Origin of the sequence: Microbacterium sp. NPDC019599 (assembly GCF_040632175.1) — a bacterium.
GTDB lineage: Bacteria > Actinomycetota > Actinomycetes > Actinomycetales > Microbacteriaceae > Microbacterium.
This window is the reverse complement of record NZ_JBEYBL010000003.1, coordinates 284,505-399,847: the sequence shown is the minus strand read 5'-3', so window position 1 is coordinate 399,847 and position 115,343 is coordinate 284,505. Positions and strand designations below refer to the sequence as shown.

The 115,343-nt window shown below is 71.7% G+C and carries 94 protein-coding genes (2 of these 94 cut by a window edge); 36 read left to right on the top strand and 58 right to left on the bottom strand.

Features of this window, described 5'->3' with window-relative positions:
* From ABZ477_RS08450 to ABZ477_RS08380, 15 genes are all read right to left on the bottom strand, one after another.
* A protein-coding gene (locus tag ABZ477_RS08450) for a hypothetical protein (RefSeq protein WP_360130829.1) crosses the window boundary here: on the bottom strand, window positions 1–514 show its 5' portion. 542 nt of this gene lie to the left of the window's left edge; the window shows 514 of its 1,056 coding nt (coding positions 1–514); the start codon lies at window positions 512–514; its stop codon lies off the left edge, out of view.
* Window positions 511–1,782, bottom strand: coding sequence for a hypothetical protein (locus ABZ477_RS08445; protein WP_360130826.1), 1,272 nt, complete (start codon window positions 1,780–1,782; stop codon window positions 511–513). The genes ABZ477_RS08450 and ABZ477_RS08445 overlap by 4 nt, the downstream gene beginning before the upstream one ends.
* On the bottom strand, window positions 1,782–2,099 hold the full coding sequence (locus ABZ477_RS08440; protein ID WP_360130823.1) for a hypothetical protein: 318 nt from the start codon (window positions 2,097–2,099) through the stop codon (window positions 1,782–1,784). Before ABZ477_RS08440 ends, ABZ477_RS08445 begins: the two co-directional genes overlap by 1 nt.
* Before the next feature lie 86 nt (window positions 2,100–2,185).
* Window positions 2,186–2,482 (bottom strand): WXG100 family type VII secretion target, encoded by a 297-nt coding sequence (locus ABZ477_RS08435; protein ID WP_360130820.1) that lies wholly within the window; start codon window positions 2,480–2,482, stop codon window positions 2,186–2,188.
* A gap of 98 nt (window positions 2,483–2,580) precedes the next feature.
* Entirely contained in the window at window positions 2,581–7,086 is a 4,506-nt protein-coding gene (locus ABZ477_RS08430; RefSeq protein ID WP_360130817.1) for an FtsK/SpoIIIE domain-containing protein, read from the bottom strand.
* Window positions 7,087–7,095: 9 nt separating this feature from the next.
* On the bottom strand, window positions 7,096–7,686 hold the full coding sequence (locus ABZ477_RS08425; RefSeq protein ID WP_360130814.1) for a hypothetical protein: 591 nt from the start codon (window positions 7,684–7,686) through the stop codon (window positions 7,096–7,098).
* Window positions 7,683–9,194: a DUF5684 domain-containing protein gene (locus ABZ477_RS08420; protein WP_360130811.1), complete on the bottom strand. Its 1,512-nt coding sequence runs from the start codon at window positions 9,192–9,194 to the stop codon at window positions 7,683–7,685. Before ABZ477_RS08420 ends, ABZ477_RS08425 begins: the two co-directional genes overlap by 4 nt.
* The gene (locus ABZ477_RS08415) at window positions 9,191–11,710 is read right to left on the bottom strand and encodes a transglutaminase domain-containing protein (RefSeq protein ID WP_360130808.1); all 2,520 of its coding nucleotides are present in this window, start codon (window positions 11,708–11,710) and stop codon (window positions 9,191–9,193) included. Before ABZ477_RS08415 ends, ABZ477_RS08420 begins: the two co-directional genes overlap by 4 nt.
* Complete coding sequence (locus ABZ477_RS08410; RefSeq protein ID WP_360130805.1) at window positions 11,707–13,074, bottom strand: DUF58 domain-containing protein; 1,368 nt, start codon at window positions 13,072–13,074, stop codon at window positions 11,707–11,709. The genes ABZ477_RS08415 and ABZ477_RS08410 overlap by 4 nt, the downstream gene beginning before the upstream one ends.
* Entirely contained in the window at window positions 13,071–14,036 is a 966-nt protein-coding gene (locus tag ABZ477_RS08405; RefSeq protein ID WP_360130802.1) for a MoxR family ATPase, read from the bottom strand. The genes ABZ477_RS08410 and ABZ477_RS08405 overlap by 4 nt, the downstream gene beginning before the upstream one ends.
* Before the next feature lie 40 nt (window positions 14,037–14,076).
* Complete coding sequence (locus ABZ477_RS08400; RefSeq protein ID WP_360130799.1) at window positions 14,077–20,025, bottom strand: Ig-like domain-containing protein; 5,949 nt, start codon at window positions 20,023–20,025, stop codon at window positions 14,077–14,079.
* On the bottom strand, window positions 20,026–21,159 hold the full coding sequence (locus ABZ477_RS08395; RefSeq protein WP_360130796.1) for a serine/threonine-protein kinase: 1,134 nt from the start codon (window positions 21,157–21,159) through the stop codon (window positions 20,026–20,028).
* A gap of 102 nt (window positions 21,160–21,261) precedes the next feature.
* Window positions 21,262–21,918, bottom strand: coding sequence for a spermidine/putrescine ABC transporter substrate-binding protein (locus ABZ477_RS08390; RefSeq protein WP_360130793.1), 657 nt, complete (start codon window positions 21,916–21,918; stop codon window positions 21,262–21,264).
* A 49-nt stretch (window positions 21,919–21,967) separates the two neighbouring features.
* Window positions 21,968–22,453, bottom strand: a complete 486-nt coding sequence (locus tag ABZ477_RS08385; RefSeq protein WP_360130790.1) for a hypothetical protein — start codon at window positions 22,451–22,453, stop codon at window positions 21,968–21,970.
* 34 nt (window positions 22,454–22,487) lie between these two features.
* On the bottom strand, window positions 22,488–23,546 hold the full coding sequence (locus ABZ477_RS08380; RefSeq protein ID WP_360130787.1) for an ABC transporter: 1,059 nt from the start codon (window positions 23,544–23,546) through the stop codon (window positions 22,488–22,490).
* A 132-nt stretch (window positions 23,547–23,678) separates the two neighbouring features.
* On the opposite strand from ABZ477_RS08380, the gene ABZ477_RS08375 reads away from it, so the two are divergent.
* Complete coding sequence (locus ABZ477_RS08375; RefSeq protein WP_360130784.1) at window positions 23,679–24,293, top strand: hypothetical protein; 615 nt, start codon at window positions 23,679–23,681, stop codon at window positions 24,291–24,293.
* Window position 24,294: 1 nt separating this feature from the next.
* Here the strand turns inward: ABZ477_RS08375 and ABZ477_RS08370 are convergent, their stop codons facing one another.
* The 3 genes from ABZ477_RS08370 to rpoB all read right to left on the bottom strand — a co-directional run bounded on the left by ABZ477_RS08370 (window position 24,295) and on the right by rpoB (window position 32,471).
* Window positions 24,295–24,909, bottom strand: coding sequence for a hypothetical protein (locus tag ABZ477_RS08370; protein WP_360130781.1), 615 nt, complete (start codon window positions 24,907–24,909; stop codon window positions 24,295–24,297).
* Window positions 24,910–25,054: 145 nt separating this feature from the next.
* Window positions 25,055–28,927: a DNA-directed RNA polymerase subunit beta' gene (gene rpoC / locus ABZ477_RS08365; protein WP_360130778.1), complete on the bottom strand. Its 3,873-nt coding sequence runs from the start codon at window positions 28,925–28,927 to the stop codon at window positions 25,055–25,057.
* 43 nt (window positions 28,928–28,970) lie between these two features.
* Complete coding sequence (gene rpoB / locus ABZ477_RS08360; RefSeq protein WP_360130776.1) at window positions 28,971–32,471, bottom strand: DNA-directed RNA polymerase subunit beta; 3,501 nt, start codon at window positions 32,469–32,471, stop codon at window positions 28,971–28,973.
* Window positions 32,472–32,806: 335 nt separating this feature from the next.
* On the opposite strand from rpoB, the gene ABZ477_RS08355 reads away from it, so the two are divergent.
* The 3 genes from ABZ477_RS08355 (at window position 32,807) to ABZ477_RS08345 (ending at window position 40,872) form a co-directional block, all read left to right on the top strand.
* Window positions 32,807–35,431 carry a DUF4062 domain-containing protein gene (locus ABZ477_RS08355; RefSeq protein WP_360130773.1) on the top strand — a complete coding sequence of 875 codons (2,625 nt, stop codon included), beginning with the start codon at window positions 32,807–32,809 and terminating at the stop codon, window positions 35,429–35,431.
* A gap of 186 nt (window positions 35,432–35,617) precedes the next feature.
* The gene (locus ABZ477_RS08350; RefSeq protein WP_360130770.1) at window positions 35,618–38,248 is read left to right on the top strand and encodes a DUF4062 domain-containing protein; all 2,631 of its coding nucleotides are present in this window, start codon (window positions 35,618–35,620) and stop codon (window positions 38,246–38,248) included.
* Window positions 38,245–40,872, top strand: coding sequence for a DUF4062 domain-containing protein (locus ABZ477_RS08345; protein WP_360130767.1), 2,628 nt, complete (start codon window positions 38,245–38,247; stop codon window positions 40,870–40,872). Before ABZ477_RS08350 ends, ABZ477_RS08345 begins: the two co-directional genes overlap by 4 nt.
* A 104-nt stretch (window positions 40,873–40,976) precedes the next feature.
* On the opposite strand, the gene ABZ477_RS08340 is transcribed toward ABZ477_RS08345, so the two are convergent.
* Window positions 40,977–42,614: a 5-oxoprolinase/urea amidolyase family protein gene (locus ABZ477_RS08340; protein WP_360130764.1), complete on the bottom strand. Its 1,638-nt coding sequence runs from the start codon at window positions 42,612–42,614 to the stop codon at window positions 40,977–40,979.
* Window positions 42,608–43,363, bottom strand: a complete 756-nt coding sequence (locus ABZ477_RS08335; protein ID WP_360130761.1) for a 5-oxoprolinase subunit PxpA — start codon at window positions 43,361–43,363, stop codon at window positions 42,608–42,610. The genes ABZ477_RS08340 and ABZ477_RS08335 overlap by 7 nt, the downstream gene beginning before the upstream one ends.
* A gap of 145 nt (window positions 43,364–43,508) precedes the next feature.
* On the opposite strand from ABZ477_RS08335, the gene ABZ477_RS08330 reads away from it, so the two are divergent.
* From ABZ477_RS08330 to ABZ477_RS08320, 3 genes are all read left to right on the top strand, one after another.
* A complete protein-coding gene (locus tag ABZ477_RS08330) occupies window positions 43,509–44,375 on the top strand; it encodes a fused MFS/spermidine synthase (protein WP_360130758.1) in 867 nt (288 codons plus the stop codon).
* A gap of 92 nt (window positions 44,376–44,467) precedes the next feature.
* Window positions 44,468–44,992, top strand: a complete 525-nt coding sequence (locus ABZ477_RS08325) for a hypothetical protein (RefSeq protein ID WP_360130755.1) — start codon at window positions 44,468–44,470, stop codon at window positions 44,990–44,992.
* A gap of 30 nt (window positions 44,993–45,022) precedes the next feature.
* Window positions 45,023–45,514 carry a SprT-like domain-containing protein gene (locus tag ABZ477_RS08320; RefSeq protein ID WP_360130753.1) on the top strand — a complete coding sequence of 164 codons (492 nt, stop codon included), beginning with the start codon at window positions 45,023–45,025 and terminating at the stop codon, window positions 45,512–45,514.
* A 164-nt stretch (window positions 45,515–45,678) separates the two neighbouring features.
* Here the strand turns inward: ABZ477_RS08320 and ABZ477_RS08315 are convergent, their stop codons facing one another.
* Window positions 45,679–46,284 (bottom strand): 2-phosphosulfolactate phosphatase, encoded by a 606-nt coding sequence (locus ABZ477_RS08315; protein ID WP_360130750.1) that lies wholly within the window; start codon window positions 46,282–46,284, stop codon window positions 45,679–45,681.
* A gap of 49 nt (window positions 46,285–46,333) precedes the next feature.
* On the opposite strand from ABZ477_RS08315, the gene ABZ477_RS08310 reads away from it, so the two are divergent.
* Both ABZ477_RS08310 and ABZ477_RS08305 read left to right on the top strand, forming a co-directional pair.
* Window positions 46,334–46,867, top strand: coding sequence for a hypothetical protein (locus ABZ477_RS08310; protein ID WP_360130747.1), 534 nt, complete (start codon window positions 46,334–46,336; stop codon window positions 46,865–46,867).
* Between the two features lie 71 nt (window positions 46,868–46,938).
* Window positions 46,939–47,646 carry a DUF4386 domain-containing protein gene (locus ABZ477_RS08305; protein WP_360130744.1) on the top strand — a complete coding sequence of 236 codons (708 nt, stop codon included), beginning with the start codon at window positions 46,939–46,941 and terminating at the stop codon, window positions 47,644–47,646.
* 172 nt (window positions 47,647–47,818) lie between these two features.
* Here ABZ477_RS08305 and ABZ477_RS08300 read toward each other — a convergent pair whose 3' ends face one another.
* Together ABZ477_RS08300 and ABZ477_RS08295 are read right to left on the bottom strand one after the other, a co-directional pair.
* The gene (locus ABZ477_RS08300) at window positions 47,819–49,285 is read right to left on the bottom strand and encodes an ABC transporter permease (RefSeq protein ID WP_360130741.1); all 1,467 of its coding nucleotides are present in this window, start codon (window positions 49,283–49,285) and stop codon (window positions 47,819–47,821) included.
* Entirely contained in the window at window positions 49,282–50,103 is an 822-nt protein-coding gene (locus ABZ477_RS08295) for an ABC transporter ATP-binding protein (RefSeq protein ID WP_360130738.1), read from the bottom strand. The genes ABZ477_RS08300 and ABZ477_RS08295 overlap by 4 nt, the downstream gene beginning before the upstream one ends.
* 300 nt (window positions 50,104–50,403) lie before the next feature.
* Here ABZ477_RS08295 and ABZ477_RS08290 point away from each other — a divergent pair, with 300 nt between their 5' ends.
* Complete coding sequence (locus ABZ477_RS08290) at window positions 50,404–51,090, top strand: hemerythrin domain-containing protein (protein ID WP_360130735.1); 687 nt, start codon at window positions 50,404–50,406, stop codon at window positions 51,088–51,090.
* 133 nt (window positions 51,091–51,223) lie between these two features.
* On the opposite strand, the gene ABZ477_RS08285 is transcribed toward ABZ477_RS08290, so the two are convergent.
* From ABZ477_RS08285 to ABZ477_RS08270, 4 genes are all read right to left on the bottom strand, one after another.
* Window positions 51,224–51,877: a response regulator transcription factor gene (locus ABZ477_RS08285; protein ID WP_360130732.1), complete on the bottom strand. Its 654-nt coding sequence runs from the start codon at window positions 51,875–51,877 to the stop codon at window positions 51,224–51,226.
* Entirely contained in the window at window positions 51,874–53,046 is a 1,173-nt protein-coding gene (locus ABZ477_RS08280; protein ID WP_360130729.1) for a histidine kinase, read from the bottom strand. The genes ABZ477_RS08285 and ABZ477_RS08280 overlap by 4 nt, the downstream gene beginning before the upstream one ends.
* 72 nt (window positions 53,047–53,118) lie before the next feature.
* Window positions 53,119–54,096, bottom strand: coding sequence for a diacylglycerol kinase family protein (locus tag ABZ477_RS08275; RefSeq protein ID WP_360130726.1), 978 nt, complete (start codon window positions 54,094–54,096; stop codon window positions 53,119–53,121).
* Window positions 54,097–54,128: 32 nt separating this feature from the next.
* Window positions 54,129–54,587 carry an Lrp/AsnC family transcriptional regulator gene (locus tag ABZ477_RS08270; protein ID WP_360130723.1) on the bottom strand — a complete coding sequence of 153 codons (459 nt, stop codon included), beginning with the start codon at window positions 54,585–54,587 and terminating at the stop codon, window positions 54,129–54,131.
* Window positions 54,588–54,658: 71 nt separating this feature from the next.
* On the opposite strand from ABZ477_RS08270, the gene ABZ477_RS08265 reads away from it, so the two are divergent.
* Window positions 54,659–56,044 (top strand): DUF6421 family protein, encoded by a 1,386-nt coding sequence (locus ABZ477_RS08265; protein WP_360130720.1) that lies wholly within the window; start codon window positions 54,659–54,661, stop codon window positions 56,042–56,044.
* Between the two features lie 3 nt (window positions 56,045–56,047).
* Here ABZ477_RS08265 and ABZ477_RS08260 read toward each other — a convergent pair whose 3' ends face one another.
* Window positions 56,048–57,403 carry an MFS transporter gene (locus ABZ477_RS08260; RefSeq protein ID WP_360131090.1) on the bottom strand — a complete coding sequence of 452 codons (1,356 nt, stop codon included), beginning with the start codon at window positions 57,401–57,403 and terminating at the stop codon, window positions 56,048–56,050.
* A 119-nt stretch (window positions 57,404–57,522) separates the two neighbouring features.
* Between ABZ477_RS08260 and ABZ477_RS08255 the strand changes: the two genes are divergently transcribed.
* The 3 genes from ABZ477_RS08255 (at window position 57,523) to ABZ477_RS08245 (ending at window position 59,934) form a co-directional block, all read left to right on the top strand.
* Window positions 57,523–58,191, top strand: a complete 669-nt coding sequence (locus ABZ477_RS08255) for an SDR family oxidoreductase (RefSeq protein ID WP_360130717.1) — start codon at window positions 57,523–57,525, stop codon at window positions 58,189–58,191.
* Between the two features lie 110 nt (window positions 58,192–58,301).
* Window positions 58,302–59,369: a low specificity L-threonine aldolase gene (locus tag ABZ477_RS08250; protein WP_360130714.1), complete on the top strand. Its 1,068-nt coding sequence runs from the start codon at window positions 58,302–58,304 to the stop codon at window positions 59,367–59,369.
* A gap of 133 nt (window positions 59,370–59,502) precedes the next feature.
* A complete protein-coding gene (locus ABZ477_RS08245) occupies window positions 59,503–59,934 on the top strand; it encodes a CHRD domain-containing protein (protein ID WP_360130711.1) in 432 nt (143 codons plus the stop codon).
* A gap of 67 nt (window positions 59,935–60,001) precedes the next feature.
* Here the strand turns inward: ABZ477_RS08245 and ABZ477_RS08240 are convergent, their stop codons facing one another.
* Together ABZ477_RS08240 and ABZ477_RS08235 are read right to left on the bottom strand one after the other, a co-directional pair.
* Complete coding sequence (locus ABZ477_RS08240) at window positions 60,002–61,630, bottom strand: DivIVA domain-containing protein (RefSeq protein ID WP_360130708.1); 1,629 nt, start codon at window positions 61,628–61,630, stop codon at window positions 60,002–60,004.
* A 252-nt stretch (window positions 61,631–61,882) separates the two neighbouring features.
* Complete coding sequence (locus ABZ477_RS08235) at window positions 61,883–62,551, bottom strand: NUDIX hydrolase family protein (RefSeq protein ID WP_360130705.1); 669 nt, start codon at window positions 62,549–62,551, stop codon at window positions 61,883–61,885.
* A gap of 53 nt (window positions 62,552–62,604) precedes the next feature.
* Here ABZ477_RS08235 and ABZ477_RS08230 point away from each other — a divergent pair, with 53 nt between their 5' ends.
* The 3 genes from ABZ477_RS08230 (at window position 62,605) to ABZ477_RS08220 (ending at window position 65,473) form a co-directional block, all read left to right on the top strand.
* Window positions 62,605–63,276: an alpha/beta hydrolase-fold protein gene (locus ABZ477_RS08230; RefSeq protein ID WP_360130702.1), complete on the top strand. Its 672-nt coding sequence runs from the start codon at window positions 62,605–62,607 to the stop codon at window positions 63,274–63,276.
* Between the two features lie 274 nt (window positions 63,277–63,550).
* Window positions 63,551–65,248, top strand: coding sequence for an ATP-binding cassette domain-containing protein (locus ABZ477_RS08225; protein WP_360130699.1), 1,698 nt, complete (start codon window positions 63,551–63,553; stop codon window positions 65,246–65,248).
* Between the two features lie 39 nt (window positions 65,249–65,287).
* The gene (locus ABZ477_RS08220) at window positions 65,288–65,473 is read left to right on the top strand and encodes a PspC domain-containing protein (RefSeq protein WP_360130696.1); all 186 of its coding nucleotides are present in this window, start codon (window positions 65,288–65,290) and stop codon (window positions 65,471–65,473) included.
* Window positions 65,474–65,480: 7 nt separating this feature from the next.
* Here the strand turns inward: ABZ477_RS08220 and ABZ477_RS08215 are convergent, their stop codons facing one another.
* A complete protein-coding gene (locus tag ABZ477_RS08215) occupies window positions 65,481–66,488 on the bottom strand; it encodes a hypothetical protein (protein WP_360130693.1) in 1,008 nt (335 codons plus the stop codon).
* Window positions 66,489–66,766: 278 nt separating this feature from the next.
* On the opposite strand from ABZ477_RS08215, the gene ABZ477_RS08210 reads away from it, so the two are divergent.
* The 5 genes from ABZ477_RS08210 (at window position 66,767) to ABZ477_RS08190 (ending at window position 74,429) form a co-directional block, all read left to right on the top strand.
* A complete protein-coding gene (locus ABZ477_RS08210; RefSeq protein WP_360130690.1) occupies window positions 66,767–71,659 on the top strand; it encodes a DEAD/DEAH box helicase in 4,893 nt (1,630 codons plus the stop codon).
* Window positions 71,652–72,425, top strand: coding sequence for a DNA-formamidopyrimidine glycosylase family protein (locus tag ABZ477_RS08205; RefSeq protein WP_360130687.1), 774 nt, complete (start codon window positions 71,652–71,654; stop codon window positions 72,423–72,425). The genes ABZ477_RS08210 and ABZ477_RS08205 overlap by 8 nt, the downstream gene beginning before the upstream one ends.
* 112 nt (window positions 72,426–72,537) lie before the next feature.
* The gene (locus ABZ477_RS08200) at window positions 72,538–73,155 is read left to right on the top strand and encodes a hypothetical protein (RefSeq protein ID WP_360130684.1); all 618 of its coding nucleotides are present in this window, start codon (window positions 72,538–72,540) and stop codon (window positions 73,153–73,155) included.
* Between the two features lie 153 nt (window positions 73,156–73,308).
* Window positions 73,309–73,716, top strand: a complete 408-nt coding sequence (locus tag ABZ477_RS08195; protein WP_360130682.1) for a transferase — start codon at window positions 73,309–73,311, stop codon at window positions 73,714–73,716.
* 152 nt (window positions 73,717–73,868) lie between these two features.
* The gene (locus tag ABZ477_RS08190) at window positions 73,869–74,429 is read left to right on the top strand and encodes a thermonuclease family protein (RefSeq protein WP_360130679.1); all 561 of its coding nucleotides are present in this window, start codon (window positions 73,869–73,871) and stop codon (window positions 74,427–74,429) included.
* Between the two features lie 12 nt (window positions 74,430–74,441).
* Here ABZ477_RS08190 and ABZ477_RS08185 read toward each other — a convergent pair whose 3' ends face one another.
* Entirely contained in the window at window positions 74,442–74,837 is a 396-nt protein-coding gene (locus ABZ477_RS08185) for a DUF1304 domain-containing protein (RefSeq protein WP_360131087.1), read from the bottom strand.
* 36 nt (window positions 74,838–74,873) lie between these two features.
* Here ABZ477_RS08185 and ABZ477_RS08180 point away from each other — a divergent pair, with 36 nt between their 5' ends.
* Together ABZ477_RS08180 and ABZ477_RS08175 are read left to right on the top strand one after the other, a co-directional pair.
* Window positions 74,874–75,641 carry a LysR family substrate-binding domain-containing protein gene (locus ABZ477_RS08180; RefSeq protein ID WP_360130676.1) on the top strand — a complete coding sequence of 256 codons (768 nt, stop codon included), beginning with the start codon at window positions 74,874–74,876 and terminating at the stop codon, window positions 75,639–75,641.
* 63 nt (window positions 75,642–75,704) lie between these two features.
* Complete coding sequence (locus tag ABZ477_RS08175; protein WP_360130674.1) at window positions 75,705–76,448, top strand: GMP synthase; 744 nt, start codon at window positions 75,705–75,707, stop codon at window positions 76,446–76,448.
* A 15-nt stretch (window positions 76,449–76,463) separates the two neighbouring features.
* On the opposite strand, the gene ABZ477_RS08170 is transcribed toward ABZ477_RS08175, so the two are convergent.
* The 5 genes from ABZ477_RS08170 to ABZ477_RS08150 all read right to left on the bottom strand — a co-directional run bounded on the left by ABZ477_RS08170 (window position 76,464) and on the right by ABZ477_RS08150 (window position 81,401).
* The gene (locus tag ABZ477_RS08170) at window positions 76,464–77,297 is read right to left on the bottom strand and encodes a tryptophan-rich sensory protein (protein WP_360130671.1); all 834 of its coding nucleotides are present in this window, start codon (window positions 77,295–77,297) and stop codon (window positions 76,464–76,466) included.
* 62 nt (window positions 77,298–77,359) lie between these two features.
* Window positions 77,360–77,848 carry a glutaminase gene (locus ABZ477_RS08165; RefSeq protein ID WP_360130668.1) on the bottom strand — a complete coding sequence of 163 codons (489 nt, stop codon included), beginning with the start codon at window positions 77,846–77,848 and terminating at the stop codon, window positions 77,360–77,362.
* Window positions 77,845–79,044 (bottom strand): cation:proton antiporter, encoded by a 1,200-nt coding sequence (locus ABZ477_RS08160; protein WP_360130665.1) that lies wholly within the window; start codon window positions 79,042–79,044, stop codon window positions 77,845–77,847. The genes ABZ477_RS08165 and ABZ477_RS08160 overlap by 4 nt, the downstream gene beginning before the upstream one ends.
* A 271-nt stretch (window positions 79,045–79,315) precedes the next feature.
* The gene (locus tag ABZ477_RS08155; RefSeq protein ID WP_360130662.1) at window positions 79,316–80,170 is read right to left on the bottom strand and encodes a transposase; all 855 of its coding nucleotides are present in this window, start codon (window positions 80,168–80,170) and stop codon (window positions 79,316–79,318) included.
* A gap of 79 nt (window positions 80,171–80,249) precedes the next feature.
* Window positions 80,250–81,401, bottom strand: coding sequence for a hypothetical protein (locus ABZ477_RS08150; RefSeq protein ID WP_360130659.1), 1,152 nt, complete (start codon window positions 81,399–81,401; stop codon window positions 80,250–80,252).
* A gap of 65 nt (window positions 81,402–81,466) precedes the next feature.
* On the opposite strand from ABZ477_RS08150, the gene ABZ477_RS08145 reads away from it, so the two are divergent.
* Window positions 81,467–82,057 (top strand): TetR/AcrR family transcriptional regulator, encoded by a 591-nt coding sequence (locus ABZ477_RS08145; RefSeq protein ID WP_360130656.1) that lies wholly within the window; start codon window positions 81,467–81,469, stop codon window positions 82,055–82,057.
* Window positions 82,058–82,081: 24 nt separating this feature from the next.
* Here ABZ477_RS08145 and ABZ477_RS08140 read toward each other — a convergent pair whose 3' ends face one another.
* From ABZ477_RS08140 to ABZ477_RS08125, 4 genes are all read right to left on the bottom strand, one after another.
* Window positions 82,082–82,762: a GTP pyrophosphokinase family protein gene (locus ABZ477_RS08140; RefSeq protein ID WP_360130653.1), complete on the bottom strand. Its 681-nt coding sequence runs from the start codon at window positions 82,760–82,762 to the stop codon at window positions 82,082–82,084.
* Window positions 82,763–82,938: 176 nt separating this feature from the next.
* Entirely contained in the window at window positions 82,939–84,258 is a 1,320-nt protein-coding gene (locus tag ABZ477_RS08135; RefSeq protein ID WP_360130650.1) for an FGGY family carbohydrate kinase, read from the bottom strand.
* A gap of 130 nt (window positions 84,259–84,388) precedes the next feature.
* Window positions 84,389–85,576 (bottom strand): xylose isomerase, encoded by a 1,188-nt coding sequence (gene xylA, locus ABZ477_RS08130; RefSeq protein WP_360130647.1) that lies wholly within the window; start codon window positions 85,574–85,576, stop codon window positions 84,389–84,391.
* A 110-nt stretch (window positions 85,577–85,686) separates the two neighbouring features.
* On the bottom strand, window positions 85,687–87,369 hold the full coding sequence (locus tag ABZ477_RS08125) for an FAD-binding protein (protein ID WP_360130644.1): 1,683 nt from the start codon (window positions 87,367–87,369) through the stop codon (window positions 85,687–85,689).
* A 112-nt stretch (window positions 87,370–87,481) separates the two neighbouring features.
* Between ABZ477_RS08125 and ABZ477_RS08120 the strand changes: the two genes are divergently transcribed.
* Window positions 87,482–88,489 (top strand): LacI family DNA-binding transcriptional regulator, encoded by a 1,008-nt coding sequence (locus ABZ477_RS08120; protein WP_360130641.1) that lies wholly within the window; start codon window positions 87,482–87,484, stop codon window positions 88,487–88,489.
* Between the two features lie 189 nt (window positions 88,490–88,678).
* Here the strand turns inward: ABZ477_RS08120 and ABZ477_RS08115 are convergent, their stop codons facing one another.
* Genes ABZ477_RS08115 through ABZ477_RS08100 form a run of 4 tightly spaced genes read right to left on the bottom strand, consistent with a single transcriptional unit; the run spans window position 88,679 to window position 94,220 of the window.
* On the bottom strand, window positions 88,679–90,991 hold the full coding sequence (locus tag ABZ477_RS08115; protein WP_360130638.1) for a glycoside hydrolase family 3 N-terminal domain-containing protein: 2,313 nt from the start codon (window positions 90,989–90,991) through the stop codon (window positions 88,679–88,681).
* Between the two features lie 8 nt (window positions 90,992–90,999).
* Window positions 91,000–91,899: a carbohydrate ABC transporter permease gene (locus ABZ477_RS08110; RefSeq protein ID WP_360130635.1), complete on the bottom strand. Its 900-nt coding sequence runs from the start codon at window positions 91,897–91,899 to the stop codon at window positions 91,000–91,002.
* Window positions 91,899–92,891, bottom strand: coding sequence for a sugar ABC transporter permease (locus tag ABZ477_RS08105; protein ID WP_360130632.1), 993 nt, complete (start codon window positions 92,889–92,891; stop codon window positions 91,899–91,901). Before ABZ477_RS08105 ends, ABZ477_RS08110 begins: the two co-directional genes overlap by 1 nt.
* Window positions 92,892–92,915: 24 nt before the next feature.
* On the bottom strand, window positions 92,916–94,220 hold the full coding sequence (locus tag ABZ477_RS08100; protein ID WP_360130629.1) for an extracellular solute-binding protein: 1,305 nt from the start codon (window positions 94,218–94,220) through the stop codon (window positions 92,916–92,918).
* Window positions 94,221–94,354: 134 nt separating this feature from the next.
* Between ABZ477_RS08100 and ABZ477_RS08095 the strand changes: the two genes are divergently transcribed.
* The 3 genes from ABZ477_RS08095 to ABZ477_RS08085 all read left to right on the top strand — a co-directional run bounded on the left by ABZ477_RS08095 (window position 94,355) and on the right by ABZ477_RS08085 (window position 97,429).
* Window positions 94,355–95,527, top strand: a complete 1,173-nt coding sequence (locus ABZ477_RS08095; protein ID WP_360130626.1) for an ROK family transcriptional regulator — start codon at window positions 94,355–94,357, stop codon at window positions 95,525–95,527.
* 56 nt (window positions 95,528–95,583) lie between these two features.
* Complete coding sequence (locus tag ABZ477_RS08090; RefSeq protein WP_360130623.1) at window positions 95,584–96,987, top strand: aspartate aminotransferase family protein; 1,404 nt, start codon at window positions 95,584–95,586, stop codon at window positions 96,985–96,987.
* 82 nt (window positions 96,988–97,069) lie between these two features.
* The gene (locus ABZ477_RS08085) at window positions 97,070–97,429 is read left to right on the top strand and encodes a hypothetical protein (protein ID WP_360130620.1); all 360 of its coding nucleotides are present in this window, start codon (window positions 97,070–97,072) and stop codon (window positions 97,427–97,429) included.
* On the opposite strand, the gene ABZ477_RS08080 is transcribed toward ABZ477_RS08085, so the two are convergent.
* Window positions 97,426–97,743: an ATP-dependent DNA ligase gene (locus ABZ477_RS08080; protein WP_360130617.1), complete on the bottom strand. Its 318-nt coding sequence runs from the start codon at window positions 97,741–97,743 to the stop codon at window positions 97,426–97,428. The two genes, ABZ477_RS08085 and ABZ477_RS08080, sit on opposite strands and share 4 nt — an antisense overlap.
* Window positions 97,744–97,802: 59 nt before the next feature.
* The gene (locus tag ABZ477_RS08075) at window positions 97,803–98,381 is read right to left on the bottom strand and encodes a helix-turn-helix domain-containing protein (protein ID WP_360130615.1); all 579 of its coding nucleotides are present in this window, start codon (window positions 98,379–98,381) and stop codon (window positions 97,803–97,805) included.
* Window positions 98,382–98,434: 53 nt separating this feature from the next.
* Between ABZ477_RS08075 and ABZ477_RS08070 the strand changes: the two genes are divergently transcribed.
* A complete protein-coding gene (locus tag ABZ477_RS08070) occupies window positions 98,435–99,499 on the top strand; it encodes an SDR family NAD(P)-dependent oxidoreductase (RefSeq protein ID WP_360130612.1) in 1,065 nt (354 codons plus the stop codon).
* Between the two features lie 85 nt (window positions 99,500–99,584).
* On the opposite strand, the gene ABZ477_RS08065 is transcribed toward ABZ477_RS08070, so the two are convergent.
* Complete coding sequence (locus tag ABZ477_RS08065; RefSeq protein ID WP_360130609.1) at window positions 99,585–101,144, bottom strand: SLC13 family permease; 1,560 nt, start codon at window positions 101,142–101,144, stop codon at window positions 99,585–99,587.
* Window positions 101,145–101,355: 211 nt separating this feature from the next.
* Here ABZ477_RS08065 and ABZ477_RS08060 point away from each other — a divergent pair, with 211 nt between their 5' ends.
* The 3 genes from ABZ477_RS08060 (at window position 101,356) to ABZ477_RS08050 (ending at window position 104,607) form a co-directional block, all read left to right on the top strand.
* Window positions 101,356–102,741, top strand: a complete 1,386-nt coding sequence (locus tag ABZ477_RS08060; protein WP_360130606.1) for a DUF222 domain-containing protein — start codon at window positions 101,356–101,358, stop codon at window positions 102,739–102,741.
* Window positions 102,742–102,860: 119 nt separating this feature from the next.
* Window positions 102,861–103,226: a helix-turn-helix transcriptional regulator gene (locus ABZ477_RS08055; RefSeq protein WP_360130603.1), complete on the top strand. Its 366-nt coding sequence runs from the start codon at window positions 102,861–102,863 to the stop codon at window positions 103,224–103,226.
* A 1-nt stretch (window position 103,227) separates the two neighbouring features.
* Window positions 103,228–104,607, top strand: a complete 1,380-nt coding sequence (locus ABZ477_RS08050) for a permease prefix domain 1-containing protein (protein ID WP_360130600.1) — start codon at window positions 103,228–103,230, stop codon at window positions 104,605–104,607.
* Here the strand turns inward: ABZ477_RS08050 and ABZ477_RS08045 are convergent.
* The 10 genes from ABZ477_RS08045 to ABZ477_RS08000 all read right to left on the bottom strand — a co-directional run bounded on the left by ABZ477_RS08045 (window position 104,598) and on the right by ABZ477_RS08000 (window position 113,281).
* Window positions 104,598–104,954 (bottom strand): PRC-barrel domain containing protein, encoded by a 357-nt coding sequence (locus ABZ477_RS08045; protein ID WP_360130597.1) that lies wholly within the window; start codon window positions 104,952–104,954, stop codon window positions 104,598–104,600. The genes ABZ477_RS08050 and ABZ477_RS08045 overlap by 10 nt on opposite strands.
* Complete coding sequence (locus ABZ477_RS08040; protein WP_360130594.1) at window positions 104,941–105,357, bottom strand: hypothetical protein; 417 nt, start codon at window positions 105,355–105,357, stop codon at window positions 104,941–104,943. Before ABZ477_RS08040 ends, ABZ477_RS08045 begins: the two co-directional genes overlap by 14 nt.
* Window positions 105,354–106,583 carry a divalent metal cation transporter gene (locus ABZ477_RS08035; protein WP_360130591.1) on the bottom strand — a complete coding sequence of 410 codons (1,230 nt, stop codon included), beginning with the start codon at window positions 106,581–106,583 and terminating at the stop codon, window positions 105,354–105,356. Before ABZ477_RS08035 ends, ABZ477_RS08040 begins: the two co-directional genes overlap by 4 nt.
* Window positions 106,580–107,005, bottom strand: coding sequence for a hypothetical protein (locus ABZ477_RS08030; protein WP_360130588.1), 426 nt, complete (start codon window positions 107,003–107,005; stop codon window positions 106,580–106,582). The genes ABZ477_RS08035 and ABZ477_RS08030 overlap by 4 nt, the downstream gene beginning before the upstream one ends.
* A gap of 1 nt (window position 107,006) precedes the next feature.
* Complete coding sequence (locus ABZ477_RS08025) at window positions 107,007–107,888, bottom strand: SDR family oxidoreductase (RefSeq protein ID WP_360130585.1); 882 nt, start codon at window positions 107,886–107,888, stop codon at window positions 107,007–107,009.
* Between the two features lie 104 nt (window positions 107,889–107,992).
* On the bottom strand, window positions 107,993–109,513 hold the full coding sequence (locus tag ABZ477_RS08020; RefSeq protein WP_360130582.1) for an FAD-dependent oxidoreductase: 1,521 nt from the start codon (window positions 109,511–109,513) through the stop codon (window positions 107,993–107,995).
* 10 nt (window positions 109,514–109,523) lie between these two features.
* Window positions 109,524–109,838 (bottom strand): hypothetical protein, encoded by a 315-nt coding sequence (locus ABZ477_RS08015; RefSeq protein WP_360130579.1) that lies wholly within the window; start codon window positions 109,836–109,838, stop codon window positions 109,524–109,526.
* A gap of 332 nt (window positions 109,839–110,170) precedes the next feature.
* Window positions 110,171–110,509: an ATP-dependent DNA ligase gene (locus ABZ477_RS08010; RefSeq protein WP_360130576.1), complete on the bottom strand. Its 339-nt coding sequence runs from the start codon at window positions 110,507–110,509 to the stop codon at window positions 110,171–110,173.
* 157 nt (window positions 110,510–110,666) lie between these two features.
* Complete coding sequence (locus tag ABZ477_RS08005; protein WP_360130573.1) at window positions 110,667–112,322, bottom strand: alpha-amylase family protein; 1,656 nt, start codon at window positions 112,320–112,322, stop codon at window positions 110,667–110,669.
* Window positions 112,319–113,281 carry a TIGR03885 family FMN-dependent LLM class oxidoreductase gene (locus ABZ477_RS08000; protein WP_360130570.1) on the bottom strand — a complete coding sequence of 321 codons (963 nt, stop codon included), beginning with the start codon at window positions 113,279–113,281 and terminating at the stop codon, window positions 112,319–112,321. Before ABZ477_RS08000 ends, ABZ477_RS08005 begins: the two co-directional genes overlap by 4 nt.
* Window positions 113,282–113,525: 244 nt before the next feature.
* Between ABZ477_RS08000 and ABZ477_RS07995 the strand changes: the two genes are divergently transcribed.
* The 3 genes in view from ABZ477_RS07995 to ABZ477_RS07985 are tightly spaced (each overlapping or abutting the next) and all read left to right on the top strand, a layout consistent with a single transcriptional unit that may run on beyond the window.
* On the top strand, window positions 113,526–114,329 hold the full coding sequence (locus ABZ477_RS07995; RefSeq protein ID WP_360130567.1) for a hypothetical protein: 804 nt from the start codon (window positions 113,526–113,528) through the stop codon (window positions 114,327–114,329).
* On the top strand, window positions 114,326–114,796 hold the full coding sequence (locus ABZ477_RS07990) for a phage holin family protein (RefSeq protein WP_360130564.1): 471 nt from the start codon (window positions 114,326–114,328) through the stop codon (window positions 114,794–114,796). The genes ABZ477_RS07995 and ABZ477_RS07990 overlap by 4 nt, the downstream gene beginning before the upstream one ends.
* On the top strand, window positions 114,793–115,343 hold the 5' portion of the coding sequence (locus ABZ477_RS07985) for a DUF3618 domain-containing protein (RefSeq protein ID WP_360130561.1). The gene runs 49 nt beyond the window's last position; 551 of the gene's 600 nt are visible here — the first part of the coding sequence; it begins with the start codon at window positions 114,793–114,795; its stop codon lies beyond the right edge, outside the window. The genes ABZ477_RS07990 and ABZ477_RS07985 overlap by 4 nt, the downstream gene beginning before the upstream one ends.

Genomic DNA, 115,343 nt, shown 5'->3' with positions numbered 1-115,343 from the left:
ATCCCTGCGCGATGCCGCGGTGCAGCGCCTTCGGGATGTGCGACGCGGTCACGCGGATGCCGACCGTCGCCAGGACGACGGCGGCCAGCGCGGCGACGCCCGCCGCGGCGTAGCCGAGGCGATCCGCCGGTCCGGCCTCGGGATCCGTGACGACGAGGGCCGCGTTCACGAGCAGTGCGACCAGGGAGTGGAACCGGAGCCATTCGGGCGTCGAGAAGACGCCGGGGAGCTTCGGCCGACCTGCGCGGTCCTGCGGCGTCCACCATCGCTTCGGCGGCCGGCACACGATGACGGCGACGAGGAGGGTCGCGCTCCACAGTCCGCCCCACCACCACGGCGTGGCGCCGAACTCCGATGCCGGGCAGGGGCGGTCGTCGCTCAGGCAGGTCGCGATCCGCGAGACCGGCGGGACGGCGAGGATGAGCAGCATGCCGCCGACGAGCCAGCCCATCGCGAGCCAGCCGAAGACGCGTCCGATGAGCAGATCCGCGCGACCGGATGCTGCGGTGGTCACCAGTCCCCGCCGAGCCGCCAGCCGATGTCGGGCACATGGGGCTCGAGCGCGTCGGACAGGGGGTTCTCGGCGAGCGCCGTGGCCGTGTTGAGCGCACCCACACCGCCCGCGGCGCACCACAGGGGCCGCATCGCACCGGTCGCGAGATTGCCGCTGAGCATCTGCCCCGAGGCCATCGCGTGGATCATCGACAGCTTCTGCGTGCTCAGGCCCAGTGCCTGGCCCGCGAGCTTGACGCCGGCGGGCGTCGCGCCGGGAGCGGATGCCGCAACGCCGGCCCGTTCGACGAGCACCGTGGCGCGGGCGAAGGTCATGCCGCGGATGCCGCTGCCGGCGAAGCTCCGCATGAGCGAGGTCGCGACGGTCGTCTTCGTCGCCGTCGCGGCGGCCTTCAGCGCGACGCCGGCCCCCACGATGTTGAGGACCGCGAGGCCCACGTTGACGATGCCCTCCGCGAGCGACATGTTGCCCGTCGTGATCTGCGCGGCGGAGTTCAGCGCCTGGTAGGCGATGTTCGCGACGACGATCGCCGTCAGGATGAGGCCCACGACGAGGTTGACGCCCGGGATGAAGAGCAGGACGGCGCCCGCGACCGCTGCGACGATGCCGAGCACGTTGCCGACCGTGTCGAGGATGTCCTTGTGCTCGCCGACCCACTGCGAGAAGTCGTCCCACGCACTGTCGTTGAGATCGCCCGAGTCCTCGACCAGCCGGATGGCCTCGACCGCGGACTCGGCGCCCATGTCGCGGTCCACGATGGCGTCGTGGAGGTCCTGCTCGGCACCCGCGAGCAGGAGCTGCGCGCTGCCGGACCTCTGCAGCCAGTCCTGCAGCTGGGACTGCAGGCCGGGCAGGTTGGCGGGCGGCGTCGCGGGATCGTCGACGCGGTCGCGGTAGTGGTCGACCATGCACTCTGCGGTGGCACGGTCGCTCTGAGCCTGGATGGCCTTGTCGAGCGCGTCGAGCGAGCGCGCCTGCGCGTCGCGGAGGACGGGGGCGTAGGCGACCATGGCGTCGCCCACGCCGCGGTACCGCTCCTCGGCACGGACGATGCGGCGCGCGACGTCCTCGGCCTGCTCGCGGATCGCATCGATCGCCTGCGCCTGGCCGAAGCCCTCGCCGAGCGCGGTCGTGAGGTTCTGCGACGCCCGCAGGATCGCCTCGGCCGTGCCGAGGTACATGCGACCCGTGAGGGCGACGCGGTCCGGGTCGCCGGGAACCGGATCGTGCGCGCGGTCGATGGGCGACCAGTCGGCGGGGCGTGTCATCACGCCTCCGCCACGACGGACGGCGGGTACGAGGTGCGCTGATCGGTCAGGACGCGCGCGAGCGCCTGATCGGTCTGCTCGAAGCCCGTGACGATCGTCTGGAGCCCGTCGCGGACGACGGCCAGCTGCTCGGCGAGCTCGCTGCGGCGGTGGTCCCAGTTGTCCGCGAACGCCTGCACGCGATCCGCGAGCCGATCGTGGCCGACGGCGTCGGCGAGCCGCTCGCTGCGCGCCGTCGCCTCGGTGAACTCGCCGTGGATGCGGCTCACGTCGATGCGCGCGGCGTCCAGGGCGAGAAGGTCGACGATCAGTGTCATCGCCGGCGTCTCCTGTGGGTGGTTCCGGAACGGGGGCGGGGATGCCGCGAGGCCCGGCCGTCGAAGACCGGGCCCCGCGGCGGCCGTCAGGAGCGGATGGCGCTGGCGAGCTGCGTGTCGGTGTCGCTCAGCGCGTCTGCGGCGGCGTTGAGGAAGTCCGACAGGCCCTGCAGGCCGCCGATCGTCTGCGTGGCGCCGGTGGTGAACTGCGTGTACGACTCGTGGAACGCGCCGGACGCGGCATCCGTGACGAATCCGCTCGAGACGAGGTCGCCGATGAGGCGCTGCAGCTCGTTGAGCTTGTCCTCGAGGGCGCCCTTGCCCGTGATGAGCTGGGCGGCGGCGGACTTCATGTCGCCGTAGGTCACGTTGATGTTGGTCACGTCGATCCTCTCGTCGGTGAGTGCGGGGGCCGGTCCAGGCTAACAACGGCTGAAGCGTGCTCCGAACCATCCACAGTCCCCCGTTCGGGGGACATGCGTCAGCGGTCGAGCTCCACGAGGGCCCGCTCGGCCAGCGCCACCTGGACCCGCCGGGTCCTGCCGCCGGTGACGATGACGCCCCGCCCCTCCGGGAAGTCCGCGCGCCGGGCGCGACCGAGCGCCGTCTTGAGGATGACCTCGCCGTCGGTCTGGTCCGGCTGCAGGAGCAGGCCGCGCCGGGCGTTCTTGAACTCGCCGAACAGCGGCCATGACGACACCCAGGAGGACGACTCCGCCTCGGCGACGACGAAATGCTCCTCGCGCTTGAACTGCCGGACCATGTCGACGAGCGGGGCGTCAGCCGGCGTCTGAAGGTAGTCCCCGAGCGACTCGATGATCACGACGCAGCGCAGGTCCGACGCCGGGTCGGACGCGACGTCGCGCAGCAGCCGAGCCAGCTCGGCCGCCTCCTCCGGCGTCCCGGCGGATGCCGTCAGACGCGGATCGGACGCGAGCGCCGAGCGGCGCGGGCCGATGAAGTACACGGCGTGCCCGGGAAGCGCCAGCGCGCGCTCCGCGATGACGGCGAGGGTGTTGGAGCGGCCGCTGCCGGGAGGGCCCGCGACGACGAACGCGCCGGACGCGGCGATGCCGACGGGCTCGAGCGTGTCCTCCGCGAGCCCCAGGACGATCTCGCCGTCGCGCAGCTCGGGAAGCGCGGCGAGCGGGACGAGGGCCGGAAGGGACGGGATGCCGGGCGCCTCCGGCGCGCCCGCCGCTCGAAGCCGCGCGGCGAGGGCCGACAGGGCCGCGGCCTGTTCGCCGGCGTCGGGCGATCCGCCCAGGATCGCGAGCTGCGTCTCGCGCCCGCCGATGAGGGCGCGGCCCGCGGGCGAGTCCTCGGTCAGGACGTCCACGGGCGCGTCCAGCGCGGCGTAGCCCGTGTCGTCGGCGAGCCTCAGGACGACGCGGCGCGGGATGCCGGCCGCGACGCCGCTCGGGATCGAGGCGAGGCGGTCGCTCGTGAGCGCGACGTGCACGCCGAGCGGGCGCCCCACGGCGACGATGTCCTGGAAGACGCGGTACCACTCGCTCCGGCCCGTGGGGATCTCCCACCCTTCACGGAAGGCGGGGAAGTTGTCCACCAGCAGCAGGATGCGCGCCTCCCGGTCGTGGCCCGGCGTCCGCCGGTACTCGGCGAGGGTCGTCGCGCGCGCGTCCGCGTACACACGCGACCGGCGGTCCAGCTCGGCGCGCAGCATCCGGAACAGCCGCACGATGCGCTCGTCGTCCTCGCCGGTGATGACGGCGCCGACGCCCGGCAGCTCGTCGAGGGCGCGGAGCGCGCCGGATCCGAAGTCGAGGCCGTAGACGTCGACGTGCGAGTCCTCGGCCAGCGCCGCGGCGGCCGCGATCGTGCGCAGGACGACGGACTTGCCCGAGCCGCCCGTGCCGAACACGGCGACGTGGCCGTCGGTGTCGGGCTGGAAGGCGGCGACCTCCTGAGCCTGCCGCTCCGGAAGGTCGCTCACGCCGAGCGGGAGCCGTTCGTCGGTGCGCGAACGCAGCTCCCCGAGCGCGATGGCGGAAGGCAGCTCGTCGAGCCACGGGCGGCGCGGGGACGGGATGCGGGCCTGGCGCGCCGCGTCGATGACGGTCGCGACGATGCGCTTCTGGTCGGTGGGTCCGAGGTCGCGCTCTTCGGGCGCGGAGTCGTCGCCGGGCGCCGACCACGCGGCGCCGACGCCGAACGGCATGTCGGCGACGTCGACGCGAGGCGTCTCGACGGCCCCGCTGGACCAGCCGCCCGCGTAGCCGGACTGGAAGCGCTCCAGCCGGCCGGGGCCCGTCTTCGCGATCGCGCGGCCCGGCACGCCGGGATCGAAGTGCGCGGCGTCCTTCACCCCGATGACGTCGTGCGAGTCCGCCTCGTCGGCGACGCGCAGCGCGATGCGGAGGTTCGTGTTGGCGCGCAGGTTGTCGCGGATGACGCCCGCCGGGCGCTGCGTCGCCATGATCAGGTGGATGCCGAGCGAGCGGCCGCGCTGGGCGATGTCCACGACGCCGTCGACGAACTCGGGGACCTCGCCCACGAGGGCTGCGAACTCGTCGATGATGAGGACGAGCGCGGGAGGAGCATCCGGATCCCCCCGCTTCTCGAGCTCGAGGAGGTCCTTGGCGCCCTTGCGGTGCAGGAGGGCCTCGCGGTGGTGCAGCTCGGCGCGCAGGCTCGTGAGGGCGCGGCGCACGAGGTGCGGCGTGAGGTCGGTCACCAGGCCGACGGAGTGCGGCAGCGTCACGCAGTCGGCGAAGGCCGAGCCGCCCTTGTAATCGACGAAGAGGAAGGTGAGACGGTCCGGCCCGTACTCCGCGGCCATCCCGAGCACCCAGGCCTGCAGGAACTCGCTCTTGCCCGAGCCCGTCGTCCCGCCGACGAGCGCGTGCGGCCCCTGCGCGCGCAGGTCGAGGTGCATGATCCCCGACGCGCCCTGGCCGATCGTGGCCCGGAGCCTCCCGGCACGGCGGCGCGCGGGCGCCTGCTCGCCGCGCGAGCGGTCGGTGATCGAGTCGTTCGCGCGCCAGCGCTCCAGCACGGCGAGCGGCTCGGACAGCAGCGCAGGGTCGAGGAGGCTCGCCAGCGCGACGCTCGTCGGGAGGTCCGACACGTCGTCGACGGGGACGTTGGCGTCCACGACGCGGCTGAGGTTGCGGGCGAATCCGGCGGCCGCCTGCGCGCTCACGCGGTCGGCGAGGGGCGCCTCGACCTCCTCGCCGAGCCGGACGAGGCCGATGCGGATCGTCTCACCGTGCGCCTCGGCGAAAGCGCGGCAGACGGCGGGCAGCTGCGCGCCCGTCTCGGCGATCCAGACGGGGTAGACGCCGACGTCGGCGCCGCGCTCGCTGAGGGCGACGAGCCGCGCGCGGTCGCGTGCAGCGCGCTCCGAGATGACGACGAGGACAGCGGGCAGGGGGATGCCGGCACCCGGCGCATCCCCCTGGGCGGTGCCGACATGGGCACCGGCGGACAGCGCCGACCGCTCGAGGCCCATCGCGCCCCGCGCCTCCTCGCGGCGACGGGTGAGGGCCTGCTCGCGCTCGGTGATGAGCGCGTCCAGCTCGTTCGTGAGCGCGAGGACGGCGGGCTCGGTCGCGGCGAGGTGGTTCCCCGGGAGCGGGCTGTGCGGCGACGACGTGTGCGGGAGCCACTTCAGCCAGTCGAGCCTGCCCGCCCACTCCGGGGTGAGCGCCGCCGCGACGACGAGCTCGGCGGGCGAGTGCAGGCCGGTCAGCTGCACGATGACGGAGCACGCGACCTCGAGCGCGGCATCCGGATCGCCCGCGATGCCGACGGCGCCCGACTCGGCGAGCTCGACGGCGACGGGGACGCCCTCGACCAGGCGGTGCTGCGCGACGACCTCGTCGAGCCGCTCCTGGAACTCGAAGACGAGGTCGCCGCGCTGGTCCTCGTCCACCGTGCTGCGGCTCGGCATCGAGGCGGTGCCCAGGCGCAGCGACAGGAAGCTCCAGTGCTCGGGCCGCCGCGTCCACAGGAGCGGCCCGAGGTTCGCGGCGGCCGCGAGCACGTCGGCCGACGACGGCAGCTCGGCGATGCGCGCGCCCTGCTCGCGCTCCTTCTCGGCTTCCAGCCGCGCCGCGAGCTCGTCCAGGCCGACGTCGAAGCGCGTGATCTGGCGCTGCAGCTTGCGCTTGTCGCGCCGGCGGGTGGAGATCCAGCTGCCGACGAGCATGACGGGCGTCATCGCGATGAACAGGAGCGTGATGGGGCGCTGCGTCAGCGCGAACATCGCGAGCCCCAGGAGGATGGGCGCGATCATGGCGAGCAGCGGGAAGGGCTGGTCGTCGGCTTCGCGCGGCACCTCGGGCACGGAGAAGGTCCGGCCGTTGTAGCGCTCCTCGACGCGGGGCGAGCGGTTGAACTCCACGGGGCCGATGTGGTCCTCGCGCGTGGCCGCCTCGTGCGTCTCGACCTCGACGAGCAGCTCCGTTCCTCCCGCGAGGACGACGAGGCTGCCCGGCACCCGCACGCGGGAGACGAGCTCTCCGTCGACCTCGACGCCGTTGGCCGAGCCGAGGTCGACGATCTCGACCGTCTGGCCGACGTCGATGCGCAGATGCCGCTTGGACAGGTACGGGTCGGCGAGCGCCACTTCGCACGAGGGGTCGCGCCCCACGAGGTGCGATCCGCGACCGAGGGGGATCGAGCGGCCGGTCTGCGGCCCGCTGAGCACCGTCACGACGGCCGTCGAGCCGGCGTGCAGCGAGGGGAGGACGTGCGCGGCATCCGCCTCGTCGACGAGCGCGACCGACAGCCCCGACGCGAGCCACTCCTCGCCGATGACGGCGTCGGGCGGCAGGAGGCGCCACTGCGGATTCATGGGCGATGCGGTCTGCAGCGTGTAGCGCCGCTGCGGGTCGTAGGTGCGACGCGGGTCGGCGGCCGCGACGCGCGCGGCGACGTCGCTCACGGTCGCCGTCGGCTCGGCCGTGACGACGACGTCCTGCGCGGATCCGTCGGGACGGTAGAGGCTCAGCTTGACGTGCACGGGGTCCTCTCAGCCGGTGACGGCGGTGAGTGCGATGAGGGCCGCGACGACGGCGGCGACGAGAACGGATGCCGCGACCAGCGCGATGACCGCGCGACGCCGCGCGCGGCGACGCGCGGCGGCGTCGACGCCGGCGGTGTCGACCGGCGTCTGCGGCGATGTGGGCTCCGGTGCGGAGCGGGCGATCCTCGCGGGATCGGCGGACCGGGGGCCGTACGACGGCAGCGGCTCCTCGGGCGAGCGGGCGATGCGGCCGATCGAGGAGGGGACGTCGGCGGCGCTCGTCGCGGCGAGGGGTCCGCTCACATCGCGGGATGCGCGGCGGCGGGACTCGCGGCGCGCGACCATCGTGGACCCGTCGTCGGGATCCTCGGCGGTGGGGTCCGCGGACGTGCGGCGCGGTCCGGGCTCTGCTGAGGCGTCGCCCGCCTCGGAGGGCTGCGTCTGGGCTCCGCCGTCGCCGCCCCGCCTGCGGGCGACGTGGGTCGCGTCGTCGGGAGCAGCGGTGCGCGAGATGCGCACGGTGCGGTCGTCGAGCTCGTCGTCCGGGTCGGCGTCGTCGGGCGTCCCGGCCGAGGGATCGTGACCGGGATCGCTCACGAGTCGCTCCGGCTGAGCGACACCTCCGCGTCGCCCAGGAGGAACTTCTCCCCCGCTTCCGTCGCCTCGCCCGGCTCCGCCGCGATCTCGGTGCCCATGAGCGTCGCGAACAGGACGCCGTTGGTCGAGTCGAGGTCGGTGATGAACCAGCGGTCGTCGCGCAGCTCGAGGCGCGCGTGCGTCTTCGAGATCGTGCGCGTGTCGTCGTCGAGCGAGACGAGCTGAGCGTCGGGGAACTCCGGATCGCGCACCGGCCGGCGGCCGACGATGACCGTCTCGGAGGTCAGCGGGATGCGTGTCCCGGTCGGCCCGACGAGGGTCCAGGCGGTGCGCTTGCGGCGCGCCACGATGGTCTCTTCGAGCTCGTCCTCCTCGGGGATGTGCGGCCGCGGGTGGAGGGCGGAGACCGACGTGCGGGCCGAGCGCGGGCCTCCGGCAGCCGGTGCGCCCGCGATCGCCGAGACGGGCCCGGAGCTCTCGGGGAACGCCTCGCCCTCGGTGGGCACCGGCGACGGTGCGGGCGCCCACGGCTCGCGCGCGACGCCGGGATCGGCGGCGGACGGCACGCGGGTGACCGGCGGTGCGACGTCGGCGACCGGCTCAGGAGTCTCGTCGAGGCGGCGGGCGCTCATGGGCGCCGCCGAGACGGGGGCGGGAGCGCCCGAGATCGCACCGGTCACCTCGCTCGTCGCCGAGCCCGGTGCGATGTCGAAGTTCCAGGGCTCGTCGGCATCGTCGGCGTCGTCGGCCGCGTCGTCCTCGAACGGCTCGACGGGCGCGCTCGAGCGGCGGACGAACATCGGCATGGGCGGGGTGTCGGCCGCCGCGGATGCGGGCGGCACCTCGTCGACGGGAGCCTCGGGGCGCGACGGCGCGCCCGCCTCGGGCCGGGGCTCGGCATCCGTGCTCGTCCATTGCGGCACCGACACGGGAGCCGGGGGCGCGGCGGCGACGGGGGCGTCGGCGGGGCGTGGGGGCAGCGGCGGCGGGGTCCAGCCCGCAGAGGGCGCGGCTGCGGGCCTGCCGTACGCGGGCGGCGGCGCGATCGGCGCGTAGGCCGTCACGGCGTCGGCGGGCTCGGGACCGTCGGATGCCGGGGCTTCGGGCTGCGGCGAGCGCAGCGGTCCGTGCGAGCCGCTCGTCTCGCGTCCGACCCACCGCTCGGGGCCGAAGCCCACGATGCTCGCCCACACGGGGAAGAGGAACCAGGCGAGGACCGTCATCCCGCCGCCGTAGCCGAACGAGAGGTTGACCCGGTGCGCCGCGACGATGAGGGCGATCCAGCCGGCGATGGGCACGATGAACAGCAGGACGAGCCAGCCGGACAGGCCACCGAGGCGGAGGAGCACGACGATGTTGAGGAACGGCACCCAGCCCTTCCACGCGGGCTCCCCGCTCTTGCGGAAGACCGCGCCGAGGGCGATCGCGGTCCAGACGTAGACGAGCAGCGCCGCCAGCAGGGACGTCGTCACGATGGCGACGGTGTTCCACAGGTCGAGGTTGGTCATGGCGATGTGTGCGCGCGCTGAGCGGTGCGGCGCTTCTCCCTTTCAGCGGTACTCTCCCGACGTCCGGCCGCAGGGGCGAGGTGTCGGACGAACGATCTCAACGATACGGTTGCGCGCAGGCGCCGCCATACGCCGCCCTCGCGCGCCAGCAGGCGCCGCTCGGCGTCCACGATGCGCCAGAACTCGGCGGCGTCGTCGACGGTCGTCGTCGAGCCCGAGAACACGGCGCGGTCCGCCGCCTGGGCCAGCAGCATCCCGGATGCCGTCGCGTACTCGGTCGCGAGCTCGCCGCGCGTGTGCGAGCGCGGCGCACCGCGCCCGGCGTCCACGGCGGCGTCGACGTACTCGTCCCATCCGCCCGCGATGCGCGATGCGGGCTGCCCCTTCCTCCGGCGTGCGCGCCGCCGCACGCTCTTGGCGATCGCGATCACCAGGAGCGGACCGAACGCGAGCAGCAGGATGGCGGTCACGATGCCGCCCGTGCGCAGGATCGGCCAGAGCCACGCGAGGTCGAGCCCGGCTGCGGGGGCCTCGGAGTCGTCGGCCCCCGAGTCCTCCTGCACGGGGTCGGGCGGAAGCACCTCCTCGACCGAGTCGGGCCGCACCTCCGTGACGTTCTCGGGGTCGCGCTGCTCGGTGACGTCGAGGCTCGGCGACATCTCGTGCTGCGGCGTGACGTCGACCGGGATCCAGCGGCCCGCGGCATCCTGCACCTCGGTCCAGGCCGCGATGTCCTGCGCGCGGCACAGGCCGTTCTCGCACACGGGAAGCGCGGGCTCGGGCGAGGTCAGCCGGGCTCCGACGACGACGCGCGAGGGGAACCCGAGCTCCTCCGCGATGAGGGCGACCGCGACGGCGAACTGCTCGTCGTCGCCGATGGCCGCGACGTAGTTCTGGGCCGCCTCGGCACGCGGGTCCGTCTCGCGCTCGAGGAGCCGGGAGAAGAGCGTGCCGATCCGCGCGAGCGAATGCCCGGAGGCGCTCGGCTGGAACGTGTAGCCCGGCAGCTCCTCCGTCCACACGGAGGCCTCGGTGAGACCGTGGCTGAGGTACCCGCGCTCGCGCAGCAGCCGGACGAGCTCCTCGAGCGCCGCGCCGCCGGATCCCGTGCGGTGGGTCTCGACCCACGTCGTGAGGCTCTCCGGCGCCTTGACGGCATGCTCGGCGCCGCCCGGCGCCTCGACGTCGGCGAGTGTCGGCACGGCGGGCTCGACGGCATCCAGCACATACGAGTCGCCCGCTTGGACGCCGTCCCCCGCCGTCTGGACGCCCGCTTCCGCGGCCGCGCTGTAGTAGAAGCCGTCCGCAAGGCTCGAGGCGCGGGAGCCTGCGAAGTCGACGGAGGCGAGGCGGCCGACGGTGGGCATCCAGATGCCCTGCAGGCCGTCGATCGCGATCCGGGTCTGGGTGGGCTCGCCCTCGCCCGCTTCGAGGGACGCAGGGACGCGGACGAAGTGCGCCTGGTCCGCGGACTCGCCGCCGCCGGCGCGGAACACCTCGCCGTCGTAGCTGTCGAGCGTCGCGAGCCGGATGCGCGAGGGCGCGCCGACCTCGGGTGTGACGGAGAAGAGCACCTCATCGGCCTGCTCCTCGCCGAAGAGCGACCGGTACGAGGAGAGCGGGCTCGCCGCCGCCGCGACGGCGAGCTCGGGACCGACGGCCGAGCGCAGGACGGTGCGCTCCGCTCCCTTCGCGGCGAACGGCACGACGGCCGCCGCGACCACGACCGCCACCGCGAGCATTCCGGCACCCAGCGCCGTGCGCCGCCGGTCGGCGCTCGACGACCGGCGCGACATGCGCACGCCGCTCGACGACGCGGCGCGCTGCAGCGCCCGGACGCGGGCGGCGCGGGTGCGCCAGGCGAGCCACAGGATCGTCGTCACGAGAGCCGCGATCCCGATCGCGGTCTCGACCGGGGCGAAGAGCGTGAAGGGGCCGATGGAGATCGGATCGCTCGTCGACGGGCTGCCGAAGAAGAGGCCGAACGACACCATCGCGAGGCCCAGGGGTGCGGCCGCCGTCGCGATCGGCTTGTCGCGCCAGGACAGCGCGAGGGTCGCGCATGTGCCCACGAGGAAGACGACGAGCGCGGGCACGAGGAGATTGCGGTACGTCCCGACGGGGAGATCGACTGTGACGAGGTCCTTCCACCCGAAGACGACCCCGGAGCCGAGATCGAGGAAGCCGCGGAGCAGGCCGGGCGGCGCGCCGAGCCGAGAGGGCACGGCGAGCGGGATGCCGAAGAGCAGGAAGGCGACCGCGAGCGCGGCCGTCGTCATCCAGCCGCCCCAGTGCCGCATGTGCGCGAGGACCGCGATGCCGGCCGCGACGATCGTCGAGACGCCGACGAGGAGCAGGAACCAGGGCGAGCGGTACACGGGCCACGCGGCGACGGCGGCGATCCCGACGATGGCAGCCGTGAACAGCGTCCCCGCGATGACGCGACGTCGCGAAGACGCGCGCCGGATCCGCGCGGCCTCGTCCCGCCCGCTGGAGAGGTCCATGCCGCTGATCACGTCGTCGCTCCGCGCAGGAGGAGCCCGGAGAGGTCGTCGAGCGTGCCCACGGTCAGGACGGTCAGGCCCGCGAGCGACTGCATGCGCGGGTGGGCGCGCTCGTCGCAGATGACCGCCATGACGGCGGTGTCGGCCGGGAAGCCGAGCGCGGCCTGACGCAGGCGCGTGAGCGAGACCCGCGACCCCGTGACGACGACGGCGATCGAGAGGCGGTCGTTCGCCTCGGCGGCCAGGCGGCACACGTCCTCGATGGGCATCGTGTTCTCGAGGCGGTCGATGCCGCTGAACCCGTCGAGCATGACGCGCGGCGAGACGGCGGGGATGTGCTGCACGGCCCGCAGGCGCCCTCGCACGACGCGCGGCACCTCCGACCCGACGACGATGTCGAGGTCCCGCGCATCCCGGACCGCCCGCAGCCCGACGGACGCGGCGCTGCTGACGGCGAGCTCGAACTCGTCGGCGTCGGCGTACTCCGCCTCGGCGATCGCGAGGACGACCGCCATGCGCGAGCGGCGCGACTCCTCGTACTGCCGGACCATGAGCCGGCCCGTCTTCGCCGTCGACTTCCAGTGGATCTGGCGCTGGGAGTCCCCCGGCGCGTACTCGCGGATCGCGTGGAACGACATGTCGGCGTCGACGAGGCGGCGCGTCGGGTTGCCCTCCAGGTCGCGGATGAGGCCGGCGCTCGTCGAGGGCACGTCCGTCGTACGCGGGTGGACGTAGAGCTCGTGCACCTCCTCGAAGGAGTGCTCGCGCCGCAGGAGGCCGAGCGGATCGCTGCGGACGGTCGTGGCCGGTCCGACCGTCACGATGCCCCGCGGCAGATCCGGGATCTCCAGCGGCTGCGCGATCATGTGCCCCGGACGCAGGAGCGGGACGCCGAACTCGACGAGGCCCGCGCCGACCGGGATGTCGATGCGCCCGGGCAGCGCCGTGCGGTGCCCGTGGTTGCGGACGACGATCTCGCCCGCGACGCTCTGGCCTGCCACGATCCGCTCGTGCGCGAGCGTCAGATCGACGTCGTACGAGCGGGCGCCGAACAGGAACGGCACGGTCATGAGGAGCAGGAGCACCGAGATGGCCCCGGCCACCATCCACTCGACCCAGCCGAAGGCGATTCCCAGGATGAGCCCCGCCGACGCCGCGAGCGCGACGACGACACCGGCCGGACGGACGGTCCGCGCGGCCCAGTCGGAGGCCGCCCTGACACCCGAGCCCACCGCGCGCGAGGCGCCCGTCGCCCACACGGCGGCGCGCACGAGTGTGCGCCCTCGCGTGACGGGCGCGACGGTGCGCGTCGCCTCACCCGTCCCCGTGCCGGTGGAGGCGACGGAGCGGGTGATGCGGGACTCGGTGAGACTCATACGACCTCTCGGCGCGTCGGCGGCGCGACGTCCAGCAGCACCTGGCCGACGACGGCCTCCTGCGTGACGCCATCGAACTCCGCCTCCGGGTGGAGGATCAGCCGGTGCGAGAGCACCGGCACGGCGAGCGCCTTGACGTCGTCGGGCGTCGCGTACGAGCGGCCCTGCGATGCGGCGCGCGTCCGCGTCGCGCGGGTCAGGGCGAGGGCGCCGCGGATGCTGACCCCCAGCCGCACCTCGTCGGCCGAGCGCGTGCTGTCCACGAGCCGCGCGACATAGTCGAGCACGAGCGCGTCGACGTAGACCTCCTGCGCGAGGTCGGCCATGCCGACGAGAGCCTGCGGCGTGATGATCGGCGCGAGCTCCTGCGTCGCGACGGCGGCTCCGTCCAGGATGCGGACGGTCGAGGCGTGGTCCGGGTAGCCGAGGGAGGCGCGCATCATGAAGCGGTCGAGCTGCGCCTCCGGGAGGCGATACGTGCCGGCCTGCTCGACCGGGTTCTGGGTCGCGAGGACCAGGAAGGGGACGCCCACCTGCCGCGTGACGCCGTCGATCGTGACGCTGCCCTCCTCCATGACCTCCAGGAGCGCGGACTGCGTCTTCGGGCTCGCGCGGTTGATCTCGTCGGCGAGGACGATGTTGGCGAAGACGGGCCCCGCGTGGAACTCGAAGCGGCCCTCCTTCTGGTCGTACACCGTGATGCCCGTGATGTCGCCGGGGAGGAGGTCGGGGGTGAACTGGATGCGCGTGTTGGTGCCCTGCACCGACTGCGCGAGAGCGCGCGCGAGCGACGTCTTACCCGTGCCCGGGACGTCCTCGAGGAGCACGTGCCCGTCGCTGAGCATCGCCGTCAGGACGAGCTCGACGACATGCCGCTTGCCGAGGATCGCGCGCTCGACGTTGTCGGAGATCTGCGCGAACGTCTTGGCGAACCAGGTCGCCTGTTCGGGGGTCAGGGTCATCGTGCGGTGTCCTTCGGGGGGTGGTGGGGGGAGAGCGGGTTCACGGGCCGACCTCTTGGCCCGGCGGGTCGTTCGGCTCGCAGGTCGCGCTGATCGTGCGCGTCGCGTCGGCCAGACCCCATCCCTGCGCGGCCCAGCTCGCGGTGATGCCGATGCCGTCGACGCGCACGGCGCCGCGCGGCACGTCCCACGTTCCGGCCGTGTACGGGAGGACCTGGTCGTGCTTGTCGTAGTAGACGAGGGCCGCGTTGGAGAACGTGAAGGCGGCCTTGCCCAGCGCCGTATTGGAGGAGTCGCCGCGGGGGACGAGCTGTCCGCCCCCGGTGCAGGACTCGACCCACCATGTCGCCTGGAGCTGATACGGCGCGCTGCCGGCCGCCGGGACCACTGTGGCCCACGGCGTCGCCGTGCCCCACCAGTTGTGCACGTAGCGCACCTGGATCGCGGGGTCGCGGTCGAAGACGCCCGTCGGCCACCCCGCGAACTCGACGTGGTTGCGGTTGGGCACGCGCTCGCTCGAGACGGGCTCGGCGCGGATGAGCCATTCGGCACGGGCGTCCGAGACGTCGGGCTGCGCGTCGACGGTGAACGTCCAGTCCTTGGGCGGCTTGCCGCTCTGGACGGCGCGCACGCTCTGCGAGGTCGTCGAGCGTCCGAACGAGGCTCCGTCGCGCCACGACTCCACGCACAGAGTGAACCGGTACTCCTCGCCGTCCGGAAGGCCAGGGAAGGTCGCGATCGCGCCGTCGCCCGACGTCGTGCAGGCGTCACCGTCGCGCACGATGCCGTAGCGCAGCGCCGAGCCGTCGCCGTTGAGCGCCGCCGCGCCGCGCGCCGTGACGGTCGAGGTGCCGTCGCCCATCGACTCGGAGCTCAGGGTGAGCACGGGATCGCGCGGGGCGCCGACGCCGTTGGCCCAGATCGTGACCGCCATGCCCGTCTGGCTGCCGCCCAGGCCCGGGGGGAGCTCGAAGCGCGACGTCGGCGTGACCGTGATGGGCGAGGCGGAGTTCGAGCCCACCTGGTACGCGGCGAGGTCGATCCGATCCTGGCCGGGCCGCACCGGGATGCGCGCCGTCTCGCCGGCGGGACTCGTGATCTCGATGCTGCCGGTCTGAGCCGGGTCGATGCCCAGGATCGACAGCGAGACGACGCCCCCGTCGCCCGAGGACGTGACGACGGGACGGGCGGTGACGGACTGCGGGGCCCCCGGCGCGCTGTAGGCCCAGCCCACGGTCCGGACGCTTCCGCTGGACTCCCCGACGCTGTTCACGGCGACGGCCTCGTATGTGCGCTGCTCGCCGTTCGGCGCCGCGATCGCGGGGCACGCCCCGTCTGCGTCGCAGCGCGCGACCTCGGCGCCGTCCGAGCGCACGACGAACCCGGTGAGGGCGGGATACGCCAGGCGCGCCTCGCCCGGATCGACGCGCAGCGTGAGCGAGCCGTCGTCGTACGCCGTCTGCGCGATGCTCAGGGGCGCGCGCGGGAATCCCTGCAGGTCGAGCAGGATCCGGCCGTCGCGGTCGGCGTTGGTCTGCCGGCCCTGCGCGTCGCGGACGGAGAAGGATGCTGTGCACGTCGCCCCGGGAGCATCCGCCGTCCACGACGCGACGACGGTCGTCGCGGATGCGAGCGCGAAGCTCACGCCCGCGCACGCGCCGGTCGCCTCGACCCCCACGAGCTCGAGCGGCGTGCCGGGAAGCGGATTGACCTCGCCCGACGCGCCGACGACCGTGATGTCGCACGACGCGCCCGCGGCCTGCGAGCACTGCTTCGTGACGGAAGCACCTTGCGGCAGAGTCGAGGGCGCGGCTCCGACCCTGAGGATGAGCCGCGCCTGCGGGACGTCGGGGTGGCTGGGGACCGTGACGAAGGCCACCTCTTCGGATCCCGGGACCGCGCGGTCGGCGCCCGTGATCGTCACGCGCGATCCGTTCTGCACGACCTCGAAGGCCGAGCCGGCGTGCTGGACCTCGTACTCGATGCCCTCCCAGTCCTCGCGCAGCTGCCACGTCGTCATCGTGGTCAGGTCGAACGTGACGGTCTCGCCGGGGCCGACCGCGAGGGACGCGGGGTGCAGCTCGGGCTGCGGATCGAGCGGGACGACCTCGATCGGCACCGACAGATACGTCCAGTCCTTCTGCCCCGCGATCCGGACGGGCACCTGGCACGCGTCGGCCCAGGGCGCCCCCGCGCCTGCGTCGTAGCGCACATCCGTGCCGGACTCGGCCGCGCAGGAGGCATCGGTGCGAGCACCCGACGCCCGCACGTCGTCGCCGACCTCGAGGCGGGCGCCGGGCGGGCGCGCGACGAGCGAGGCCATGTCGAACGAGACGGACGACAGCTCGGTGGCCTGCGGGGTCTTCGCGCCGCTGCGCAGCACGAGCGAGAGGTCGTCGTCGCCCGGGACGCGAAGGAACGCGTAGGTCGTCACAGGTCCCGACGCACCCTCGCCCGTGACGGCGAAGGGGATGACCCGCGTCTTCGCGGGCAGCTCGCCGCTGAGCTCAGTGCCGTCGGCCGAGACGCCGTCGGGGTCGCCCCACAGGCCGACGGACAGGTCCTCGACCTCGCCGCCCGACCACTGCGCCTTGCCGGCGAGGACGTCGACGCCGTCCTCGAAGTCGTCGCGATTCTCGACCGTCAGCACGGTGTCGGCCACGACGGGATAGTCGGGGACGCTCTCGCGCACGACCTTCACGACGATGAGGCCGCGACCGGTGTTGCCGGAGCTGGAGACGACGTCGTAGAGGAACGACATCGTCGTGGGCTGCGTGCCTGCGCCGATGACGACGGTCGTGTCGGATGTCGACACGAGGAGGTCGTCCAGCCGCTCGAACTCGGGGTTCTCGCTGCCGTCGCCGAGCATCTCGGGGAGGTCTGGGCGCACGTCGGTGAGGGTCAGCGTCCCCATCGTGGGATCGAGGTCGTTCGACAGGGGGCTCACGCGGATCGTGCGGTCGGCGCCCGCCTGCACCTGCACGTAGTCGGTGAAGGTGATGGGACTCGGGTTCGACTCGCCGTCGAGCACGCCGATGCGGACTGTCCCCTCGCCCGTCTCGCCGAACGCGTCGACGACGCGGTAGCGGAACGAGACCTGTCCCGAGTGCCCCGCGACGCTCGAGTACAGGATCGACTCTCCGTCGGCGGAGATGGTGGCAGCTCCGCTCTCGGGCTGCGTCACGATGCGGTCGAGGGTCACGACGTCGCCATCGGGATCCATGCCGAACCCGTCGAACTCGACGAGCGTGGACTGGCCGGACAGGACCCGGCCCTCGAGCGTCTCGGGCAGCGGCGCGCGGTTGGCGTCGTCCGGCAGGACGCGGATCCGCACCTCGGCCGTGTCCGCCAGCGACGGGGCCCCCGTCGTGAAGACCGAGTAGCGGATGCCGTACTCGCCGGGCTCGGACGGCGCGAGGTAGCGCAGCACGGGGCCGGAGGCGAACGCGAGCGCCGCGTCGCTGGAGGAGACGACGGACGAGGGGTCCAATGTCGGGCGGCCGCCCGCGGGCGAGATGTCGTTGTCGAGGACGGGGATGTCGATCTGGGAGCCCGCGCGCACGACGACGGTGTCGTCGACCGCGATCGGTGCGAGCTCCGGCGCCGGCGGCAGGAGGTACACGGTCGCCTCGCCCTGCACGCTCGCGCCGCGATCCTCGGTGCCGTCGCTGACCGTGTACGAGACGGTCCCGAGGCGCCCGGCCGCGCGCGTCTCGGTCGTGCCCGAGACGCGCAGGTGGTTCTGCCCCACGGTGTCGACCGAGAGCGAGGCCCCGTCATCGGCGCGGACGACGACGTCGCTGAGCAGCAGCACGCGGCGCGTGGGGTTGGAGACGGCGGCGAAGACGTCGAGCGTCGCGTCCTGCTTGGGATGGACGAAGGCGACGACGGGATCCGTCGCGAGGTCGGGCGGCGCATCGGCCGGCAGCACCGTGATGCGCGCCGTCCCGTCGGCGTCGCTCACGCCGTCGCTCACCGTGAACCCGACGCGGAACGTGCCGGGGTTCTCGGCCGCGAAGTCGAAGGTCGTCGTGCCGCCCACGACCGTCGCCGTCGCGGGGGCCCCGTCGAGCACGCGGACGGACTGGAGTTCGAGGGCTCCCGCCGTGCCGGTCACGTGGGGCGCGACGTCGACCGTCAGTCCCGCGTCGATCGAGTCGACGACGGCGAAGGACTGCACGTGGAGCTTCGGCTCGGGCGTCACGCGCACCATGAGCGGCTTCGTGGACGTCATCCCGCGCGTGTCCGACACCGTGACGGCGAGCTCGACGACCTCTTCGCCGCTCGTGCCGTCGTCGGCGTGCTGATAGACGACGTCGCCGGACGGCGTCGCGGCGACACTGCCCCGACCGGTCGTGTTCTGCACCGAGAGGAGGAAGAGCGGGTCGCCCTCCGGGTCGACCCAGCCCGGCAGGACCGGGACGGTGACGGTGCCGCCGACGGCGACCTCCGGCTCGGGCCACGGGAGGAGGCATCCCTCCACATCGCACCATGCCGGCGCCGCATTCCGCTCGGGCGGCGCGACCTCGAGCGTGACGGTCGTGGATGCGGACAGCAGGCCGTCGGCGGCTGTGCCGTCGGTGACGGCGTACGAGAAGGTCGCCGTGCCGCTCGCCTCGGGCGCGACGCGCACCGCGATCCGCTGTCCGTTGTCGGTGATCGAGGTCGTGCCGAATCCGGGGTCCAGCCCCGTGACCGACGCGGGATCGATCGAGAGGACGTCCTCGTTGGGATCGTGGTCGTTCAGGAGCACCGGCAGCGTCACGAGACTGCCCGCGCGGACGCCGAAGGCGTCGGCCTCGGCGACGGGCGGCTTCGGATCGATCATGATCGTCAGCTGCTCGTCGCTCGGCTCGGAGTCGGAGTTCGTCCGGTCGTCGAGCGTCCAGTTCTGGCTCGACTCGACGAGCCGGCCGTCGGGGACCGTCCACACCCAGCCGCTGCGCGTCTCGTTCAGGATGACGGCCTCGTCGCTCGCGATGAGCTGCGGCCGGCGGTCGTCACCCAGCGATCCGGCGCCGTAGCCGAGCGCCTTCGGCCCATTGCTCGAACTCCACAACAGGCCCTCCGACTCGCCTTGCGGCAGCCATGCCGCGAACACCTCGCCGTCGCGCACGATGGGGCGGGCCGGTGTGCCCTGGACGCCCGTCCCGACGGGGTTGGTCACCTCGGAGCCGTCGACCGGGACGCGGATGAGCCCCGTCTCGGTCGCGAGATAGACGGCATCCCCGGACGGATCCGGTGCCCCCACGACGACCGAGCCCGCCGTCGTGAAGGTGGTCGCGGCATCCGCTCCCCGCAGCCAGACGGTGCCGTCCTCGGTGTCGACGACGGCCCAGTCCTCGCCTGCCGCGGTGATGGCGGGCGTCGCGATGCCGTCGGCCGCGAGCTCGTCGCGCCCGCGCACCTCCGACGACGCGATGTCGTAGCGCAGCACGGATCCGTCGGCCCGCGAGTAGCTGAAAAGGATGCCGCGCTCGTCGACGGCGATGGCGTCTGCCGTGTACTGCGGGCCCTCGTCGTCCTCGGACGCGAACGGGTCGAGCTGCGTCGCGTCCCCCGTCGAGAGGCGCCCGACGAAGACCGCCCCCGAGTCGGTGAGGTACGCGACGAAGTCGGCGGCCGTCGCGACGTCCGTCGTGCCTGCCGGCGTCGACGCCGAGGCGCGCAGCGCCTCCTCGTCCAGGTCGATGGGGCTGGCCGCGTCGATCCTGGTGAGCTTGCTGTAGCTGTCCGAGAAGAGGAAGGCGCCGTCCGCCGCCTGCGCGACGTCGCTCGGGTTGGCGATGCTGCGCACCGTGTCCAGCTCGCCGACGGCCGTGTTCACACGCGCGTAGCGGCGTCCGTCCCCCGTCTGCAGCGCCCAGACCGCCGTGTCGACCTCAGGCGTCTCCTGCGCGTCCAGGCCGGGCCACACGACGCTCGCGGTCACGACGAGAGCGGCGGAGGCGATGGCGGCGACGATGCCGGCGATCGTGCGGCGACGCATTCAGAGGACTCCTGATGCCAGGAGCGCCACACCGATCGCGGCGAGGGCGACGAGTGCCGCGATGCCCGCGACGACCCACGGGAGCACTCGGCGCCGCGGCGACGATGAGACGGAGATATCTGTGTCCTCATCGCGCGCGAGTTCTGCGACGCCGGCGCCGGGACGGGTCTTGCGGCGCTCGTCGCGCGTGATGTGGCTGCGGGCGACGCCGCGCATCGTCGAGTCGGCGAAGTCGACGGGAGCGGAGGCGGCGCTCCATTCGTCGACGGGCACCTCGAGCGCGGTCGGCGAGATCCCGAGCTCGGACTGCACCGCCCGAAGCGCTTCGGCGAACTCCCGGGCGGAGGCGTAGCGCCGGGCCGGGTCGCGGGTCATGGCGCGCGCCAGGACCTCCTGCAGCGAGTCCGGGACGTCGGTGCGGGAGATCGGGGTGTAGCTCGCCCGCGCGATGCGGCGGCGCAGCTGCTCCTTCGTGTTCTGGCCGCGCTCGCGGCGCTCGAACGGGCTGTGGCCCGCCAGCAGCGAGTACACGGTGGCGCCGAGGCTCCACACTTCGCTCGCGACGGTGCCGGCGGTCTGCTCGGCGACGACCTCGGGCGCGCTCCAGGGGATCGACATCGCGAGCACCTCGTCGGCGGTCGCGCGCGAGAGGGAGGAGGAGATCCCGAAGTCCGCCAGCACGGGGGCGCCGAAGGTCGTCACCAGGATGTTGCTCGGTTTGACGTCGCGGTGGACGAGGCCCGCACGGTGCGCCGACTCGAGCGCGCTCGCCATCCGCACGCCGATCTCGAGGACCTCGGGGACCGGGACCCGCTCGCGGCGGTACCGCAGCGCGAACCCGCCGGGGCAGAACTCCATGACGATGTAGGGCCGGCCGTCCGCCGAGATGCCCGCCTGGTAGACCGTGACGATCGACGGATGCGCCGAGAGGTGGGCGAGGACGTCCGCCTCGGCGTTGAACATGCGCCGCAGCTCGGGGTCACGAACATCGCTCGGCAGCACCTTGACGGCGACGTCGCGCCTGGGCATGTCCTGCTCGTAGAGGAACACGTCGGCGAAGCCGCCCGAGCCGAGCGGGCGGATGTATGTCAGGCCCGGGAGGATGGGCGGCGACGAAGGCAGGCGAGTGGCCACGTTTCCTCCCCCGGAATCATGCTCGCAACGGCCCCGCGCCGTCGCTGTGCAAACCCGGCAATGCTAACAAACACCGCTGAGCCTTCCGGGAGCCTGTGAGTGTCAGGCGGGCGGCGGCTCATTGGGGTCGAAAGGCGCGTCCAGAGACCGGGTCAGCTCCTCCAGGAGCGCCTCGATCTGCGGCTCGACGTACTGGCTCAGTGCCGCCTGGATGCGCAGCCGGTGGTGCAGCAGGATCGTGCAGACCTCGCGCCCCACCATGTTCGCGTAGTCGTCGGCGAGCCCGACCTCCTGCCGCAGTGCGGCCTTCGCCTCATCGCTCAACGGCGGAAGGGCCGGGATGCCGGCATCCACCTCTTCGGCGAGCCCCGCGATCGTGAAGAGGAACGGTGCGCCGGGCACGGGCTCGGGATCCAGCGGGAGTCCCTCGAACTCGGGCTCGAGGCCTTCGCTCGGCCGATAGCTGCGCGCCCGGTTGCGCGCGGCCTGCTGGTCGAGCTCCGCCTGGAGCATCGGGAGGTTGCGCGCCGTGTACTCGGCGACCGAGTGGTCGACGATCGCCTTGATGCGCGTCGAGAGTCCGTGCTGCACTCCGTGCGGCACATCGCCGCCGAGTCCCGCCGCTGACAGGACCGGCGACCCGAAGCATCGCCGGCACGGCGCCACGCGTCCCCGGTGCGTCGCAGGCTCCCAGCGGGGAAGCCATTTGAGCCAGGCGTCGACTGCCTGGCTCACCTGGGTCTCGAGGGACCGCTCCACGCGTCAACGGTATCCCGAGAGAGGTCGGATCCGGCGGCCTGACCGGGATTTACTCGTCGAACGGGTCCTCCCACGGCCAGCGCGGCCGCGATGCGTCGGTGCGGACCAGCGCGATGCCGCCCCATGAGCAGGCGAGAGCCGCGAGGGCGATGACGACCTCGAACCACGACAGGAAGACTCCGCCCGCCGCGCGCGCGGCGTCGCCGAGCGCCTCGTCGGCCAGCAGCGCCCCGAACCACACGCCCGCAGGGTACGCGAGCGCCGTTGCGACGGCCGTGACGACGGCGCCGCGGAGGGGCGGATGCTGTCTGCGCAACGCGATCCACAGGCTCAGTGCGAAGGCGCCCGTCGCGGCGATCGTCGCGACGATGCCGGGGAGCTGGCCCAGACCCGGCACCGCGATGACGTCCTCGTCGAGGAGGAGGCTCAGCATCCCGAGCCCGAAGATCAGGAGCGCGACGAACGCGGCCGTTGCGAAGCCGAGGGCCACGAGCGGCCGGACGTGCCCGGGCTGGGGCGCGCGATCTGCCGACACCTTCGACGATACGCCGACTGCGAGCCCGCGGGGCCTACTGCCGGTAGAGCTGCGGACCCGCCTCGAGTGTGCGCTCGTACTCGCGCATCGCCTCGGTGTTCAGCTCGCTCACGCGCTTGCCGCGCGCCGCCGCCCACGCGCCGAACCAGATCGTCAGCTCGCGGCCGAGGATGAAGGCGATCACGGCGAGCGGTGCGAACAGGTTGTCGCGGATGAGCTCGACGCCCTCGGTCGGGGTGAGCATCCAGAACGGCTCCTGGAACATGAGGCCCAGGATGTAGCCGAACCAGCTGATGACGCCCACGAAGATGCCGAAGATGACCCAGTGCGCCCAGCGGCCGCGGTTGATGATCGCGCCCAGCAGCCAGAAGCCGATGAAGAACAGGACGACCGGGACCCAGAAGATCCACGAGGAGACGGCGGTCGTGATCGCGTCGACGATGCCGTCCGTCGTGAGGTCGCCCGTGAACAGGTCCACGCCCAGCCACAGACCGAGGTACAGCACGGCGAAGCCCAGCGCCGCGAGCAGGCCGATGGCGCCGGCGGCGGCGCGGTTGCCGCGAGCCCGCGGCGGCTCGGGCGCCTGGACGAAGATGGGCTGCGGCGCGGGCGCGGCGTACTCGGTCTGCGCGACCGGCTCGCTGGGGGCCACGACGTGCGGCTCGGCGGCGGCGACCGGGGCGTCCTCGTAAGCGTGCGTCGCGACGGAGCTCTCGGGCGCCGCGGCGTGCGCGTCGTCCTCGTCGCCGGCGGCGGCGCGGTAGGCGGCCATGTAGGCGGCCGCGTCCGTGATCTCGTCGTCTGTCTGCTCGGGAGCGGCGGCCTCGGCGGCGGTCACCTCGGCCCGCGCGGGCTCGGAGGCGGGTTCGGGCTCGGCGGCGGGTTCCGGCTCGGCGGCGGGATCCGGCTCGGCGGCGACGGGCTCGGGCGATGCGGACTCGTCGGGTGCGGGCTCGTCGGCGGAGGAACCCCCGGTGGCGTCGCGACCGGCGGCCTCGGCGTCCGCGAGACCTTCGTTCACGCTGCCCACGACATCGTCGACCGGCTTCGGCTCGTCGACGGGCTCGCCGTAGGTCGACTTCGCGTCACTCATCGGATGGCACTTCCTCACGCGGGGCACGCCCCCGCACCAGCGAGGGTAGCGCGGCGACCGCCCATGCCCCGGCAGGCATGCCGCGGCGATTCGCCTGCGGCCGCGCGCACCGCCGCGGCTAAGGTGAGCCGCATGGCACGTCCGGGATCGATCGGCGCGAAGCTCGCCGGCGCTGCGGCATCCGTCCTGCTCCTCACGATGCTCGCGGCCTGCGCGCCGGAGGCGTCGACGGGCGACGGCTCGACGCCCTCCTCGGCCGAGACGCCCGACATCGGCACGAGCCCCACCCCGTCCGCGACGCCGAGCGCCTCGGGCTCGTTCGTCCCCCGGATCCCCGACGACTGCGAGGAGATGCTCGCGGAGGACGTGCTGGCCCAGCTCGAGGACGTGCCGCTCAACGACCCCGCGTTCGGCCCGTCGGGGCCGCAGCCGGACGGCAGCCTCATCTGCATCTGGGCGGACCCCGCGGCCGACACGACGCACCTGCGCACCGAGATCACGAACGTCTCCCGCGGCCCCGCCCTCGACATGCTCAACGAGCTCGCGGAGGAGGAGGGCTTCACCTGCTACACGCCCGACGGCGGGACGCGGTGCGAGAAGACGTGGCCCAACGAGGACTACCCCGTCACGGACGGGCGGACGCTCTTCTGGCGGGACGGCATCCTCATCGACACCCAGTACTCGAACCTCGCTCCGACGGGCTACACCGCGAGCATCGTCGCGTACATCTGGGGGCAGTGGGGCTGACTCACCCCCACACGAAGGCGGCCAGGCGCGTGCCGTAGTCCTCGGGATGCCACGACCTCTCGACGCTCGCGAGCCACAGGCCGTCGCGCACGACGTGCTCCTCGACGACGGCGCCCGAGATCCTCGTGCAGGCGACGCCCGAGCCGTAGGCGACGCACGCGAAGCCCTGCCCGCGCAGCGCGAGGTCGGCCACGGGAGCAGCATCCGTCTGCACGACCGAGAGGGTCGACGAGATCGTGCCCGCCGTCTCGCGCCAGGCGCACGTGACACGGACGGACGGCTGCAGCGCGTCGACGAGGCTCGTGACCTCGGTGGCCGGAGCGTTGCGGTTCTGGCTCAGCAGCGACTGAGGGGACCACGCGAGCTCGAGCCACAGCGTTCCGGGATACAGGTCGCGGCAGTCGATGTCGGCGGTCGTGTCGAGCGCGGCCTCCGCGACCGGCCGCGCGCCGGCCGCCTCGGGCGCCGACGTCGCGGCCCGCAGCGTGTCGCCCACGAAGGCGATCGTTCCGGGGACGGCGGGGATCGCCAGCCACACGAGGGCCGCGACGACGCCCGCGCAGAAGAGGCCCGCGGGCCACGCGAGCCAGAGGTTGCGACCGCCGATGCGCGCCATGCCGCCCCTTTCCCCACTCAACGGTAAGCGGGCGCGGGGACTCAGCGCGTTCGGCGCGCAGGAGCGGATACGACGATGGCCCCGGCGGATGCCGGGGCCATCGTGTTCAGATCCGGGATGCTCTCAGCTGAGGCATCCCGGGACCTCAGTTGTAGTCGCCCGAGAAGCCGTCCGTGGAGAAGCTGTCGAAGTCGACGTAGCTCAGGTCGGCGTCGCTGTACGCGCCGTCCGAGGCGAAGATGCGGTTGGGGTACCGCTCGCTCTTGGCCTCCTCCGTCGCCTCGACCGTGACGTTGCGGTACTTCGCAAGTCCGGTTCCGGCGGGGATGAGCTTTCCGATGATGACGTTCTCCTTGAGGCCGACGAGCGGGTCGCTCTTGCCCTCCATCGCCGCCTGGGTGAGGACCCGCGTCGTCTCCTGGAACGACGCGGCCGACAGCCACGACTCCGTCGCGAGCGACGCCTTCGTGATGCCCATGAGCTCCGGCCGGCCCGACGCGGGGCGCTTGCCCTCCGCCACGGCCTCGCGGTTGATCTGCTGGTAGCGCTTGAAGTCCACCAGCTCGCCCGGGAGCAGGGTCGTGTCGGCGTGGTCGACGACGGTGACCTTGCGCAGCATCTGGCGCACGATGACCTCGATGTGCTTGTCGTGGATCGGCACACCCTGCGAGCGGTACACCCCCTGGACGCCGTTCACGAGGTACTTCTGCACCTCGCGGGCACCCATGACACGCATGACCTCCTTGGGGTCGAGCGTGCCGACCTGCAGCGGCTGGCCGACCGTGACGTGCTGGCCGTCCTCGACGAGGAGGGTGGCGCGCTTGAGGACCGGGTAGACGTGCGGCTCGTCGCCGTTGTCGGGCGTCAGGATGACCTTCTTCGCGCGGTCCGTCTCGTCGATCGTGATGCGACCGTCGGACTCGGCGATCGGCGACGCGCCCTTGGGGGTGCGGGCCTCGAAGAGCTCCTGGACACGCGGCAGACCCTGCGTGATGTCATCGGCCGAGGCCGAGCCACCCGTGTGGAACGTGCGCATCGTCAGCTGCGTGCCGGGCTCACCGATCGACTGGGCGGCGATGATGCCGACCGCCTCGCCGATGTCGACGATCTTGCCGGTCGCGAGCGAGCGGCCGTAGCACTGCGCGCAGACGCCGACGGCCGAGTCGCACGTGAGGACCGAGCGGACCTTGATGGTCTCGATGCCGGCCTCGACGAGCTTGTCGATGAGGACGTCGCCCACGTCGTCGCCCGCCTCGGCGAGGACCTCGCCCTTGGCGTCTGTGACCTCCGCCGCGAGCGTGCGGGCGAAGACCGAGTTCTCGACGTTCGGGTCCTTGACGAGCGTGCCGCCCAGGCCCTGCGTCGCGATCGGGAGCTCGAGGCCCTTCGTCGTGCCGCAGTCCTCCTCGCGGATGATGACATCCTGCGAGACGTCGACGAGGCGCCGCGTGAGGTAGCCCGAGTCGGCCGTACGCAGGGCCGTGTCGGCCAGACCCTTGCGGGCACCGTGCGTCGCGATGAAGTACTCCGCCACCGACAGACCCTCGCGGTACGAGGAGATGATCGGACGCGGGATGATCTCGCCCTTCGGGTTGTTCACGAGACCGCGCATACCCGCGATGTTGCGGATCTGCAGCCAGTTTCCACGAGCACCGGACGACACCATGCGGTTGATGGTGTTGTCGGCCGGGAAGTGGTCGCGCATCGCCTTCTGGACCTCGTCGGTCGCCTCGGTCCAGATCTTGATGAGCTCCTGGCGACGCTCGGCGTCGGTCGTGAGACCCTTCTCGAACTGCGCCTGGACCTTCGCCGCCTGCTTCTCGTAGCCGCCGACGATCTCCGCCTTGTTCGGCGGCGTCAGGATGTCGCTGAGGGCGACCGTGACGCCCGAGCGCGTGGCCCAGTAGAAGCCGGCGTCCTTGATCCGGTCGAGCGACGCGGCGACCTCGACCCTGGGGTACTCCTCGGCGAGCTTGTTGACGATCTGCGACAGCTTGCCCTTGTCAGCCTGCTCGCGGACGAACGGGTAGCCCTTGGGGAGCGTGTCGTTGAAGATCGCCTGGCCGAGCGAGGCGTCCACCAGACCATGGCGGTCATAGCCCTCGGGGGCTTCGCCCTCGAGGAACGACAGACCCGGGATGCGGATGCGGACCTTGGCCTGCAGGTCGAGGGTGCCCTCGTCCTTGGCCAGGATCGCCTCGCCGACAGAGCCGAACACGCGACCCTCGCCCGCGGCGCCCTCCTTGACCGTGGTCAGGTGGTGCAGGCCGATGATCATGTCCTGCGAGGGCAGGGTCACCGGGCGGCCGTCGGACGGCTTCAGGATGTTGTTCGACGCGAGCATCAGGATGCGGGCCTCGGCCTGAGCCTCGACCGACAGCGGCAGGTGCACGGCCATCTGGTCACCGTCGAAGTCGGCGTTGAACGCCGCGCAGACGAGCGGGTGCAGCTGGATGGCCTTGCCCTCGACGAGCTGCGGCTCGAAGGCCTGGATGCCGAGGCGGTGCAGCGTGGGCGCGCGGTTGAGCAGCACGGGGCGCTCGCGGATGATCTCCTCGAGCACGTCCCAGACCTCGGGGCGCGTGCGCTCGACGGCGCGCTTGGCCGCCTTGATGTTCTGCGAGTGACCGAGGTCGATCAGGCGCTTGATGACGAACGGCTTGAACAGCTCGAGCGCCATCTGCTTGGGCAGACCGCACTGGTGGAGCTTGAGCTGCGGACCGACGATGATGACCGAACGGCCCGAGTAGTCCACGCGCTTGCCGAGCAGGTTCTGGCGGAAGCGACCCTGCTTTCCCTTGAGCATGTCGCTCAGGGACTTGAGGGCGCGGTTGCCGGTGCCCGTGACGGGACGACCGCGGCGGCCGTTGTCGAACAGCGCGTCGACGGCCTCCTGCAGCATCCGCTTCTCGTTGTTCACGATGATCTCGGGGGCGCCGAGGTCGATGAGGCGGCGGAGGCGGTTGTTGCGGTTGATCACGCGACGGTACAGGTCGTTGAGGTCGGAGGTCGCGAAGCGGCCACCGTCCAGCTGCACCATCGGACGAAGCTCCGGCGGGATCACCGGGACGACGTCGAGGACCATGGATGCCGGGCTCATGCCGGTCTGCAGGAACGAGTTGACGACCTTGAGGCGCTTGATCGCACGGATCTTGCGCTGGCCCTTGCCCTCCGAGATCTGCAGGTGCAGGCTCTCGGCCTCGGCGGCCAGGTCGAACGCCTGAAGGCGGCGCTGGATCGACTCGGCGCCCATGTACGCCTCGAAGTACTGGCCGAAGCGGTCCTGGAGCTCGTGGAAGATCTCGTCCTCGCCCTTCAGCGAGCCGACCTCGAGGTTGCGGAACTCCTCCCACACGCGCTCGAGCTTGGCGATGGACTCGTCCGCGTTCTTGCGGATGGCCGCCATGTCCTTCTCGGCGGAGTCCTTGGCCTTCTTCTTCTGGTCGGCCTTGGCGCCTTCCTCCTCGAGACCGGCCAGCTCCTCCTCCAGCTTCGCCAGACGCGCGGCGATGCGCGCGTCACGGCGGTCCGCGAGCGTCTTCAGCTCGAGGCGGAGGTTGTTCTCGTGGGTCGGGAGATCGCGGTGGCGCGCGTCCTCGTCGACCGAGATGACCATGTAGGCGGCGAAGTAGATGACCTTCTCGAGGTCCTTCGGCGCCATGTCGAGCAGGTACCCGAGGCGCGAGGGCACGCCCTTGAAGTACCAGATGTGCGTCACGGGCGCGGCGAGCTCGATGTGGCCCATGCGCTCGCGGCGGACGGAGGACTTGGTGACCTCCACGCCGCAGCGCTCGCAGACGATGCCCTTGAAGCGGACGCGCTTGTACTTGCCGCAGGCGCACTCCCAGTCGCGGGAGGGCCCGAAGATCTGCTCGCCGAAGAGGCCGTCCTTCTCGGGCTTGAGCGTGCGGTAGTTGATGGTCTCGGGCTTCTTGACCTCGCCGTAGGACCAGCGACGGATGTCGTCGGCGGTGGCCAGGCCGATGCGAAGCTCATCGAAAGTTGTTGCGTCGAGCACTAGTTCTCCTGTGTCGAAAATTCAGTCGGGATGCTGTCGCGGATCAGATCTCGTCGATCGACGACGACTCGAACCGGCTGGAGATGTTGATGCCGAGCTCTTCGGCGGCACGGAAGGCCTCGTCGTCGGTGTCGCGGAGGTTGACCGCCGTGCCGTCGGCCGAGAGGACCTCGACGTTCAGGCAGAGCGACTGCATCTCCTTCATGAGGACCTTGAACGACTCGGGGATGCCGGGCTCCTGGATGTTCTCGCCCTTGACGATCGCCTCGTAGACCTTGACGCGGCCGAGGATGTCGTCGGACTTGATCGTGAGGAGCTCCTGGAGCGCGTACGCGGCGCCGTAGGCCTCGAGGGCCCACACCTCCATCTCACCGAAGCGCTGGCCGCCGAACTGCGCCTTACCACCGAGCGGCTGCTGGGTGATCATCGAGTACGGGCCCGTCGACCGCGCGTGGATCTTGTCGTCCACGAGGTGGTGCAGCTTCAGGATGTACATGTACCCGACCGAGATGGGCGCGGGGAACGGCTCACCCGAGCGGCCGTCGAACAGCGTCGTCTTGCCCGACGAGCCGATGAGGCGCTCGCCGTCGCGGGTGACGTTGGTCGAGTCGAGCAGACCTGCGATCTCCTCCTCGAAGGCGCCGTCGAACACGGGGGTCGCGACCTTCGTGCCGGGGGCGGCCTCGAAGGCCTGCTGCGGCAGGGCGGCAGCCCACTCGGGCGTGCCCTCGACCTTCCAGCCCTGCTGGGCGATCCAGCCGAGGTGCAGCTCGAGGACCTGGCCGAAGTTCATTCGACCCGGGATGCCGAGCGGGTTCAGGATGACCTGGACCGGCGTGCCGTCCGCGAGGAAGGGCATGTCCTCGACGGGGAGGATCTTCGCGATGACGCCCTTGTTGCCGTGGCGGCCGGCGAGCTTGTCGCCCTCGGTGATCTTGCGCTTCTGGGCGATGTAGACCACGACGCGGCGGTTGACGCCCGAGCCGAGCTCGTCGTCGCCGTCCTCGGCGTTGAACTCCTTGACCGCGATGATCGTGCCCTGCTCGCCGTGAGGCACCTTGAGCGACGTGTCGCGGACCTCGCGGCTCTTCTCGTTGAAGATCGCGCGGAGCAGGCGCTCCTCGGCCGAGAGCTCGGTCTCGCCCTTGGGCGTGACCTTGCCGACGAGGATGTCGCCGGGGCGGACCTCGGCGCCGATGCGGATGATGCCGCGCTCGTCGAGGTCCTTCAGCAGGTCGGGGCTCACGTTGGGGAGGTCGCGCGTGATCTCCTCCTTGCCGAGCTTCGTGTCGCGGGCGTCGACCTCGTACTCCTCGATGTGGATCGAGGAGAGGGTGTCGTCCTTTACGAGGTCCTGGCTGAGGATGATGGCGTCCTCGAAGTTGTGGCCCTCCCACGTCATGAACGCGACGAGGAGGTTCTTGCCGAGCGCGAGCTCGCCGTCCTCCGTCGCCGGGCCGTCGGCGATGACCTCGCCGGCCTCGATTCGGTCGCCCGCCGAGACGATGACGCGCTGGTTGTAGCTCGTGCCCTGGTTCGAGCGGTCGAACTTGCGCAGGAAGTAGTCCTGCGTGCCGCCCTCGTCGAGCTGGACCGTGACGACGTCGGCCGAGACCTCGACCACGACGCCCGCCTTCTCGGCGGTCACGACGTCACCGGCGTCGATGGCCGCGTAGCCCTCCATGCCGGTGCCGACGAGCGGCGACTCGGAGCGGAGGAGCGGAACGGCCTGGCGCTGCATGTTCGCACCCATGAGGGCGCGGTTGGCGTCGTCGTGCTCGAGGAAGGGGATGAGCGACGTCGCGACCGACACCATCTGGCGCGGAGAGACGTCCATGTAGCCGATCTCCTCGGCGTGGAACAGGTCGACCTCGCCACCCTGTCCACGGCGGGCGAGGACGCGGTCGTTCGCGAACGAGCCGTCCTTCTTCAGCTCGACACCGGCCTGGGCGACGATGTAGTCGCTCTCCTCGCTGGCCGTCAGGTAGTCGATCTGGTCGGTCACGCGGCCCTCGACGACGCGGCGGTACGGCGTCTCGATGAAGCCGAACGCGTTGATGCGCGCGAACGAGGCGAGCGAGCCGATGAGGCCGATGTTCGGGCCTTCCGGCGTCTCGATGGGGCACATGCGGCCGTAGTGCGAGGGGTGGACGTCGCGGACCTCGACGCCTGCGCGCTCACGCGACAGACCGCCGGGGCCGAGCGCCGAGAGGCGGCGCTTGTGGGTCAGACCCGCGAGCGGGTTGTTCTGGTCCATGAACTGCGACAGCTGCGAAGTTCCGAAGAACTCCTTGATCGCGGCCACGACGGGACGCACGTTGATGAGCGTCTGCGGCGTGATGGCCTCGATGTCCTGCGTCGTCATCCGCTCGCGGACGACGCGCTCCATGCGCGACAGACCCGTGCGGACCTGGTTCTGGATGAGCTCGCCGACGGCGCGGATGCGACGGTTGCCGAAGTTGTCGATGTCGTCGACGTCGAGGCGGATCTCGGCCTGCTCGCCGTTGCGCACGCCGTCGAAGACGGTGTCGCCGCGGTGCAGGCGGACGAGGTACTTGATCGTCGCGACGATGTCGTCGACCGTCAGGACCGACTCGGTCAGCGCGGCGTCGAGGCCGAGCTTGTGGTTGATCTTGTACCGGCCGACCTTGGCGAGGTCGTAGCGCTTCGGGTTGAAGTAGAAGTTGTCCAGGAGCGCGCGGGCGGCCTCGGCCGCGACCTGCTCGCCCGGACGCAGCTTGCGGTAGATGTCGCGGAGCGCGTCCTCCTTCGAGAGGATCGTGTCCTTCGACAGCGTCTCCTCGATCGACTCGTACCCGGCGAACTCGTTGAGGATGTCCTCGCTCGAAAGGCCCAGGGCCTTGAGGAAGACGGTGACCGACTGCTTGCGCTTGCGGTCGATGCGCACGCCGACCTGGTCGCGCTTGTCGATCTCGAACTCGAGCCACGCGCCGCGGCTCGGGATGATGCGGGCCGAGACGATGTCCTTGTCGGACGTCTTGTCGGGCGTGCGGTCGAAGTAGACGCCGGGCGAGCGGACGAGCTGCGACACCACGACGCGCTCGGTGCCGTTGATGATGAACGTGCCCTTGTCGGTCTGGAGCGGGAAGTCGCCCATGAAGACCGTCTGGGTCTTGATCTCACCGGTCTGGTGGTTCATGAACTCGGCCTCGACGTAGAGCGGGGCCGCGTACGTCTTGCCGCGCTCCTTGCACTCCTCGATGGAGTACTTCTCGGGCTCGAGGTAGGGGTTCGTGAACGAGAGCTGCATCGTCTCGCTCAGGTCCTCGATCGGCGAGATCTCCTCGAAGATCTCCTCGAGGCCGCTGACCTCGGGCACGTCGGTGCGGCCGGCCTCGACGGCCTCCTCGACGCGCGCCTTCCACGCGTCGTTGCCGACGAGCCAGTCGAAGGACTCGGTCTGCAGCGCGAGAAGGTCGGGAACCGTCAGCGTGTCGGAGATCTTGGCGAACGAGAGGCGGGATGCTCCGCGGCCGTTCTTGAGGTTGGTGGTGGGGTTGGATGCGTTGGGCGCAGCAGCCAAGGGGATTACCTCCGTGGGCCCCGGGGGGCACGTTTCCTTGTCGTCAGGTGGAGTGCTCGGACAATCCCCGAATCCTGCGCGCCGCTCACCGCGATATCGCCAGGGCGATGAAGCGGGGGCACGCAGGCACAGCCGACCACCATATGAGGGCAGGGGGAATCCAAGAGCGCAACTACCTACTATATGTCGTTCGACGCGCCGTGTCCAGCCGAATTCTTGACGAGTTCGGGATGCTGCGGTATAAACGCCGCGTTCGGCACGACATGCCGCGCCGAACCGCGGAAATTCAATGCAAGCGCATGACATCGGGGCCTTCGGCGCGTCATGATGTGGGCATGACTGGGGTCCACCGACCCGTGATCCGAACGCCCGACCAGCGGATCCGGGTCTTCGTAAGCTCGACCCTGCGCGAGCTCGCGGACGAGCGCGCCGCCGCGCGGGCAGCGATCGAGCGGATGCGGCTGGCCCCTGTCATGTTCGAGCTCGGCGCCCGCCCCCATCCCCCGCGCGAGCTGTACCGCTCCTACCTCGAGCAGAGCGACGTCTTCGTCGGCATCTACTGGGAGAGCTACGGCTGGGTCGCGCCCGACGAGCAGATCTCCGGCCTGGAGGACGAGTACGACCTCGCCCCGGCCACGATGCCCAAGCTCATCTACATCAAGGCGTCGCAGGACCGCGAGCCGCGCCTCAAGGACCTCATCGCCCGCATCCAGCGGGACGACCACGCGGCCTACCTCCCCTTCCACACCGCCGAGGAGCTCGAGGACCGCATCGCGGACGACCTCGCGACGCTCCTGGCCGAGCGCTTCGACAGCGCCCGCGCGCAGGACGAGGAGGAGGTCTCGCACGCCTCGTCCGCGGCGCCCGGACACGTGCCGGCGCCGTACACGACGACGATCGGCCGCGAGGAGGACGTCCGCAACGTGCACGACCTGCTGGCCGCGGGCACGGACCGGGTCGTGAGCCTCATCGGTCCCGGCGGCATCGGCAAGAGCCGCCTCGCGATCGAGGTCGCACGGGCCAGCGCCTCGGAGTTCCCCGACGGGGTGTACTTCGTCCTCCTCGAGGGCGTGCTCGAGCGGGGCCTGCTGCTGCCCACGATCGCGTACTCGCTCGGCGTCCGCGACATCGGCGACGCCGACCTCGAGGACCGCATCGCCCGCGCCCTGGAGGGCAAGCGCGTGCTCATCGTCCTCGACAACTTCGAGCAGATCGTGGATTCCGCCTCCGACCTCGTGCGCCTGTACTCGGCCGCGCCGCTGGCGACGTTCCTCGTGACGAGCCGCGTCGTCCTGCGGATCCGCGGCGAGCGCGTCTACGAGGTCGAGCCGCTCACGTCACCGGCGGGCGGTGAGCCCGCGACGATCCCGCGCGCCCTGCGGTCATCGGCCGTCGCGCTCTTCGTCGACCGGGCCCGTGCCGTGCGGCCGGACTTCGAGCTCACGGAATCGAACGTCGCCGACGTCGTGAGCATCTGCCGGCGGCTCGAGGGCCTGCCGCTGGCGATCGAGCTCGCCGCCGCGAAGGTGCGGGCTCTCCAGCCGTCCGCGATCGACGCCCGCCTCGGGCAGAGCCTCCCGCTCCTGACCGCTCCGTCTCGCGACCTGCCCGAGCGGCATCGCACGATGCGCGCCGCGATCGACTGGAGCATGAGCCTGCTGCCCGATGTCGAGCGCGATCTCCTGGAAGATCTCGGCGTGTTCGCGACGCGCTTCAGCCTCGACGCCGTCGAGTCCGTCAGCGTCGGCCGCTCGTGGGAGGGCCAGGTGCTGGAGGCCCTCGGCGGGCTCGTCGACGCCTCGCTCATCAAGCAGATCGACGTGGGCGGCCGTTCGGTCTTCTCGCTCCTGGCGATCGTGCGCGAGTACGCGCTCGGCCGGCTCAAGGCACGCGGCGAGGCCGACGCGATGCGCCGGGCACACGCGGACTACTACTCGGGGCTCGTGAAGCGCGCCGCACCCGATCTGCGCGGCGCTCATCAGCCCGACACCGTCCACCTCCTGGGGCTCGAGCTGTCCAACCTCCGCGCCGCCGTCCGCCATCTCGTCTACACCGATCGGCTCGACGACGCCGGCGACTTCGCCTGGAACCTCTTCGTCTACTGGTGGATCTCGGGCTTCTTCAGCGAGGTGCGGCTGTGGATGCTGGAGCTGCTGGGGAAGCAGCATCCCATCACCACCCGCACGCAGGCGATCGCCGTCTTCTTCACGGTGTGGGGTGAGATGTGGCGACGTCCGTCGCAGCAGGTCATCGAGGATCTCGGTGAGGCCTCGCGCCTGTTCGCCGAGGCCGGCGACGAGGAGGCCGCGGCGATGGCCCTCGCCGCACGCGGCAGCACGCGCATGCGCTTCCCCGACCTCGACATGGCGGCCGCGCTCGCCGACCTCGAGCATGCCCGCGACGAGCTGCACCGCCTCGGCGACTGGTGGACGGAGGCGCTCGCCGAGGTCGGGCTCGGGCTGCTCGCCCTCGCGCGGGGCGCCTTCCCCGACGCGATCGGGCACTTCGACGCCGGGTCGTCGATCGGCGTCGAGAGACAGGATGCCTTCATGCGGGTCGTCTCGGGCAACAACGTCGCGCGCATGCGGCTCATCGGCGGCGACCCCGAGGCGGCCGCCGTCGAGTACCGCAGGGCGCTCGAGCTGTCGGCGCTCCTGCACTACGACGAGGGCGCGCAGTACGCGCTGGAGGGCATGAGCGCCATCGCGGCGATCGCCGGGGACGCGTGGCGCGCGGGCGCCCTGGCCGCCGCGACGGAGTCCATCCGCCAGCGCGTCGGCGTCTTCGACGTCGAGGGGTTCGCGGCCAACGCGGAGCCTCTCGCCGCCGTGCGCGCCGTCGACCCGGCGGCGGTCGCGGCGGGCGAACGGGCCGGTCGCGACATGACGCTCGCCGAGGCGTTCGCCGTCGCACTGCCAGACGCCGACTCGTCCTTCCAGAGGGCCCTGGCGCCGTGGTGAGGGGATGCTGCCCGAAGCAGTGGTCGAGAAGCGGCCTCATTCCAGAGGGCCCTGGCGCCGTGGTGAGGGGATGCTGCCCGAAGCAGTGGCTGAGAAGCGGCTCCTTCCAAAGGGCCGTGGCGCCGTGGTGAGGGGATGCTGCCCGAAGCAGTGGCCGGGAAGCGGCGATCGCGTCATGATGTGGGCATGACCGTGGGCCATCGGCCCGCGATCCGCACACCCGACCAGCGGATCCGGGTCTTCGTCAGCTCGACCCTGCACGAACTCGCCGACGAGCGCCGCGCCGCCCGCGGCGCGATCGAGCGGATGCGGCTGGCCCCCGTCATGTTCGAGCTCGGCGCCCGTCCGCACCCGCCGCGCGAGCTGTACCGCTCGTATCTCGAGCAGAGCGACGTGTTCGTCGGCATCTACTGGGAAAGCTACGGCTGGGTCGCACCCGACGAGCGCAAGTCGGGGCTCGAGGACGAGTACGACCTCGCCCCCGCGACGATGCCCAAGCTCATCTACATCAAGGCCTCGGACCACCGCGACGAACGCCTCAAGGCCCTCATCGCCCGGATCCAGGCGGACGACCATGCGGCCTATCTCCCCTTCCAGACCCCGGAAGAGCTGCAGGACCGCATCACGGACGACCTCGCGACGCTCCTCGCGGAGCGCTTCGACGAGTCGCGCACGCAGGGGGATGACCACGGCGAGGCCGGCGAGGCGGCCGAGCCCGCTGCGGGCAGCGTGCCCGTTCCGTACACGACGACGATCGGCCGCGAGGCGGACCTCGCGGCGCTGCGGCGACTGCTCGCGGAGCGGCACCGCGTCGTGAGCCTCATCGGGCCCGGGGGCATCGGCAAGAGCCGGCTTGCGATAGAGACGGCGCTGGCGGCGGAGGACCTCTTCCCGGACGGCGTCTACTTCGTCCCGCTCGAGAACGTGTTCGAGCCGCGCCTGCTGATCACGACGATCGCGTACTTCCTGGGCATCCGCGACACCGGCGAGGCCGCGATCGAAGAGCGCATCGGGCATGCCCTCGCGCGCCGTCGCGTGCTCGTCGTCCTCGACAACTTCGAGCAGATCATCGAGGCGGCCCCCGTCCTCATCCGCCTCTACGATCTCGCCCCGCTCGCGACCTTCCTCGTCACGAGCCGGATCGTGCTGCGCATCCGCGGCGAGCAGGTGTACGACGTCACGGGGCTCACGACGCCCGAGGAGACGGCGCAGGCGACCGTGGAGCGCGTCGAGCAGTCGACGGCGTGCGCACTCTTCGTCGACCGGGCATCGGCGGCAAAACCGGGCTTCGAGCTCACAGACGAGAACGCGTCCGCGGTCGCCGACATCTGCCGGCGGCTCGAAGGCCTGCCGCTGGCCATCGAGCTCGCGGCGGCCAAGGTGCGGCTCCTGCCGCCGCAGACCATCGCGGAACGCCTCGAGCAGAGCCTGCCGCTGCTGACGGCGGCGGTCCGCGACCTCCCGGAGCGGCACCGCACGATGCGGGCGACGATCGACTGGAGCGTGAGTCTCCTTCCGGACGAGCAGCGCGACATGCTCGAGGACCTCGGGGTCTTCGCCCGCCGGTTCACGCTCGAGGCCGCGGAGGCCCTCGGCGTCGGCCGCACGTGGGAGGGCCAGGGTGTCGATGTCCTCGCGGCGCTCGTCGACAGCTCGCTCGTCAAGGTCACCGAGATCGAGGGCCGCTCCGTCTACTCCCTTCTCACGATCGTCCGGGAGTACGCGCTGGACCGGCTCGAGGCTCGCGGCGGGCTCGACCGCATGCGCGCGGCCCACGCCGAGTACTACGGTCTGCTCGTGGCGCGCATCGCCCCGGGCCTGCGCGGGGCGCGTCAGGCCGATGCGGTCATCGAGCTCGGCCTCGAGCTGCCGAACCTGCGCGCCGCCATCCGGCACATGGTCAACGCCGGCCGACTCGAGGACGCGGCCGACTTCGCCTGGCGCCTGCTCATCTACTGGTGGATCGGCGGCTTCTTCGGGGAGGTGCGCGTCTGGATGATGGAGCTGCTCGAGAAGCAGGCGACCATCACGCAGCACACGCGGGCCGTCGCCTGGTTCTTCGCGCTGTGGAGCGAGATGTGGCAGAACCCGACCGAGCAGGTCGTCGCCGGGATCGGAGAGTGCATCCGGCTCTTCGCCGAGAGCGGCGATGCGGATGCCTCGGCGATGGCGCTGGCGGCACGGGCGACGGCGCGCGTGCAGCTCGCGAACCCCGACGTCGAGAAGGCCGAGGCCGAGCTCACGGAGGCGGTCGGACTGCTCCGCGAACTCGGCAACGCGTGGGCGGAGGCGATCACGCTCGTCTCGCTCGGGCGGCTCGCGTGGGTGCGAGGCGATCCCGCGCGGGCGCTCGAGCGCTTCGGCGAGGCGAAGGACGTCGCGCACTCCAGCGGCGATCTCTTCACGAGCACCATCGCCGGCAACCTCCGGGCGCGCCTGAACTTCGCCCGGGGCGAAGTCGACGCCGCCGAGCAGGAGTTCATCCTGAGCCTGGGACAGTCGGTGCGCCTCCATTACGACGAGGGCGTCGCCTACGGACTCGAGGGTGTGTGCGGCATCGCGGCATCGCGCGGCGAGACGTGGCGGGCCAGCGCCCTCTCCGCGGCCGCCGAGGCGATCCGGCACCGCATCGGCATCTTCGACGTCGGCGCGTTCACGGTCCACACGCAGCGCATCGCCGAGCTCCGCGAGAGCGACCCCGTCGAGTTCGCGGCCGGCGAGCGCGCCGGGGCGGGCCTGTCCGTCGCCGAGGCGGTCGCCATCGCCCTGCCCGGCCTCGACGATCCCACCCTGCGCGCCGCGCTGCGAAGGTGGTGAGCACAACGACCATCCGCACTCCCGACCAGCGGCTGAGGATCTTCGTGTCCTCGACGCTGCGCGAGCTGGAGCGCGAGCGCATCGCGGCGCGCGGAGCCATCGAGCGCCTGCGGCTGGCTCCCGTCATGTTCGAGCTCGGCGCTCGGCCGCACCCTCCGCGGGAGCTGTACCGCGCCTATCTCGCGCAGAGCGACGTCTTCGTGGGGATCTACGGCGAGCGCTACGGCTGGGTCGCGCCCGGCGAGGACATCTCGGGACTCGAGGACGAGTATCGGCTGGCTCCCGCCGCCCTCCCGAAGCTCATCTACCTCAAGGAGCCCGCCGATCGCGATGAGCGGCTCGAGGAGCTCATCGACCGGATCCGCGCCGACGACACGGCGTCGTACAAGTCGTACGCGACGCCCGAGGAGCTCGCCGAGCTCGTCACGGCGGACCTCGCGACCCTCCTCGCCGAGCGGTTCGACGCTGCCAGGCCCGGGGTGGACGTGACGCCCCCGGCCATCGACCATGCCTCGCGCCTCCCCGTCTCGTTCACTCCCCTCATCGGCCGGGATCGCGAGGTGGAGGCCGTCCTGGCGCGCCTCCAGGAGCCGGGCACGCGCCTCGTCACCCTCCTCGGCCCCGGTGGCATCGGCAAGAGCCGGCTCTCTCTGGCCGTCGCGGCGGCCTCGTCCGATGCCTTCCCCGACGGCGCGGTCTTCGTCCCGCTCGAGAACGTCCTCGAGCCGGGGCTCCTCCTGCCCACGATCGGGTACGCGCTCGGCATCCGGGACACGGGTGAGCTGGCGCTCACGGAGCGGCTGTCGATCGCCCTCGAGGGGCGCCGGATGCTCCTCGTGCTCGACAACTTCGAGCAGATCGTGGATGCCGCGCCCATCCTGGTCGAGCTGTACACGCTCGCCCCCGACGTCGTGCTGCTCGTGACGAGCCGGGTCCTCCTGCGGGTGCGGGGCGAGCGGGTGTTCGACGTGCCTCCGCTGGCGTCCTACGACGCGGCGTCGCCGGAATCCGTCACGCGGGCTCTCACATCGCCGGCCGTCGAGCTCTTCGTCGAGCGCGCCCGCGCCGTCAAGCCCGACTTCGCCGTCACGGAGGCCAATGCGGCGGCCGTCGTCGGGATCTGCCGCGCCCTGGAGGGCGTCCCCCTGGCGATCGAGCTCGCGGCCGCCCGCATGCGCGTGCTCACTCCCGTCGCGATCCTGGATCGGCTCGACCGGCAGCTGCCCCTGCTCGTTGAGTCTTCGCGCGATCTCCCCGAGCGGCAGCGGACCCTGCGCTCCACGATCGAGTGGTCGACGGGGCTGCTGACAGCATCCGAGCGTCGCCTGCTCCACGATCTGTCCGTCTTCTCGCCGGGGTTCACGCTCGACTCGGTCGAGGCGCTCGGCACCAGGCGCGGCTGGGACTTCGACGCTTTCGAGGCGCTCGAGATGCTCGTCGACTCGTCCCTCGTGGAGCAGGCGGACATCGACGGGGAGTCGGTCTTCTCGATGCTCGCGACCGTCCGCGAGTACGGCATCGAGCGGCTCCGCGAGGCCGGCGATGAGCTCCCGGCGCGCACTTCGCACGCCGAGGTCTACCTGGAGCTCGCGCGGCGCATGGAGCGCGGGCTCGGCACGGACCGGCAGATCGCGTCGGTCGCGCGCCTGAACCTCGAGCGGGGCAATCTGCGCGCCGCCGTCCGCCATCTCGTGTCGATCGGGGATGCCGAGACGGCGACCGACGTCGCCTGGCGGCTGTACATCTACTGGTGGGTGGGCGGGTACCTCATGGAGGTCGCCGCCTGGATGGAGGAGCTGCGCGCCCGCATGGACCGCGACGCGACGCCGCGCGAGACGGCGATCGCGGACTTCTACATCTGCTGGCGGGACATGTGGAACGCGCCGCCCCACTCCGTGGCGCAGACGCTCGTGCGAGCGGCCGGGTTCTTCGACGACCTGCACGACGAGCTCGGCGTCGCGATGTCGCTCGCGACGGCGGGGATGGCGGAGCTCAACACGACCGATCCGGACCTCGCCGCGGCATCCGGATGGGTCTCGCAGGCCTCGGAGCGGTTCCGCCGTGCGGGCGCCGGATGGGGCGAGTCGCTGGGGCTCGTCGCGCTCGGCCGACTCGCCATCCTGGGGAACGAGCCCGAAGAGGCCATGGCGCTCTTCACTCGCGGACTGGCGGCGGCTGCGGCCAGCGGCGAGCAGTTCGCGACGACCATCGCGACGCACCACCTGGCCCGCATGCTGCTGTTCGGCGGCGACGTCGACGAGCCCGAGCGGCTCTTCCGCTCCGCGATCGAGGGCTCGATGCGCCTCGCGCACGAGGAGGGCATCGCGTACGGCCTCGAGGGCCTCTGCGCCATCGCCGCGCTGCGCGGCGACGTCGAGCGCGCCGGCGTCCTGGCGGGCGCCGCGACGGCGATGCGCAAGCGCGTCGCGACCTTCGACACACCGGACTTCGTCTACCACACGCGCTACGTCGCGGCCCTCGTGCCCGACCCCGCCGACGACCCCGCCGGCGCCGCCGAGATCCTGCGCCGGCTGGCCGCCGCCGAGGAGCGCGGCGCCGAGTACGGCGCGTTCGAGGCAGCCGAGTACGCGCTGACCGGAGCGACCGCGGCGAGCGCACGCTGACGCTCGCGCGCGGTCGGCAGGCGGCCGCGTCGAGATCACAGAAGTTCTGGCAATTCGACGCCGGTTCGCCGGAACTTCTGGCCGATCGACGTGCGCTCCGCGTCTCAGCCCGCGCGGGCGTGGCGGAAGCGGATGCGGGTCCCCGGCCGGGCCTGCGCGACGGCGTCGAGCGCAGCATCCGTCGCAACCGCGATGACGGGATACCCGCCCGTCACGGGACCGTCGGCGAGGAGGATCGTCGGCCGTCCGCTCGGCGGCACCTGCAGGGCGCCCGGGACCATGCCTTCGCTCGGCAGCTCGCCCGCGCGGCTGCGAATGAGTTCCGGCCCGTCGAGGCGCACGCCGACGCGGTCGGCGTCGTTCGTGACGGTCCAGACGGCCTCGTAGAGCACGTCGAGGGCGGATGCCGCGAACCAGTCGGCGCGCGGTCCGGGGGCGAGCTCCACGACGAGCTCTTCGTCGTGCGGCGCGCCCCACGGCGCGATCGCGGAGGCCGGGACGGGACCGGATGCCTCGTCCCGGACGCCGACGACATCGCCGGGGCGCAGCGGTGCGGGCCCGAGACCCGCGAGGAGATCCGTCGCGCGCGAGCCGAGCACGACCCGGCCGTCGAGCCCGCCGCGCACGGCGAGGAACCCGCGGGCGCCGCTGCCGAACCAGTCGACGCGGAGCTCGGCTCCCGACGGCCACGCGTGGGCCTCGTACGGGTCCACCTCGCGGTCGTCGAGGCGGATCGGACCCCAGGCGCCCGTCACGGCGAACCAGAGGTCGTCCTCCGCGACGGCGCGGAACCCGCCCATCGTGATCTCGACGCCGGCCGCGCCCTCGGGGTTGCCCACGAGTCGGTTGGCCGTCCGCAGCGCGCCGCGGTCGAGCGCCCCCGAGACGGCGACGCCGAGCGACGCCGCTGTCGGCCGGCCCAGGTCCTGGATCGTCGAGAGGAGGCCGGGCTCGAGGATCCGGATGCCGCGCGGCGGCTCGCTCGGCGTGGTTGCGGGGCTCGTCTGTTCGCCGAACCCACCCACTTCCGGCGAACCCACCCGCTCCTGTGTGCGGAAAGGGGTGGGCTCGATGGAAAGGGGTGGGTTCGGCGAGGTGGTGGCCTTGGCCCGCGCGGGGACGAACCGCACGCGGGTCCCGGGCGGGAGGAGCGCCGGGGACTCAGCGTCCGGATCGAACAGCGTCGCGGTCGTCGTGCCGATGAGCCGCCACCCGCCCGGAGTCTCGCGCGGATACGCCCCCGTGAACCCCGCCGCGAGGCCGACCGCGCCCGCCGGGACGCGCGTACGCGGGCTCTCCAGGCGCGGGACGTCGAAGTCCCACTCGCCGCTCACGAGGTACCCGAACCCGGGCGCGAACCCCGTGAACGCCACGGTCCACTCGGCGGCGGCGTGGCGGCGCACGAGTTCGTCGGGTGCGAGGCCCAGCAGCTCCGCCGTCGACGCGAGGTCGGGACCGTCGTACGCGACCTCGAGCTCGACGACCGCAGCGTCGTTGCGGCGGGGGGCGACAGCATCCGTCTCCACGGCCGTGCGCTCGATCCACGCGCGGGTCGCGGGGAGGGCCGGCATCCGCGAGTCGACGCGCACGAGCACTGTGCGCGCGCCGGGGACGAGATCCACGACGCCGGGCGGGCGGGATGCTGTGAGCCCTGCGTGCAGCGCGAGGACGTCGTCGAGCGAGCCGGTCTCGGCCAGGAGCGCGCGGTCGCCCATGGGCAGCACGCGGGTCGCGATCACCACGGCGCGCGCACTCCGATGCCGGCGGCGTCGAGCGCGGCGCGCACGGCGCGGGCCATCGCGACGGCCGCGGGCGAGTCGCCGTGCAGGCACAGGGAGGCCGCGCCCGTCCCGACGTCGGACCCGTCGACGGCCTCGACACGACCCTCCGCGGCGAGGCGCACAGCACGGGCTGCGACGAGCGCGGGGTCGTCGAGGAGGGCGCCGGGCTCGCCGCGCGGGACGAGCGATCCGTCGGGGCGGTACCCGCGGTCGAGGAACGCCTCGCGGACGAACGGGAGCCCCGCCGCGGCCGCGGCGTCCGCGATCGCGCCTTCGAGACCCAGGATCGGAACCGCCCGGCCCGATCGCTGCGCGAGGTCGGCCACGGCCTGCGCCACCGCGTCGGCCTCGGCGCGGTCGCGGGTCACGGAGTGGTACAGCGCCCCGTGCGGCTTGACGTAGCGGATGCCGGCACCCGCCGCCTCGAGCGCCGCGAGCTGCTCCGCGATCGAGGCCCGGAGGTCGACGGGCGCGATCGGGATGCGCGTCCGGCCGAAGCCGGCCCGATCCGGATACGACGGGTGGGCGCCGACGGCCACGCCGAACCGGGTCGCGCGCTGCACCGCGGCACGCATCGACGCGGCATCCCCCGCGTGCCCGCCGCAGGCGATGCTCGCACTCGAGATGACGGCGAACATCGCCTCGTCGTCGGCCGTCGCGACGCCGCCGACCGTCTCGCCGAGGTCCGCGTTGAGGTCGATCGAAGCCATGTGCCCACGGTATCGCCGCAGCGGGTGCCGACCGGCGGCGTGCACAACGTCGCCCTTTGCCGCCGCCGCGGCGCCTCGAGGGGCCGCGATCTGGCCCGCGAGACTCGGATCAGCGACGTTGTGCACACCGGGCTAGCGTGGAGGCATGGCGAGAGCGCGCAGGGAACCGGCCGACGAGCCACAGGCCCGGCTCGCGGACGGGACCCTCGCCCGCATCGTCCCCTCGGCCTACACGAGCGGGTTCGAGCTCGTCGTCGACGGCACGCCGCAGTCGCACGTCGACCTCGACGACCCGACGCACCTGCACTTCGAGTACATCGCGCGGATGGGCGCGGTCATCGACCGGCTCCGGATGCCCCGGCAGCCCCTCACCGCCGTGCATCTCGGTGCGGGGGCCCTGACGATCCCGCGCTACGTCGAGGCGACGCGTCCCGGCTCGCGCCAGCAGGTCATCGAGCTCGAGCCGGCCCTGGTCGAGCTCGTCCGCGGGAACCTCCCGCTGCCGCGCGGAGCGGCCATCCGCGTGCGGATCGGCGACGCGCGCGAGGGTATCGGGCGGCTTCCGGCCGCGCTGACGGGGGCCGTCGACCTCCTCGTGTCGGACGTCTACTCGGGCGCACAGACGCCCGCACACCTCACGACGGTCGAGTTCTACACCGCCGCCGCACGGCTGCTCGCACCCGACGGGGTCCTCCTCGTCAACGTCGCGGACGGCGCGGGCCTCGCCTTCGCACGGCGACAGGTCGCGACCGTGCGCGCCGTGCTGCCGCACGTCATCGTGCTCGCCGAGGTGCAGACGCTCAAGGGCCGCAGGTTCGGCAACCTCGTGGTCGCGGCATCCGGCGCGCCCCTGCCCACCCAGTGGCTGCCGCGGCTCATGGCCGCAGGGCCCCACCCCGCCAAGGTCGCGCAGGGCGCCGAGCTCGACGAGTTCGTGCGCGGGGCCCGGCCCGCGACCGACGCCGACGCGACGCCGTCGCCCAAGCCCTCGGCCTCCCTCTTCGAACGCTGATCCGTCGCGTGCCCCGGCGTGCCGGGACGGCGCACCCCGAACCGCGGGGCACACTGGAACGGCGAACCGGTGCGCGCGGAGAGGAGTAGACGGTGAGCTACATCCACGGATACGACCCCGACACACTGCGTGAGCAGATCGACCCCCGCCAGTGCAAGGAGCGGCTCGAGGAGATCGGCGAGCAACGCAGCCTCGCAGCGCTCCTGGAGCGCGTGTGGCTGCTGAAGGTGCTCGATCGGCTGGAGGACTCCCTCGTCGTGTCGGAGCAGTCCGTGCGGCTCGCCCGCATGGCGGGCACGCGGAAGGATCTCCTCCGCGCCCGCATCCTGCACGCGTCGGTCCTGCAGCAGCGGCGCGCCTTCGCCGCGGCCGAGCAGGAGCTCACGACGTGCGCCGAGGAAGCCGAGGGCCAGGGCTGGGGCGCGATCGCCGCGTTCGCGTACGAGCATCGCGGGAAGGTCCACTACGACGCGGAGGACTACGAGTCGGCCCGCACCGACTTCAAGCGGGCGCTGTTCCTCCGCCAGGACTCCGGCGCGAGCGACAAGCAGCTCGAGTCCACGCTCCAGGCGATCGACGCCGCCGACCGGCGGCGCGCCCGGGCTGTCGCCAGTTGACTGTCGCACGTCTGTTCTAATCTCTCCGGCATGTCGGAACTGCAGCGCGTGCGGCGGTGGGCCGAGGCCCTCATCGCGACCCATCTCGACGACTCGTGGACGTTCGCGTTCGACAACGCGAAGCGCCGCGCGGGCCTGTGCGACTACACCCGCAAGCGCATCTCGGTGTCGCGCTACCTCACGGCGCGCTACGACGACGACACCAATCATCAGACGCTGCTCCACGAGGTCGCGCACGCACTGGCGGGTCCGGATGCTGCGCACGGCCCGCGCTGGAAGTCCGTGGCGCGAGACCTGGGCTACGTCGGCGGCGTGACCCACCACGGCGAGACGGCGATCGAACTCGCGCCCTGGGTCGGCGTGTGCCCTGCGGGCCACACGGCGTATCGGCACCGCCGGCCGTCGCGGGCGACGTCGTGCGTCAAGTGCGCGCCCCGCTTCGACTCGCGGCACCTCTTCACGTGGACGCGGCGCGAGATCACCCCCGCTACCCGTCTCGCGGCGATGACTCCCCGCGACTGAGCCCGACGCAGTCGCACCCGGTCGTTGAGCGAGGGAGCGAAGCGACCGAGACGTGTCTCGATACGGGCGCGGAGCGCCCTACTCGACAACCGCCGCGGCCTGGAGTGGGCGGTTTCGTCTCGCGCAGACCCGCACTGAGCGAGCGAAGCGAGTCGAAGTGTCGCTCAACGACCGAGACCGACGGCCCCGTCGCGCAGGACCGGCACCGCCGACGAGGCGTCGACGGCGGCGGCCGCGTGGACCTCGTCGACACCGCCCGGGAACGCCCTGCCCGAGCCGCTCGCCGTCAGGAGGTGCCGCGTCGCGCGGCGCAGGCCCCGGAAGGACTCGCACGCCGCGGCCGCCTCGGGCGAGGAGTGGTCGATGCCGCGGTCGGCGAGCGCCGCGATGACGGCGCCTGCGCCGAGCTGATCCTCGACCGTGAAGCGATGCCCGTCGCCCGCCGCGACGACCGCGACGCTCGTGCGGGCGGCCCGGCGCTCCTGTTCGGCGAGCACGGCCGCCGCGACGGCGGCCGCATTGCGGAGGCCGCCGATCAGCACGACCGCCTCACCGAGTTCCGCGGCCTCGATGATCGTCATGGCGGCGGTGACAGCATCCGGCTCGGTCGTCCGGCCGGCCTCGGCGGTCGAGATGAGGCTCGCCGAGAAGCCCAGGACGTCCACGAGCACGACGACGTCGGCCGGCGCGAGCCGCACGAGACCGTCCGCACCCCACTCGAAGCGGACCTGATACGTGGACTGGTCGAAGGGATGCAGCTTCTCGGGCACCCCGAAATCCTAGGCCGCAGCGCCTGGGCCGCCGGTGCGAGACTGGAGCATGCGCGTTCTGCTGAAGCTCGTGATCGACTGCGACGCGGATGCCGCGTGGCGGGCCGTCCACTCGCCCCGCGCCGTCGCGGAGCTGTACGGGCCGCTGCTCGATCTGGATCCGCTCGTGCCGCACGGTCTGCCGACGTCCTGGTCGCCGGGCGACGACGTCCCGGTCCAGCTCAGCGCGCTCGGCGTCGTGCCGATGGGCCGCCAGCTCATCCACATGAGCGAGCGCCACGTCGACGGACCGAACGGACCCGTGCGGATCTTCCGCGACAGCGGCATCCCGCTCACCGGCCCGCTGTCGAGTCTCGACGTGTGGGACCACCAGATGGCGGTCTCGCCGGCGCCGGGCGATCCGACGAAGACGCTGTGGCGCGATCGCCTGGTGATCGGCGGCCCGACCGCACCCGCGCTGTGGCCCGTCCTCTGGGCCACCTGGCAGTGGCGCGCCGCGCGGATCCGGGCACTCGCCCCCACATGGGCGCACGACCCCGAGCCGTCCGAAGAGCCGCAGTCCGACGACGCAACCCGCGTGTAAAGAATTATTGACAGCATCCCATCGACAGGCGTACCGTCTGGTGTCAAGAATTCTTGACACAGGAGGTCGGGATGGACACACAGAAGCGGACGGCCCGCGCGACGGGGGCCTGGTACCTGGCGGTGGCGGTCACGGGGATGCTGGGATTCCTCGTCATCCGTCCGCAGCTCTACATCGCGGACGACCCCGCCGCGTCGCTCGCGAACGTGACCGAGAACGCGGCGCTCGCCCACCTCGGGCTCGGCCTCGAGATGGCGCTCGTCGTGGTTCAGGCGCTCACGGCGGTCTGGTTCTACAAGCTGCTCCGCCCGATCGCACCCACGGCGGGCTTCGCGGTCGCGGCGTTCGGCCTGCTGAACGGGGCCGCCGTCATGGCCAGCGGCGTGTTCCTCGCGACCGCGCTCTGGGTCGCCGAGAGCCCGGTCGCCGACCCGGTCGGCGCGGTGGGCCTCCTCGACCAGCTGAGCACCAACGCGTGGGGTATGGGCAGCCTGTTCTTCGGTCTCTGGCTCATCCCGATGGGCTGGGCGGCGATCACGACGGGCCGGATGCCCGTCCTCCTCGGCTGGCTGCTCGTCGTCGGCGGCGTCGCGTATCTCGTGAGCGCCTTCGCCGGCTATGCCGTCGCGGACGCTCCGGCGTGGGCGACCGACTACCCGCCCTTCCTCGCGACGATCGGCGAGTTCTGGATGATCGGGTACCTGCTGACGGTCGGCATCCGCCCCGCGGACGACTCGCGCGCAGTCGTCCGCGTGCGCGCCGACTCGGTCGCGGCGTAGCGCGGCCGTCGGCGAGTAGCCAGAAGTTCTGGCCGATCGGTGTCGAGATGCCAGAACTTCTGGCGTCTCGCGGCGGGACGGGCTACAACGACGGAGGGATGCCGCGGCCGAAGCCAGGCCGCGGCATCCCGTTCGGCGCCCGCGCCGGCCCGATCCGGCGAGGCGCCGCCCCCTACTCGGCGAGCGCCTCGACGGGGGCGACCCGCGTCGCGAGGCGCGTCGGGACGACGGCGGCGACGAGGGTCAGGACGGCCGTCGCGACGACGACCGCCACGACGGGCCACAGCGGCACGGCGGGCCACACGAAGGTCGGCGTGAAGCTCGTCGCGGACGGGTCGAGCGGGATCGACCCGAGGAGCGACTGGGCCCCGGCCCAGCCGTAGGCGATGCCCAGGACCAGTCCCGTCGCGAGCGCCGCGACCGTGATGTGGGCGGCCTCCAGCAGGACGACGCGGCGCACCTGGTCGTTCGAGAGGCCGAGGGCGCGCAGGAGGCCGAGCTCGCGGCGGCGCTGGACCACGCCGAGCGTCAGGAGGTTGACGAGGCCGACCGCCGCGATGACGGCGGACACCGCGACGAGGCCCATCATGATCGCCGCGAACGAGTCGATCGTGAGCGCCATCTCGGGTGGGAGCTCTCCGCCTGCCGTCCGGGTCAGGACGGCCTTCACCGACTCGAGCGCGACGGCGAACATCGTCACGAGGGTCACGCCCATGACGACGCCGATCGCCATGCGGCTCGAGCGCTCGGGGTATCGCATCGCGTTCTCCGCCGCGAGCCGCGCCGTCGCCGACGAGCCGAATGCGCGCCCGACGAGCCGCAGGACGGGCGGCATCACGAGGGTCGCGCCCAGCGCCAGCCCCGTGAACGACAGGATGCCGCCGACGAACGCGATGATGACGCCGAGCGGCGTGTAGAGCCCCGCGAGGATGCCGAGGGCCAGCAGCCCGCCGCCGATCACGAAGAGCACGATCGCGACGACGTTACGGCCGCTGCGACGCGCGATCACCTCGTGCGAGGCCTCGACCGAGCCGCCGAGCGCCTGCAGCGGAGTGACCGCGAGAACGCGGCGCGAGCCGGCCCACGCAGCCGCCCACGTCGTGAGGGCGACGACAGTGGCGGGGATGAGCAGCGCGGGGTGGACGACGGCGTACTCGACGCCGTCGAGCCCGAGCACGGCGGTCAGCACGGCGACGCCTGCCGCCGCGAGCGCCGTCCCCACGACGAGGCCGAGGAACGCGCCGATGACGCCGACCCCCAGGCCCTGCCGAGCGACCTCGCCGCGCTGCGATCGTGCGGAGGCTCCGATCAGCCGCAGCAGTGCGATCTGTCGCGTGCGACCGGCCACGACGGTCGAGAAGGTGTTGGCTGTGACGATCGCCGCGACGTACACCGCCACGCCGACGAGCAGCACCGTGAGGAACCCGAGGACCATCGCGAGCGTGCCGCTGTCCCCGATGTACGGGTCGGCCGAGAGCATCGCCGCGATGAAGCCCGTGGCCGAGATCAGGACGACGCCGAAGGCGCTGGACAGCGCCGAGACCAGGACGCTCGCGCCCATCCCGCGTTCGCGGAGCCACGCGAGGGGGACGGATGCCGCGGGCCGAGGCATCCGGATGTCGGCGGTGACGGCGGTCATGCCGACACCTCCGCGGCGGGCGCCGGCGCCTGGGCAGGGGCGTGGACCTGCGCCCGTGCCGAGCCGATCTCGGCGGCGAGCATGTAGGCCGCGATCTCCTCGGCGGACTGGTGCGGCTTGTCGGCGACGATGCGGCCATCGCCGAGGAAGATGACGCGATCCGCGTGGCTCGCGGCGATGGGGTCGTGCGTCACCATGGCGATCGACTGGCCGTGATCGCGGCTCGCCGACTGCAGGAGTGCGAGCACTTCGCGACCGCTGCGCGAATCGAGGTTGCCGGTGGGCTCGTCGGCGAAGACGAGGTCGGGCGCCGTCGCGAGCGCGCGGGCGATCGCGACGCGCTGCTGCTGCCCGCCGGACAGCTCGTGCGGGCGGTGCCCGAGCCGGGCGTCGAGTCCGAGCGTGCGGACGAGCGCGTCGATGCGAGAGCGCTCGAGCGCCGAGGGCCGGCGGCCGTCGAGGTCGAAGGGCAGGAGGATGTTGCGCATGGCGTCGAGCGTCGGCACGAGGTTGAACGCCTGGAACACGAACCCCACGCGCCGGCGCCGGAGCACTGTGAGCTCGAGGTCGCTGAGCCCCGTGATCTCGGTGTCGCCGATCCACGCGCGGCCGCTCGTCGGGGCGTCCAGGCCCGCCATGATGTGCATGAGCGTCGACTTGCCCGAGCCGGAGGGGCCCATGATGGCGGTGAACTCGCCGCGACGGATGCCGACGCTCACGCCGTCGAGCGCCGTCACGGCGCCCTCGCCTGCGCCGTAGGTCTTGGTGAGCTGCTGCACCCGGGCGGCGAGGCCCAGGTCGGTCGATGAGATGTGCATGCTTCGACGTTAGGAATCGGGTGGCGACGGTCGCGTCGGCCTGGAGAGGCATCCGCGTACATCTCGAGGATGATCTCTGCCCGCTTCGACTCGCCGCGCCGGCGAGCGGCCCGGTCGTTGAGCGAGCGAAGCGAGACGAAGCGCCCCGCACTCGGCCCACACCGGAGTCGCCGCGGCGCTCGGACGTTTCGTCTCGTCGCTTCGCTCCTCGCTCAACGACCGGGCACCACCGCAGGACCGCTCTTCCGTCGATCGGCGGTCCGGGCTAGCGTCGGGCGCGAGTCCGGCGAAGGAGACCCGATGCCCGCCACACCCCTGCCGCCGAGCGGCGATGTCCCGAAGGCCAAGACGTGCGATGCGAGCGGCATGGCCGACATCCACCGCATGTACAAGGCGGGCTTCGGCGAAGGACCCGACCTCGTGCGCGGTGTCGCGCCGGGCGATGCGGCGCACGCGGAGGTCGTCTCGGAGCAGCTCGCCCTCCTCTCCACGTCCCTGCACGCGCACCACGAGGGCGAGGACGAACGCCTCTGGCAGCCCCTCGCCGAGCGCGCGCCGTCGTGCGCCGTCCACGTCGAGCGGATGAAGGCGCAGCACGCCGAGCTGCTCGTCCACCTCACGGCGCTCGACGCCGCCCTCCCCGCGTGGCGGCGTTCCGCCGCATCGACGGATGCCGAGCCCGTCCTCGCCGCGATCGACGGCGTCAACGGGGCGCTCGCAGTGCACCTGCCGGATGAGGAGACGAACATCGTGCCCGTCATGGAGACGGTCATCACGCAGAAGGAGGTCGACTGGTTCGGTGAGCACGGCCGCAAGGCGACGCCGAAGGGCCAGACGTGGAACTCCCTCGGCCTCATCCTGGCCTCGCAGCCCGACGGCGGCGACGCGTGGATGCGCAAGAGCCTGCCGGGGCCGTTCCGGCTGATCTGGCGTTGGATCGGCAAGCCCAGGTACGAGAGGCACCGCGCCGCCCTCGAGGGGCGCTGAACATCCGCGACCCGCAGGCCCGGGGCGTTTCGTCTGGCGCGCTGCGCGCGGCCTCGCTCAACGACCGGGCTTCTCACCGACCCGGTCGTTGAGCGAGCGAAGCGAGGCGAAACGCCTGCGCCCAGCGCACGACTCAGGCCAGGCCGTGCTCGAAGGCGAAGACGACGAGCTGCACGCGGTCGCGGAGGGCGAGCTTCGTGAGGATCCGGCTGATGTGGGTCTTCACGGTGGCCTCGGACAGGAACTCGCGCGCCGCGATCTCGGCGTTGGACAGACCCCGCGCAGCGAGCGCGAAGATCTCGCGCTCCCGCTCGGTGAGCTCGCGGTAGGCCGGCGGGATCGGGCGGGGAGCGGCATCCGTGAACCTCGCGAAGAGGTCGCGCGTGGCTGATGCCGCGATGACGGCCGACCCCGCGTGCACGGTGCGGATCGCCGCGAGGAGGAACTCGGGGTCGGCGTCCTTCAGGAGGAACCCGCTCGCGCCCTGGCGGATCGCGCGCGCCGCGGCCTCGTCGAGATCGAACGTCGTGAGCATCACGATGCGCGGCGGATCGGCGTCGCGCAGCAGCTCGGCCGTGGCGGCGAGGCCGTCGAGGACCGGCATCCGGATGTCCATCAGCACGACGTCCGGCCGCGCACCGCGCACGACCGCGATCGCCTCCTGCCCGTCCGATGCCTCGCCGACGACCTCGAGGTCGGGCTGCGAGTCGACGAGCATCCGGATGCCGGCGCGGAACAGCGCCTGGTCGTCGACCAGCACGACGCGGATCGACGCCCCGGTCGTCACGCCGGGGCTCCGATCGGCAGCTGCGCCGTCACGACGAACTCGCCGTCCATCGGCGCGGCGTTGAGCCACCCGCCGACGAGGCTCGCGCGCTCGCCCATCCCGATCAGCCCGTGGCCCGAGTGCCGCGGATCATCGCCCGGCCGCATTCTGTTGCGCACTTCGAGCTGCACCTCGGGCCGCCCTCGGCCGGCGTCGGCCGGCCACGCGATCCGGACCGACACGGCGCCGCCGTCGCCGTGGCGGAGGGCGTTCGTCAGAGCCTCCTGCAGGATCCGGTAAACGGCGAGCTGCACGACGGCGGGCGGCTCGGCGAGGGGCGCCGGGTCGACGTCGATCGTCAGGGGCACCCCTGCGGCGCGCACCTGCGCATAGAGCTCCTCGAGGTCCGCAAGGGTCGGCTGCGGCCCGTCGGTCTGACTGTGGCGCAGCTGCGTCAGCAGCAGGCGCACGTCGGCGAGCGCGGAGCGCGCCGTCGTCGAGATCGTCTCGAGCGCTGCGGGGGCGGCGGAGGGATCGGATGCCGCGGCATACCGCGCGCCGTCGGCCTGCGCGATCACGACGGCGAGGGAGTGGGCGACGACGTCGTGGACGTCACGCGCGACCCGGACGCGCTCCTGCTCGGCGACGGTCTCGTCCTCCGCGCGCCGCTGCGCAGCGCGGTTCTCGCGCGCGCGGACGGCGGTGCGCACGAGCGCGCCGACGGTCCAGGAGAGCACGAGCGCGAAGAGAGCGGCGATGAGCACCGCGACGGCCGACGTGAGCGCCTGCCACCCGCTCCCTGGGGCGAAGATCGCCGAGGAGAGCAGGTAGAGCGTGATGACGCCCGCACCGACGACAGCCGAAGAGAAGCCGAGCCAGAACACGAGCCGCGATCCGTAGGCGGCGGTCGCGTAGAGCACGGCGAAGATCGCGAGGTCGGCGAGCCCCGGGTTGCGGCCGAACGACATCTGCACGATCGCGCCCAGCCACGCGACGCCGAGCGACAGCCCCGGCGACAGCCGGCGGATGGCCAGCGCGCCGGCGAAGATGACCGTGACGAGCGCCGTGCCCAGGGTGTTCGCGTCGCCGGCCCAGCCGAACCGCAGCTCGACCGGACCGACGATGACGGCGAAGACGCCCGCGATCACGACGTCGACGATGATCTGGTACGGCTTCAGGGGGCGGAACACGCCCTCACGCTACGGGAGACGGGGATGCCGCGGCATCCGCCCTGCGATGTATCCGGGCGCCTCGGGGATGACTCACGACGCGCCCGCGTGCGGGGCGTAGACCCGGAGAGCGTCGGGCACCGCGCGGACGCGGAGCGTGTAGCCCTCGGCCGGCTGCTCCTCGAGCTCGCCGTCGTGCACGTAGACGGACGGCGTGCCCGGCGCCGGACGCACCTGCAGCTCGATTTCGCGCACCAGGATCTGCTCGACGTCCGTCGGCGGCGGCATGAGCCGCAGACCTCGCAGCGCCGCCGCGGTCATGCGCCCGAACGCGAGCGATGAGAGCGTCCGGGCCCTCGGGCCGCGCGCGTGATGGATCCGGATGTCGAGCACGTCGTCGTCGATCGTCTGTCGCTGCATCGTGGCCACCTGGTCCGGCGCGTTGCGGCCGACGCTCACGAACACCGACCACACGCGGGCCCTCCGGCCGTGGCGCGCGATGACGACGGGCTCGGCCTCGCGCAGCGCGCGCGAGGCGGCGACGACTCCGCCGACCCATTTCCCGAGGTCGTTGATGCGCTCCTCGCGCTCGGCGACGACGTGCGGATAAGTGCCGAGCGACACGACGTTGAGTACCGTCAACGGCTCGGCGTCGTCGGCCGAGACCTCCGCCGCGGCGACGGAGAGGCCGGTCCCGGCGGCGAGGGCGTCGATGGCCGCGTCCACGCCGTCGACGCCCAGTGCGCGCGCGAAGTGGTTGAACGTCCCGCCCGGCAGGACCAGGAGCGGCAGCCCATGCCGCCTCGCGAGATGCGCCATGCGCGCGACCGAGCCGTCGCCGCCCACGACACCCAGCACGTCGGGCGGCGCCGACCCCTCGAGCGCGGCCGCGACGACGTCGTCGAGGGCCTCCCCCTCGGCGAGCTCGTGCACCACCGCCTCCGGCAGTCGCTCGGCGATCAGCGGCGCAGGGTCGGACCGCAGGACGTCCGCGCCCGAGGCGGGATTGCGCACGATCAGCACCCCGACGCCCGCCGGCCGGGGCTCGAGCGCGATCTCGGGGCCTGCCATGGCCTGACAGTATCCGCCGTCACCCGTGCAGGTCAGGCCCTGCGCTCCGCCGGGACGACGGGGCGGTTCTCATAGAACGTCTGCAGCACGACGGTCGTGCGCGTGTTGACGGACGCCGCAGAACGGATGTCGCGGATCAGGCCCTCGAGCTCACGCGGCGAGGCGACGCGCACGAAGAGCATGTAGCTCGCCTCGCCCGCGATCGAATGGCATGCCTCGATCGCCGTGAGGTGCTCGAGGAGCTCGGGAGCGTTGTCGGGCTGGCCGGGATCCAACGGCGTGATCTCGATGAACGCGGCGAGCGGACGGCCGATCGACTCGGCGTCGAGCACGGCGCGATAGCCGACGATGACGCCCTGCGTCTCGAGCCGGCGCACGCGCGCCTGGGTCGCCGAGACCGACAGTCCTGCGACCTCGGCCAGCCGCGCGAGAGTCGCCCTCCCGTCGCGTGCGAGCTCGAGTGTGATGGCCTGGTCGACAGCATCCTCCATGCATGGAAGAATATCGGTACTCGGAGATATCGTCCGTAAATTTTCCTGTTGTCGCCGCATTGGAGCCTCAGATGACCCTCACCCAGTCCCCCGCCACCGCCTCAACGGTCGAGCACACCGCCGCTTGGCTGCGCCTGAAGGATGCCGCGACGGCGCTGCAGTCCCTTCAGGCCCAGGACGGATCCGTGCCTGACCCCGCCGACCACGCCGATGCCCGCATGCATGTCGAGGCGATCGTCGAGGCGATCCGCGAACTCACACCGCTGTTCCCGCACGACGTCGAGTACCTCTCGGCCTCGGTGCACGACTTCGAGCGGTGGGCCTGGGGCGGATTCGGCATCCCGGACTTCCTCGACTCCCTCGTCGCCTTCCAGCCGCAGCAGCACCGCGTCGACGGCATCCGCCACCTCGTCGTCTTCCCGATGTACACGCAGAACGGCTCGCGCGACCGGCACGTCGAGGCCCTCATCGTCGAGGTGATCTGGCCGGAGTTCATCGCCCAGCTGGAGGCCGGCGACTACGGCAACAAGCTCTTCGTCTCGCTGCGGCTCGTCGACTTCACCCCCGGCTACGACACGAACTCGGCGGTCCTGTTCCCCGAGACCGTCGCGATGCGCGAGATCCCCGCCTTCACGTGGGGCGCGATCTTCCAGGACCGCGAAGCGGCCCGTTATCGCCGCGTCGTGCGAGCGGCCTCCGAGATCACGAAGCTCGAGCTGCCCGTCGAGGCCGCCGCGATGCTCGACGACCAGGCGCTCGCCGAGCAGACGTTCGTGATGTGGGACATCATCCACGACCGCACCCACATGCGCGGCGACCTGCCGTTCGACCCCTTCATGATCAAGCAGCGGATGCCGTACTTCCTGTACTCGCTCGAGGAGCTGCGCTGCGACCTCACGGCATTCCGCGAGTGCGTCGCGATCCAGCGCCGCCTCGCGGAGCGGCAGGACGACCTGTCCGCGGCCGAGGCGTCGATGCTCGAGCACGCGCGGCTCGTGCAGTACGCGGTCATCTTCGACAGGATCTTCCGCTTCGCCATCACCGGCTCGCGCGTGCGCAACTACGACGGACTCGGCGGACAGCTGCTCTTCGCGTGGCTGCACCAGCGGGGCGTCCTGCACTGGACCGACACGTCGCTCGCGTTCGACTGGGACGAGGTGCCGGCCGCCGTCGTCGCCCTCGGAGACGCGATCGACGAGCTCTACTGGAAGTCCATCGACCGCCCGAAGACGGCACACTGGCTCGCTGCCTACGAGCTCGTCCGCGGCAGGCTGACTCCCCATCCCGCCTCGGCATGGGCGCGCGGGCTGCCCGACGAGATCCTGGCGGGCGTGCCCAAGGGCTACACGGATGCTGTCCTGGACGACGAGTTCCCGCTGTCGATGTTCTACGAGGCGCTCGAGAAGAAGATGCGGCCCGTCATCGAGTCGACGGCGGGCATCCGCGGGACCGACTGACCCTCAGTCCTTCGGGACTCCCGACGTTTCCTGCGCCGTCGGGGGCGAAGCCGGCGCACCGTCAGGGGCGCCGGCTTCGTATTCGGCCGACAGCGTGCGGTACGCCTTCGTCGTGAAGGCGAGGAGCGCCAGCACGACCATCACGAGCCCCGAGACGAGGAAGACGAGGGCGATGCCGCGCGCCTCGCCTTCGCCGAGGAGCCAGCCCCACGTCTGCTGCCCCTCGTCGGAGTTCATGTACGGGATGATCCAGAACTGCGCGAGCGGTGCGATGACGAACGCCGTGACCGGCGCCGCCGACGCCTCGAACGCCTGCGCGAAGCCGAAGACACGGCCCTGCGTCTCGTAGGGCACGACCTTCTGGATGACCGTCTGCTCGGACGCCTCGACGACCGGGATGAGGCACATGTAGAGCCAGATGCCGAGGGCGTAGAGCCACCACCACTCGCGGATCGTGAAGAGGCTGCCGAGCAGACCCATCACGATGACGAAGAGCAGCATCGTGCGGATCGGGTTGCGCCCGAGGCCGAACTTGGCGATGAGCGCACCGCCGATGATGAAGCCGGTCGCCGTGATGCCCAGGATCACGCCCCACCACTCGACGGGGAACAGCGTCAGGCCGTACGGGTCCATTAGCGCCATGTAGACGCCGCCGATGAGGTTGTTGAGGGTCGAGAACAGGATGAGCGCGAACAGCCCCGACACGGCGGCGACGGCGCGCACGCTCCCCCGCAGGTCGATGAGCGGCATCTTCTCGGCACCCGCGGCCGGCTCGGCCTCGGGGATGCGGATGAAGAGCAGGTGGACGAGTGCCGCCGCCGTCAGGACGAGGGCGATGAAGAGCGTCCAGCCCATGCCGAGGAAGCCGATCGCGAGGCCGCTGAAGATGCTCGTGACCATGAAGGCCATGCCCTGCACGGTCCCGACCAGGCCGTTGGCGTTGGCGTGACGGTCGACCGGGACGAGCAGCGTCACGGTCGTCGACAGCGCGATGCTGCGCAGGTTCTCGACGACCGCGCCGAGCAGGATGATCGCCGAGAACACCCAGAACCACGGTCTGCCGAGGTCGATGAGCGCCGGCTCGCCGAGCGCGACCCAGAGGGCGCCCGCGACGAGGAACGCCGCCATCGTGAAGAGCGCCGAGAAGACCATGACCCGATGCTTGCGGTGCCGGTCGACGACGGTGCCGAACAGCATCCCGAACAGGGCGATGAGCAGCATGTACACGCCGCCGATGACGCCCGTCGCGAGCACCGACTTCGTCTCGAGGTACGCCCAGAACGTCAGCGCGAACCAGAGGAAGCTCGTCGTGATGTTCGCGACCGCCGTGTTGACGAGCACCTGCACGAAGACGCGCATGCCCCCGGGGGGAGCGAGCGTGGGTGGGGTGGGCGCACCCGAAGGATCGGTGTCTTGGGCCACTCTGCGAGGCTAACCGCCCCCTCCGACAAGCGGAACCCGGATGCCAGGATGAATGCATGACGTCCTCGCTGGCCGGCCGCACGATCCTCCTCGCCGGCGGGACGAGCGCGGCGGGAGCCGTCGTGGCCCGCGCGGCGCTCGGCCGCGACGCCCGCGTCGTCGTGGCGGGCCGCGATCCGGCGAAGCTCTCCGCGCTCGCCGCCGACCTCCCCGGCGTCCGCACCGCCGCGTGCGACCTCACCGACGAGGCGGCCGTGCGCGCGCTCGCGGACGAGCTGCACGGCGAGCTGCGGGTCGACGGCATCCTGCACCTCGTCGGCGGGTGGCGCGGCGGCGGGGGGCTCGCGGGCCAGAGCGACGAGGACTTCCGGTTCCTCGAGCGGTCGCTCACGGCGCTGCGGCACGTCACGCGCGCCTTCGACCAGGACCTGCGCGACTCGGATGCCGGCCGCCTCGCGATCGTGTCCTCGACGGCCGTCGATCGCCCCCTCGCGGGCGGCGCCAACTACGCCGCCGTCAAGGCCGCGAGCGAGGCCTGGGCGAGGGCAGTCGCGCAGGGCTTCGCGAAGGCGGCTCGGGATGCCGAGCAGCCGCTGGCGGCGGCATCCGTCGTCTTCCGGGTCAAAGCCCTCGACGGCCTGGAGCAGACGCTCGCGGACGCCTTCCTGGGGCTGTGGGACGCCGACGCGGCCGACGTCAACGACACCGTCGTCACGCTCGGTTGAGCGCGTTTCGTCTCGTCGCTGCGCTCCTCGCTCAACGACCGGAACTGATCGGTCGTTGAGCGAGCGAAGCGAGACGAAACGTCTGAGGCGCAGAACTAGGCTGGATACCCGTGACTCCCCTGCATGACCCCGCCGTCCGCGGCTTCGCGTCCGACAACTACTCCGGCATCCACCCCGAGATCCTCGCGGCCCTCGCGACCGCGAACGAGGGGCATCAGGTCGCGTACGGCGAGGACGCCTACACCGACCGTCTCCAGGAGGTCGTCGGGCAGCACTTCGGCGAGGGCGTCCACGCGTTCCCCGTCTTCAACGGCACGGGCGCCAACGTCACGGCGCTCCAGTCGATGCTGCCCCGCTGGGGTGCGGTCGTCGCCGCCTCGACGGCGCACATCAATGTCGACGAGGGCGGTGCGCCCGAGCGCGTGGCCGGAATCAAGATCCTGAGCATCCCGACCGAGGACGGCAAGCTCACGCCCGAGCTCATCGACCGCGAGGCGTGGGGGTGGGGCGACGAGCACCGCGCGCAGCCGCTCGTCGTGTCGATCACGCAGTCGACCGAGCTCGGCACGCTCTACACGCCCGACGAGATCCGCGCCATCGCCGACCACATCCACCCGCTCGGGATGCGCCTGCACCTCGACGGCGCGCGCATCGCGAACGCCGCGGCATCCCTCGACCTCCCGCTGCGCGCCTTCACGCGCGACGCGGGCGTCGACGTCCTGAGCCTCGGCGGCACGAAGAACGGCGCCATGGTCGGCGAGGCCATCGTCGTGCTCGACGCCGAGGCATCCACGGGCCTGCCGTACCTCCGCAAGTTCAACATGCAGCTCGCGTCGAAGATGCGGTTCGTCTCGGCGCAGCTCGTGGCGCTGCTGGAGGGCGACCTGTGGCTGCGCAACGCGCGCCACTCCAACGCCATGGCGCAGCGCCTGCGCTCGGGTGTCGAGGCGGGGATGGCCGACGGCTCGATCCGCGGCGTCGCGTTCACGCAGCCCACGCAGGCCAACGGCGTCTTCGCGACGCTCCCCGACGGCGTCGCCGACCGGCTGCGCGAGAGCTTCCGCTTCTACGACTGGGATGCTGCGAGGAACGAAGTGCGCTGGATGTGCAGCTTCGACACGCACGAGGACGACGTCGACGCGTTCATCGCCGCGATCGCGCGCGAGACGACGGCCTGACGCTCGGCGGTGCCGTTGGCCCCGCAAGCGGTGAACCAGACGCCCGCGCGTCTCGTGACACCCTTGTAGGCCGCCCGGGTCGGGCGTAGCGTGCGGCTCGGGCGGGCACCCACACAGAGAAGTGAGGCTGCTCATGCACACCACCGTTCGTGCCACGCTCGTCGTCGCCGCCGTCGGCGCACTCCTGGTCGGAACAGGCGTCGCCGCCCAGGCCGCTCCCGCGCTGCCGCTGAATCCGGGCCAGGAGGTCGCCGAGATCGACAGCGGCGCCCACGGCTTCTTCACCTACCAGATCGACGGCGACCAGTTCTGCTGGACCCTCGACGTCCGCAACCTCACGACGCCGGTCGGCGCCGCCCACGTCCACGAGAACGTGCGGAACCAGAACGGCGGCATCGTGATCCACCTCGATGTCGCCGTCGGCGAGACGTCGTTCCACACCGAGGCGTGCGACACGGTGGACGAGGCGCTGCTCACCCGGATCCAGGAGAATCCGCGCGGGTTCTACGTCAACGTCCACACCGCGCAGTACCCCAGCGGCGAGATCCGCGGGCAGCTGAAGTAGGAACACGAACCGCCGGGCGGGGGCGACTGCCCCGACCCGGCGGTGTGCTGCGTCTCGAACGACCGCGTCAGCCCTGGTGCTCGCGCGCGACGTGGTCGCCCTCGTGCGCTTCGTCGCCCTCGTGCGCTTCGTCGCCCTCGTGCTCGCCGACCTGATCGTCCGCGGCGGCCTCGGGGTCCTCGCCCGAAGGCGCCGCCGCCTGCTCGACGAGCTCGGCGAGCTCGGCGTCGACGTCGTCGACCGGTGCGCCCTCGACCGGTGCATCCGGGTCGATCGCGGATGCCTCGTCAGTTGCCCCGAGGAGCGCACCGGCGGTCGTCGCGGCGCCGTCGAGCGTCAGCTCGGGGCGGATGAGCTCCTTGACCTCGGCCATGAAGCTCATGAGCTGGTGCTGCTGCCAGCGGAGCTGACGCGTGCGGTCCTCGGCATCCCGGAGCACGGCCTGCGAGTGGGTGGTGACGGTGTCGATGATCTTCTGCGCCTTGATGCGGGCACGCTCGAGCTGCTCGCGCGAACGCACGTTGGCATCGGCCTCGATCTGCTGCGCCTCGGCGCGCATCAGGCGGTCGAAGTCGTCGGCCTTCGCCGCGACGCGCTGTGCGTGGTCGAGCGATGCGGCGACCTGGTCGTTCGCGTCCTGCGTGATGCGCTCGGCGTGGGCGACGGCCTGGTTGTGCAGCATGAGGAACTCCTGCTGCGCGTCGTCCTGACGACGGGTCAGCGACTCCTCGAACTCGAGGGCGCGCACGCGCAGCTCGCGCACGGCCTCCTCGGCCTCGGCGCGCGACAGCGACGTCTCGCGCGCGACCATCGAGCGCAGCGCCGCGGCGCCCTTCTCGGCCTCGCTGCGGATGGCGGCGGCCTCCTGCTCGGCCTGCGAGATCTTCTCGGCCGCGTGGGCCGCCTCGCGCTCGAGGCGCGCCTGGTGGGCCATGAGCTCGGTCTCGATCTTCAGCCGCGCCTGCTGCGCGTCGTGACCGGCCTCGGCGCGGATCGCCTCGGCCTCGAGCTGGACCTCCTTGCGGCGGTTCTCGATCTCCTCGCGCGAGGCCTCCAGCAGGCGGTCGGCCTGGATGCTGGCATTGCGGATGACGAGGCTCGCCTGCTCCTCGGCGACGCGCAGGATCTCCTCGAACTGAGGACGGCTGCCGGACTCGCCGCCGCCGTCGACGAGCTCGTCGGTGAGGGTCTTGACGCGGCCCTCGGCCTTCGTGGCGCGCGCGGTCGCGGCCGTGAGCTCCGCCTCGAGGCGCTCGATCGCCTGGCGGGTCTCGCCGCCGGCGGCGTCGATCTGCTCCTGGACGTCCTGCTCGGCCTTCGCGGCGCGGGCGTTGGCGGCCGTCAGCTTGGCCTGGAAGCGCTCGAGGTTCTCGCGGTTGCGGGCATCGGCCGCCTTGACCTTCGCCTCGGCCTCCGCCTGGATCTTGTCGACGACCCCGCGGGCCTGCTCGTTCGCCGTCTCGTTGACGCGGCGGTAGCGCTCCTCGAGGAAGGCGATCTCGGCGTGGTCGGCGCGCATGCGGGCCGTGAGGCGCGAGATGGCCGCGTCGACCTCGTCCTTGTCGTAGCCGCGGAACACGGTCGCGAACGACGTCTCGGACGAGGCGGAAGCGGGCGCGGAGCTCCCGAGCAGCTCATCGAACGCGGCCGTCTCTTCGGGCCCGGCGTTCCGGGCGGGAACCTGCTGATCGGACATCTGTGTCTCCGCTTCTGCTTCCTGGTCTGGAGGTTGCGGCGGCACGGGAGCCGTACGGCCCTGCCCATCCGGAGGCACCGCAGGATCGGGTGCAGCGAGGGGCGAGGGACGTCGCGGAGCCGCGACACACCGGGGGGTTTCGGCGCGGATTCGCGCCTCGGGTTGGAGGCATCCTACCTGGCGAAACCGAGACGAATCGCCCGCGTCATCGGGCCGCGCCGAGAGCGCTCCCGCGTGCTCTCCGAGCCGGGCTCAGCGCAGGGCGCCGACGCTCGCGAGCGCGAGGCGCACGAGGGTTCCGCGTCCGCCTTCCATCTCGGCGGCGAGGGAGTCGGATGCCGCCTCCGCGGGCGTCAGCCACGTCACCTCGAGCGCGTCCTGACGAGGCTCGCACGTGCCCGTGACGGGCACGACGAAGGCGAGCGACACAGCGTGCTGGCGGTCGTCGTGGAACGGGCTCACGCCGGGGATCGGGAAGTACTCCGCGACGGTGAACGGGACCGGCTGCGGCGGCAGCAGGGGGAAGGCCATGGGGCCGAGGTCGTTCTCGAGGTGGCGGAACAGCGCGTCGCGGACGGTCTCGCCGTAGCGCACGCGCCCCGACACGATCGAGCGCGTGATCTCGCCGAGCGGCGTCGCGCGCAGGAGGATGCCGACCTCCGTCACGGCGCCGACGCCGTCGGTGCGCACCGGGATCGCCTCGACGTAGAGCATCGGGAGGCGCCGGCGCGCTTCGGCGAGCTCGATGTCGGTGAGCCAGGCCGGATTGGCGGCGTTGCCCGGAGCCGGGGAGCCGAAGGTCCCGTCGCCCACCGGGTGCCCCGTCATGCCGAACGACGCGCCGATCCCCTCGAGCGGATCGCGGGGCGTGCCCTTGTCGTCGCTCTCGTTGGGGTCAGGGTCTGGCGTGCGGACCGGCATGAGTCCTGTATACCCCACACCCCTCGCGGGGTCGGCCTGCGAGGATGGACGGTATGACGGATCCCTCGGCGGAGACACCGCACCTGGACCACGACATCGTCCTGTGGTCGGCGCCCGAGGCCGATCGCGCCGACCGCCCGCTTCTCGTGCTCCTGCACGGATACGGGGCCGACGAGCAGGACCTGTTCGGCCTCGTCCCGTATCTCCCCGCCGGCTTCGTCGTGGCCGCCGTCCGCGCGCCGCTGACGCCGCCCTGGCCCGCTCCGGGCTACTCCTGGTACCCCATCGAGGGGCTCGACGGGCAGAGCCCCCGGCGCACGACGGACGCGGCATCCCGCTTCCTCCACTGGATCGACGCGGTCGCACCGGCGCCGGCACCCGTGGGCCTCTTCGGCTTCTCGCAGGGCGGCGCCGTCGCGCTGCAGGCGATGCGGCTCGAGCCCGAGCGCTTCGCGTTCGCCGTCAACCTCTCGGGGTACGCGACGCCCGGCGACCTCCCCCGTGACGCCGAGCTGCGCGAGCGCAGGCCGCCCGTCTTCTGGGGCCGCGGGACCAACGACGACGTCATCCCGGAGTACCTCGTGGCGCACACGACGGAATGGCTGCCGAGCCACGTCGAACTGAGCGGCCGGGTGTACCAGGGCCTCACCCACAGCGTCTCGGAGCAGGAGCTCGCCGACGTCGTGGTCTTCCTCGGCAAGCAGCTCGAGGCGCTGTCGGGCTGAGCATTCTCAGGACTGGTCCGCTATGCTGGGCCGGTCCTTGTCCCGAGTGTGAGGAAAGACGTTGACGGAGATCGTCGCGACCGCGCTGTGACCACGCGCTGATCCGTCGACCCCTCGGCATGCGGCCTGAGCCGCTTCAAGGACCTTCTCGACGGCGTCTGCGCTCCTGTTCCGCGCTGGCTCCGTCGACTCCGCCGCTTCCGGCTCGGGCATCCGCCTGCGCGCTTCGCGGCCCCTTCGGTGTCAGTGCATCCACGACATCGATGGAGGCCTCATGCCCGCTCACACTCTCACCCCTTCCGTCGTCCTCGACGACGTCACCTTCACCTGGCCCGACGGCACCACCGCCCTGTCGGGCGTCACCGGCGCGTTCGGCACGGGCCGCACGGGCCTCGTCGGCCGCAACGGCTCCGGCAAGTCGACCCTGCTGCGCGTCATCGCGGGCGAGCTCGCCCCCGAGCGCGGGCGGGTGTCCGCGTCGACGGATGCCGCGTACCTGCCGCAGCGCCTCACACTCGACGTCGATCGGCCCGTCGCCGAGCTCCTCGGCGTCGCCGACGCGCTCGCGGCGGTCCGTGCGATCGAGTCGGGCGATCCCGACCCTCGGCACTTCGACGCGGTCGGCTCCGACTGGGACATCGAGGCGCGCGCCCAGGTGGCCCTCGGTGAGGCCGGGCTCGCGCCCGAGATGCTCGACCGGCGCGCCGGCGAGCTCTCCGGCGGCGAGGTGATGCTGACGGCGATCGCCGGCATCCGCCTGCGCGGTGCGCCGATCACGCTGCTGGACGAGCCGACGAACAACCTCGACCGCGAGGCGCGCGCCCGGCTCTACGCCATGGTGCGCGCGTGGCGCGGCGCGCTCGTCGTCGTGAGCCACGACATCGCGCTGCTGGAGCTCATGGACGACACGGCCGAGCTGTACGAGAGCGACCTGTCGGTGTTCGGCGGGCCGTACTCGCAGTGGCGGGCGTGGCTGGATGCCGAGCAGGGCGCCGCCCGGCAGGCCGAGCGCGCGGCCGAGCAGCTCGTCAAGCGCGAGAAGCGCGAGCGCATCGAGGCCGAATCCAAGCTCGCCAAGCGCGCCGCGATGGGGCGCAAGGCGCAGTACGAGAAGCGCGTGCCGCCCATCGTCGCCGGCAACCTCGCGCGCGCCGCCCAGGTCTCGGCGGGCAAGCTCCGTGGCGAGAAGGCCGATCGCGAGGCATCCGCCCGCGCCGCGCTCGACGCCGCCGAGCGCCGCGTGCGCGACGACGACACCGTCCGCATCGACCTGCCCGACCCAGGCGTGCCCGCCGGGCGCCGCATCGCGACGATCAGCGACGGCACGCGCTCGTGGATCGTGCAGGGGCCCGAGCGCGTCGCGCTCATCGGACCCAACGGCGCCGGAAAGACGACGCTGCTCGAGCGGCTCGTCGGGTCGGGCACGGGCCATGGCTCGGGGATGGTTCGCAACTCAGGCTCGTTGGCGGGCGCGGGCGCGGGCGACCGCGGGAATCCGCCTCACGCGGGTGCGCACGGTGGGATCTTCCTGAGTTGCGCACGCGGCCAGGCGCACACCAACCGCATCGGATACCTGCCGCAGCGCGTCGACGGCCTCGACGAGACCGCGTCGGTGCTCGAGAGCGTCGCGGCGGCCGCCCCGGGCGTCTCGACGGTCGAGCTGCGCAATCGGCTCGCGCGGTTCCTCATCCGAGGGGATGCTGCCATCCGGCCGGTCGCGACACTCTCCGGCGGCGAGCGGTTCCGGGTCGCGCTGGCGCGACTGCTCCTGGCAGACCCGCCGCCGCAGCTGCTCGTGCTCGACGAGCCGACGAACAACCTCGACCTCGACACGGTCGATCAGCTCGTCGACGCGCTCTCGGCCTACCGCGGCGCGGTCCTCGTCGTGAGCCACGACGACGCGTTCCTGAGGCGCCTCGGCGTGGGCCTCACGCTCGAGCTCACGCGGGACGGCACCCTCGAGGAGCGCTGAGCTCTTCCGGTGCGGGGTCGATCACGGCAGGATGGGCCCATGGCCGAGCTCGTACGACCCCGCACCGGCCGCATCTTCGGCGGCGTCTGCCTCGCGATCGCGAACCGGTTCGAGATGAGCCCGACGGTCGTGCGCATCCTCATGGTCGGCGCGGTCGTCTTCTTCGGCCTGTCGCTGTGGCTCTACCTGATCCTCTGGCTGCTCATCCCGCTCGAACGCTTCTGAGCGCAGGTCAGAGGTCTGCGACGGCCGAGGCGACGGCGGCGAAGAACGCATCCTCGTCCACGCCGCTCTGCGGCGAGACTTCGGCGCGCAACAGATTCGTGCCGTCCGTGAAGTCCTGGACGATGCCGCCAAGTAACCAGAACTCGCCCGCCGCGAGAGCCGAGACGCCCGTCGTCCCCGATGGCTCGGCCTCCGGCAGGGTCCAGGCCATTCCCGCGTTCGTCTGGATCAGCCCGACCTGCTGGCCGGCTTCGTCGAAGACCGCGCAGAACGCCATGCGCGATGCCTCATCCGCGATGAGCACAGCGGGCATCGGGGGATCGATGTAGGGGCCGTCGTTAGAGACGCCGTCGAGCGGCAACCCGAGTCGTTCGGCGACCCGGGCAGCGAGTCCGGAGCAATCGGGCCGGGGCCACCAGTCCTCCGTCTCGCGCTCCCACGCCGCCCGCTCTTGCGCTTTCGAGGCGACCAGGTCGGCGATCTCGGCTCCGAGCGCATCGGCCGCCTCGCGTGTCATGCCCGCGATCGAGAACGTGCCGCTCACCCACAGGTCGTCCGTCGCCGTCCGCCACGAGCATGCCCACTCCTCGCACCGCTCGAAGTAGTACTCCTCTGATTCGGCGGGGAACTCGACCCCCTCGAGCAGCGTCCTCGGCGCGACCTGGATGCCTCCGCTCAGGTCGTCGGCACTCCACCGGCAGCTGATCCCGCCGATGTTGGCGAGCTGCTCCCACGATCGCTCGTCCTCCGGCTCGATCGCCTCGACCTCGACTTCGAGGATCATCGAGAGTTCCTCCACGCCGAGGAGGGCCGAGCAGTCGCCGTCGGCGAGGAGGGGCGGCCGTTCGCCACCTGGGACGAGAAGCACTTCGGATGGCTGGGAGTCGCCCGACGTCGACTCGAGTGCCGAGGATGCCTCGACGGTCGGCGATGCCTCCGGGCCAGGCGGCGCGCAGGCCGAGAGCGGCACGAGCAGCGCCAATGCCGCGGCTGCGGCGAGGGGAGATCGTCGCACGGTGGTCCTCTTCGTCCTGATCAGGCGAGAGTAGCCCGCCGTCGCGTTCGGTCGCCGATGTCCTCCGCAACGATTCGGCCGCAACGACTGCCGGCCCGACTCCGCGTGCGCGAATCCGGCCGGGATGTCGGGGTTCCGGCGTAGGTGAGCAGGGCCCGAGCGCTGCTGAGCGCGAATTCGGCCGGGATGTCGGAAGTTCGGGCGAAGGTGAGCAGGGCCCGAGCGCTGCTGAGCGCGAATTCGGCCGGGATGTCGGAAGTTCGGGCGAAGATGTTCAGATGAGCGACGTGCTCGAGCGGTTCTCGCCTGCCACGCAGGACTGGTTCCGCGGCGCGTTCGCTTCGCCCACGACGGCGCAGATCGGCGCGTGGGACGCCATCTCGCACGGCAGGCACGCCCTCGTCGTCGCGCCGACGGGCTCGGGCAAGACGCTCTCGGCGTTCCTGTGGGCGATCGACCGTGTGTTCCGCGACAAGCCGGCGGCGACAGCATCCGCGAAGAAGAAGCGGTCGGATGCTGTGACCTCCCCGACCCGCATCCTCTACATCTCACCGCTCAAGGCGCTCGGCGTCGACGTCGAGCGGAATCTGCGGTCGCCGCTGGTCGGCATCGGGCAGTCGGCGCGGCGGCTGGGGCTGGCAGTCCCCGACGTCTCGGTCGGCGTGCGCTCCGGCGACACGACGTCGAGCGATCGCCGGAAGCTCGTGACGGCGCCGCCCGACATCCTCATCACGACGCCCGAGTCCCTGTATCTCATGCTCACGAGCCAGGCGGGTCAGACGCTCGCGGGCGTCCACACCGTCATCGTCGACGAGGTGCACGCCGTCGCCGCGACCAAGCGCGGCGCACACCTCGCGGTGAGCCTCGAGCGCCTCGACGCGCTGCGCGAATCGCTGCAGCCAGGGTCCGCCCCCGCGCAGCGCATCGGCCTGTCGGCGACGGTGCGGCCGATCGACGAGGTCGCGCGGTTCCTCGGGGGCGCCGCCCCCGTCGAGATCGTGGCGCCGAAGGCGACGAAGACGTTCGAGCTGAAGGTCGTCGTGCCGGTCGACGACATGCTCAACCCGCCGCCCCCGCCGAGTGCGGATGACGAACTCGACCCGCCCGTCGTAGAGCCCGACCAACCGGTCGTTGAGCGAGCGGAGCGAGACGAAACGCCTGCCGAGGAGGACTGGTTCGTCCCACCCCGGCCCGAGTCGACCGAAGTCACCGGGTCGCTCTGGCCGCATGTCGAGGAGGCGATCGTCGATCGCATCCTCCAGCACCAGTCCACGATCGTGTTCGTCAACTCGCGGCGGCTGGGCGAGCGCCTGACGGGCCGACTCAACGAGATCTACTCGGAGCGGCTCGGACTCGACCTGCCCGAGCCGGCGGTGCCGGCGGGAATGATGGCCGGTTTCGATACGGGCGCTGCGCGCCCTACTCAACCACCGGTTTCGAAGGACGGCGCCGCGCCCGTGCTCGCGAAGGCGCACCACGGCTCGGTGTCGAAGGAGCAGCGCGCGCAGGTCGAGGAGGAGCTCAAGTCCGGCATCCTGCGCTGCGTCGTGGCGACGTCGAGTCTCGAGCTCGGCATCGACATGGGTGCGGTCGACCTCGTGATCCAGGTCGAGGCGCCGCCGTCGGCCGCCTCGGGTCTGCAGCGCGTCGGCCGCGCGGGCCACCAGGTCGGCGAGATCAGCCGCGCCGCGCTCTTCCCCAAGCACCGCGGCGATGTCCTGCACACCGCGATCGTGACCGAGCGCATGCTCGCGGGGCGGATCGAGGCGATCGCCGTGCCGCAGAATCCGCTCGACATCCTCGCGCAGCAGACCGTCGCGGCGTGCGCCACAGGGCCCGTCGACGTCGAGGGCTGGTACGAGACCGTCAAGCGCAGCGCCCCGTTCCACGCGCTCCCGCGCTCGGCGTACGAGGCGACGCTCGATCTCCTGGCGGGGCGATACCCGTCCGACGAGTTCGCCGAGCTGCGGCCTCGACTCGTGTGGAATCGCGATCTCGGCGTCCTGACCGGCCGCCCGGGCGCGCAGCGTATCGCCGTCACGAGCGGCGGGACGATCCCCGACCGGGGACTGTTCGGCGTCTTCGTCGCGGGCGAGACGCGCAACGCGCGCGTGGGCGAGCTCGACGAGGAGATGGTCTACGAGTCGCGCGTGAACGACGTCTTCACCCTCGGCACGACGAGCTGGCGCATCGCCGAGATCACGCACGATCGTGTCAACGTGGTCCCGGCGTTCGGGCAGCCGGGCAAAGTGCCGTTCTGGCACGGCGACGGGATCGGCAGGCCCGCCGAGCTGGGCGAGGCGCTCGGCGCCTTCGCACGCGAGGTGTCCAGCGCGAAGCCCGAGACGGCCGAGGCGCGGCTCGTCGAGGCGGGACTCGACGCCAACGCGCGCGGCAACCTCCTGGCGTACCTCGCGGAGCAGCGCGAGGCCACGGGGACGCTCCCGACGGACCGATCGCTCACGATCGAGCGCGGCCGGGACGAGGTCGGCGACTGGCGCGTCATCCTGCACTCCCCGTACGGCATGCCCGTGCACGCGCCCTGGGCACTCGCCGTCAACGCCCGCATCCGCGAGCGCCTCGGCGTCGACGGCTCGGCCGTCGCGAGCGACGACGGCATCATCGCGAGGATCCCCGACGCCACGGCCGAGCCTCCGGGCGCGGAGCTCTTCGTCTTCGACCCCGACGAGCTCGAGCAGCTCGTGACGGACGAGGTCGGCGGCTCGGCGCTGTTCGCGTCGCGCTTCCGCGAGTGCGCCGCCCGCGCCCTCCTGCTGCCGCGGCTCAACCCCAACCGGCGCAGCCCGCTCTGGCAGCAGCGCCAGCGCTCGGCGCAGCTGCTCGAGGTCGCGCGCCGGCATCCGACGTTCCCGATCATCCTCGAGACGCTGCGCGAGGTGCTCCAGGACGTCTACGACGTCCCCTCCCTCCTGCGCATCGCGCGCGGCATCGGCGAACGCCGCATCCGGCTCGTCGAGACCGAACCCGCGCAGCCGTCGCCCTACGCGCGCGACCTGCTCTTCGGCTACGTCGGCGCCTTCATGTACGAGGGCGACTCCCCGCTCGCCGAGCGGCGCGCGGCCGCGCTCTCTGTCGACCCCGCGCTGCTGTCCGAGCTGCTCGGCAAGGTCGAGATGCGGGAGCTGCTCGACCCCGACGTCATCCTCCAGTTCGAGCGCGAAGCCCAGCGTCTCGACCCCGACCGCCGCGCGCGCGGCCTGGAGGGCGTCGCGGACCTGCTCCGGATGCTGGGACCCCTGGACGTCGCGGAGGTCGCGGCGCGCCTGATCCCTGAGTCCGTCGATGGGCTCGGGGCGGCCGACGCCCTCCGGCCGTCGAGCGAGGGAGCGCTGGCGACCGAGACGACACGCCCCGAGCCCGGCGCCGACGATGGCTTGGACGTTTCGTCTCGCTTCGCTCGCTCAACGACCGAGATCACCGAGGCATCCGCTCTCGTGGACGCGCTCGTCACTGCGCGGCGGGCCATCCCCGTCACGATCGGCGGTGTGGCGCGGGTCGCGGCGATCGAGGACTCCGGCCGTCTGCGCGATGCGCTCGGCGCGGCGCTGCCCGTCGGCATCCCCACCGCGTTCCTCGATCCGCTCGCCGATCCTCTCGGCGACCTCGTCGCACGGCACGCCCGCACCCACGGGCCTTTCACGGCGGATGCTGTCGCGCTTCGGTTCGGCATCGGTGTCGCTGTCGTCCGCCAGACGCTCCAGCGCCTCGAGTCGCAGGGCCGCGTCACGTCGGGGTTCTTCCTGCCCGCGGCCACGGGTGGCGGAGGCGACGAGATCGAGTGGTGCGACACCGGCGTCCTCCGCCGGCTGCGGATGCGGTCGCTCGCCGCGATCCGGGGCAGCGTCGAGCCCGTCTCGCAGGAGGCGTACGCGCGGTTCCTGCCCGCCTGGCAGCACGTCTCGCGGCCGCTCGAGGGCGTCGACGGCGTCGCGGCGGTCATCGAGCAGCTCGCGGGCGTGCCGATACCGGCAAGCGCGTGGGAGTCGCTCGTCCTGCCCTCGCGCGTCTCGGACTACTCGCCCACGATGCTCGACGAGCTCACGGCGACCGGCGAGGTCGTCTGGTCGGGCCACGGCTCGCTTCCCGGGCGCGACGGGTGGATCGCGCTGCACCTCGCCGACGCCGTGCCGCTCACGCTCGCGCCGCCGGACCTCGAGGTCGCACCGGGCTCACTCGAGGCGCAGCTCCTCGAGGCGCTCGGCCCGGGCGGTGCGTACTTCGCGGCGCAGCTGCGTCAGCTGACGGGCGCCGAGAACGAGCAGTCGATCGTCGATGCCCTCTGGAACCTCACGTGGGGCGGGCACGTCACCAACGACACGTTCGCGCCCGTGCGGTCGCTCCTCGCGGGAGGGTCTCAAGCGCACAAGGTCTCGCGGCGGACGCCCCGAGCCCGGCTCTACCGCGGCGCGGCGGTGCGGACGGTCGCGGCATCCGTCCCGCCACGACCGCCGTCGATCGGCGGACGCTGGTCGATGCTCCCCGAGCCCGAGCCCGATGCCGCCATGCGCGCGACCGCGGCCGCGAGCCTCCTCCTCGACCGCTACGGCGTCGTCACGCGAGGCGCCGTGCAGTCGGAGGGTGTTCCCGGCGGGTTCGCCCAGGTGTACCGCGTGCTCGCGGGCTTCGAAGAGGCGGGGCACTGCCGGCGGGGCTATGTCATCGAGCGGCTGGGCGCCGCGCAGTTCGCGGCATCCGCGACGGTGGATCGGCTGCGCGAGTTCGCGGCCCTGCCCGAGCCCGCCCCGCTGGGCACCGTGACGCTCGCGGCGACCGACCCCGCCAACCCGTACGGCGCCGCGCTCGCCTGGCCCGCCCTCGAGGGCGTCGGCCACCGGCCGGGTCGCAAGGCGGGGGCGCTCGTCGTGCTCGTCGACGGCGCGCTCGCGCTCTATCTCGAACGCGGCGGCAAGTCGGCGCTCGCGTTCACGGATGCACCAGAGTCGCTCGCGGCTGCTGCCCGCGACCTCGCGGCCACCGCGCGAGCCCGGCGACTGGACACCCTCACGATCGAGCAGGTGAACGGCGAGTTCGTCTACACGGCGGCTGCGGGGCAGGCGCTGCGGGACGCGGGATTCGTCGAGTCCCCGCGCGGGCTCACTCTCCGCCGGCTCACGGCGGGAGACGTCGCGCGCGAGGCGGCGCGTGCCTGAGGGCGACACCGTCTTCCAGACGGCGCGGCGGCTCGACGCCGCCCTCGCAGGGCAGGAGGTGACGCGGTTCGAGCTGCGCGTCCCGCAGGTCGCGACGGTCGATCTGCGGGGCGAGACCGTCCACGGGGTCGCGTCGCGGGGCAAGCATCTGCTCCACCGCATCGGGGAGTGGACGCTGCACTCGCACCTCAAGATGGAGGGCGAGTGGCACGTCTACGCGCCGGGCGACAAGTGGCGCAAGCCCGCCTTCAAGGCCCGCGCGATCGTCGGCACGAGCTCTCGCGAGACCGTCGGCTTCGATCTCGCCGACATCGACGTCGTCCCGACGCGCGACGAGGAGCGGCTCGTCGGCTATCTCGGCCCCGATCCGCTCGCGGACGACTGGGACGCTGCCGAGGCCGCCCGCCGCTTCGGCGCAGACAGGCGCGCCGCGCACGTCGCGCTGCAGGACCAGCGCAACATCGCCGGGTTCGGCAACGAGTACGCCAGCGAGATCCTGTTCCTGCGCGGCATCCTTCCCACCCGGCCCGCCGACGAGACGGATGCCGCGGCCGTCATGGATCTCGGCGCCCGCATGATCCGCGCCAACAGCGATCGGTGGGACCGGATCTTCACGGGCGATCCGCGACCCGGGCGCCGGACGTGGGTATACGGCCGCGAGGGCCGGCCGTGCCGCCGCTGCGGCACGACGATCCGCCGCGGATCGCTCGGCGCGGACCCCACCCGCGAGCGGATCGTCTTCTGGTGCCCTTCGTGCCAGCGGTGAGGCGACGATCAGCGCTGCCTCACGCCTCGAGGGCGAGCATCCCGCTCGACGGGAGCCTCCGGCGCTAGCGTGCTGTCGAACACGACCCACTCGCCTGGGGAGGAGAGCCGCCATGACGACTTCGAAGAGGTTGCCCCGACGCCTGCGCGCGACGGCGCTCATGGTTGCGGCATCCGCGGTTCTCCTGGCGGGATGCTCGCTGATCGACGGGGGACTGCCGAGTCCGACGATCACCCTCCCCTCGCCGACGATCACGCTGCCGTCGCCGACCGCGACCGTGCCGGAACCCACCGCGACCCTGCCCGAGCCGACGCGCACGCCGATCCTCCCGACCCGTACGGCCGAGCCCGAGCCGACAGCGACGACGGACCCCGAGCCGACTCCGACGGCAGAGCCCGAACCCACCACCGCACCGGAGCCCACGACGGCGCCCGAGCCGGAGCCTTCAGTCGCGCCGTCCGGGCCGGCCGAGACGCCCACCCCCTCCTCGACCCCCTCACCGACGGCGACCGCCGCCCCGACTCCGACCCCGACTCCGACGCCTACGCCGACAGCGAGCGCCTCACCCACGCCGACTCCCGAGGCGGCGCCGGAAGACCAAGGCCCGGCCGACTGGGTGCGATGGGTCGTGGGCCTCGTCGTGGCCGCGCTCGTCGCTGCGGTGATCTATCTCATCGCGCGGCGTCCGCGCGCGAGCGGGCCGGGTGGCGAGGGGACGCCCGAAGCCTGATCGGGCCCTCGATTCGGTCGTCGATGCACGCCGCTCGAACCGATTCGAGCCCAGTTCGCGACTGACCTGAGGATCTCCCATGCGCGGGAATGAAATGGCCACGCGCCGGGTTATTCCTTTTCTCGACGCTCAGTGGCGTCGCAGGAGGGGACCGTGGGCAAGAACTACATCGACATCGAAAGCGACAGCGGCGAGACGCTGCGCTACCGCAAGCACGCCAATGGGCGCGGTCTGATCGCGCACGGAGCGAAGGTGCACCCGAGCGCCGTCGTCGAGGCAGGCGCCTATGTCGAGCCAGGAGTTCAGATCGCCGCCGGCGCGCACGTCGGGCGCGGCGTGTGGGTCGAGACGGATGCTGTCATCGGCCCCGACGCCGACATCGCGCCGCACGCGCACATCGGTCCGGGCGCCGCGATCGGCGCCGGCGCGAAGATCGGCGTGCGCACGCAGGTCGGCCGCGACGCGCGCGTGGCGGTGGGGTCGCTCATCGGCGACGATGAGACGATCGGCGACGGCGAGAAGGTCGCGACCGACAAGCGCGGGCTGCGCCTGGCCGCCTGACCGCCTGACTTCGCGCACCCCGGCCACGCTCGCACGCGGCAGGGGTTTGCTTCGACTTCGGTCGACTCGTCAGAACACGCCGGCGCGCGAGTCCCAACCGCGTGTCTTGGCGACTCGACGGAGGTGTCGGGACCGGTCGCTAGGGTCGGCGTGTGCGGATCGGGGCTCGGGTCATCGTGGGGGCGGCGATCGTCGGCGCCGTCGTGCTCGCGGTGTGGTGGTTCGGGGTCCGGCCGCTGGCCACCGCCGAGACAGACCAGCCCTCAGCCGGGGCGCCCGCGCGACCCGACGACGCGTTCGCCATGACCGTCGTGTCGGTGTGGGACGGCGATACGCTGCGCGCGACGACGACCGCGAGTGACAGCATCCCGACGTCCGACGATGTGCGCGTCCGTCTCATCGGCATCGACACCCCCGAGGTGAGCAGCCCCGCGGAGTGCTGGGCCGAGGAGGCGCGGCTGCACCTGACCGATCTCGCGCCCGTCGGCGCGACGGTCTGGGCGGCCTTCGACGAGGATCCGCAGGACCGCTACGACCGGTACCTCCTGTACCTGTGGACCGACGACGGACGCTTCATCAACGACGCGCTCGTCGCGGCGGGGGATGCCGAGACCATGACCGTCGAGCCGAACGACGAGCACGCGGCGCTCTTCGCGGCGAGCGAGGCGCGGGCACGCGAGGCCGGGGCGGGTCAGTGGGGCGCGTGCGGCTGAGAAGGGGCGCGCTCACGCGAAGAGGAACAGCACGAAGCCGACGAGCGGCAGCGTGCCCTGAAGGAGCGCCGCCCGGAGGTACTTCGATCCCGTCGTCAGCAGTACGAGCGCCGCCGCGACCATCGAGCCGAGGCAGAAGAGCACGAGGGTGCGCCCCGCGACGTCCGCGACGGTGCCCGCACCGCCCGCCCAGTAGAGCGCGAGGCCGATCGCCGTGCCGACGGCCAGGAACAGGTTGTAGAAGCCCTGGTTGTACGCCATCGGCTTGATCGCGTCGGCCGTCGCCTGGTCCGGGACGCCGAACCGCTTCCAGACCCGGGGCTGCGTCCACTGGACGCTCTCCATCAGGAAGATGTACACGTGCAGCAGGGCGGCGAGGGCTGCGAAGACCGTCGCGATGACAGCGATCATGAGCGAACGATAGCGCCCCGATACGCTCGAGGCATGGTGAAGGGCGGCGGTGCGCGTGGCGCACCACAGCGGGGACGGAAGGATGCCGCGGCCCGCCGCAAGCCGGGGGCCCACGCCAAGCAGGCCAAGCAGGCCAAGCCGGCCACTCCGGGTAAGCGCGCGCCTCGTCCGGCGGCCCCGCCTGAGCCGCAGCGGGAGCCGGACCTCCCCTCGACCTTCGTCCTCGGCGCGATCCCGGGTGCGACCCCCGGCAAGTGGATCGACGCGTGGCGCGAGCGGATGCCGCACGTCGAGCTGGAGCTGCGCACCGTCGCCGTCGCGCACCAGCGCGCCGAACTCGTCGAAGGCGACCTCGACGCCGCGATCGTCCGGCTGCCCATCGACCGCGAAGGGCTTCACGTCATCCCGCTCTACGAGGAGCAGGCCGTCGTCGTCGTGGCGAAGGACTCGCACCTGACGGCGGCGGACGAGCTCGAGCTCTCGGACCTCGACGGCGAGGTCCTCATCGTCCCTGCGGACGACGTGCTCAGCGCCGTCGTGCCGGGGGCGGTCGCTCCCCGCTTCGATCCGCCCGAAACGACGGAGGACGCCATCGCGACGGTCGCGGCAGGCGTCGGCGCCGTCATCGTGCCGATGTCGCTGGCGCGGCTGCATCACCGGAAGGACGCGGCATCCGTCCCCCTCCGCGAGGGCCCCGTCTCGCAGGTCGCACTCGCGTGGCAGGCCGACCGCACGACGCCGCTCGTCGAGACCTTCGTCGGGATCGTCCGGGGTCGCACCGCCAACTCGTCGCGCGGCTGACACGGGCGACGGCCCGTGACGCGCGACAGGCGGGGCGGCCTGCCCGCACCCTAGAATCGCGCCATGACGCGTGGGCCGCTGCTGTATGTCTGCGTGCGGCCGCAGGTGGGCGCCGCCGCTGCGGAGTACGAGTCCTTCCGGAAGGCGACGCGGCTCGACGAGACGCGGCTCGCCGAGCACGATCTCGTGCGCGAGCCGCTGCCGGCGGACGCCTTCGACGTCTACAGCGGCTTCCTCGTGGGCGGCAGCCCGTTCAACACGACCGATCCCGAGTCGACCAAGACCGACCCGCAGCGCCGGCTCGAGGCCGACCTCGCGAGGATCGCCGAGCGCTCTGCGGCGGCCGAGACCGCCGCGCTCTTCACGTGCTACGGGATCGGCGTCGTGACCCGGACCCTGGGCGGCGAGGTGAGCCGGGCGTTCCCGGAGGACACCGGGCCGACCGCCGTGAGCCTCACCGAGGGGGGCCGCGCCGACCCCGTCTTCGGCGAGCTCGCGACGCGCTTCACGGCGCTGACGGCGCACAAGGAGGGGTCGGCGCAGCCGCCGCCCGGCGGGGTGCTGCTCGCGACGAACGATGCGTGCCCCGTCCAGGCGTATCGCATCGGCGACCGCCTGTACGCGACGCAGTTCCATCCGGAACCCACGACCAAGGCCTTCACCGAGCGCATGGCGGTCTACCGCGACGACGGCTACTTCGCGGCGCACGATTACGAGCGCATCGCGGGCGAGGTGCTCGCCGCCTCCGTCACCGAGCCCGTGCGCCTGCTGCGGGCCTTCGCGCGGAGGTTCGGGCCAGCCGACTGATCCGGCGCCGCCCCGTCACGGCCGGAACCATCGGCCGCCGCGCGCGGCGCGCCGTGCCAGCATGACGATCGGAACGGCGAGGACGATGACGGCCACCACGATCGCCGCGATCCCGATCGGGACGCTGGACGGATCCCACGTCAACCGGCCGACCGAGAGCCACACGAGGCCCCAGGCGATCGCGAGGCCCGGGGCGAACCGTCCGCCGCTGGCGAGCGGGAGCGCGACGCCGATCGCGGCGACGACGGCCAGAACCCCGATGCCCCACGCCGCGGGGGCGGCGACGTCGATTCCGGATGCTGTCAGCCATGCGGCAGTGTTCGCGACGCTCGCGAGCGTGACCCAGCCGAGGTGCAGGCCCGTCGCGCCGTCGATGAGGATCCGGTCGACGATGCGGTCGGCGCGCACGACCGTCGTGCGCTGGAACGTGGCCCCGAGCGCCGCGGCGAGCAGGAAGATGACGGCGACCGTCACGGGCAGCGTCGCGAACTGGGCCGCGACGAGCCACAGGCCGTTGAGCACGGCCGTGAGCGCGACCCACCAGCCGATCCCCCGCTGCCGCCGGTCGCCGCGCTGCGCGGGCAGCGCCTGCCACACGGTGTAGACGATGAGGAGGAGGTAGATCGCGCTCCAGATCGAGAACGCCGGGCGCGCGGGCGCGAGGTACGACCCGTCGCTGTCCAGGGCGCCGCCCTGCAGCTCCTGAACCGAGGTGCCGCCGAAGGCCCCCGTGCCGACGGCGGCCGCGACGAACATGAAGCACGTCGCGCAGATGACGGCGATCTGGCGGACGAGGTCGACGGGACGGGATGCCGTGTCGAGGCGAGACGAAGCGGCTGCAGCGGTCATGCGCCCGACGATACGAAGCCGCGCGATGCTGCGCGTGGGCTTGACAGCCCGGGGATCAGCCGTCAGGTCGCTCCGGGTTCCGGATGCTCGAGCAGCGCGATGCGCTCGGAGAGATATCCCTCGAGCGGGACCCACCCGCCCACGGCGCTCCAGCGCACGCTCGGCACGCCGTCCATGACGGAGAGCGGGCCGGATGCTGTCCCCTCCGCGACCGCGTCGAGGTCGATGGGCTGCCAGCCGACGTGCACCGTCTCGCCTTCGCCGAATCCCCCGCGCCGCGCGGCGGCGGCGAGCGCGGCTCGCTCGCGCTGCGACTCGGCGGCGTACCCACGGCGGACTTCGGCCCGTGCCCGGACGATCTGCCCCGTCGCAAGGACCGCGCCGTCTGTCAGGAGGAGGACGCCCAGGTGCCACGCCGATCCGCGTCGCACGATCCGCGGTGGACGCGCGATGCCGAGCACCCGCCGGGGAACCACGAGCTCGCCCAGCCCCTCCCGCGAGACCGAGCCCAGGCGATCTCGCGCGTCGTCGAGGAGTGCCCGGATGCTCACGCGAGGTCGTCCTCGAGCGGAGCCGAAGCCTTCACGGGCTCACGCCGGAGGAGCGTGCCGATGAGCGGGAAGAGCAGGACGGACAGCATCCCGGCTCCGACGAGTGCCGAAGCCATGCCGCTCGGGATGATGCCCTCGTCGACGCCGATCGCCGTGACCGCGACGATGATCGGGAGCCCCGTCGCGCCGAAGAAGGCGACGGCGATGCGATCACGGCGGTTCGCGTCGGCGGGCGCCGCGAGCATCGACGGCAGCCCGCGGATGACGAGCAGCAGCACCAGGAGGAGCGGGAGGGACAGCAGCAGCACGGGGTCCTCCAGGAGCGCCTGGAGGTCGAACGTGATGCCGGTGTAGATGAAGAACACGGGTACGAGGAAGCCGAACGCGACGGCCTCGACCTTGCTGTCGACGGCCTCCCGGTCGGCGTGATCGGCGTCGCGCATGATGAGGCGCCACACGACGCCGGCGGCGAACGCGCCGAGGAGCATGTCGAGGTCGAGCACGATGCTGACGGCGACGAGCACCGCGAGCGCGAAGAACACGACCCGGATCGCGAACTGGCCCGACGTGTGCAGCGACACGTTGACGGCGCGATGGAGCGCCCCCTGCGGGACGCGGAAGGCCCACCAGATCGCGAGTCCCACGACGGCGACGAAGAGGATGAGGACGAGGGTGGCGACACCGGGCTCGCGGCCGCCGAGGAAGAGCGAGATCGCGATGAGCGGGCCGAACTCGCCGACGGCGCCGATGGCCGAGACCGACTGGCCGAAGGGCGTGCGCAGCTCGCCCTCGTCGCGCAGGATCGGCAGGAGTGTGCCGAGCGCCGTCGAGCACAGCGCGACGCCGATCACGACGGCGGCCTCCCCAGGGGCCAGGAGCCAGCCCGCGAGGATGCCTGCCGTGATGCTGATGAACCAGCCGCCGACGGCCCGCCGGCCCGTGCGCCCCTGGAAGGCGCCGAACTCGATCTCGGATCCCGCGACGAAGAACAGCATCGCGAGCCCGAACTGCGACAGGACGTCCACGAACGCCGATTCCTGCGCCCAGCCGAGCACCGACGGGCCGACGATGATGCCCAGCACGAGCTCGAACACGACGATCGGAACGCGCACCCAGCGGCCGACGGCGCGCGCGACGATGGGGGCGACGACGGCCAGCACGAAGATCAGCAGGACCGTGACGTTCTGGTCGTTCACGGGATCAGGCTAGCGAGGCCGCACGCGGGTCGCGCCCGACGCGTCCGCCGTGCGCAGGCGTTTCGTCTCGCTCCGCTCGCTCAACGACCGAAACGACCGGTCGTCGAGCGAGGGAGGGCAGCGACCGGAAACCACCGGTCGTTGAGCGAGGGAGCGCAGCGACCGAGACGAAACGCCCGAGCTGACGCGCACCGTCGGTGGCCGCGCCGGGTGCCGGTGTTTCGTCCTGCGGAGACGGGTCCCGAGCGAGAGCGGCGTGTCGAAGGGTCGCTCAGCGATCGGGGACGGCCGCGCGGGCGCCTTCCGCCTTCTTCTGCGCGGCACGGGCGACGGATGCCGCCTCCCCGCGCTCCTCGTCGAGCCGATCGACCTCGGAGTCGGCGTGAGCGGCATCGGCCTCGATGCGCTCGACCTCCGCGCGCAGCTCGTCGAGTCGCTCCCGCAGGTGGTCGGCGCGCTCGCGCGCCTTGGACAGGCGCGCGTCGGCGCGCGCGAGCTCGTGCTCGGCCTCCGATGCGGCGCGCTCCGCCTCGCGCGCGGCTCGCTCGGCCTCCTTGCGGGCACGGCGCTCGGCGAGGTCGTCCCGCGTCGGGGGCGGCGGAAGGGCCGCACCGTCGGCCGGGCTGCCTCCGACGGCGTCCGAGACGTCGACGGCGTCGAAGCCCGTCGCCTCGAGCGGCCGGACGAGTCGGCCCGTCATGACGGCGGCGGCGGCAGCAGCATCCATCACCGCCGCGTTGATCGTCTTCTCGACGTCTTCGCGCGTCGCGGCGCTGACCGTGACGCCGCGCTCCCCCGCGAGGGCGACCGCCTGCTTCGACAGGGCGGCCACGAGGCCGCGGCGCTGGCGGCTCAGCCGCGACAGCTCGGCGGCGTCGAGGTCGTCCTGCGCCTCGCGCAGCTGCGCCGCGAGCTCGAGCGCATCGCCGAGCTGCCCCTCGCGCGCGAGCAGGCTCACGGCCCACGCGGCGACGCCGGGCTTCGGCAGCCGCTTGATCAGCGCGGCGAGCTGTCGATCGACCATCCCCGCCCTGGCGTTGCGCGCCGCCGTGAACTGCGCGGGGGGCAGGGCGTACAGCTCGACCGCGATCGCGTCGAGGTCGTCGGGGGACGGCGGGTTCGGCATCGGAGTTCATTCTGCCGTCCACCCTGCGGACGGGCGAGAGGCGGCCGGTCACGCCGGCCGGCCGCCTCTCGATGCTGGGTCAGACCGTGACGGGCTCGGGCTCGGGCTTGCGCTCCGGCTCGCGCTCCAGCTGCTGCGGAGCAGGCGCGAGCTCGGCAGCGTTGCGCCGGTGTCCGATGAGGGCCAGGAGGACGCCGCCTACGATCCACGCCGCGAGGATGAGCCACTGCGCCGTCGTGGAGGCGTCGGGGAAGTAGCTCGTCGAGCGCAGGAGATTCGCCGAGGCTCCGGGCACGAACCACTGGCCCACGGCACCCCACGGCTCGGGCAGGAACTGCACGGGGATCGCGGCGGCCGAGATCGGGTTGGCGATGAGCATGGTGACGACGGCGGCGATGCCGATTCCGGGAGGGCCGATGAGGGCGGCCATGCCGATGATGAACGCGCCGGTCGCCGTGACACTGGTCGCCACGACCGCGGCGTTGAGCAGCCAGTCGCCCGCGAGGATGCCGAACCAGGTCTGCATGACCAGGACGATGAGCGCGCCGGCGACGACGCCGAAGACGAGGAGGCCGACGAGGCGGCGGACGACGCCCTGCACGAGGAGGGTCAGCAGGATGCCGGCGAGCATGCCGCCGAGCACGAGCGGGAAGAGCGACGCGCCGATGCCCGAACCCGTCGGGTCGCCGTCGGCGAGGGGCACGACATCCGTCACCGTCACGGTCGGGATCTCTGGGATGCCGCCGGCAGCGCCGTCGGGAAGCTGAGGCGCCTGCCCCGCCTGCAGCGCACCGACGATCGCCGTCAGCTGAGCAGTCAGCGCCTTCTGCGCCGTGTCGTCGATCCTGCTCTGGAGCTGCGTCGCGATCCCGCGCAGGGCCTGGGCCGCGGCGGGGCTCGCAGCACTCGCGAGGAGCACCTCGGGCTGGTCGCCCAGCAGGATCGCGCCGTACAGCTCGCGCTGCTCGATGCGCTGGACCGCGTCCTCGCGGGAGTCGACGGACTCCAGTGCGAGGGGCGACGGGTCCTGCTCGGCGAGGACCTCCTCGATCGCCGAGACGGCCTCGTCGGGTCCGCTGATGCCGACGGGGAGGTTCTGGGCCTCAGCGGTGGCCGTGGGCCATACGAACGCCATCACGACGAGCGCGACGACGAGCGCGCCGACGACTCCGAAGAGCGCGGCGAATCCCCACTTGGTGGGGCGAGGGGTGGCCTCTGGGGTGTGGGCCATGATGTCCTCCGTAAAAGAGAATGGGTATTCTGTTTGGAAGATAGCAGAACGGCTATTCTTTTTCCATGCCCAAGGTCACGGAGGCGTATCGCGAGGCCCGGCGCGACGAGATCGCGCAGGCCGCGATCCGCTGCCTCGAGCGCAACGGCGTGCGCGACACGTCGATCGCCGACATCGTCGCGGAGTCCGGCCTGTCGACGGGCGCGATCTACTCGCACTTCACGAACAAGGCCGAGCTCGCGCGCTACATCGTGGGCAGGTTCCTCGTCGTGGAGATCGACGAGCTGGAGTCCCGAGGACGCGGCGGCGAGGTCATCCCGCCCCGTGACATCCTGCAGAGCCTGCTCCGGGTCTTCAGCACGGCCGGGCTGTCGCCGGGGCTCGTCCTGCAGTTCTGGGGCGAGGCCATGGTCGACCCCGACATCCGCGGCGAGATGACCCGGACCGTCGGCAGCCTGTTCAGCGGACTCGCCACGGCCGCGCTGCCGTGGGCGCGCACGCGGGCGTCATCCGATGAGGCCGCCCGCGCGCTCGCCGGCGGGACCGCCCGCACGGTCGCGGCGCTGGCGCAGGGCTACATCGCGAACACGGCGATTCTCGGGCCGCGTGACCCGGCGGAGTACGTCGAGTCCGCGGCATCCGTCCTCTCGGCCTGATCTCGGGCGGGTGAGGACCGCGGATCAGACGGCGACGACGCGGCCCGGCCTGGGGCCGTGGAGCTCGCGGTGCAGCCGCTCCATGCGCTGGTCGAGCTCGGCGGCCGACACGGCGGCGTCCTTCAGCTCGGCCAGCAGTCGGTCGGGCACCTGACTGTCGTACTTGTAGTAGATCTTGTGCTCGAGGCTCGCCCAGAAATCCATCGCAATCGTGCGGAACTGGACCTCGACGGGCACCTCGACGCGGCCCGTCGAGAGGAAGACGGGCACCTCGACGATCGCGTGCAGGCTCTGGTAGCCGTTGGGCTTGGGCTCGGCGATGTAGTCCTTGACGCGGCGCACCGTGATGTCGTCCTGCCGGGAGAGCAGGTCGAAGAGCCGGTAGACGTCCGACACGAAGCTGCACGTGACGCGCACGCCGGCGATGTCGGTGATGGTCGCGCGGATCGACTCGAAGTCGGGCTCGATGCCCTTGCGCGCGACCTTCTCGACGAGGCTGTCGGGCGACTTGACCCGGCTCGAGACGTGCTCGATGGGGTTGTAGGAGTGGGTGTGCTCGAACTCCTCGCGGAGGATGCCGAGCTTCGTCTCGATCTCCTGCATGCCGAAGCGGTACTCACGGAGGAACCGCTCGGTCTCGTCGCGGAGTGCCCGCAGCTGCGAGGGGGAGATGGTGAGTGACGCGTCTTCCGCGGGTATCGCCATGGGTTCCAACCTACGGATGCTGTCTACGCGACTCCTGTGAAACGCCTCAGCCTCCCCGGCTCCCCCACGGCCCTCGACCCTCGTGCCCATGCCGTTCTCGCGAGAGGGCAGAAGCGTGCGGTCCCGACGGCGTGTCGCGCACATTCGTGCCCTCTCGCGACGAGAGGTCGAGGCGTTCAGGCGGCGGCGACGCGGGCCGCCTGGCGCGCTGCGCCGAGGGCGACGTACTCGCCGGGAGCGGGAACCTCGACGGGGATGCCGAGCACCTGCGGCGCGATGACGCGGACCGCCTCGGACTGGGCTCCCCCGCCGACGAGGAGGCCGCGCTCGAGCGGGACGCCCAGGCCGCGCAGGGCTTCCAGGCCCGCACCCAGGCCCGACAGCATCCCCTCGACCGCCGCGCGCGCGAGGTTCTCGCGCGTGGTCGAGGCGAGCGTCAGACCGGTGAGCGACGCCGTCGCATCGGGGAGGTTCGGGGTGCGCTCGCCCTCGAAGTACGGCACGAGCGTGAGCCCCCCGGCGCCGGGCTCGGCGGCGAGCGCGAGCCGGCTGAGCTCGGCGTGGTCGACGCCCAGGAGCCGCCCGATCGCGTCGAGCACGCGCGCCGCGTTGAGGGTCGCGACCAGCGGCAGGAAGCGCCCGTCGGCGTCGGCGAAGCCCGCGACGGTGCCGGTCGGGTCGATCGTGCGCTGCTCGCTCACGGCGAAGACCGTGCCGCTCGTGCCGATCGAGACGACGACGTCGCCCGGGCCGGCGCCGAGGCCGAGGCCCGCACCGGCGTTGTCGCCCGCGCCGGGGCCGACACGGCGTCCCGCGTCGTCCTCGACCCATTCGAGCGGCCCGAGCACGCGCGGCAGCACCGCGTCGTGTCCGAGCGCCGCGACGAGGAGGTCGCGGTCGTAGCCGTCGGTCCCCGATCCCGTCGACTCGGGGTTCCAGTAGCCGGTGCCCGAGGCATCCGATCGGTCCGTCACGAGCTCCTCGAGCACGGGGCCGCGCGTGGACTCGCCCTCGGGCCCGAAGCCGCGCAGGCGCCACGTCAGCCAGTCGTGCGGGAGTGCGACGGCCGCGACGCGCGCCGCGTTCTCGGGCTCGTGGTCACGCAGCCAGCGGAGCTTCGTGATCGTGAACGACGCGACCGGTACGAGCCCTGTGCGCCGGGCGAGCTCCTCGGCGCCGAACTCGGCGATGAGGTCCGCCGCTGCTCCCGCTGAGCGCGTGTCGTTCCAGAGGAGGGCGGGACGGATGACGCGTCCCTCCGCGTCGAGCACGACCATGCCGTGCTGCTGCCCTCCGATGGCCCAGGCCTCGATGTCGGCGAGGCCGCCGGCATCGGCGATCGCGCTCTGCAGCCCCGACCACCAAGCGGCCGGATCGACCTCGGTTCCGTCCGGGTGCGAGGCTCGCCCGTGCCTGACGACGGCGCCGGTCTCGGCATCCGTCACGACGACCTTGCACGACTGAGTCGACGAGTCGACTCCCACGACGAGCGTCATCGCCCGCTCCTTTCCTTCTTGCTCGGATTCATCCGCGAACCCACCCGTTTCGCGCGAGCCCACCCGATGCGGCGAGCGCAAGCGGGTGGGTTCGCGGCGAACGGGTGGGTTCGCGGAAGGACGGATGCTGTCAGCGGGCGCCGAGCAGGTGCTCGGTCGCGAGCTGCTGCAGCTTGACGAAGCCGAAGCCCTTGCCGCCGAGGTAGGCCGAGGCGTCGAAGTCCTCGTAGGAGGAGCGGTCGGCGACGAAAGCGTCGTAGGTCTCGCCCTCGCCGAACGTGGGCTCCGAGAGCTCCGTCACGCGGGCGGCCTCGAGCGCAGCCTGCACCTCGGGGTCGGCGCGGAAGGCCGCGGCGCGCTCCTTGAGGAGGAGGTACGTCTGGATGTTGGCGCGAGCGGAGTCCCACACGCCGTCCTCGTCCTCGGTGCGCGACGGCTTGTAGTCGAAGTGACGCGGGCCCTCGTACGCGGGGCCGCCGTTGAGGCCGCCGTTCTCGAGCAGGTCGACGAGCGCGAACGCGTTGTGCAGGTCGCCGTGGCCGAACACGAGGTCCTGGTCGTACTTGATGCCGCGCTGGCCGTTGAGGTCGATGTGGAAGAGCTTGCCGTGGTACAGCGCCTGGGCGATGCCGGCGGCGAAGTTCAGGCCCGCCATCTGCTCGTGGCCGACCTCGGGGTTGAGGCCCACGAGCTCGGGGCGCTCGAGCGACTCGATGAAGGCGAGCGCGTGGCCGACCGTCGGGAGCAGGATGTCGCCGCGGGGCTCGTTGGGCTTGGGTTCGATCGCGAACTTGAGGTTGTAGCCCTTCTCGACGACGTAGTCGCCGAGGAAGTTGACGGCCTCGCGGTAGCGCTCGAGCGCGGCGCGGATGTCCTTGGCCGAGTCGTACTCGGCGCCCTCGCGGCCGCCCCACATGACGAACGTCTCGGCGCCGAGCTCGGCGCCGAGGTCGATCTGGCGCAGCACCTTGCGGATCGCGAAGCGGCGCACGGCGCGGTCGTTCGACGTGAAGCCGCCGTCCTTGAAGACGGGAGCCGAGAAGAGGTTCGTCGTGACCATGGGGATCTTGAGGCCCGTGGCCTCGAGCGCGCCCTTCAGTCGGTCGATCTGGCTCTGACGGTCGGCGTCGGAGGAGCCGAAGGCGAACAGGTCGTCATCGTGGAACGTCATGCCGTACGCGCCGACCTCGGCGAGCTTCTCGACGACGTGCACGACGTCCATCGACGGACGGGTCGGGCCGCCGAAGGGGTCCGCGCCGTTGTAGTTGACAGTCCAGAGGCCGAACGTGAACTTGTCGGCGGGCGTGGGGGTGGGCATGGCGCTCCTTTGCGAACGACCGGGGTGAATTGTTGTCGAAGACAACGTATCTCACAAAGGATGCCGCGTCCAGTCCTCGGCGGGACCTTTCCCACGCCCGCCGATCGGGTTCAGCCGAGGGCGCGGGATGCCTCGGCGTCGTGCTGCGTAGCGCCCTGCCCGACAGCATCCAGCGCCGCGAGATGGCCGAAGACGACCGCGGGTCCGATCGTCGAGCCCGGCCCCGGATACGTGCGCCCCATGACCGACGCGCTCGTGTTGCCGATCGCGTACAGGCCGGGGATGACGGCGCCGCCGTCGGTCAGCACGCGGGCGTGTTCGTCGGTCAGGAGCCCGCCCTTCGTCCCGAGGTCACCGGGCACGAGCTGGACGGCCGTGAACGGCCCTTTCTCGATCGCGCCGAGGTTCGGGTTGGGCTTGACACGCGGGTCGCCGTAGTACCGGTCGTAGGCGGTGCGGCCGCGGCCGAAGTCCTCGTCGACGCCGGCGCGGGCGAAGCCGTTGAACCGCTCGATCGTCGCCGCGAAGGTCGCGGCATCCACCCCCATCCTGCGGCCCAGCTCGTCGAGCGTGTCGGCCTTCACCGCGATGCCCTCCTCGTACATGGCCTTACCGCCCATGAGGAGTCCCGAGAACATGTACCGCTGCCGGTGGCGGCGATCCACGACGAGCCACGAGTGGTTGGCGGGCACCGTCTTGTCGCGCTCGAGCAGGTCGTGGCCGAAGTCGATGTAGCTCTCGGACTCGTTGAGGTAGCGGGCGCCGGACTGGTCGACGACGATGCTGAACGGGTCGCTGCGCTCGTTGAGGACGAACAGCGCCTGCTTGCCCGGGATCGGGACGGAGGCTCCCCACCACGCGTCGTCCATGTACTCGAGCGCTCCGCCCGCGCGCACGCCCGCGTCGATCGCCGTGCCGAAGTCTCCCTCGGCCGCCGAGCTGTAGCCGGGGATCCCGTGATGCTTCTCGCGCCACTCGGTGTGGTGCGCGAAGCCGCCGGCTCCGAGGATCACGCCCCGCCGCGCTCGGATGCGCAGTTCGCCGCCAGGCGTCGATACGACGGCTCCGACGACCCGGCCGTCCGCGTCCTGGACGAGGTCGGTCAGCGGCGACGAGAGCAGGATCTCGGTCCCCTGGCGCTTCACGATGTCACCCAGGCTCAGCATGAGCGCCCCGCCCATGCCGTAGAGCTTCCGGCCCGTCACGAGCCCACCGAGCGTGCGGAGCACGAACCGCGCCCCCATGACGAATCCCGACACAGTCGACCAGGCGCGAGAGAGCAGGTAGACGTCGCCGTTGCGCAGCGGGACCGGGATCGCGTCGCCCATGCGCGACGTCTTCTGCCAGTCGCCGAGCCGGCGCGCGTTGAACGGCTTGACCTCGATCGACCGGCCGATCTTGCCGCCGGGGCGATCCGGGTAGTAGTCCGGGTACTTCTTCGCGGCGACCCAGCGCACGCCGAGCTTCTCGAGCATCAGGAACACGCTCGGGATGCTGTCGATGTACGCCTCGCGACGGGCCACGGACGACGCGGCATCCGGATCGCCGATCGCAGCCTGCAGATACGTGAGCGCCTCCTCGCGCGAATCGGGGATGCCGAGCCGCTGCATGAGCGGGTTGTTCGGCATCCACAGACCTCCGCCGCTGCGCATCGTCGTGCCTCCCCAGCGCTCCGTGCTCTCGACGATGAGCGCCTCGAGCCCCGCGTCGGCGGCGGTGATGGCGGCGGTCAGAGCCGCGGCGCCGCTCCCCGCGATGAGGACGTCGACCTCGCGATCCCATGTTTCGGGCATATGGTTCCTCCTTGAACCGGACATCCATGTCCGGAATGGACGGTAGCACCGGACCGCGCTGTCCGGATTGGAGTTCGCCGGTTCCGATAGTTTCGTGCCCTAATCTCGAAACATGACGGACGCCCAGCGAGTGACGCTCGCCCAGATCGCAGACGAGGCAGGGGTCTCGCTCGCGACGATCTCGAAGGTGCTCAACGGGCGCACGGATGTGGCCGCCTCGACCCGCGCGCGTGTCGAGGAGCACCTCGCCCGCCACGGCTACACGCGGCGCGGAGGCAAGCAGCGCGGACAGTTCATCGAACTCGTCTTCCACGAGCTCGAGAGCAGCTGGTCGATGGAGGTCATCGAGGGCGTCGAAGAGGTCGCGCAGGCGGCCGGGCTCTCGCTCGTCCTGACGGTGAGCGGCAGCCGCCACGAGCCGGGCGCGGACTGGATGCAGGGCGTGCTGCGCCGGCGCCCTGTCGGCGTCGTCATGGTCTTCTCGGACATCGCGGCGCCCAATCGCGAGAAGCTCCAGTCGCGCGGCATCCCGTTCGCGATCGTCGACCCCGCAGGCGACCCCGCCCCCGACGTGCCCTCCGTGGGCTCGGCGAACTGGTCGGGCGGCCTCATGGCCACCCGGCACCTCATCGAGCTGGGGCACACGCGGATCGCCGCCATCACCGGCCCCGAGGACATGATGTGCTCCCTCGCCCGCGTCGACGGCTACCGGTCGGCGATGAACGCGGCCGGGCTGCCGATCGATTCCGCCTGGATCCGGTTCGGCGACTTCCACCCCACGGGCGGCGAGGCTCGCGCGCGCGAACTCCTGGCACTGGCCGAGCCGCCGACCGCGATCTTCGCCGGCAGCGATCTGCAGGCGCTCGGCGCGATCGCGGCCGCGCGCGCCGCAGGACTCTCTGTCCCCGGCGACCTGTCCGTCGTCGGGTACGACGACATCGCGCTCTCGCGCTGGATGAGCCCGCAGCTCACGACGGTGCACCAGCCGCTGCGGCGCATGGGCGAGGAGGCGGCGCGGCTCGTGCTGCGGATGGCGGAGGGCCGCCAGCCCGACACGCTGCGCATGGACCTCGCGACCCATCTCGTCGTCCGGGGCAGCACCGCGCCGCTCGGCGACTGACCACGACCTCGAGAGGCCGCGGCTCCACCCTGGCGCTGCCTCGACGGGGGGAACAGAACAGAGCGAGAGAGGACGGATGCCGGCGAATCCGCCTCCCTGCGCCTGTTCCCCTCCGCTGGCTGGGAGGCGACCGGAGTCACGGTGGCCCGAAGGCCCCGGCCGCGCCGGGGGGAGGCGCGGCCGGGTGATTCAGGGAGCGACCGGCACAGCCGCCGGCTCGACGCTCACCGCGGCGTGCAGCCGGCGCGTGTGGTCGACGACGCGGACACCGCCGGTGAGCCGCACGGTGTGCGAGAACACGAGATCGGTCGAGGACCGTGCGAGCGAGAGCACGATGTCGCCCGGTTCGACGATGCGCGCGCCGTCACGTCCGGTGAAGGCGGCGAGGTCGGCGGGGACGGTGAAGACGACGTCCGCCGCATCCCCCGCCGCGAGCTCGATGCGCGCGTAGCCGACGAGTCGCTGGACGGGCCGGACGACCGTCGCGACGGGGTCGTGGAGGTAGAGCTGGACGACCTCGACGCCGGCGCGATCGCCCGTGTTGCGCACTCGGACGCGGACGCGCGTTTCACCGTCGACCGAGACCGACGACTCGTCGCCGGCGAACCCGTGCCACTCGAAGCTCGCGTAGCCCAGTCCATGCCCGAACGGGAATGCACTCGTCGGGTCGATGTTGGACACGTCGTTCTGCCGCGCGAGCGGTGCCGCGAGATACGTCGTCGGCTGCGACCCGGGCGTCGCCGGGATGCTGATCGGCAGCCGCCCGCTCGGGTTCACACGGCCGCTCAGGACGCCCGCGACGGCGGGTCCGCCCTCCTCGCCCGCGAAGAACGCCTCGAGGATCGCCGACGATTCCGAGACGGCCCGGCCCAGTGCGTAGGGGCGGCCCGCCAGCAGCACGACGACCGACGGCGTCCCCGTGCCGAGCACGGCATCGACGAGCTGCTGCTGCGCACCGGGAAGGTCGAGCGACTCGGCGTCGCAGCCCTCGCCGCTCGTGCCGCGACCGAAGAGGCCCGCGCGGTCGCCGAGCGCCAGCACGACGAGGTCGGCGGCGCCGGCCGCTGCGACAGCATCCGCGATCCCCTCGGTCTCGCCACCGTCGACGGTCGTCCCGAGGACGTGCGCGATCGATGCCGACGGGTACTCGGCTCGGAGCGCCTCGAGGAGGGTCGGGATGCGGATCCCGAGCTCGACACCGGGATGCTGCGACACGACGTGCGTCGGGAACGAGTAGCAGCCGAGCATCGCGTACGGATCGTCGGCGTTGGGGCCGATGACGGCGATCGAGGCGGGCGCCGCGACCGGCAGCGTCCCGTCGTTGCGGACGAGGACGATCGCCTCCTCCGCGATGCGCGCCGCGAGCCGCCGGTTGTCCTCGGGGTCGAGGTCCACCGTCCCGCGCAGGGCCTCCGGGTCGGACAGATCGGCTCCCGCCAGGGCGTCGGGCACGGGGGACCACGCGGGGTCCAGCAGTCCGAGCTCGTCCTTCTGCCGCAGCACGCGGCGCAGCGCCGTGTCGATGAGCCCGGGGTCCACGACCCCCTCGGCGACCGCGCGGCGGAGCGGTTCGCCGAAGGTCTTGACGGTGGGCAGCTCGACGTCGATGCCCGCCTCGAGGGCCTGTGCCGCGGCATCCGCCCACGACTCGGCCGTGCCGTGCAGCAGCTTGAGGAACGCGACGGCGAAGTAATCGGCCACGACGGTGCCGTCGAAGCCCCACTCCTCGCGCAGGAGGCCGGTCAGCAGGGACCGGTCAGCGGCGGAGGGGATGCCGTCGAGGTCGGTGTACGAGTTCATGACGCTGCGCACACCGCCCTCGCGGACAGCCATCTCGAACGGGGGCAGGAGCACGTCGTTCAGCTCGCGCGCGCCGATAGAGACGGGCGCGAGGTTGCGGCCCGCCTTCGACGACGAGTAGCCGACGAAGTGCTTGAGCGTGGCGACGATGCCCGACGACTCGAGTCCGCGCACATAGGCGGTGCCGACGGTTGCGACGAGGTAGGGGTCCTCCCCGATCGTCTCCTCGACCCGGCCCCAGCGCGCGTCGCGCACGACGTCGAGGACCGGTGCGAGGCCCTGATGCACGCCGACCGACCGCATGTCGCCGCCGATCCGGGCCGCCATCCGCTCGATGAGCGCGGGGTCGAACGTCGCGCCCCAGGAGAGCGGCACGGGGTACGCCGTCGCCCCCCACGCCGCGAAGCCCGCGAGGCACTCCTCGTGCGCGACGGCGGGGATGCCGAACCGCGAGGCGCTGCGGATCCGCTCCTGGGTGCGGGCGAGGGATGCCGCGCCCATCGCGGCGTCGATCGGCTTCGTGCCGAACGGCCGCGTGAGCTGGCCCAGGCCCTGCGGCACGAGGGCGTCGAGGTCGACGGCGTCGTCGAGATCGTGCTGGTGCGGGGCGACGTCGCCGCCCTCGTCCGATGCGCCGACCCAGACTCCGTAGAGCTGCGCGATCTTCTCCTCGAGCGTCATCGATGCGATGAGCTCGTCCACGCGGGCGCTCATCCCTTCACCGCCCCCGTGAGGCCGCCGACGATCTGCTTCTCCATCGCGAGGAAGAAGACGAGCGCCGGGATCATCGCGAGCGACGTGTAGGCGAGCACCGCGCCGGTGTCCTGCGAGTACTGCGTCGAGAACTGCGTGACTCCGAGCGGCAGGGGCCAGAACTCCTGCGGCAGCGAGCCCGTAGAGATGACCAGGAGGGGCAGCAGGAAGCCGTTCCAGCTTCCGACGAACGCCAGGATGCCGACCGTCACGAGGCCGGGCTTCGAGAGGGGCAGCATGATGCGCCAGAACACCTGGAGCCGCGACGCGCCGTCGATGACGGCCGCCTCCTCGAGCTCCTCCGGGATCGCCCGGAGGAAGGGGACGAGGATGATGATGGTCGTCGGCAGAGCGAACGCGATGCCCGGGATGATGACCCCGAGGTACGTGCCGTGCAGGCCGAGCGTGCGCAGCATGAGCGTGAGCGGGAGCGCCGCGACCGTGAGCGGGAACATGAGGCCCGCGGCGAAGAGCGTGTACAGCCCCTGCCGGCCGCGGAAGTCGTAGCGGGCGATGACGTAGGCCGCCATGACGCCCGCGATGACGACGCCCGCGGTGGTCGCGACCGCGAGGATGACGCTCGCCAGGACGTTGCCCCAGAAGCGCGGTGAGCCCAGGACCGTCGCCCAGTTCTGGAACGTCCAGGGGTCGGGCCACCCGGCCGGGTTGGCGTTGAGGTCGGCCGTCGTGCGGAAGCCGCCGATGAAGACGTAGAGCACGGGGCCGATGGCGACGGCGACGACGACGAGCGCGATGAGGTAGACGAACGGCTGGCCCCAGTCGAACCCGCGACCGGCGTGGGCGGCAGGGCGCGGCTCGTCGGTGCGAGCCGTGACGATTGCAGTCGTGGCGGACATCAGCGGACTCCCCGGGTGACGGCGCCTGCGAGGTCGCGACGCAGTGCGAAGCGCTGGTAGATCAAGGCGATGACGAGCGAGATGACGAACAGGATGACGGCGATCGCGCTGCCGTAGCCGGGCTGACCGGCGAACTGACCCTGCTGGACCATATAGGTCGCCATGGTCTCGGTGGCGATGCGCCGCACGGCCGGCGAGACGGTGACCCAGATCATGTCGAACACCTGCAGCGATCCGATGATCGACAGGAACGCCCAGATGCGGATCGTGGGTGCGAGGAGCGGGATCGTGATGTGGCGCTGGACCTGCCACCACGTCGCGCCGTCGATCTGCGCCGCCTCGGTGAGCTCGTCGGGGATCCCCTGCAGGCCCGCCAGCATGAGGAGGATCGCGAAGCCGATGTACTTCCAGGTCAGGATGAAGAAGACCGTCCACAGGGCGATCTCGGGGTCGGCGAGCCAGTTCCGCGTGAAGGCGCCCAGGCCGACAGCTTCGAGCATCGCGTTGACGCCGCCCGTCGGCTGGAGCAGGAGCTTCCAGGAGAGACCCGCGATGACCTCGGCGAGGACGTACGGGACGAAGATGAGCAGGCGGAAGAGCCCGCGACCCTTCAATGCGCGGTTCAGCAGCAGGGCGACGCCGATGGCGATCGGACCCTGGATGAGCAGCGACATGACGAGGATGAAGAAGTTGTTCCCGATCGCTCGGAGGAACTCGGGCGTCGTGAACGCCCGGATGTAGTTGTCGAATCCGACGAAGTGGTCGGAGTCGAGCTGATCCCACCGGAACGCCGGGGGCAGGTTGTAGAAGCTGTAGACCGCGGCCAGGATCACCGGGAGGATCACGAAGCCGAGGAAGAGGACGAGGGCGGGCGTGACGAAGATCGTGATCTCCGCCCACTTCCGGCTCCTCGCCGACCCGCGGGCCGGACGGGGCTGTCTGGGGCCCGGGCCCGCGGTGACCGCGGGCCCGGGCGTCGTGAGTGTCGACATCGCTGCTTTCTGATCGGGCTCCGCTTACAGCGTCGCCGCGGCGTCCTGCATCTTCGTGACGATGTCCTCGGGCGTGCCGGCTCCGGCGAAGAGGTTGACGATGCCCTCGTTCATGGCGTTGCCGACCGTCGTGCCGTACTCGGTGTCGAGCCAGAGCTGGACGAAGGATGCCGCGGACAGGCCGTCGGCGACCATCTTGAGGTTCGGGTCCTCGAGCGACGCCTGCGCGGCGGCGACCGTCGGGATACCCGAGCCGCTCTCTGCGAAGAGCTTCTGGACGTCCTCGCTCATGATGTACGCGAGCAGCTCTGCGCACTCCGGCGGAGCCTCCGCCGAGCAGCCGAAGCCGTCGCCGCCGCCGAGTGCGGCGTTGGGGTCGCCCGCCGAGCCCTCGATGGCCGGGAAGGGGAACCAGCCGAGGAACTCGGGAACCTGCTGGTCGGGGGTGAGGCCGCCGATCGTGCCGGCATTCCAGTGGCCCATGAGCTCCATCGCAGCCTGGCCGTTCGCGACGAGACCTGCGGAGCTGCCCGCGCCCGTCTGAGCGGGGGTGCCGAGGAAGCCCTCCTGGAACGGGTTGATGCCGATGAACTCCTCGAGCTGCTCACCCGCGTCGACGAAGCAGGGGTCGCTGAAGTCGAAGTCCGCGGCCGCGGCGCTGAGGGTCTCAGGCGAGCAGGAGTGCAGCGCGAACTGGTACCACCAGTGCGCGGCGGGCCAGCCGTCGCCCGCGCCGACGGCGATGGGCGTGATGCCCGCGTCCTTCAGCGCGCCGACAGCATCCTTCAGCTCGTCGAGCGTCGTGGGCGCCTCGGTGATGCCGGCCTGCTCGAAGAGGTCCTTGTTGTACCAGAAGCCCTCGATGCCGAACGTGAAGGGCACCGCGTACGTCGCGCCGTCCACCTGCCACGGGTTCACCGTCGCGCCGACGCTGGAGATCGTGTCAGGGATCGCGTCGTCGAGCGCCATGAGGTAGCCGTTGGCGACCTGGTCGCGGATCTCGCCGCCCGGCCACACCTGGAAGAGGTCCGGCGGGTCGCCTGCCGCGAGCGCGTTCGGGATGAGGGTGCGCTGCAGGTCCTCGTTCTGGTAGCCGGTCTGCTCGACGACGATGTTGGGATGGTCGGCCATGAAATCCTGAGCCACCTGCTCCCACACGCCGGGCAGCGGGCCCGACGTGGCGTTGTGCCACCACGTGATGGTGACCTTCTCGCCCTCTCCTGCGTCGGTGCTGTCTCCGCCTCCGCCGGCCGAGCAGCCGGCGAGCGCGCCGATGCCGAGTCCGGCGGCCGCGAGGCCTGCGAGCAGCCTCGTGCTGCGTCTGTTCATCTTCGAACCTCTCGAAAGTTTCGACACCAACGTCGAAAGTGATCTGGACGACCTCAGGATAGGCACAGGGCAATTTCGTGGTCAAGCCCAACAAATACATAGGAGATCACGATCCGATCTCGTATCGTGGGGACGTGAGCGATGTCGTCGGCACGATCGAGGGAGTCCGCCAGTGGAACCTGGCGCGGATCCTGCGGCTCGTGCATGTCGAAGGGCCGCAGTCCCGCGCGACCATCACCGAGACGACGGGCCTGAACCGCTCCACGATCGCCGATCTGGTGGGTGAACTCGTGCGCCGCGGCCTCGTCGAGGAGCACGCGCCCGACCCGTCCCGCCGCGTCGGGCGGCCCTCCCCCGTCGTCGCGCCGGCTTCCGACGTCGTCGCGATCGCCGCCAACCCCGAAGTCGACGCGCTCGAGATCGCCGCTGTCGGGCTGGATCGCAGCATCCCGGTCCGCGAGCGCATCGAGGTGAACCGCCTCCTGACTCCTGCCGAGGCCGCGGCCCTCATCGCATCGACCATCCAGGCGTGGAAGGCGGGCCCGCTCGCCGAAGCGCGACTGGTCGGAGTGGGGCTCGCCGTGCCCGGTCTCGTGCGCGCGTCGGACGGCCTCGTGCGCAACGCGCCGCATCTGCACTGGACGGACGAGCCGCTGCGCGACCTCGTGCAGGAGGCGACGGGACTGCCGGCCGTCGTCGGCAACGACGCGACCCTCGGCACGATCGCCGAGCACCTCTTCGGCGCGGCACGCGGCCTCGACCACGTCGTGTACCTCAACGGCGGCGCGAGCGGCATCGGCGGCGGGCTCATCGTGAACGGAGTGCCGCTCGCAGGTGCGGGCGGCTACGCGGGCGAGTTCGGCCAGAACCGTCCCGGCATCGCGACGGAGGCCGACCGCCGCGCACACGACGGCGTCCTCGAGGACGAGGTCAGCCGCGCGCGGCTCCTGTCGGTGGCGCGCCTGACGTCGGGCGACGACCCGGCGCTCGCCGCCGCGCTCGCCGCCTCGACCTCGCCCGAGGTGCCGGAGGAGCTCGCGCGGCAGCGCCGGATCCTCGCGACGGCGCTCTCCAACGCGGTCAACGTCCTCAACCCCTCCGCCGTCGTGCTGGGCGGCTTCCTCGCGACGATCGCCGAGCACGACCCCGAGGGGCTGCGCGAGCTCGTGTCGCGCCAGGCGATGTCGGCGAACGCGGAGGATCTCGACATCCGCTCCGCCGAGCTCGCGCAGGATCGCCTCCTCATCGGCGCGGCGGAATCGGCCTTCGGGGCCCTGCTGCGCGACCCGCTGTCGATCCCGGCCTGACACCCCTCGCCCGGGGCCCGGCGAGTAGCGTGGGCGCAACGACACGAGGGGGTTCCATGTCGACGACGACCGGCGCGGCCGCACGGACCGACGAGCAGGCGCTGCAGCAGAAGGCCCGCGGCCACCTCTGGATGCACTTCGCCCGCCAATCCGTCATGACCGAGGGGGACGGCATCCCGATCATCGTCCGCGGCGAGGGCCACCAGATCTGGGATGCCGCGGGCCGGCGCTACATCGACGGCCTGTCCGGCCTCTTCGTCGTCAACGCGGGACACGGCCGGCGGCGGCTCGCCGAGGCCGCGGCGCGGCAGGCGGAGGAGCTCGCGTTCTTCCCCATCTGGTCGTACGGCCACCCCTCCGCGATCGAGCTCGCCGAGCGGCTCGCGTCGTATGCGCCGGGCGACCTCAACCGGGTGTTCTACTCGACGGGCGGCGGCGAAGCCGTCGAGACCGCGTTCAAGCTCGCGAAGCAGTACTGGAAGCTCGTCGGCCGCCCCACGAAGCACAAGGTCATCTCGCGGGCGATCGCCTATCACGGCACCCCGCAGGGGGCGCTCGCGATCACGGGGCTGCCCGGCATGAAGGCGATGTTCGAGCCGGTCACGCCCGGCGGCTTCCGCGTGCCGAACACGAACTACTACCGGGCCGCCGACATGGGCTTCCACGGGTCGGAGGAGGAGTTCGGCGTCTGGGCGGCCGATCGCATCGAGGAGATGATCCTCTTCGAGGGCCCCGACACGGTCGCCGCCGTGTTCCTCGAGCCCGTGCAGAACTCGGGGGGATGCTTCCCTCCGCCGCCCGGCTACTTCCAGCGCGTGCGCGAGATCTGCGACCGGTACGAGGTCCTGCTCGTGAGCGACGAGGTCATCTGCGCCTTCGGACGCATCGGGGAATGGTTCGCGTGCGACGCGTACGGCTATCAGCCGGACATGATCACGTGCGCCAAGGCCATGACGAGCGGCTACTCGCCGCTGGGCGCCACGATCGTGAGCGACCGCATCCACGAGCCGTTCGCGCACGGCCAAGTGAGCTTCCCGCACGGCTACACGTTCGCGGGGCACCCCGTCTCGGCCGCCGTCGCCCTGGAGAACCTCGACATCTTCGAGGAGGAGGGGCTCAACGAGCGCGTCCGCGAGAACTCGCCGATCTTCCGGTCGACGCTCGAGCGCCTGAACGACCTGCCGATCGTCGGCGACGTGCGCGGCGACGGCTACTTCTTCGGCATCGAGCTCGTGAAGGACAAGGCCACGCGCGAGACCTTCGACGCCGACGAGTCCGAGCGGCTCCTGCGCGGCTTCCTCTCGCGGGCCCTGTTCGACGCGGGCCTGTACTGCCGCGCGGACGACCGGGGCGACCCCGTCATCCAGCTCGCTCCGCCCCTCACGACGGGGCCGGCCGAGTTCGACGAGATCGAGCAGATCCTGCGGAGCGTTCTCGCGGAGGCCTGGTCGCGGCTCTGACGCGCGTAGGCGCCCACTGGATCGCGAGAATACTCCCCGCCACGATGCCTGCGCGGCGGTTGCACGGGTTTAGGGTGAGCGCATGGGGACGATCTACTACGGCGGCTCAGCCACTCCGATCCACATCGAGGACCGCGCTCTCGCGCACCTCAAGGTCGTGATCGCGACCAAGCTGCGCCGCGGGGAGAGCTTCACCGTCTCATGGCAGCATCCCGACGATCAGCCCCGCGGGCGCAGCACCATCTGGCTCAACCCGTCGATCCCCCTGCGGTTCGTCTTCGACGAGCCCGAGGCCCCCGAGCTCAATCGCAAGTGGATCGAGGACCTCGCGAACTCCGCGAACTCCTCGGGCGGCATCATGCTCGTCGCCGAGCACTTCGACACGGATGCCCTCGAAGTCGGTGACAACGCCCCGCAGGTCGTCGACATCCACGAGGACTAACCCTCCGACTCGACGGCTTCCTCTTCGGGCTCCGCGCCGATCGTCAGGCCGTTCGGTCCGCTCGCGGACTGCATGAGCTCCTCGACCCAGAGCCGGTTGATGCGCGGCTGACGGCTGCCGAAGAAGTGGAACTGGACCGACGCGGAGGGGCTGATCCAGAAGCTGCGCCGGCCGCTGCCGTCGCCGATCTCGACGTCGAACATGAACCCTTCGGAGCGCCGCAGCTTGTTCATCACGACGATCCGAAGATGCGCGAGCGTCCGATCCTCGATCTCGACGGCATCTCCTGCGTTGCCGTAGATGAACCTCCCCATGCGGCTCCCTTCCTCGCCGCCACGCTACCGCCTGACGCGCCGCGATCAGCGCCGACGCGTCAGTCGATCTGCGTGGAAGGGCGGAACGCCCTGCGGAGGATGCCTCGCGCGCGGGCCGCGGCGTCGGCTCGGCCCTCGCGCGACGCGCGCGCGATGACGAAGGCGAGCATCTCGGTCGCCGTGAGCACGTCCTCGAGGTCGACTGACGCCGACTCCCCCACGGCGCGCCGCCGCTCGAGCAGTCGCTCGACGACGTCGCGGTAGCGCAGGCCGAGGTGCACGACGCGCGGTTCGCCGGGTTCCGCCGTCAGCAGCTCGATGAACGCGGTCGAGACGATCGCCTGGTCGGCGACGAGGTCGAGCAGGTCGTCGATCGTGTGGTCGGGCTCGTCGGCGAAGCGCTCGAGCTCGACGATGTTGTCCTCGAAGACCGCGACGGCCAGCGCCGTGCGGTCGGGGAAATGGCGGTAGAGACTCCCCTGCCCCACCCCGGCACGCTTGGCGACCTGGCTGAAGGGCGCACTGAGTCCGGCTTCGGCATAGACCTCGCGTGCGGCGGCGATGAGCGCGCGGCGATTGGAAGGCCCGGCTGCGGGACCGCGATTTGCCCGGTTCGCGGTCTCCGAGGGAGATGGCACGGGTTTACACTAATACCGGACAATGTTGTCCGGTGAAACGGAAGGACCCGAACATGACCATCACCACTTCACGTGTGCTCACTGCCGACACCTCGATCTCCGACTGGCTGGCCGATCCGGTGGGCAACGCGATCCTCACCGAGATGCTCGCTCAGGGCGGACAGACGCCCGACGTCTTCAAGCCCGTGCGCCGCCTCGCGATCAAGCGACTCGTCAAGATGAGCCGCGGCGCCTTCACGCAGGAGATGCTCGACGACCTCGTCCGCCGCGCGGCCGCAGGCGACGTTCCGGGGGACGCCCCCGCCGCCGCGGCGCCCGCCGCCGCTCCGGAGACGGATGCCGCTCCCGCCGCCCGCGAGTGGATCGAGCGCATCGACCAGGGCCGCTTCACGGGCAAGACCGTCGTCGTGACGGGCGCGGGCTCGGGCATCGGCCGGGCCACCGCCTCCCGTGTCGCCCGCGAGGGTGGACGGGTCGTCGCCGTGGACGTCAGCCAGGAGCGCCTCGACGAGTTCGTCGCCGAGCACGCGGACGCCGACATCGTGGCGCTCACCGCCGACATCACCGACGAGGCCGGAATCGCCCGCATCGTCGAGGCGGCGGGCACCACGATCGACTGCCTCGCCAACATCGCCGGGATCATGGACGACATGACGCCCGTCGGCGAGCTGTCCGACGCCGTATGGGAGCGCGTCATGCGCGTCAACGTCACGGGCACCATGAAGATGATGCGCGCCGTCGTCCCCGGGATGCTGGAGCAGGGCTTCGGCTCGATCGTCAACACGGCCTCCGAGGCGGCGCTGCGCGGCTCGGCTGCCGGCGCAGCGTACACGGCGTCGAAGCACGCCGTCGTGGGCCTGACGAAGTCGAGCGCGTTCATGTACGGCCCGAGCGGCATCCGCGTCAACGCGGTCGCCCCCGGACCCACCATCACGAACATCGAGGCCTCGTTCGCCTCGCCGCTGGGCGCCGAGCGTGTGCAGCTCGCGATGACGATCCTCCCGGATGCCGCCGAGGCCGAAGCGCTGGCAGCATCCATCACCTTCCTCCTGAGCGACGACGGCGTGAACGTCAACGGCATCACGCTCGCCAGCGACGGCGGGTGGTCGGTGGCGTAACCCGCCCCGCCCGACGACTCGGCGGCCCGCAGCGACTCGCACGCTGCGGGCCGCTGTCGGCTGCGCCGACAGCATCCGGTCGAGGTCAGAACGGCCAGATGAGCGGCACGTAGAACACGGCCACGAGGAGGAAGAAGATCGCGAGCGGGAGCCCGAGCTTCCAGTAGTCGCCGAAGCGGTAGCCCGCGGGGTCCATGACCATCAGGTTGGCGGGCGTCGCGACCGGTGTGAGGAACGCCGCCGACGCGACGACGGCGAGGGCCATGAGGAACGGCTGCACCGAGACCCCCATGGCGGCGGCGACCGACATGCCGATGGGTGCGACGATGAGGACCGTCGCGGTGTTGCTGATGAGCTGGCCGAGCACGAGCGTCAGGACGCACAGCACCCCGAGCGCGACATACGGACTCGCGTCGCCGATGAGGGAGAGCAGCCCGCCCGCCAGCAGGTCGGCCGCACCCGTCTTGATGAAGGCCGTCGACAGCGGGATCATGCCCGCGATGAGGACGATCGTCGTCCACGAGATCGATCCGTATGCCTGCGAGACCTTCACGACGCGGGTCAGGACCAGCGCGCACGCTGCCAGGAGTGCCGCGATGGCGGGCGGCACGATCCCTGTCGCGAGCAGCACGACCATGACCGCGACGATGACGATCGTGCGCTTCGCGCCCTTGCCGAGCGGCACGGAGCGGCGCAGCTGCTGGGGCGGATGGACCGCGAGCACGCCTTCGTCGTCGGCGTGGCGGGCGAGGTCGTCCCAGCGGCCCTGCATGAGGAGGGCGTCGCCGACCTGGATCGTCACGTCGCCGGTCAGATGCGCATCGCCGCGGCGCGCGGCCAGCACGACGAGATCGCCCGTCGGCGTCGACATGCCGGCGAAGACCTTCTTGCCGATGAGCGGCGAGCGGGGCGCCACGAGCACCTCGGTGACGCCGCTCGTGGGCCCCATGAGCACCGAGGTCGAGAGGTCGACCGAGTACTGCTCGCGGAGCAGCCGAGCGTGGCGCACGAGGTCGAGCGGCATGTGGGCGCCTTCGCGGAGCGGCAGCAGCGGACGCGAGCAGAACGTCAGGAAGAGGACAGTGCCGACGACGAGCGGGATGCCGACGAGCGCGAACTCGAAGTAGCCGAAGCCCGGGGCTCCGGTCGACGAGGCGAAGTCCGAGACGATGATGTTGACGGGCGTTCCGGTGAGCAGCAGCATCGAGCCCGCGCTCGCGGCGAACGCGAGCGGCATGAGCAGCTGCGACGGCGAGAGCCCCGCCCGTGCCGCCACGACGACGACGAGCGGCAGGAGTGCCGCGACGGCGCCGTTGACGCTGATGAGCGCCGAGACGACCGCGACGAGCAGGCCGATCACGAGCAGCAGCGTGCGCCGCTTCGTGCCCGCGCGGGCGATGACCTTCTGCCCCGCCCAGGCCGTGATCCCGGTCGCATCGAGCGCTTCGCTGACGACGAACAGTCCCGCGATGAAGATCACCGTCGGATCGCCGAAGCCCGCGAAGGTCTCGGTGAGCGTCAGGACTCCCGTGAAGTAGAGCGCGAGTGCGACGCCGATCGCGACGATGCCGAGCGGGATGCGATTGCTCACGAAGGCGATGACCGCAAGGACGAGGATCACGAGTGTTGCGACGACGGGGTCCACGGGGCTCAGCGTACCGAGGGGTGATGGAGTGCGGGCGGGGTGTCGGACCGGTCTCTTCGTGGTTTTGATCGATAAGGTGAGGAGACGTCATTGCACATGATCGAAGCTACGTGCTATGCTTCTCGCAGAAGTCGCGCAACGTCCCCACTTAGCGCGCAGCATCCTGAGTCGGCCCGCTCGAGACGGGTCGCACCGAGTCGACGGGCATGCTGTGGCGCACGAGACGGAAGCGAGTGACCTTCCCGCGGGTGTGTGGCGTGAGCTGGACTCGCTGGTCGACGAAGTGCAGCGGGCACGGGAAGCGGTCGCCTCGGCACAGGCGCACGAAGCGGCGCTGCTCGCGCGGGCCGTCGACTTGGTCGAGGCTCGAACAGTCGAGCGACGTGCCCAAGGGGTGAAGTTCGGCAACGACCTGCCGCTTCGCGAGGTCTCAGCCGAGCTGGGCGCGGCGATGCGCGTCGGCGACCGCACGGTGCAGCGACGGATCGGCGACGCTCACACACTCGTGACGGGCTTCGCCGCCACGTTCGAAGCCTGGCGGTCGGGCCGGATCGACCGCCAGCACGTCTTCACGATCGTCGACGAGGGCGTAGTACTGGTCGACGAAGCCGCGCGCCGCGAGTACGAGTCGCTCGTCCTGCGCGTCGCCGAGGTCGAGTCAGCAGGACGCCTACGCGAGATCGCACGCGTGATCGCGGCGCGGGTCGACCCCGAGGCCTCCGCCCGCCGGCGGAAGGCGGCTGTGCGCAGCCGGGACGTGCGCCTCATCGACCTCGACGACGGGATCTCGCGGCTGCTCGCCGACCTTCCGGCGCCGCTCGCCCACGCGATCATGGACCGCATCGATGAGTTCGCCCGCACCGTGGCCGACGCGGAGCGTGAAGAACGGCAGACGGATGCCGCGCCCGAGGCCACCGGCGACCCAAGTGCCGACGACGCGGAGTCGCGCCGCACGCTCGGTGAGATCCGGGCGGACGTGTTCACCGACCTCCTGCTGACCTCGACCCCGACGGGGCACCACGACGCCTCCGGCGACGCGATGACGGGAGTCCGCGGCGAGATCCACCTGACGATTCCCATCACGACGGCAGCCGGCATCGACGACGAGCCCGTGCTGCTCAGCGGGTACGGCCCCGTCGACACCGAGCTGGCGCTTCGGCTCATGGCAGCGGCGCCCGCCTGGAACCGCGTGCTCATCGACATCGAGACAGGCGCACCCGTCGCCGTCGATCGCTACCGCCCGTCCGCCGAGCTGCGGCGCTTCATCGACCTCCGCGATGAGAGGTGCCGGTTTCCCGGCTGCACGATGAAGCCATGGCGCTGCGATGCCGACCACACCGTCGATGCGGCGTTGGGCGGCCCGACGAGTGTGTGCAACCTCGCCGACTTCTGCCGCCGGCACCATGTGCTCAAGCACTGCTCGCCGTGGACGGTGGCGCAGGTGGGATCCGGCCGTCTGGTCTTCACGAGTCCGACGGGCCGCGTCTACACCGACCACGTCCCGGCGACCTTGAAGTTCGTGCCGGAGTCGCAGCCGCGACCGGCTCCGGTTGCCAAGCCCGCAGCGGCCGGCGATGGGGACCCTCCGCCTTTCTGACATCCCCAGCCCTCGAAAGCACTCGGGAAACCCCGGGTTGCCGGCGCACCGCGCCAGATGTACCTTGTAGCTCTAGGTATCTAGCAGCTCTAGGTATCCCAAGACGGAGGAGGGCGCGGATGCGGATCGGGAAGGATCTCGTCGCGGCGACCGCGACACCGCTCGTGCTCGGCATCCTGGCCGACGGCGAGTCGTACGGGTACGCGATCCTGCGGCGCATCAGCGAGCTCTCCGGCGGCGAGCTCGAGTGGAGCGACGGGATGCTGTACCCCCTGCTGCACCGGCTCGAGCGCCTCGGTCACATCGAGTCGACCTGGGGTGCGTCGCCCACCGGGCGGCCGCGGAAGCACTACCGCCTCAGCCGCAGCGGCGAGGCCGCGCTCGCGGAGCAGCGGCAGCAGTGGGCCGTCGTGAGCCGGGCGCTGCAGCAGGTCTGGAGCGACCGGGGCGACAGGCGCCCGGCGCTCGCGTGGGCGGGGGCGTGACATGACGGGCGACCAGCAGCGCGTCGAGGAGCGCATCGGCGAGTGGCGCAGCTTCCTGCTGCGGCGGCAGGCCATCGCGTCGGCGGACGTCGATGAGCTCGAGGGGCATCTGCGGGACCAGATCGACGGGCTCGAGGCATCCGGACTCTCCTCGGATGAAGCGTTCCTCGTCGCCGTCTCGCGCATGGGCAGGCTCGACGAGCTGTCGCGGGAGTTCGCGCGCGAGCACTCCGACCGCCTGTGGAAGCAGCTCGTCGCTGGCGATGATGACCGCGCCGCCGAGCGCAATCGGGGCCTCGCGCTCGCCGTCGGCCTCGCATGCGCCGCAGCCCTCGCCGTCAAGGTGCCGGCACTGTTCGGCATCACGTTCGGCGGCGATCCCGGGTTCTACGGCCTGAACCTCGCGCTCCTGATCCTCCCGTTCCTCGCGGCCTACTTCCTGGTCCGACGGCGGTCGCGGCCCGGCACGATCCTCGCGGTCGCCGTGCCGTTCGCCGCAGCCGCGCTCGTGCTCGATCTCTACCCGTTCCAGCCCGACGGCGCGACGATCATGCTGGCCGCGATGCACGCGGTCGTGGCGCTGTGGATCGTCACGGGCATCGCGTATGTCGACGGCGCCTGGCGGTCCGATCGCGCGCGCATGGACTTCATCCGCTTCACGGGCGAGTGGTTCATCTACCTCGTCCTGATGGCCCTGGGCGGCGGTGTTCTCGCGGCCCTCACGATCGGGGTGTTCGGGGCGATCGGCCTGGAGGCCGAGTGGTTCATCTCGGAGTGGCTCATCCCGTGCGGCCTGGCCGGCGCCGTCGTCCTGGCGGGGTGGCTCGTCGAGGCCAAGCAGAGCGTCATCGAGAACATCGCCCCGGTGCTCACGAAGCTCTTCACGCCGCTGTTCACGCTGCTGCTGCTCGCCCTCATCGTCGCGGCCGCCGTGCAGGGCGGCATGGCCGCGGGCGACTCGAGCATCGTGGTCTTCGGCGAGCGCGACCTGCTCATCATCTTCGACGTCATCCTGGTCGTCGTGCTGGGGCTGCTGCTCTACTCGCTCTCGGCTCGGGCGCCCGAGCAGGCCCCCGGCTGGTTCGACCGGCTCCAGCTCGTCATGCTCGTCGCGGCCCTCGTCATCGACATCCTCGTCCTCGTCGGGATGATCTCGCGCATCGCGGAGTTCGGGGCTAGCCCCAACAAGCTCGCATCGCTCGGGCTCAACGTCATCCTGCTCGCGAACCTCGTCGGCGCGGCATGGCTTCAGCTGCGCTTCCTGATGCAGGCGACGCCCTTCTCGAGCGTGGAGCGCTGGCAGACGGCCTACGTGCCGGTCTACCTCGCGTGGGCGACGATCGTCGTGGTCGTCTTCCCGCCGGTCTTCGGCTACGCCTGACCCTCGCCGATCGGCCGCCGCGCGTCGAGGGGGATGTCGGGCGCCTCGACGCCCAGGCGCACTTCGCCCCGATCGACGGCCTCGACGCACTCCCACGGGATGATCCGCGACGCGCGGTGCAGGCGCGTGACGATGGCGTTGATGACGGCGGGGGTGTTGACCCGGCCGCGCTCGTACCCGTAGAAGGACTGCCGGCTGTGCGGGCTCACGATGAGCGCGATGAGCTCGAGCTCACCCTCGTGCGAGCGGCGCGCCGGGCCGCGGCGGAACCGCACGTCGACCACGACGCCCAGCGACCCGCCGTCGGGCGCGAGGACGCGGCATCCCAAGAGCTCACTCAGGAGCATGGCGGCCTCCCGGGATCCGGGCGATGATGTCGTCGCGCACGAACCGCTCGACCCACGTCGCATCGAGGTCGTCGGCCTTCGCACGCAGATCGATCACGACGTGCAGCTTCACGACGAGCTCCCACGGGATGCGCACCCATCGCGAGCGGGGCAGGGTCCCGCCGAAGATGCGCGGCAGCACGGCGGCGCCGACGAGGAGCGCCGCGACCACGGGACGCGCGTCGGGGTCGAGCGGGGCGCCGAGCTCGACGCCGGAGAGCTCGACGTCGTCGACCGTGCTGACGGGCACGCCGTCCTGATCGAGCATCTGACGGTCGAGCAGGTGCAGGCGGGCGTCGACGCCGCGACCGTCCGGATCGCGGTACCACTCGAGCGGATGCTGTGGAGGCCTGGTGCGGGTCATGAGCCCATCCCCGAGACGATGAGGAGCGGGATCGCCGCGATCGCGGCGACCAGGATGATGCCGAGGTACCCGACGCCCAGGGCGTTGCGCACGCGCCCGTTGACGCGATCGCCCATGTAGTCGGGGTCGTTCGCGACCACCAGGATCGGGAAGTACGTGAGGGGCAGCGCGACGGCGGAGAACACGACGGAGAGCTCCGTCACCATGATCGGGTCGACGCCCGTGAGGAGGATGCCTCCGCCGATGAGTAGGCACACGATCATCGCGAGGTGGAAGCGCGCCGCCTGGACGGGCCGGCGGAACTTGCCCCAGCTCCAGCCGAAGAACTGCGCGAGCGTGTAGCCGCTGGACAGCGTCGTCTCGAGGGCCGCCCCGAACGTCGCGGCGAGGATGCCGACGATCGCGAAGGCGAGCGCGAGTTGGCCGCCGCCCTGCGCGACGGGCAGCACGATCTGCGAGAGGGTCTCGACCTCGATCGCCTGCGGGAGCAGCACGACGGCGGCGCACGCCGCGATCGCGATCGACAGCAGGCCTCCCAGCGGGAAGCCGACGAAGACGTTCGCGCGCTCGACGCCGAGGTCCTTCTCCGTCCACTTCTCCTCGCGCGCCCCCGACGAGAAGAAGAAGACCTCGTAGGGCGTCATCGCGGCGCCGAAGAGCGCGACGGCGAAGTACCAGTACGAGAACGGGTTCTCGGCGCCGATCTGCCACGGCTGCACGACGCTCGCACCGAGGCTCCCCCAGTCGGGCTTCAGGAGGAAGAGCGCGACGATGAACACGATGAGCGCGAGCCCCATGAGCCCCGCGACGTTCTCCATGATCGAGAACTTCACGCGCCACAGCACGATCCAGACGCCGAACAGCGCGACGGGGATCCACATGCCGGGGCCCACACCCGCAGCGAGCTGCAGCGCGAGCGCGATGCCGCCGATCTCGGCGGTGAGGGTCAGGAGGTTGATGAGGAAAGAGGCTGTGAGGTTCGCCAAGCCGGTCCGAGGTCCCAGGCGCTCGCGGATGATCTCGAATGTCGCACGGCCGCCGACCGCCGCGACACGCCCCGCCATATCGGCGTAGAGGCAGATTCCGCCGACGCCGAGCAGCACGACCCACACGAGCGTCAGCCCGAAGCGCGAGCCGACGACGGCGTTCGTCACGAGATCGCCGATGTCGACGAACCCGCCGATGGCGGTCAGGATGCCGAGCGCCACGGCGAAGAGGCGGCTCACGGCGCCCCCTCCAGACCCTCGAGCTGCTCTGCCGCGGCGTCGAGCTCGTCGAGCGCGCCGGGCTGCTCCGCGACGGCGGCCTGCACGGCGTCGAGCGCCTCGAGCGTCGCTGCGATGAGCTCGTCGCGGTAGGCGGCATCCTCCGCATCCGCTGGCCGATGAAGCTCCGCTTCACGCAGGGCGTCTGCGAGCTTCTGCTCCATGTCGCCGAGGAGCGCGCGCGCCGTCGTCGTGAACATGCGGCCGTCCTCGCGCAGTCCGGTGCCGAGCTCCGCCGATCTGGTCGCGCTCAGCGCATCGGCCGAGAGGGCGACGAGCGCCGGGTCCGGTGAGGGCGTCGGCGCGCATCCCGCGAGGAGGAGCCCCGCCGCGAGGAGGAGCGGGATGCCGCGGGCGGTGGCGGGCGAGCGCCGGCGGTTCATCTCAGAGGCCTTTGCCCCCGGTCACGGGAAGCACGGCGCCCGAGACGTACGAGGCGGCTTCCGAGGCGAGGTACACGTAGGCGCCGGCGAGCTCAGCAGGCTGACCCGCCCGACCGAGGGGCGTGTCGCTTCCGAACGACGTCACCTTCTCGGCATCCCATCCCGTCGCGGGGATGAGCGGGGTCCAGATCGGGCCCGGCGCGACGGCGTTGATGCGGATGCCCTTGGGCCCGAGCTCCTCCGCGAGCGCCTTGACGAACGCGACCTGCGCGGCCTTCGTCATGGCGTAGTCGATGAGGGCCGGCGACGGGTTGAACGCCTGGATCGATGAGGTCACGATGATCGACGCCCCCGGCTGGAGGTGCGGCACGGCGGCCCGCGCCGAGAAGAGCAGCGCGTAGAGATTGGTCTTGAAGACGCGGTCGAACTCGTCGGTCTCGAGCTTGTCGATGCTCTCGCGGTCCTTCTGGTACGCCGCGTTCAGGACGAGGATGTCGAGACCGCCGAGCTGCGACACCGTGTCGGAGACGATCGACGTCGCGAACCGCTCGTCGCGGAGGTCGCCTGCGAAGCTCACACCCTGACGACCCGCATCGGCGATGAGCCTGACCGTGTCGTCCGCGTCCTCGATCTCCTCCGGCATGTGCGCGATCGCGACGTCGGCGCCTTCGCGCGCGAACGCGATCGCGACGGCCCGGCCGATGCCGGAGTCCCCGCCCGTGATGAGCGCACGCCGACCCTCGAGGCGGCCGGAGCCGCGGTAGGAATCCTCGCCGTGATCCGGTTCCTGACGCATCTCGTCGGTCTTGCCGGGCTGCTCCTGCGATTGGGCGGGGAACTCGTCTTCGTGCTTGTCTCGCGGATCGGTGGGCTCGTTGCTCATCTTCGTCTCCTTGAATCGACAGGACGTCTGTCCGCGACGGTATCCACGCGCCCGGCATCCGCCGATCGGGTTGACATCCGCACGGCGATCCGGCAGGGCGCAGGTCAGTCGGCGCGCCCGAGATCGGCGACGGCCGGCCCCTCCAGCAGCCGCCCGTCGGCGGCGAAGCGCGAGCCGTGCAGGGGGCAGTCCCACGATCGCTCGGCGTCGTTCCACGAGACGATGCCGCCGAGGTGCGTGCAGACGGCCGACAGCCGGCACGTCACGCCGTCGACCGTCGACTCCGCGACGGGCTTGAGGCCCGCACGCGAGATGCGTCCGGTGCCTTCGGGCGGCGGCGCGTCCGGCGCGCGGGAGAACTCGGCCTTCGACCAGTCGCCGACGAGACGGCCCGCCACCTCGGCATTGGCTCCGACGGCCTCGCCCGCGTCGCTCATCGTCGGGTGATGCGCCCGCAGGGCCGAGGACCAGTCCGGCTCTTCTCCGGCGATCTGGCCGCAGATGGCGAGCGCGGAGGCCACGGCATTCGTCATGCCCCACTTGCTGTACCCCGTGGCGGCGTAGATGCGACCGCCGCCCCGGGGAAGCGGGCCGGCGAACGGCACGTGCGACACCATGCGGTAGTCCTGGGCCGCCCACCACAGCTCGCGCACTGCACCCGGGAAGTGCTCCGCGACCCACTCGTCGAGCACGTCACGGAGCTTGCGCACGCTCGCCTCGCGACCGGGGACGAACGACTCTCCCCCGACGAGCAGGAGTTCGCCGCCCGCGCCGTCGCTCGCAGCGCGCACCGACCGGCTGCGCGGATCGGCGGACAGGTACATGCCGGGGGGCAGCGGCATGCCCTGCGCCGGCCGGTACGCTGCGACGAGCGATCGCGAGGGCACGAGCTTGGCGAAGAAGAGTCCGCGATCGAGGACGGGTGTCCCCGTCGCGAGCACGAGCAGCCGGGCCTCGACGTCCCCGGCCGTCGAGCGCACGATCAGACCACCGTCGGAGCCGTCGGCCCCCGTGACGCGAGCACCCTCCACGATGCGGCCGCCGAGGCGACGGAACTCGGCGGCGAGTCGTGCGAGGAGCCGGAGCGCGTGCAGCTGGGCCTGGTCCGGCATCCGGAGCGCGCTGGTCACCGCGAACGGGAGGCCGGTGTCGGCATCGGGACCCTCGACCTCGACGGGCAGACCCCCGAGCGCCATCGCGTCCGCCTCGCGGCGCACCGCGTCGTCGCCCTCTCGTGTCGTCGCGTAGGTGAACGCCGTGCGCGACTGGATGACGTCTTCGTCCCCTCCGGCCTCGCGTCGCACCCAGTCCTGGGCTGCACGGTTGCCCGTGAAGTACGCCCGCAGCACGTCCTCGCCCGCATGCGCGCGAATACCTGTCGCGACGGTTCCCTGAAGCAGGCTCAGCTTCCCGGTCGTTCCGCCCGTCGTGACGGCGCCCACCGTGCGCGCCTCGAGGACGGCGACGCCGCGTCCCTGACGAGCCAGCATGATCCCCGCCGCGAGACCGGTGAGTCCTGCGCCCGCGATGACGACATCGGCGCGCTCCGGGCGCGCATCCGTGGCGATGGCTCCGCTCGTGCGATGCCACAGGGACTCGGGACGGTCGTGCGCAGGCGGGGACATGCCGCGCTCGTCAGGAAAGCGTCGTACGCGGGGCGAAATGCGGGATCTCGATCGGCCGTGTCGACCGGGGCACGCCGCCGGGCGACAAGTCGGACACGGCGGCACGGAAGACATCGGCCAGCTCGGCGTAGAACGACACGCCGGACCGGCCCTGCAGCCATACGACCTCGATGCCGTCTGCGGTCTGCTCGACGTACGCGACGATGCTGACCGGATCGTCGGCCTCGAGACTGCGATCGCACAGCCGCCATCCCCCGACCCCGAGCGGTACGAGCTCGAGCTGATGCACGGACCCATCGGCCATGGATGTCGTCACGTCGATCACTTCCCTGCTCCGCCCCTCGCGGGGCCGGACCCGGTGTGCCCGGACCCGCTATTCGTGCCGGTCTGCGGGGATGCGGTACGAGCGAACGGGCACGTACCCTTTCCCGGACATCTGTCTGCGGCGCTCCTCGTCCTTCTTCGAGCGCTCGGGTGCGTACCCGGGCAGCTGCGAGGGATCGACAGTCTCGCTGGACGTCCTGTGCACGTGCGTCTTCGTCATCTCCGCCTCACCCGCGCCGACCGCCGGCACCGCCGGTCGGATGATGAAGACTCTGCGTCGTCTCGCCCGCGCGCGGGGAGGGGGTTGACAATCGGGGCGACTGTCTTCTCGGGTCAGTGCAGCTCGTCGCCCGGGTGCGGCTGGGCCTCGGTGTACTCGGGTGGCTCCGGCACGACGTACAGGCCCGAGTTCGAATTGGCCGTGATCGAGAGCGCGTCCAGCCACGCGCGGTTGAGCGCCGGCCGGCGACTCCCGTAGTACTTGTAGACGATCGACGAGCGCGGGTGCAGCCACACCGTGGTTCGCCCGTCGCCGAGGCTCACGTCGTCACGCCAGCTGAAGTGGAACGACTCCCCGCGGCGCAGCTTGACGCCGATGACGAACTGGAGGTGCGCGAGGACCCGATCCTCGAACTCGACGTGGACGGTGCCCTCGTAGACGAACTTTCCCATGGTGACCCCTCCCTGATGACCTGCTGCGCGAGGGTGCGCAGGCGGGGGGTGGCACGCCCGGCGTGGTTCGGGTCCTGGGGCTGAGGTCGCGCGCGGGAGGTTCGCACGCCTGTGACGAGACTCCGTTTCCAGCGTACGCCCGTGATCCCCGCCCTCGTCAGAGGCCGCCCGGCTCCTGGAGCTGCAGCCACACGAAGTCGTAGCCGTCGAGAGCGACCTCGGTGGTCCGCGTCTCGTCGAGCGCGAACTCGCGGACCGTCAGCAGATCGCTCAGGATGCTGCGCCCCACGTCGCGCGCGGCGGGCAGCAGCGCCGTCGCAGGCGCGGCCGAGAGGTTGTGCAGTGCCAGCATGCGCCCCTCCTCCTCCGTCCGGAGCAGGTGCGCGAGCACCTGCGGCGTCCCCACGTCGAGGATCTCCACGTCCCCCCACCCGATCTCGGGCGTCGCGCGGTAGCGCGCGATGAGCGAGCGGATGAAGTGGTACAGCGAGCCCTCGTCCATCTGCTGGTCGCGCACGTTGACGTGAGCGGGACCGTACCCGCCGCTCGTCACGGGCGACGGCAGCCTCGACGGACGCGCCGTCGAGAACCCGCCGTTGCGCCCCGGCGACCACTGCATGGGCGTCCGCACAGCGCCGCGCCCGGGGACCTCCGGGTTCTCGCCCATCCCGATCTCCTCGCCGTAGTACAGGACGGGGCATCCGGGCAGCGAGAAGAGCAGGCTGTATGCGAGCTTCAGCCGCCTCGGATCGCCGTCCAGCATGGGGGCGAGGCGGCGCAGGATCCCGCGACCGTAGATCCGCTGGGCGGGGTCGGGCGCGAGCACGTCGAAGACCTCGGCACGCTCGTCGTCCGACAGCAGCTGCAGTGTCAGCTCATCGTGGTTGCGCAGGAAGTTCCCCCACGCGATCGGCTCGTTCATCGTCGGCCGGGACTGCAGCGCCCGCGCGATCGGCTCGGCCGTCTCGCGGACGAAGCCCAGGTACAGCGCGTCCATGAGCGTGAAGTCGAATTGCGCGTCGAGCTCGCCGGCATCCGGGCCGCCGAAGTAGGCCAGCTGCTCCTGGTGTGTCAGCGCCACCTCGCCGAGAAGCATCGCCTCACTCGAGCGGCGCCCCACGAACCGCTTGAGGTCACGGATGAACTCGTGCGGATCGGTGTCGTACGGAGCCCCGTCACCCGACAGCAGAAACGGGACGGCGTCGATGCGGAAGCCGGAGATCCCGAGAGTCAGCCAGAACGCCACGATCTTCGAGATCTCCTCGCGCACCCGCGGATCGGCCAGGTTGAGGTCGGGCTGATGGCGGTAGAACGAGTGCAGATAGAACTGCTCGGTCCTGGGCTCCCACTCCCAGATGCTCTGCTCCTCGCCCGGGAACACGACGTTCTTCGAGTTGCGCGTCGGCCGATCGCGCCAGACGTAGAAGTCGCGATACCGGGAGTTGCGCGACCGCCTGGCCTGCTGGAACCAGGGATGGCGGTCGGACGTGTGGTTGACGACGAGATCGATGATGACCCGGATGCCGCGACTGCGCGCCGTTCGGACGAACTCGACGACATCGCCGAGTGTTCCCAGGCGCGGGTCGACACCGTAGAAGTCGCTCACGTCATAGCCGTCGTCGCGGTCGGGCGTCGGGAAGAACGGCATGAGCCACACGCACGTGACACCGAGCTGCTCGAGGTAGCCGATGGACTCCGTCAGTCCGGTGAAATCGCCGATGCCGTCCCCGTCGCCGTCGCGGAACGTCTCGACGTCGAGGCAGTAGTACACCGCACCCCGCCACCACAGGTCGCCCGTGTCGGCGATCCTCACGTCCGCCTCCGCAGCGCCGGAAGCAGCTCGTCGCCTGCGCGGGCGATGAACACCGACTGGTCGACGCCGACGTGGTGGAGATAGGCCTCGTCGAAGCCGCAGCCGGCGAGCTCGGCGACGCGGGCCGCCATCGCATCGGCGTCCGCCCCGATCAGCACGCCGGCGCGGAGCGCCTCGTCATCTCCCGGATGGGATCGCGCGTCGAAGTCCTCGGGCTGCTCGAGGTCCCACATGACGTGACCCGGCACCGTCGCCTGACGCCACTGGGCCGCCGCGACGCCGAGGGCCTCGTCCTCCGTCGCACCGAGCGCCACGTGCACCTGCACGGCGCACGGACCGCGGCCCCCGGCATCCCGATACGCTTCGACGACCCGGCGCAGCGCCTCGGGATCGTGCCCTACGGTGACCAGCCCGTCGGCCCAGCCCGCGACCCACTCGGCCGTCTCGCGTGAGACGGCCGCACCGAGCAGGGGCGGCGGCTCTGCCGGGCGGGTCCACAGCCGGGCGTCGTGCACGCGCACGGCGCCGTCGTGGTCGACGCGCTCACCCGCGAGGAGACGCCGCATGACGTCCACGACGGCGCGCAGGCGCGTCTCGCGGTCCGCCTTGGCCGGCCACGCGTCGCCCGTGATGTGCTCGTTCAGGGCCTCGCCGCTGCCGAGGGCCGCCCAGAAGCGGCCCGGGAACATCTCCTCGAGCGTCGCGACGGCCTGCGCCGCCACCGCCGTGTGCATTCGCTGGCCGGGCGCTGTCACGACGCCGATCCGCAGCGACGTCGTCGCGAGCGCGGCCGCGAGCCAGCTCCAGGAGTAGCCCGACTGCGCCTGCGCGAGCCCCCAGGGGGCGAAGTGATCGGAGCACATCGCGGCATCGAACCCCGCGGCCTCGGCTTGGTGCACGAGGCTCAGGAGAGTGGACGGCGGGAACTGCTCGTGCGAGGCGTGGAATCCGATGCGCACAGGTGGCGACCCCCTTCGGCATCCTTCGGCATCTTTCGGCGTGGTCGGAAGCGGCCACTCTACGAGCCGCACCTGCGCGCCGGCGAGGGCTTGACGGCCCGCGACCCGCGTGTCAACCAACCGGATCCCGCGGGTGGTATGCCACACCCTCCCCCCGGGGCGCAACCCCCGAGTGCGATGCCCGGATGCGACGTAGGACTGAACGACACCGGCCCTCGAGGCCGCCTGAATGGAAGGAGTGGCGATGTCAGACACGCGTGACACGCTGCCTACGGGCGGGGACGCCAACCCCGCCGCCACCTGGACGCCCACCGGATCCACCGCGCCCGCCACCACGGGTGCCGGATCCACCCCATCGACCCCGGCAGCGGGCGCCATGGACACCGCCAAGCGCGAGGCCTCGAACGTCGTCGGCACCGCGAAGGACGAAGCGGCCGGCGTCGTCGAGACCGCCAAGGAGGAGGCCCGCGAGGTCGGCCGTGAGGCGCGGACCCAGTTCTCCCGTCTGTACGACCAGACCCGCATGGAGCTGAGCGACCAGGCAGCCGGGCGTCAGGAGAAGCTCGCCCAGGGCCTGCGCACGGCGGGTCAGGATCTGCGCGGGATGGCCGACTCGAGCACGGACGGGGGCATGGCGAAGGACATCGTCCGCGAGGTCTCGTACCGCCTCGACGGCGCGGCGTCGTGGCTGGGGTCGCGCGACCCCGGCGGGGTCCTGGACGAAGTGAAGCGCTATGCCCGGCGCCGGCCCATCGTGTTCCTCGCGGTGGCCGCACTGGCCGGCGTGGTCGTCGGCCGCCTGACCCGCGCCGTGGCAGCGGGCTCTCCCGAGCTCGAGTCGTCGCGTCAGTACGGCCAGCTGCCCTCGGGCACCGGCTACGACTCCATGCGCACCGACTACGGCACGACGGGTGCCGCGTACGGCACGACCGGCACGGGCTACGCGACGCGCGGCTACGGCTCGGACGGAGTCACCGGTGCGGCTCGCCCGCAGTCGGTCGGCACGGACACGGACGACCCGCTGTACCGGGCTGAGGAGCGGGGATGACCAACCAGAACCCAGCTGCGCAGAGGTTCGACGTAACCCCTGCCGGATCGGTGGGCGACGAGACGCCGTCCGAGCGCCAGGCCGCGAACTCCTCCCTCGGGGAGCTTGTGAGCCAGGTGACCGGCGACATGTCGACACTCATGCGCCAGGAGCTCGAGCTCGCCAAAGCCGAGCTCCGCGAGTCCGCGAAGAACGCCGGCAAGGCGGGCGCCATGCTCGGCGCCGGCGCCTACGCGGGGCACATGACGATCCTTTTCCTGTCGATCGCGCTCTGGTGGGGTCTTGGCGACCTCATCGACAGCCTGGGCTGGTCGGCAGTCATCGTGGCCGTGATCTGGGGCATCGCCGCGGCGATCCTCTTCGTGGTCGGCCGCAAGAACATGAAGAAGGTGCAAGGGGCGCCCCAGACGGTGGACACCTTGAAGGAGATCCCCGAGGCGCTGAAGAGGAACGAGGAGAACCGATGAGCACTCAGTCACCCGAAGAGATCCGCGCGGACATCGAGTCGACCCGCCGCGAGCTGGGCCAGGATGTCGACGCGCTCGCCGACAAGGTCACGCCGTCGAAGATCGTGGAACGCCAGGCCAACAAGGTCAAGCGCGCGTTCGGCGGACTTCGCGAGCGCGTCATGGGAGCAGCCGACGACGCGGGATCCTCGATCTCCGATGCCGGTCACGCCGTGGCGCATGGCGTCGAGGACACCGGCCGCAACATCAAGCGCGGAACGCAGGGCAACCCGCTCGCCGCAGGACTCATCGCCTTCGGCGCGGGGCTCCTCGTCGCGGCCCTCATCCCGCCGTCGGACAAGGAGCGCGAGCTCGCCCAGAAGGTCGAGGACAAGGCCCAGCCGCTCATGGACGAAGTGAAGGATGCTGCGCGCGAAGTCGGCGAGAACCTCAAGGAGCCCGCGCGCGACGCCGTCACCTCCGTCAAGGACACCGCTCAGACGGCGGCACAGCACGTCGCCGACGATGCCAAGGCGAGCGGTGAGACGGTCGCCGAGGAGACCAAGCG

Bases quoted from the DNA above. Each gene is read 5' to 3' on its own strand.
- ABZ477_RS08445 (WP_360130826.1), bottom strand. From the start codon at position 1,782: ATGACACGCCCCGCCGACTGGTCGCCCATCGACCGCGCGCACGATCCG.
- ABZ477_RS08440 (WP_360130823.1), bottom strand. From the start codon at position 2,099: ATGACACTGATCGTCGACCTTCTCGCCCTGGACGCCGCGCGCATCGAC.
- ABZ477_RS08420 (WP_360130811.1), bottom strand. From the start codon at position 9,194: ATGACCAACCTCGACCTGTGGAACACCGTCGCCATCGTGACGACGTCC.
- ABZ477_RS08410 (WP_360130805.1), bottom strand. From the start codon at position 13,074: ATGAGTCTCACCGAGTCCCGCATCACCCGCTCCGTCGCCTCCACCGGC.
- ABZ477_RS08405 (WP_360130802.1), bottom strand. From the start codon at position 14,036: ATGACCCTGACCCCCGAACAGGCGACCTGGTTCGCCAAGACGTTCGCG.
- ABZ477_RS08400 (WP_360130799.1), bottom strand. From the start codon at position 20,025: ATGCGTCGCCGCACGATCGCCGGCATCGTCGCCGCCATCGCCTCCGCC.
- ABZ477_RS08380 (WP_360130787.1), bottom strand. From the start codon at position 23,546: ATGAGTGACGCGAAGTCGACCTACGGCGAGCCCGTCGACGAGCCGAAG.
- ABZ477_RS08375 (WP_360130784.1), top strand. From the start codon at position 23,679: ATGGCACGTCCGGGATCGATCGGCGCGAAGCTCGCCGGCGCTGCGGCA.
- ABZ477_RS08370 (WP_360130781.1), bottom strand. From the start codon at position 24,909: ATGGCGCGCATCGGCGGTCGCAACCTCTGGCTCGCGTGGCCCGCGGGC.
- ABZ477_RS08355 (WP_360130773.1), top strand. From the start codon at position 32,807: ATGACTGGGGTCCACCGACCCGTGATCCGAACGCCCGACCAGCGGATC.
- ABZ477_RS08350 (WP_360130770.1), top strand. From the start codon at position 35,618: ATGACCGTGGGCCATCGGCCCGCGATCCGCACACCCGACCAGCGGATC.
- ABZ477_RS08335 (WP_360130761.1), bottom strand. From the start codon at position 43,363: ATGGCTTCGATCGACCTCAACGCGGACCTCGGCGAGACGGTCGGCGGC.
- ABZ477_RS08330 (WP_360130758.1), top strand. From the start codon at position 43,509: ATGGCGAGAGCGCGCAGGGAACCGGCCGACGAGCCACAGGCCCGGCTC.
- ABZ477_RS08320 (WP_360130753.1), top strand. From the start codon at position 45,023: ATGTCGGAACTGCAGCGCGTGCGGCGGTGGGCCGAGGCCCTCATCGCG.
- ABZ477_RS08310 (WP_360130747.1), top strand. From the start codon at position 46,334: ATGCGCGTTCTGCTGAAGCTCGTGATCGACTGCGACGCGGATGCCGCG.
- ABZ477_RS08305 (WP_360130744.1), top strand. From the start codon at position 46,939: ATGGACACACAGAAGCGGACGGCCCGCGCGACGGGGGCCTGGTACCTG.
- ABZ477_RS08300 (WP_360130741.1), bottom strand. From the start codon at position 49,285: ATGACCGCCGTCACCGCCGACATCCGGATGCCTCGGCCCGCGGCATCC.
- ABZ477_RS08295 (WP_360130738.1), bottom strand. From the start codon at position 50,103: ATGCACATCTCATCGACCGACCTGGGCCTCGCCGCCCGGGTGCAGCAG.
- ABZ477_RS08290 (WP_360130735.1), top strand. From the start codon at position 50,404: ATGCCCGCCACACCCCTGCCGCCGAGCGGCGATGTCCCGAAGGCCAAG.
- ABZ477_RS08275 (WP_360130726.1), bottom strand. From the start codon at position 54,096: ATGGCAGGCCCCGAGATCGCGCTCGAGCCCCGGCCGGCGGGCGTCGGG.
- ABZ477_RS08270 (WP_360130723.1), bottom strand. From the start codon at position 54,587: ATGGAGGATGCTGTCGACCAGGCCATCACACTCGAGCTCGCACGCGAC.
- ABZ477_RS08265 (WP_360130720.1), top strand. From the start codon at position 54,659: ATGACCCTCACCCAGTCCCCCGCCACCGCCTCAACGGTCGAGCACACC.
- ABZ477_RS08260 (WP_360131090.1), bottom strand. From the start codon at position 57,403: ATGCGCGTCTTCGTGCAGGTGCTCGTCAACACGGCGGTCGCGAACATC.
- ABZ477_RS08255 (WP_360130717.1), top strand. From the start codon at position 57,523: ATGACGTCCTCGCTGGCCGGCCGCACGATCCTCCTCGCCGGCGGGACG.
- ABZ477_RS08245 (WP_360130711.1), top strand. From the start codon at position 59,503: ATGCACACCACCGTTCGTGCCACGCTCGTCGTCGCCGCCGTCGGCGCA.
- ABZ477_RS08240 (WP_360130708.1), bottom strand. From the start codon at position 61,630: ATGTCCGATCAGCAGGTTCCCGCCCGGAACGCCGGGCCCGAAGAGACG.
- ABZ477_RS08235 (WP_360130705.1), bottom strand. From the start codon at position 62,551: ATGCCGGTCCGCACGCCAGACCCTGACCCCAACGAGAGCGACGACAAG.
- ABZ477_RS08230 (WP_360130702.1), top strand. From the start codon at position 62,605: ATGACGGATCCCTCGGCGGAGACACCGCACCTGGACCACGACATCGTC.
- ABZ477_RS08225 (WP_360130699.1), top strand. From the start codon at position 63,551: ATGCCCGCTCACACTCTCACCCCTTCCGTCGTCCTCGACGACGTCACC.
- ABZ477_RS08220 (WP_360130696.1), top strand. From the start codon at position 65,288: ATGGCCGAGCTCGTACGACCCCGCACCGGCCGCATCTTCGGCGGCGTC.
- ABZ477_RS08210 (WP_360130690.1), top strand. From the start codon at position 66,767: ATGAGCGACGTGCTCGAGCGGTTCTCGCCTGCCACGCAGGACTGGTTC.
- ABZ477_RS08200 (WP_360130684.1), top strand. From the start codon at position 72,538: ATGACGACTTCGAAGAGGTTGCCCCGACGCCTGCGCGCGACGGCGCTC.
- ABZ477_RS08180 (WP_360130676.1), top strand. From the start codon at position 74,874: ATGGTGAAGGGCGGCGGTGCGCGTGGCGCACCACAGCGGGGACGGAAG.
- ABZ477_RS08175 (WP_360130674.1), top strand. From the start codon at position 75,705: ATGACGCGTGGGCCGCTGCTGTATGTCTGCGTGCGGCCGCAGGTGGGC.
- ABZ477_RS08170 (WP_360130671.1), bottom strand. From the start codon at position 77,297: ATGACCGCTGCAGCCGCTTCGTCTCGCCTCGACACGGCATCCCGTCCC.
- ABZ477_RS08155 (WP_360130662.1), bottom strand. From the start codon at position 80,170: ATGCCGAACCCGCCGTCCCCCGACGACCTCGACGCGATCGCGGTCGAG.
- ABZ477_RS08150 (WP_360130659.1), bottom strand. From the start codon at position 81,401: ATGGCCCACACCCCAGAGGCCACCCCTCGCCCCACCAAGTGGGGATTC.
- ABZ477_RS08145 (WP_360130656.1), top strand. From the start codon at position 81,467: ATGCCCAAGGTCACGGAGGCGTATCGCGAGGCCCGGCGCGACGAGATC.
- ABZ477_RS08140 (WP_360130653.1), bottom strand. From the start codon at position 82,762: ATGGCGATACCCGCGGAAGACGCGTCACTCACCATCTCCCCCTCGCAG.
- ABZ477_RS08135 (WP_360130650.1), bottom strand. From the start codon at position 84,258: ATGACGCTCGTCGTGGGAGTCGACTCGTCGACTCAGTCGTGCAAGGTC.
- xylA (WP_360130647.1), bottom strand. From the start codon at position 85,576: ATGCCCACCCCCACGCCCGCCGACAAGTTCACGTTCGGCCTCTGGACT.
- ABZ477_RS08125 (WP_360130644.1), bottom strand. From the start codon at position 87,369: ATGCCCGAAACATGGGATCGCGAGGTCGACGTCCTCATCGCGGGGAGC.
- ABZ477_RS08120 (WP_360130641.1), top strand. From the start codon at position 87,482: ATGACGGACGCCCAGCGAGTGACGCTCGCCCAGATCGCAGACGAGGCA.
- ABZ477_RS08110 (WP_360130635.1), bottom strand. From the start codon at position 91,899: ATGTCCGCCACGACTGCAATCGTCACGGCTCGCACCGACGAGCCGCGC.
- ABZ477_RS08105 (WP_360130632.1), bottom strand. From the start codon at position 92,891: ATGTCGACACTCACGACGCCCGGGCCCGCGGTCACCGCGGGCCCGGGC.
- ABZ477_RS08100 (WP_360130629.1), bottom strand. From the start codon at position 94,220: ATGAACAGACGCAGCACGAGGCTGCTCGCAGGCCTCGCGGCCGCCGGA.
- ABZ477_RS08090 (WP_360130623.1), top strand. From the start codon at position 95,584: ATGTCGACGACGACCGGCGCGGCCGCACGGACCGACGAGCAGGCGCTG.
- ABZ477_RS08085 (WP_360130620.1), top strand. From the start codon at position 97,070: ATGGGGACGATCTACTACGGCGGCTCAGCCACTCCGATCCACATCGAG.
- ABZ477_RS08080 (WP_360130617.1), bottom strand. From the start codon at position 97,743: ATGGGGAGGTTCATCTACGGCAACGCAGGAGATGCCGTCGAGATCGAG.
- ABZ477_RS08070 (WP_360130612.1), top strand. From the start codon at position 98,435: ATGACCATCACCACTTCACGTGTGCTCACTGCCGACACCTCGATCTCC.
- ABZ477_RS08055 (WP_360130603.1), top strand. From the start codon at position 102,861: ATGCGGATCGGGAAGGATCTCGTCGCGGCGACCGCGACACCGCTCGTG.
- ABZ477_RS08050 (WP_360130600.1), top strand. From the start codon at position 103,228: ATGACGGGCGACCAGCAGCGCGTCGAGGAGCGCATCGGCGAGTGGCGC.
- ABZ477_RS08045 (WP_360130597.1), bottom strand. From the start codon at position 104,954: ATGCTCCTGAGTGAGCTCTTGGGATGCCGCGTCCTCGCGCCCGACGGC.
- ABZ477_RS08040 (WP_360130594.1), bottom strand. From the start codon at position 105,357: ATGACCCGCACCAGGCCTCCACAGCATCCGCTCGAGTGGTACCGCGAT.
- ABZ477_RS08030 (WP_360130588.1), bottom strand. From the start codon at position 107,005: ATGAACCGCCGGCGCTCGCCCGCCACCGCCCGCGGCATCCCGCTCCTC.
- ABZ477_RS08025 (WP_360130585.1), bottom strand. From the start codon at position 107,888: ATGAGCAACGAGCCCACCGATCCGCGAGACAAGCACGAAGACGAGTTC.
- ABZ477_RS08020 (WP_360130582.1), bottom strand. From the start codon at position 109,513: ATGTCCCCGCCTGCGCACGACCGTCCCGAGTCCCTGTGGCATCGCACG.
- ABZ477_RS08010 (WP_360130576.1), bottom strand. From the start codon at position 110,509: ATGGGAAAGTTCGTCTACGAGGGCACCGTCCACGTCGAGTTCGAGGAT.
- ABZ477_RS07995 (WP_360130567.1), top strand. From the start codon at position 113,526: ATGTCAGACACGCGTGACACGCTGCCTACGGGCGGGGACGCCAACCCC.
- ABZ477_RS07990 (WP_360130564.1), top strand. From the start codon at position 114,326: ATGACCAACCAGAACCCAGCTGCGCAGAGGTTCGACGTAACCCCTGCC.